We start from the raw sequence: 115,343 nt of genomic DNA, 5'->3' as shown, positions 1-115,343 counted from the left end.
CGCCGCCGGTAATCGTACCGCCTGCCGAAGTAACCGATCCGCCGCCCACGATCCAGGAGCTGGAGAAGGAAACAGCGGCGATCAGCACGGTCAATGAGGCTTGTGAAGGCTGTGATGCGCCAGTCGGGCCGCAATCGCCACCCCCTGGGGCACAGCTCGGCGGCACTGGCACAGTAACGGTGGCTGCGCCGCCACCCCCGGAGCCCGAAAAGCCGTACCTATCTGCCGAAAAAATGCCCGAATTCCCTGGAGGTATGGATGGGCTCAGAAGGTTCTTAGGACGCCACCTAAGAGTGCCAGAGGAAATGCTGGAGGTTGGCCATAAGGTGAAGGTGCCCGTACGCTTCGTGGTGAACAAAGATGGCCAGTTATCGGGCGTGGAATTTTTAGCAGAAGCCGATGAGGCCTTTAAAAAAGAGATACTGCGGGTAGTGGCAAAAATGCCACGTTGGATACCCGGCTCGCAAAACGGTAAAAATGTAGCTGTATACTGCATGATCCCGATCCTTTTCGAGGTGCAGGAATAGCTATTATGGATATATGTTTATTAACTGGTGAGGGCCATTAATTTTTGGGTAAAATATTACCCGCGACTATCAATTGCAGGTTATTTCTTATCTTGCCCGAACCCATTAACATTTCGGATGGCAACAGAATCAGAAGACAAAAGAGCAGAAGATAAAAGGCAAAAAGCCTACGCAAACAGAAGGGCAATAATGGACTTTGGCATGGGATTGATCTATACCGCCATGGGCCTTTTCTTCCTGTTTTCCGATAAAATGGGCATCGAACTGGATTTTCCAGCCAAACCTTTCAACTACATATTTGCAGGGTTTTGTTTGTTGTATGGTGGGTTCAGAATTTACAGGGGCTATAAGAAAAACTATTTCCGGTAATCCGGAGATCCAGGAATTAAATCCAATCACCTAATCTGTAAATACCATTTCCGGTAAGGTATTTGAAAGATTCTACTTTCCGGCCAATATCCGGTCTATCGAATGATAGTCTATCGGGTACTATGCTGACTGTAGCGGTCCTTTTGAACACGGGAATAGAAAATCAATCAGGGATGAAACGCAACAGGATGATCAACAGGTTCAATAAGCTCTTTGCAGGATTTGTAGTGCTGAGCACTTTAATAATGGCAGGTTGTGGTGATGGAAAAGGACCGATCTATACCGATACACTGAATAGCGGTACCATCCACATCAGTGTGGATGAGGCCTTTAAGCCGGTGATTGACTCGCAGATCAAGGTATTTGAATCACAAAAGCCCAATGCCAAGATCATCGTTCACTATAAGCCCGAAGCTGAATGTCTTCGCGATCTGAACGAGGATAGCACCCGGCTGGTGATCGTGACCCGCGGCCTGAAAGATGATGAGGTAAAGACGCTGGCAGCAAAATTGTCCTTTCCTCCTACGTTCGGTTTGCTGGCCTACGATGCGATCGCGGTGATCGTCAACAACCAGGTAAGGGATACGCTTTTTACCATGGAGGACATTCGTGGTATGGCAAAAGGCATCAGCGGATACAAGTACAAAGTGCTGCTCGACGGGACTACGGCCACCAGCACAGTGCGTTACGTAGCCGATTCGTTACTCAAAGGTCAGCCAATGGGGGCGAATGTGGTAGCAGCCAATAGCAGCGAAGGGGTTATAGATTATGTTTCGAAGAACACCGATGCGATCGGTTTGATCGGCGTAAGCTGGATTGGTGACAAAGATGATTCGACCCAGCTTCGTTTTTTGCAGAAAGTGAAGATCGCTGAGATTCGATGTAACGGGTGTTCAACGACTTATGTAAAACCGGTGCAATACAACATAGCTGCCCACAAGTATCCGATGGTGAGACCGCTGTATTATATTTTAAAAGAAAATTATGAAGGCCTTGGCAGCGGGTTTAAGAATTTTCTCGTCAATGTGGATAAGGGGCAGAAGATCTTTTACCGATCGTACCTGCTGCCGGCGAGAAGTATGTTTGAGGTAAGACCAATGCAAATCACTGAATAAACAACCAAATAGGGAATTCCGTACATTTAACAACTCTAAAATCAGCAATCGAGAAGATGAAAAGATCATTCATTTTATTAGTAGCAACGGTTGTCACGGGAGGCAACATCCTTTTTGCCCAGAGTGTGGATCAGGGCAGAAAGTTTTTCTATTACGAGCGTTGGAAAAGTGCGCAGGAGACATTTGAAAAAGTGCTGGCCGCCAACCCCAACAATATCGATGCTGTGTACTGGTTAGGGCAAACCCTGCTGGAGTTGAAAGACTCTGTAGGCGCCAAGAATCTGTATCAGAAATCGCTGACGCAGAATGGCAATGCACCTTTGTTACTGGCCGGAATGGGGCAGATCGAATTGATGGAAGGTAAAGCCAACGATGCACGCCAACATTTTGAAACGGCACTTACGCTTACCAAGGGTAAGGATATTGAAGTGTTCAATGCCGTAGGTCGCGCCAATGTAGAAGCAAGGTCGGGTGATGCCAATTACGCGATCGAAAAGCTAAACCTGGCAACGGCGGTGAAGAACTTTAAAGATCCCGAAACCTACCTGTTGACGGGTGATGCTCACCGCAAGCTCATCGATGGTGGTAACGCTGTACAATCTTATACCAAGGCACTGGGCCTCGATCCCAAACTGGCTGCTGCCAAGTACAAGATCGGCAAGGTGTACCTCACACAGGGCAACAAAGATTTCTTCCTGCCGGCTTTTGAAGAAGCGGTAGCATTGGATCCTGCGTATACGCCTGCTTATTACGAATTGTTCTACTACTGGTATTCCAGAGATGTGAACAAAGCAGCGCCCTACCTCGACAAGTACATTGCGAATGCCGATCAGGGTCCGGACATGGAATACCTGAAAACAGACTTTCTCTATTCATCCGGCAAAACCGCTGAGGCAAAAACCAAGGCAGAAAGCCTGATCGCTCAATATGGCGATAAGGTGAATCCCCGTATGTATCGTCTTGTTGCTTTTGCTGCCGATACACTGGGTGATGCACCTACTGCCAAGAAATCTATGGAAACCTTCCTGGTGAAAGCCAATGAGGAGTTTCCTGTACAAGCTACGGACTATGAAGAGCTGGCAAAGATCAACTCCAAGATCCCTGGCAACGAAGCAGAAGTGTTTGCGAACCTGATGAAAGCAGTGGACAAGGATACGGTTGTTGAGAACAAGACCAAGTACCTCAACAAAGCAGCTGCCATAGCGAAAGCTAAAGGCGACCGTAACCAGGAAGCCATTCTATTGGGTATCGCTTATCGGATGGATCCTAATCCTTCTCAACGCGACCTGTACAATTATGGTTTTGCACACTACCAGGCCAAGAACTACGATTCTACGATGGCTGTCTTTGGTATCTATAAGCAAAAATATCCCAATGAGATCTTCGGATATCTTTGGAGTGCGCGTGCGGCCAAGGATAAGGATACGACCATGGAGATTGGTATTGCAGCGGCAGAATATGGCCAGTTGCTCGAAAATGCAAAGCGTATCGATTCTGTGAAATACAAAGCCCAGGTGATGGAATCCCTGTTTTTCCTGGCTGGTTATCAGAATAATGTGAAGAAAGACAAGGATAGCGCGATCTATTACCTCTCTAAAGTACTGGAGATCGAGCCTGCCAACCCCACGGCTACTGAATATATGAAGTTGTTGAGCAAGCCCCGTCCTGCACAACCCGCTACCAAACCCAAGACCGGCGGCAACGCTGCAGGCTCGGGCAACAAGGCAAACGGCAAGTAACGAACGGTTAACATAAATCGTATTTACATAGTAAAACCCTGTTATTGTGATAACAGGGTTTTTTTTATTTTATTGAATTTGAAGTTTCAAAATTGGAAATTGCGGAGGCTGTATTACTTTTGCCCCTAAACAAAAACGGGTTTTTGATGATGTACCTGTTGCAAGTTTCGGCCGCTACCCAGAATCCGGACAGCTCCTTCTGGTATTTTGCCATCGGTCTGCAACTCCTTTTCGCGATCGTATTCGTTGGTGCCATGATGGGCGTTACCCACTGGCTGGGTCCTAAACGTAACACTGCCGACAAGCTGGAGAACTTTGCCTCCGGTATCAAAAGCCATGGCGATGCACGCCAACCAATGGCCATTAAGTACTTCCTCGTTGCTATTCTCTTCGTCCTGTTTGATGTGGAAGTGATCTTCTTCTATCCTTACGCCGTCAACTTCAGAGGGCTCGGCTGGGATGGATTCCTGGCTGTTCTCATGTTTATCGGATTTTTCCTTTGCGGGTTTATATATATAATTAAGAAAGGAGCGTTAACCTGGGAAGATTAAAAGCATATTAATCCTGTCAACCGGGATCAATAATGTTACTTTGATCTTTGTTTTATCCTGTGATAATGAATGCTGTCCATAGGGAACCTATGCTGCAGCCATTTGTTATAATAGGGTAGGAGCGAAACCTGGGTTATTCACTCAAATCAGAAATGTTATGCCACGTCCAGTTCAATATAATATCTACGGTAAAACCGACGTGAAGTTGGTGAAAGAAGGGCCCGAAGGTTATGGCGGCGAAGGATTCTTTGCTACCAGCCTCGAGCAGGTTGTTGGTTTGGCAAGAAAGAATTCCATCTGGCCGCTGCCGTTTGCGACCTCCTGCTGCGGTATCGAGTTCATGGCCACCATGGCCGCGCACTACGACCTGGCACGCTTCGGTGCTGAAAGGGTAGGGTTTTCTCCCCGCCAGTGCGACCTGCTGATGGTGATGGGTACCATTGCCAAAAAGATGGCGCCTGTTGTTAAACAGGTGTACCTGCAAATGGCAGAGCCCCGTTGGGTACTCGCCATGGGCGCCTGCGCTTCCAGCGGTGGCATCTTCGATACCTACAGTGTACTGCAGGGTATCGACCAGATCATCCCGGTGGATGTGTACATCCCCGGTTGCCCTCCGCGCCCCGAAGCTGTACTCGATGGTTTCATGCGCGTACAGGACCTGGTGGGTAAGGAAGAGCTGCGCAGAAGGAATAGCCCACGCTACAAGCAGTTGATGGAAAGTTATGGTATACAATAAGCTACAAGCTCAATATGGCACTGACCTACGAACATATTAAACAAAGACTGGTAGAAAAATTCGGCGAACAGGTTACAGGTTTCGAAGAACCGTATGGTATGCTCACCTTTGAAGCGCCAAAAGAGCTGAACCTGAAAGTATTGCAGTTCCTGTTCGACGATGCGGAGCTGCAATTCCGTTTTATGACCGATCTGCAGGCCGTTCACTATCCCGATAATTCCGGTCGTGAACTGGCGGTGGTTTACCACATGCACAACCTCAAAGACAACATACGCCTTCGTTTCAAGGTATATACCGACATTACCCGCCCCGATGTATTCAGCGCCACTGCCCTGTTTTCGGCAGCCAACTGGATGGAAAGAGAAACTTACGATTTCTTTGGGGTGAACTTTGTTGGCCATCCCAACCTGAAACGGGTACTCAATGTCGATGAAATGGACTACTTCCCCATGCGGAAAGAGTTTCCGCTGGAAGACCAGACCCGTATCGACAAAGACGATGAGATGTTTGGCAGAGGCGGATCGACCATTTAAAGTATTTACGGCTGCCTGTGCTAAAACGCAGTAGCAAAGCCGATTCACGTTTAAACTAACAAGACAGTAATGTCTGACGTAATACAACATTCAAATATCCGACTACCGGAAGGCTCTATTGAGAAGCAAACCACCACGTTGAACCTGGGGCCTACACACCCCGCTACGCACGGTGTTTTTCAAAATATCCTCGAACTGGATGGCGAGCGCATTATTTCGGCCGAGCAAACCGTGGGTTATATCCACCGCGCTTTCGAAAAACTGGCTGAACGCCGCCCCCTCTACCAGATCACTACACTCACCGACCGGTTGAACTATTGCTCTTCTCCGATCAACAATATGGGATGGCACCTGACCTGCGAGAAACTCCTGGGCGTTGCTACGCCCAAGCGTGTCGACTACATGCGGGTGATCGTGATGGAGCTGGCCCGTATTTCGGACCACCTGATCTGCAACTCCATCGTGGGGGTTGATAGTGGTGCCTATACCGGCTTCCTGTACGTGATGCAATACCGTGAGCTGATCTATGAGATCTATGAAGAGATCTGTGGATCGCGCCTCACTACCAATATGGGCCGCATCGGCGGTTTCGAAAGGAACTTCACGCCGACCGCCTGGGAGAAGCTCGAGAAATTCCTGCGTGAATATCCTGCTGTACTGAAGGAGTTCGAAAACCTCTTCACCCGCAACCGGATCTTCATGGAGCGCACCATCGGCGCCGGCCCCATCAGTGCCGACAGGGCATTGAACTATGGCTTTACCGGGCCCAACCTGCGTGCCGCCGGTGTCGATTACGACGTACGTATCCACACACCTTATAGCAGCTATGAGGACTTTGATTTTGAAATACCCGTAGGCTCTACCGGCGATTGTTACGATCGCTTCCTGGTACGTAACCAGGAGATGTGGCAGTCCCTGCGCATCATCGAACAGGCTTATCAGAAGATACAGCAATTCAAAGGAGCTGAAGCGGAGATCTATCATGCTGATGCTCCCGAATATTACCTGCCCGAGAAAAAGGATGTATACACGAAAATGGAAGCGCTCATCTGGCACTTCAAGATCGTGATGGGTGAAATCGATATTCCTAAAGGTGAAGTGTACTTCCCTGTAGAAGGTGGCAATGGTGAGCTGGGCTTTTACCTGATCAGCGATGGTGGCCGCACGCCATATCGCCTGCATTTCCGTCGCCCCTGCTTTATTTATTACCAGGCTTACGAGGAACTGACCAAAGGTTCGATGCTGAGCGATGCGATCATCGTGATGAGCAGCCTGAACCTGATTGCCGGAGAATTAGACGCTTAATTATTCAAATTTTCGAATCGTTATATGGCTTTTACAGAGGACAAACTAAAGAAAGTACAGGAGATCATTGCCCGTTATCCCGATGGCAAGCACAAGAGTGCTTTGATACCTGTATTGCACCTGGCGCAGGAAGAGCATGGCGGTTGGCTGAGCTCAGAAACGATGGACTATGTAGCCTCGTTGCTGAAGATCGAGCCCATCGAAGTGTATGAGGTGGCTACTTTCTATAGTATGTACAACCTGAAACCGGTAGGCCGCTACTTGTTTGAAGTATGCCAAACCGGCCCCTGTATGGTGAATGGCAGTGACCAGATCATTGACTATATCAAGGAAAAACTTGGTATCGGTGTGGGTGAAACCACCACCGATGGCCTGTTTACCCTTAAAACCGTGGAATGCCTTGGTGCCTGTGGCTACGCGCCGATGATGCAATTGGGCAAACATTATCGCGAGCACCTCACTAAGGAAAAAGTTGACCAGATCATCGAGGAGTGCCGCAGCAAGGCGACTTCATTAAACTGATCGGCAAATACAGACTAATTCAATTCAAGCAATGGGCAGAAAATTATTATTAGAAAAGGCACATGTACCGGGCATCCGCTCTTACGAAGTGTATCGCCGTGAAGGTGGTTACGCCAGCGTAGAGAAGGCGTTCAAGCATATGAGCCCCGATCTGGTGACAGAAGAGGTGAAGAAGAGTGGCCTGAGAGGTCGTGGTGGTGCAGGTTTCCCTACCGGTATGAAATGGAGCTTCCTGGCCAAGCCCGAAGGCGTACCCCGTTACCTCGTATGCAATGCCGATGAATCTGAACCAGGTACGTTCAAAGACCGCTACCTGATGGAATTCATCCCCCACCTGCTTATCGAAGGGTTGATCGTAGCATCATATGCCCTGGGATCCAACAGAACTTATATCTACATCCGCGGCGAATACGCCTGGATCGTCGACATACTGGAACAAGCTATTGCTGAAGCCAATGCCAACGGCTGGCTCGGCAAGAACATCATGGGTACTGGCTTCGACTGCCAGATCTATGTGCAGCGTGGCGCTGGCGCTTATATCTGCGGTGAAGAAACAGCGCTCATCGAGTCGCTGGAAGGCAAGCGCGGTAACCCCCGCATCAAGCCTCCTTTCCCTGCGGTGAAAGGTTTGTGGGATTGCCCTACGGTGGTGAACAACGTGGAAACGCTGGCTGCTGTAGTTCCCATCATCAACCTGGGTGGTGAAGAATATGCCAAGATCGGCATTGGCAAATCAACCGGCACCAAGCTCATCTCCGCCTGCGGCAACATCAACAAACCCGGCGTGTTCGAGATCGACATGACGATCTCTGTTGAAGAATTTATCTATAGCGAGGAATATTGTGGCGGTATCCCCAACGGGAAAAAGCTCAAAGCCTGCATTCCCGGTGGTTCATCCGTTCCCATCCTGCCCGCCAATTTGCTGTTCAAAACAGCTAAAGGCGATACACGCATCATGAACTACGAAAGCCTGTCGGACGGTGGTTTTGCTACCGGCACCATGATGGGTAGCGGTGGTTTCATCGTGCTCGACGAAGACCAGTGCGTAGTTCGTCACACGCTTACGTTGGCGCGTTTCTATCGTCATGAAAGCTGCGGTCAATGTTCACCCTGCCGGGAAGGAACCGGTTGGATGGAAAAGATCCTGAAGAACATCGAATACGGAAAAGGTAAGAAGAGCGATATCGATCTGCTGTGGGATATCCAACGCAAGATCGAGGGCAATACCATCTGTCCGCTGGGTGATGCAGCAGCATGGCCCGTGGCAGCTGCCATCCGTCACTTCCGTGACGAGTTCGAATGGCACGTGGACAACCCGGTAGAAAGCCAGAGCAGGAATTTCGGATTGGCCCATTATGCCGATCCACGTCCCGTACCGGTTACAGCGTAAGGAATACTGAACAGATCAATATAGCGGTTAAGCAATAATATTATGGCCGAAGAAAAGAAATTATTCAAGGTTACTATCGATAACATCACCATAGAGGTGGAGCCAGGAACGTCTATCCTGAATGCAGCGCGTATGATTGGCGGTGATGTTGCTCCCCCGGCAATGTGTTATTATAGTAAACTGAAAGGCAGCGGTGGTAAATGCCGTACCTGCCTGGTGGAAGTAGCCGCCGGCTCTACCGCCGACCCTCGTCCGATGCCTAAGCTGGTAGCCAGCTGCCGTACCAATGTCATGGACGGCATGGTGGTAAAGAACATCACCAGCGAACGTGTGATCGATGCGCGCAATGGTGTGGTGGAGTTCCTGCTCCTCAACCATCCGCTCGATTGTCCCATCTGCGACCAGGCCGGTGAGTGCCACCTGCAAGACCTCAGCTACGATCATGGCAAAGAAGGTACGCGTTATGAATTTAACCGCCGTACTTTCAAGAAGCACGATCTGGGGCCCTATATCCAGCTGCACATGACGCGTTGCATCCTTTGCTACCGTTGTGTATTCACTGCCGACCAGCTTACGAACAAACGTGTACACGGTGTACTCGATCGCGGCGACCATGCCGAGATCGCTACCTATATCGAAAAATCGCTCGACAACGACTTTATCGGCAACGTCATCGATGTTTGTCCGGTAGGTGCGCTTACTGATAAAACCTTCCGCTTCAAGAACCGGGTTTGGTTCCTGAAACCGGTTGATGCCCACCGTGATTGCCCCAAGTGTTCTGGTAAGGTGACCCTCTGGAACCGCGGTGATGAAGTGTTCCGCGTTACTGCCCGCAAAGATCAGTGGGGTGAAGTGGAAGACTGGATCTGTAACGAATGCCGTTTCGAAAAGAAATCAACGAACGACTGGGTGATCGAAGGCCCTACCAAGGTAAGCCGTCAGTCGGTGATCTCTCAAGGGCATTATGAAGGATTGAAGATGCCAAAGGAAACCCTCGTGGAGGTGCTTGATGGCCGCAAACCAAGGTTATTGATGGATATTCATGATGTGAGTGAGGTGAACAAGCCTACGGTCGATCTGTCAAAGATCGCCGGACCTGCTCATTCGGATGATTTTAAATAGTGGGAGCTGGGGGAATGGTCCCCGCATGCTTGAAATGTGTAGCGTGAAATTGTGATTGAATAGAATTTGTAAGCTTAGAAAAAGTAGACTCTTAAAATATGTATTCTACCTTATTAGCATTTGACTGGTTATTCGTGATCGAGAAACTGGTATTGATCGTAGGCATCGTTTCCATTTCGCTGGTAATAGCGATGTATGAAACCTGGGCCGAGCGTAAGGTAGCAGCTATTATGCAGGATCGTCGCGGTCCGATGCGGGCTGGCCCCATGGGCTTGCTGCAGCCCCTGGCCGATGGTCTGAAGCTGTTCATGAAAGAAGAGATCATTCCCAATACTTCCAACCGCATCCTCTTCATCCTGGGCCCCTGCCTGGCGATGCTGGCGGCGATGATGACCTCGGCTGTTATTCCGTGGGGAGGAAAGATCGATGTATTTGGAAGAGAAGTGAGTCTGCAGATTGCCGACATCAACATCGGTATCCTGTATGTATTTGCTGTAGTGAGTATGGGTGTATTCGGCATTATGATCGGCGGATGGGCTTCCAACAATAAGTTCTCGCTGATGGCTGCCCTGCGTGGCGCTTCCCAGGCGATCTCTTATGAATTGCCAATGGGCCTTTCCCTCATCGCTTTGCTGATGCTCACCGGTTCTCTGAAACTGAGCGTGATCGTGGGGCAACAACTGGATGGTGTTTGGAATGTCGTTTACCAGCCTTTGGGTTTCCTGATCTTCCTGATCTGTGCATTTGCCGAGTGTAACCGTACGCCTTTCGACTTACCCGAAGCCGAGAATGAGCTGAACTTTGGATATCACCAGGAGTATTCATCCATGAAACTTGGATTCTTCCTGTTTGCGGAATACATCAACATGTTCATTAGCAGCGCCATCATGGCTACCCTGTTCTTTGGCGGTTATGATATTCCGTTTGTGAACGATGCCCAGTTGACGGAGAAGGTTGGCCTTAACCTGATGGCCCTGTTCCAGGGTGGGGTGCTCTTTGCCAAGATTGCGGGTTTCATCTTCCTGTTCATGTGGGTGCGCTGGACGATCCCGCGTTTCCGCTACGACCAGCTGATGAACCTGGGCTGGAAGAAGCTGGTGCCTTTGGCTTTGATCAACATGATCGTAACAGCAGCAGTAGTACTGTGGCTGAAAAAATAAAGATGACGGAACTAGCGTCCACGCTGTAATTAGGATATTATTTGATTTCTTTGCAGTTGGTCCAAACACGTAATTAATTTGTATGCAAGCATTAACGAACAGAGCGAAACCGGTTGATCGTAAGCCCATGACCTTCGTGGAGCGGTTGTACCTCTGGAATATTTTCAAGGGTATGCTGATCACGTTCAAGCATATCTTTAAAAAGAAAGCTACTATCAATTACCCCGAACAGCAACGTCCTTTTAGCCCCGTGTTTCGTGGTTTGCACGTGTTGAACCGAGATGAGCAGGGCCGTGAGCGTTGTACTGCCTGTGGTCTCTGTGCCGTTGCCTGCCCCGCCGAAGCGATCACCATGGAAGCAGCCGAGCGTAAAGAAGGCGAAGAGAACCTGTACCGTGAAGAGAAATATGCTGCGAAGTATGAGATCAATATGCTGCGTTGTATTTTCTGTGGTTTGTGTGAAGAAGCCTGTCCGAAGGATGCGATCTATTTAAGTGAAACCTTTGCGCCGGCCAACTACCAGCGTAAGGGTTTAATATATGGAAAGCCAGACCTGCTGATACCCGATCCGGTGACCCAACCGGAAGAGTACAAGCAAGCGCTGGGTAACCGTGCAAACAAGCAACAACAGGCGAACTAAACCACTGCACCTTTCAAATGAGCATTTCCGAAATATTATTCTACTTTTTAAGTGTCATGGCACTTGGTAGTGCCTTGATGGTGATCATCAGTCGTAACCCCGTTCACAGCGTGCTGTGGCTGATCGTTACCTTTTTTGCTATTTCCGGACATTATATCATGATGAATGCCCAGTTCCTGGGTATCGTGAACCTGATCGTGTATGCAGGTGCCATCATGGTACTGTTCCTGTTCGTGATCATGTTGATGAACCTGAATGCCGAAACAGAACCCAAGAAGAACAAGTGGCTGAAGATGGCGGGCATCATTGCCGGCGGCTGTTTGCTGCTCGTGCTCGTAGCTGCGTTGAAAGATGCAGAAGTGAAGAGCTCGACCGTTCAACTGGTAGATGGCGAGATCGGCCTGATCAAACAACTAGGCCACGTGCTGTTCACAGAGTATGTAGTGCCTTTTGAGGTGAGCAGCGTATTGTTCCTGAGTGCTATGGTAGGCACCGTAGTAATTGGTAAAAAAGGCGATTAGTACACAATCAAGTTTTGATTTCTATTAGCATATGAATATAGAATATTACATCGTTCTGTCCATTGCGCTGTTCTGCATCGGTATCGCTGGTGTATTGACACGCCGTAATGCCATCATCATTTTTATGTGCATTGAGCTGATGCTGAATGCAGTGAACCTGCTGTTGGTAGCGTTTTCAAAAATGCACCACCTCAAGGGTGTGGCGGCCAATCCCAATGCGGGTATCGATGGACAGCTGTTTGTATTCTTTATCATGGTGGTGGCGGCTGCCGAAGTAAGTGTGGGCCTGGCCATTATCGTGATGATGTACCGGAATGTACATTCAGTAGACGTTAATTTCCTTAACCGGTTGAAACACTGAGATCAGAAATCAGTGGGAGGGAAGCAGCTTCGTTTGTATGATTGCTTTGCTTGCCACAGGCTTCAGACTACCAATTTGGCTTTATGAACAATGTTTTACAATTAGTGTGGTTAATTCCCTTGCTTCCATTGATCGGTTTCCTGATCAATGGCCTCTTACGTAAACAGCTTTCCAAGTCGCTTACCAGCATCCTAGGCAGCGGGGTGATCTTAGGATCATTTGTGGTGAGCCTGCTGATCTTCTTCCAGGTAAAGCAGGGCCATACGGCTGTCGTAAACCTGTTTGATTTTATCAGTGTCGGTAAGCTTTCGATACCCTTCTCTTTCCAGGTGGATCAGCTCTCTTCTATTTTCCTGCTGATCATTACCGGGGTGGGTTTTCTGATCCACGTGTATTCGGCTGCTTACATGCACGAGGAAGAGGGGCAGCATTATGCCCGCTATTTCGCTTACCTTAACCTGTTCGTGTTCTCGATGTTGCTGCTGGTACTCGGTTCCAACTACGTGATCATGTTCATCGGTTGGGAAGGCGTTGGTCTTTGCTCTTATTTACTCATTGGATATTGGTTTAAGAACATCGATTATACGAACGCAGCCAAGAAAGCCTTCGTGATGAACCGGATCGGTGACCTGGGCTTCCTGCTGGCGATCTTCTGGATCATTGGCAAGTTTGGTACTGTTTCTTATGGCAACCTGTTCGAGCAGGTGGCTGCCAACGCCAAGACACTCGAAGGAAGTGCCGCCATTGTTGGTATTACCTTATTGTTGTTCATTGGTGCTACCGGAAAGAGTGCCCAGATACCTTTATATACCTGGTTGCCCGATGCGATGGCTGGTCCCACCCCGGTATCGGCACTCATCCACGCCGCAACGATGGTAACCGCCGGTATTTACATGATTGCCCGTAGCAACATCCTGTACACGCTGGCGCCTTTCACCAATACGATTGTTGCGATCATTGGTTTGGCCACCGCGCTGTTCGCTGCTACCATTGCGATCAAACAAAACGATATCAAAAAAGTACTGGCTTATTCAACGGTGAGCCAGTTGGGTTATATGTTCCTGGGTTTGGGCGTTGGTGCGTATACCGGCGCTGTATTCCACGTAATGACACACGCGTTCTTCAAAGCCCTGTTGTTCCTTGGCGCCGGTTCCGTGATCCACGCCATGCACCATGAGCAGGATATCCGCCGCATGGGTGGTTTGAAGAAGTACCTGCCGATCACCCACCTTACCTTCCTCTTGGGTTGTATCGCGATCGCTGGTATTCCGCCGTTCTCCGGCTTTTTCTCTAAAGATGAAATTCTTGCGGCCGCTTACGCAGCCAATCCTGTATACTGGGTGATCGGTGTGATCACCGCCGGTATGACGGCCTTCTATATGTTCCGCCTGTACGCAACGACCTTCCTGGGTCAGTTCCGTGGGGCCGAACACCTGCATGGCCATCATCCGCATGAGAGCCCTGCAGCGATGACCATTCCCCTGATCGTGCTGGCTATACTTAGTGTGATCGGCGGTTGGGTCGGTATTCCCGAAGTATTGATGAAGGATGCCCACTCGCTGGAGCACTTCCTGGACCCCATCTTCGCAGCATCTTCCAAATTCGCTCATCCCCACCACCTCAGTCACAGTACTGAATACGGGCTGATGGGTGCTTCGGTGCTGCTGGCTGTGATCCTGATCTTCTTTGCGATTGGCCGTTACAGCAAACGCCCTGAACTGGGAGAACCTACCGGTTTTGGCAAAGTGCTGGCCAACAAATGGTATGTCGACGAACTGTACAATGCCATCATCGTGAAGCCGCTCAACTGGATCGGTAAGTTCCTGAACAATTTTGTAGAAAGGGACGTGATCGACTGGACGGTGAACGGGGTAGGAAAAGTGATCAGCTACAGCAGCCGCCAGGTGCGCCTGTTGCAGAGTGGCCAGGTAGGCAGCTATGTGTTGCTGATGGTACTCGGCATTCTGGCCTTCTTCGTGATCCAGTTCTTTGTAAAGAAATAAAGTGGTGAACGGGAGTGTGTGCAGGCAATGTGTAGTTTGTTTTCCCGCTAATGATAATCGAGGAGATCAGAAATTATAAATCAGAAATTTAGAAATCAGAAATGATACCTGTTTTACTAATCGTTGTCCCGTTGCTGAGTGGTTTGGCGGCCTTCTTCATCAAGCAGGAGAAAGCCGTGAAATCATGGGCATTGTTTTCTACGGTGATTACGCTCGTTGTTTCCCTTTTGGGCCTCACGGTGTTGAATAAAGCTGCCAACCTGCATGCCGATGCTGAATGGTTAACCGCCTTGGGCAGCCGATTCACGGTAGGAATGGACGGTATGGGACAGGTGCTTTGCCTGCTGACAGCCGTTGCGTTCCCGCTTATATTGGTGGCCACCTGGAACTCGAGCTATAAGAATGCGCATAATTTTTATGCCTTCATGCTGCTGTCTCAAACAGGTTTGATGGGGGTGTTCCTGGCTTATGATGCCCTCCTGTTCTACTTCTTCTGGGAGCTCGCGTTGATACCTGCTTATTTCCTGTGTTCGCAATGGGGCGGCGAAAAACGTATTGCAGTAACCTTCAAATTCTTCATTTATACATTTATCGGTTCATTGCTGATGCTGGTGGGTATCATTTACCTGTACCTGCATACGCCCGATCAATCTTTTGCGCTGGAATCGTTCTATAAGGCAACCCTCACTAACAAAGAGCAGGGATGGATATTCTGGTTATTCTTCATCGCCTTTGCGATCAAGATGCCGGTGTTTCCTTTCCATACCTGGCAGCCGGATACTTACGAGCAGTCGCCCACAGCCGTTACCATGGTACTGAGTGGTGTGATGGTGAAGATGGGCTTGTTTGGGGTGATCCGCTGGCTGGTGCCTGTATTGCCTTTGGCTACCTGGCTCAATGGTGATACTGTTGCCCTGCTGAGCGTGATCGGTATGATCTACGCTTCGCTGATCGCGATGCAGCAGGACGACTTGAAACGACTGATCGCTTATTCTTCTATAGCCCACATGGGCCTGATGTGTATGGCGATCTTCGTGACTTCGCCACAAGGTATGCAGGGGGTGATGATCCAGATGTTCAACCACGGTATCAACATCATCGGTATGTGGATCGTGGTGGAGCTGATCGAACGCCAGATGAAAACCCGCAAAATGTCGGAACTGGGTGGGTTGGCCCAACAGGCTCCCGGACTGGCTATTCTGCTCGTGATCGTGGCACTGGCCAATGTGGCCCTGCCGCTCACGAACGCATTCATTGGTGAGTTCCTGCTGTTTACCGGTGTATTTAACTCATCCGTTTCAAAAATGGGACCTGTATTCGCTGCCTGTGGTGGTATCACTATCATCCTGTCGGCTGTGTACACGTTGAACATGATACAAAAGGTGTTTTTTGGCAATACCAATACGCTTACCGGTACCATGAAAGACATCCGTTTCAATGAGCGCCTGGTATTGGGCGTACTGGTGATCGTGATTTTGGTGATTGGTGTTTACCCCAGGCCATTCCTGGAGCTTACACAAGGAACTGTAGACACGATCTTATCGAGAATGATAATTAAACATCCATCATAAGCGAAAGCATAGATTTTAGTTATGAATGCAATTGTAATATCGGCTATCTGGGGTGTAGTGATGATGTTCAGCGGTATCTTCAGCAAGAACAATGCTGTGATACGTGGTACGGCACTGACCGGGCTTGCTTTATTGATCGTGGTAAACGTTATGGAAATGGGTGGTACGTCGCTGTTCAAGGTGAACGTACATGGCATGCTCTACTTCGATAGCTTCAGCCTGCTCTTCAACACCATCGCTTTCGGCAGCACCTTCCTGTACACCCTGCTGTCGGGCCGCGATATGGACCGGGTAGGTCGCAGCACGCCTGATTATTTTGCCCTGATCTTCTTTATTCTCTGTGGTGTGGCGATCTCTTCCTCGTTCAACAGCTTACTGATGCTGTTCCTGGGTATCGAGATCATGTCCATTCCTTTGTATATCCTCACAGGTACCGATAAAAGGAACCTGAAGAGTAACGAAGCAGCCCTGAAATATTTTCTGATGGGGTCTTTCTCCACAGGTATAATGCTGATGGGTATCACTTTGCTTTACGGTGCTAAAGGCAGCTTCAACCTCGAAGCAATTGCCCTGGGCACCGGCGAGTTGACACCCATGGTAAGTGCCGGCCTGCTCCTGCTGCTGGTAGCAATGGGGTTCAAAGTATCGGCTGCGCCTTTTCATTTCTGGACGCCGGATGTGTACGATGGTGCGCCCACCGTGTTCACATCTTTCATGGCGACGGTTATCAAGTCGGCCGGCTTTATCGCCTTCCTGCGCTTGTTTGATGATGCCTTCGGTGAAATGCACGCGCAATGGCAACTGGTGGTTGCAGTAGTTACGGCTGCAACGCTCATCATCGGTAATATTACTGCGGTATTCCAACAAAGCGTAAAGCGCATGCTGGCCTACTCCAGTATCGCCCAGGCAGGCTTTATGCTGTTTGCACTGGTAGCTTTGAATGAACTTTCCCGCCAGGGCCTCATTTTCTATACTGCTGCTTACAGCGTTGCCACCATCGGCATTTTCGCGGTATTGATCAAGATGAAGGACTATACTTTCGAAGGTTTCAACGGTCTTGCAAAACGTCAGCCTGTACTGGCTGCTACAGCCGCCATCTTCCTGTTGTCGCTGGCCGGTATTCCGGGTACTGCTGGTTTCATGGCCAAGTTCTATATGCTGGCCGGAGCCGTAGCCAACGGTCATGTTCTCTGGCTGGTGATCGTAGGCATACTTTGTGCCGCCATCAGTATATACTATTATTTCCGCGTAATCCAGGCCATGTACTTCAAAGAGGGCGACGCCCAGGAAATGGAAGTGTCCGGTACATTCAAGGCCCTGCTGGTTCTCCTGGCCGCCATCGTGGTGGTGCTGGGTATCTTCCCGCAATGCCTTCTCGATAAGCTTTATTACTTCTTTTAATGCGATAAGATAACTGATTGAAAACTCCCTCCCTGAGGGAGTTTTTTGTTGGCAGACGGTTTGTCACGCGGTACGGTAATATTTCTTACTTTAGTGAGACATATTTTATATGACCATCCGGGACACCTTTTCCTTAGCTTTCAGGACTGTGCGTGGCAACAGGCTCCGTACGGGGATTACCGTCGCCATCATTGCGCTGGGCATTACGGCGCTGATCGGTATCAATACGGCCATTGCCGCTATGCAGCAGAAGTTCCTCGAGAGCTTTTCTTCCATGGGGGCTACCGGTTTCACCATCCGGTTCCGCGAACCCCGTAACTTTTTCGGGGGCGGCTCTCAGCTTAAAAAGGAGCAGAAGGGCAAGAAAAGGGAAAAGAAATCGAACCAGGGCAAGCCCATCACCAAATTGCAGGCGGAAACCTTCAAATCGGCCTACCAGTTCCCAGCCCAGGTTAGCATGAATATGTTTGGTACGCGAAATGCCATCATATCGAATGGCAGCAAGAAAACCAATCCCAATGTGTGGGTGTTGGGCGGCGACGAGAATTATACCGACCTCAACGGGTTTACGGTTTCTTATGGCCGCAACCTCAATTCGTTGGATGTGCAGTCGGGCCGCAACGTTTGTCTCATTGGACGGGATGTGGCCAAGAAATTCTTCGGCGAAAATATAGAAGCGCCGGTGGGGCAAACCATCAAGATCAACAATATTCCCTTCTTAATTGTAGGATCGCTGGCTGCCAAGGGCTCTACCATGGGCAGGAGCCTGGATAACTCGGTCATCACCACCTATAGCAATGTGCGCAGCTATTTCAACTCTAATGTCAATGCGAGCTTCAGCATTCAAATAAAAGTACCGGATATCAAACTGATGGACGGCGCTATCGGGGAAGCAACAGGTATATTCAGGCCAATCCGCCGGTTGAATGTTTCGGAAGAAGACAATTTTGTGATCGATAAAAGCGACAGCATCGTAGAGATGCTGATGCGTAACCTGAGCTTTATTACCATTGCGGCGGTGTTGATCGGGGTGATCACTTTGGCGGGCGCTGCCATTGGCCTCATGAATATCATGCTGGTGGCCGTTACCGAGCGAACCAAGGAAATAGGCCTGGTAAAGGCGATCGGCGGCAAACGAGGTAATATTCAGTCTCAGTTCCTCCTCGAGTCCGTGATCATCAGTATGATGGGAGCCGCCATTGGGATCGTGGTAGGGATAGCCCTGGGGAACGTCGCTGCTTTACTGCTGTCCACCAGTTTTGTGATTCCCTGGAACTGGGTAATTGCGGGTGTGGTGATCTGCTCGCTGGTGGGTTTGGGCGCAGGATTGTATCCCGCCATCAAAGCCTCCCGGTTAAATCCCATCGAAGCACTGCGGTACGAGTAAACATTGAAAAGTTTGAAGCGCTATAAACAAAAATGGCCGGCTGCAACAGCCGGCCATTTTTTATGATCAGGGTCGATGCCTTATTTAGGATCGAGGATCTTGCTGATGCGGTCATTAAGATCCTGCAGGTGATAGCGGCTCAGTCTGTCGCTATAAGCAGGAGCAGCGGCTGCTACTTCAGCTTTCAGTTGGCGAAGGATACCTTTAGCTACCGAGCTGATATCAGATTTCTTGGGGTCGATAGAAGGACCGAAAGAAATGATGAATCCACCCATAGCAGCGCCACCGGCTGGTGCGGGATTGATGATAGCACCCAGGCGCTCTACATAAGCTTTTTGCAGGTTACGACGATAGTTGTCGATGGGCTTGCGGGTAGCCAGTTCGCTCCAGATGCCTTTCTTCAGGTCGTCCATGAACTCTTCCAGGCGATAAGCCGAAGCATCGCGGTTGGCAGAGGAAATGAGGCGTTGCATACGGCTGGTATTCAGCATTGCGCCGAGCCAGCTGTCCTGCATACCGCTAACGCGGTCGCTGGTAGGTGCAGATACCTTATCAAGGATCTTCTTATCAAGTAGCCAGGAGGGTGTTTCGAAGTAGTTCTTTTGAATGAACGCCATCGCTTCTTTCTGAAGGGATTTGGGCACTACGGTATACACTTCACCAGCCTGTTCGGTGGTTTTGTAATCGGTATAAATACCGCCTACATAAGTGGCCACGTGACCGAAGTAACGGCTGAACTGACCGATCAGTTCATTGTACACTTCATCGAGGTTTTCGTAGTTCTCGCCTTTTTCATTGAGCCATCCTGCCAGTTTAGGCAACATCCATTTCAGGTTCTTGATGCCATATTCATTGGCTTTCATATTGTTATCGCCCAGTGATTCAGTCTGCGCACGGGGGTCGATACCATTCTGATGAATGAAGCGGAAACGAGGATCGGTGTATTTGGCCTTTACCCAATCATTGAGAACTGCCTTTTCGCCGTCTTCGTCCTTATCGAGGATCGGGCGGTAGCCCCACTCGATCGAGAAGAGATCGTAATCGCCGATGCGTGGGTACAAGCCGGCAGCGCCGATATTGTCTTCGGGCTGGGCTACGTAGTTGAAGCGGGCATAGTCCATGATAGAAGAAGTGTGTCCATTGGCTTCAACCCAGGCTTTGTCGCGCAGTTTTTCAACCGGTGTACCGGCAGAGGAACCCATGTTGTGGGGCAATCCGAGCGTGTGGCCTACCTCGTGTGAGGAAACGAAACGGATCAGCTGACCCATCAGTTCGTCGGAGAACTGGGCTTTGCGGGCATTGGGGTCGCTGGGCGATGCCTGGATCAGGTACCAGTTACGCAGCAGGCGCATCACATTATGATACCAGTTGATGTGAGACTCGAGGATCTCACCGCTGCGGGGATCATGTACGTGGGGACCGCTGGCATTGGGGATATCGGAAGGCTTGTAAACGATGGCCGAATAACGGGCATCTTCAAGGCTCCAGGTGCTGTCTTCTGCTTTGGTAGGTGCTACCTTGGCGAAGATGGCGTTCTTGAAGCCGGCTTTTTCGAAGGCTTTCTGCCAGTCATTTACACCCTGGATAAGGTAGGGAACCCATTTGGCCGGTGTGGCGGGGTCGATGTAATAGATGATCGGTTTGATGGGCTCTACCAATTCGCCGCGCTTGAATTTCTCGATATCGGCGGGTTTGGGCTCCAGTTTCCAGCGGGTGATGAGGCTGATATCCTTCACACCCTGGGGATCTGCATCAAAATCTGTGTATTCCGTGGTAAAATAAGCGACTCTGTCATCATAGTACCTGGCGCGCATAGGCACCTTGGGCAGCAATACGATCGAAGTGTTCAGTTCGAAGGTGGCATTACCGGTAGGACCCGAGGGCATCAGGCCGGGGATGGGCGAAGGCATGGACATTTTGCTATAGGTCTTCACGGTCCTGATCTCCGTATTGATGGGGTAGGTCTTGATATCAACGATATAAGACTTATCCGGCTGCAGGCCGCCGATGCGGAGGGCGGTCTTGAAGAAGGAGGCAAAGAAGAAGATATCGTTGTCGCTGCTGATATAGTCGGTGAGGTCGATCAGGGAGCCGGTGCTGTCTTTCGAAAACGCCTTTACATCAAACGCTGCGGTGATAGGCTGAATATTCGAGTTCTGCACTGTTTTGTACATCGGCTTGGTAGAATCCTTCGAATAGGTCGAAAAAGAAATATTGCGAAGGAACAGCTTATTGTTGGGGCCTTTTTCGAAGCGGATCACGTTTTCGTTGATCTCATCGCCGGCATAACCGAAGAAGCCGGCGCGTGTGTCGGCGGGGGCTTTCGAAATGCGGTTAACCACCAGTACGTCGCGACCGAGCAAGCTGTCGGCTACTTCAAAGTACCATTTGTCTTCTACCTTATGAATGCCAAAAAGGCCTTTGCGGGAAACAGCCTTATCAGTAATGACTTCTTTAAAGGGTTTTGGACCAGGTTTTGGGGGTGCGGGTGGGGTAATTCCGATACGGGGTTTAGTAGTGTCGGCGACGGGAGGGGTAGTTCCTGGTCTCCGGTTTTGTGCGGAAACGGAACCAGCCAAACAGCCGGCAGCCACCAGTAGAAAAATAGATCTTCTCAACTTGGGGGTTTTATCCATGATAAATGTTATTTAATGGCTGAAGATAAGCAAAAGGGGTTCAAAGGATAGGGAACGATTGTACCAATGGTTGAAAAATAGTGGATTGGTAGACTGATAAATAAGGCGCTGATGGTGGGCAGTTAAGGCTGATTGATAGGTTTGAATGGCACATTCGGTGGTTGAAGGAGCAAAGGCATATGTGAGGGATGGATGGCAGCAAAATGCTTTTTGCACGCAGATTAGCAGATCATTAAAAAGCGTTAAGGGTGAATGTTTTGTTTTTAAATTAATTCTACATTCGCCTCTGTTTTATTCAATCAAAACGCCTATTTTTAGCGCCTCCATCTGCTAAATTCCTTATCTTGTGAACCCTGTCAAAAATTTTTCTTGATCAAAATCGCCTGTGGAAAAGCATTTTTCCTTAGCATTGTGAGCTAATTTTTTAAACTACAGATAGACTAATTTTTTTCAAACACTAAAAAAACACAATCATGGCTGAAACAAAACCAACTGCGCCCGCCGCGAAGAGTAGTACATCTGTTCAACCGAAGAAAAGTAGCAATGCGATTTCATGGATCGCACCGGTAGTATGTATACTCGCAGGTTATCTGATCTGGAGGTTTGGTCTGGGCGCTGCAGGTAATTTCTCACAACCCGATGCAAGTGGTGGTTTCTGGCCACATCATAAGGGTCCAAAGAGTGGATTGAGCAAGATGTACGAGGGTGGTATCATTGTACCTTTATTGATCGCAACTTTCCTGACTGCGCTCACCTTTATCATCGAGCGTTTGCTGACCATCACCAAGGCTTCTGGTACTGGCAACATTGCTGAGTTCATCCGCAAAGTACAATATCACCTCGCTAATAAGAACGTAGATCAGGCTATCTCTGAGTGCGACAAGCAAAAAGGTAGCGTAGGTAACGTAATGAAAGCTGGTCTGCGCAAGTACAAAGAAATGATTTCCAACACTGAACTGGATACTGAACAAAAAGTACTCTCTATTCAGAAAGAAGTTGAAGAAGCTACTGCTCTTGAACTGCCTATGCTGGAAAAGAACCTGGTGTTCCTGTCTACTATCGCCTCAGTAGCTACCCTGTTGGGTCTGTTGGGTACGGTATTGGGTATGATCACTTCATTCTCTGCTCTCGGTGAAGAAGGTGGTGGTGCTGCTGCCGCTGAACTGTCTCGTGGTATCTCTGAGGCCCTTTACAACACGGCTCTGGGTATCGGTACATCAGCTTTCGCGATCATCTTCTACAACATCTTCACTACCAAGATCGACGGTATCACTTACGGTATCGATGAGTCTGGTTTTACTTTAACTCAAAGCTTCGCTTCACTGTACAAATAGTGGGGGGAAGTTCCGGTTTACCCGTCATGGCCAGGAATCGTGAAATGCCTGGTTAAGGCTAAAAAAGGCAAATCCGGCCAGGTTGCGACAGGTAAATATGGAATTTGGCAATGTTTGCATCTTATTGAGGAAAACAAAATTTTTAGATCATGCCAAAAGTTAAAGTACCGAGGAAAAGTACCTCCGTCGATATGACGGCGATGTGCGACGTGGCCTTCCTGTTGCTGTCGTTCTTCATCCTCACCACCAAGTTCAAGGCGCCTGAAGCGTTGGCAGTAACGACTCCTAAGTCGGTGTCTACCAAGGCTGTAGACCAAAAGAACGTGGTGTTGATCACGATGGATAAAGAAGGTAAGGTGTATTTTCAGGTAAATGATGAAAATCCCGACGAAAAAGAAGCGGTGATCGACGCAGTCGATCAGGCCAAGGCACTGGGCCTTACAGCCCAGGAAAAGGCAGCTTTCAAGCGTACCGGGGCCTTCATCGGTGTACCTTTTTCGAAGCTAAAATCGTATCTTGCTTTAAGCCCAGACCAGGCCAAGAACTACAAGGCTGAGGGTATCCCTGTTGACACACTCGATAACCAAATGATCGAGTGGGTAAGGGCCGCCAACAGTGCGTTCACCGGTAAGAAAATGAACCTCCTGGTGAAGGGTGACAATGACGCTAAATATCCATCTTTCAAGGGGATCATCGATGCCCTGAAAAAGAACGAGATATTTAAGTTCTCTATGATCACCGATCCGGAAGGCGTTCCTGCAGGTACCGACCTGTACAAGCGGAACCAGGCTACCGGCGGTAAAGCAACGGACGAGTAAACAAAGTTCCTAACTCCAAAAACATTTGCGATATGGCAGAAATGGATACCTCGTCGGGTGGGGGACATAAAAAAGGACCTGGTGTTAAGAAAGGGAAAAAGCTGTCCACGCGCGTTGACTTAACGCCCATGGTGGACCTCGGATTCCTGCTTATCACGTTCTTCATCTTCACCACGACGATGAGCCAGCCTACGGCTATGAAGCTTTTCCTGCCGAAAGACACGGAAAAGCCTGAAGATCAGAATAAGGTAAAGGCCTCTGGCGCTTTGACCCTTATTTTGGCTAAAAACAACACCGTCTTCTATTATGAAGGGGAGTTGTTACCCGATGGCAGCAACTTTAAATCAACCGGCTTTAAGGATGTACGGGATGTAATCATCAACAAGAAGCGTTCTACCAATCCGGAGGACTTCGTGGTGGTGATCAAGCCAACGCCTGATGCTACTTATAAGAATACGGTCGATATACTGGATGAAATGACCATCAACGAGGTTAAACGTTACGCCCTGGTGGATATTTTTGATGTTGAGCTTCAATTAGTTGCGAAGTCTCTGCAATAAAAATAAAAATAATCGCCAAAAGCGTGTGGAATCTTAGTTGTAAAGCATCTTATAACAAAGCACATTTATGGAAATCAATAAAATATTAAGCGCCGACGTCCTTGATATCATCTTCGAGGGAAGGAACAAGGATTACGGAGCTTATCAACTGCGCAAAACCTACAATAAGCGCCTGATGACGGCTCTTACTGTAACTGCGTCTATCATATTGCTTTCGTTTGGTGGCTATGTGCTGTCAAACTTCTTAAGCAAGGAAGACGACAAGAAAGAAATGGTTGTGCAAGACGTGCAGTTGGAGGAGATCAAACAGGAAGAACGGAAAGAAGAGCCGCCTCCTCCTCCGCCACCGAAGCCACCAGAACCTCCCAAAGTGGAAATGGCCAAATTCACCCCTCCCAAGATCGTAAAGGATGAGGAAGTGAAGGAGGACGAAAAACCACCTGAGGTTGAAAAACTGGAAGACACCAAAATCGGTACCGTTAACCAGGAAGGTGTGAAAGACGAAGGTATCGTAGCACCTCCTGTTGAAGACGCCGGTAAAGGTGTGGTAGAAGCTCCCAAGAAAGTAGAAGAAGATTGGGATAAGACATTTACCAAAGTAGAAATTGAATCAGAATATCCCGGTGGTTCTGCAGCATGGCAGCGTTACCTCAACAAAACGCTCCGCTATCCGCAAGACGCTATCGACAACGAAGTTCAGGGTACAGTAGTGATCCAGTTCATCGTGGATAAAGAAGGTAACGTAAGTGATGTAGAAGCGATCAGTGGTCCCGAAGAACTGCGTGCAGAAGCGGTTCGCGTTATCAAGAAGAGTGGTAAATGGACACCTGCCGTTCAGAATGGCCGTCAGGTTAAATCTTATAAGAAGCAGCCCATCGTATTCCGTCTGGAAACAGAAGGTTAATACAGCGCTTCAAACATGATTGTAAAATCCCCTCCGGTTGCGGAGGGGATTTTTTTATTTCACATAGCTGGTTCAGGCCAGGAACTTTTTTACTGTATCCTCACTGATCGCCTGCCTCCTCTGCTTGCCGGGGCATACGTTGCGAGCTAACCGCTAAGGAGGAACCGGGAACTGTTGCACAGGCTATCATACTTCCAACCTGACATTCTCCATAAGGTCCTGCATAAAAGGAGCAGAAGAATTTTCGCAGCAGGGTAGCAGTTATGCGACCAATAAATGGACGCATTTGGTTTGTTATTCTGGAGTCGTTCTAGTTTCCCTAATTATAGATGTCTTTCTCCTGAACAATTGGCCCGTTACGGGCATCTTAGATCGCTGTGATGCAATACCCGCCTGATTCCACACGGATTTCAAAAAAATATAGTTATATGGAATTTGAATCACCAGGGCATCCTATTAGTAAAATTAATTGCCATGGAGATTTCAAAGATCCTAACCGCCGATGTACTCGATATCATTTTCGAGGGGCGGAACAAATCGTATGGCGCTTACGAACTACGTAAGACGTACAAGCGCCGTTTATTGATGTCCATTAGCGGAATGCTTTCCGTATTGCTGCTTTTTATTGGTGGCTATGTATTCGCCAATATGGGCAAGAAAGAGCAGATCGTTAAGGAGATCATCATTCCAGTAAATGAGCTTAAATTAATCGAACAGGATAAGCCGCAAGAGCCGCCTCCTGTTAAGGAACCGCCGCCCATGAAACAGATCGAGACGAAGCAGTTTACCAACATCAAGATCGCACCCGACGAGGAGGTGAAACCTGAAGAAGCACCGCCTCCTGTGGATGATCTCGATGATGTCAAGATTGGCACAAAGAACGTGGATGGTTTTAAAGATGATGGTTTAGCAGGCCCTCCTGCTGATGAAAATGCAGGCAAAGGCATTACAGCAGTTGTGAAAAAAGAAGATCCCTACGACGATGGAATCTTTCGTAAGGTAGAGATCGAGTCCATGTACCCTGGAGGACCGCCAGCCTGGGCGCGATTCCTGAATAAGAACCTCGCTAACAACTATCCTCAGGATGCGATTGACAACGAGATACAGGGTAAAGTGGAGATCCAGTTTGTAGTGGATACCCTCGGTAATGTAAGTAACGTAGAGGCATTGGCGGGGCCGAAAGAACTTTGGGATGCCGCCATCCGGGTAATTAAGAAAAGTGGTCGTTGGGATCCAGCCATCCAAAATGGCCGAAAAGTTAGATCCTATAAGCGTCAGCCCATTATTTTTCAGTTGTCTACAGAATAATTGATCTTGATTGTTAGGTCCTCGATTGTCAGGATGCTGATTTGTAGCGTTAAACAGCCGGCCTCGCGCCGGCTGTTCTGTTTCCCGCCAGGTATGCTATTTTTGTGCAGATTTTAGGGCATTAGAGAGCATAAAAAGCATAGTATATGGCAAAGTTGTTGGGATGGGACGATACGATCGTGGCACTGGCTACACCGCCGGGAATTGGCGCTATAGGGGTTATTCGAATTAGTGGAAAACAAGCTTTTGAGATCATCAATAAACTATTTCCCTCCAAAGATCTTCTGGTTCAACCTTCCCATACCATCCATGTTGGGTACCTGAAGGAAGAAGGGGTTGTACTGGATGAGGTGGTGGTTTCCCTGTTCAAGGGCCCCAGGTCCTATACCGGCGAAGATGTCATCGAAATTTCCTGCCATGGATCGCCCTACGTGCAGCAACAGGTAATCCAGGCATGCGTGAACCACGGTGCGCGCCTGGCTAAGCCGGGGGAGTTTACGCAGCGTGCTTTCCTCCACGGGAAACTCGATCTTACACAGGCCGAAGCAGTGGCCGACCTGATCGCCAGCAATACCGAGGCATCCCGCAAAGCAGCCTTACACAATATTCGGGGAGGTTTTTCTGAGGTGTTGAAGCAATTGAGGGATCAGTTATTGTCCTTTTCTGCCCTGATCGAACTGGAACTGGATTTCTCGCAGGAGGATGTGGAGTTTGCCGATCGCTCGAGGTTTTATACTTTGATCAATGAGTCACAGACCGCCGTTGAGAAACTCCTCCATTCCTTTAAGTTGGGCAATGTGATCAAACACGGTGTGCAGGTAGCCATTGTTGGCAAACCGAATGCTGGTAAGTCTACCCTGTTGAATGCACTGCTCAATGAAAACCGGGCAATTGTTAGTGAAATTGCCGGCACCACCCGCGATACCATCGAGGAAGTGCTGAACATAGACGGTATTATATTCCGCCTGGTAGATACGGCCGGTATTCGTGAACATACCAGCGACATTATTGAAAGTATTGGTGTGGAGAGAAGTTTGGCCAAAATGGCCCAGGCCGACGTGGTGGTTTATCTCTTCGATGTGCAGCAAACCACGGTGCCCGAGTTGGAAGCAGTAAAGCACGATCTGGACAACCGTCAACTCAAGTACCTGCTGGTAGGCAACAAATCCGACCTGGCCAGTGATGAGATACGCAATCATTTCGATGCGCGCTCCAGCATCATCTTCATCGCAGCCAAGCAAAACCTGCATATTGAAGTGCTCAAGGAAAGGCTGGTAGATATGGTGCTGCAGGGACAACTACAAACGGAGGATACCGTCGTTACCAATGCGCGGCACTACCACGCATTGCAGGAAGTATTGAAATCATTGCAGGATATCCGTGCGGGGCTCGACAATCAAATACCCGGCGACCTGCTGGCGCTCGATATACGCCGATGCTTACACTATCTTGGCGAGATCACCGGCGAGATCACTACCGAAGATCAGCTTGATTATATTTTCAGCAAGTTCTGTATTGGAAAATAAAAACGACTCTAAAGCGAAGAAGGCACTTTCCCGTAAGGAAGTGCCTTCTTCTTTTGTTATGGATTGGGTGTAACTATTTAACGTCCGTTTGCCCGCAACACGACAATGTCTTTTTTAAGGTCGTCGTCATACGTCTTCTTGATGATGTAATGCCATCCCTTGTCAGATACGTCTACAAAGAAGATCTCTCCTTTTTGGTGGGCTGCTACGGCGTCCTGAAATTCCTTCGGGAACATCAGTTCACCGAAAAACCAGTCCGTATCACCCTTGGTGGTATTTCCATCCATGGTGTATTGGTCAGACAACTTGCTGAAATCGGCACCACTGTTTGCTTTTTGCACGATCGTTTTCCGCAGGCTATCCACTTGTGACGGCGATAAGGAGCCGCCATCCAGGAACACGTATTGGGCACGGTATTTTACAGCTTCAGTGGCCTCAATTACTTTATAGGTAACATATCCTACCGAAAATACATCCCCCTTTTTTTGGCGCAGTAAACGTTTCTCGATGAGGGAGGTATCTCTGCCTGCAGACAGTTTCAGGATCGTGGGCTTCAACTCGGGGTGTGCATCGACGTATTTCTGCGCCTGATCGAGGGTGGTAATCTTCTGAAAGTCTTCAAAAACTGTTTTTTGTGCCAGTACGGGAACGGAAAAGAGCATCAATAAAATCCAAAGGCCTTGTTTCATGATAATTGATTTATGTCCAGTTGTCCAGAATAACTATTGCCCTCACAAATTGTTCGGGGCGAAGGCATACATTCTGAAGATACTATTTTTTCGTAATATTCGATCCGGGGGTTGGGTACCATTATGTAACAAATTGTTAATTCAGGCAGGTCCGGATTTAACATTCCGGAAATACTACAAGTCTACTTTTGGCGCCAAAATTTGGGAAAATGCCAAAACGACTACTCATTCTATTTACATTTCTATTTGTCCTAATTTCTTCTTCCTTTATCAGCTACGCTCAAACCACCCAGGCCTCCTTCATTGGAAAAGTAACCGATGCGGAAAACAAACCGGTGGCCAACGCCAGCGTAACCGTCAGGAACGAATCAACTGGTTTTACCTCTACGTCGATAACCAATGCCAAAGGTGACTATGTATTTAAAGAACTTCCACTTGGCGGTCCTTACTTTGTACAGGTTAGTTCTGTGGGCTTTGGGGTGCAAAAAAAGCCGGTCTTCAACCTCAGCCAGGGTGATGTGGTGACTGTTAACTTTGACCTGAAGAACGCAGCCCAGGAGATCGCGGCTGTAACGGTTACTGCCGCTACTAACCGTTCCAAAGGCAAAGTGGAAAACCTGGGGGCTGCCACAGCCATTTCTGCCCGGTTAATGACCCGAATGCCGATCAATGGCCGTAACTTCTCCAGCCTCACCGACCTGTCGCCCCTTAGTCGCGGCGGCAACCTGTCGGGGCAGTTGGGCTCCGGTACCAATTATACCATCGACGGTATGAATGCCAAAAACCCTACCTCGGCGGGCGCTACCACGAGTCGCAGCGGTGCACCTTACAGCATTTCGATAGAGGCGGTGCGTGAGTTCAAGGTCGTTACCAACCAATATGATGTTACTTACGGTCGCGCCGGCGGCGGTACCGTGAGCGCGGTTACCAAATCGGGCACCAATACGCTTACCGGCTCTGTATTTGGTTATGGCCGGGCCGACTGGCTTGCCAGCCCCTATGATATCCGGGGAAATAAAAGAAGCAACAACTACTCGACCTATCAGTATGGCTTCACACTCGGTGGACCCATCATTAAAGATAAAGTGCACTTTTTCCTTGCCTGGGATCACCAGCAGGACCTGCGTTCGCTCGTGATTGCCGATGTACAAACCCCGGCAGACGAAACCCGTTTCAATATCACCAAATTGATGCTCGACTCTGTGGTTAAGATTGGGCGTGATAAATACGGCGTTTCGAAGACACAACCCCAATACGGTTCTTTTGATAAGAAGCGTAGTTCCGATGCCGCTTTCCTGCGCCTCGACTGGCAGATCAATCCCAAAAACCTGCTGACGATCCGCAATAACCTCACCAACGATGTGAACAAACTTGGTCTGGTCGACAACACCGCGATCAATTTGTATGAATCGGCTGGTAATGATTTTAATTTCGACAACAGCTTCCTGGCAACGCTGCGTTCGGCCATCAACTCCAAACTGACCAACGAGTTGAAAGTGCAACACCTGTACACGTCTCAAAGCAGTGAACCTGGCGATGCTTTGCCGGATGCCAATATTCCACGGGCAGTGGTAGAGCGTGTGCTGTCTAATATCAACGGTGCCAACCGCACCACCAATGTCCAGATCGGTGGCCACCGCTTTGCACAGGAGTGGTTCCGGAACAATGTATTTCAACTGGTGAACAACCTGTATTACAATACCAATGCAGTACGGTATACATTTGGTGTAGACTTCATGTACACGCGTGGCCGCTCTTTGTATGGCAGTGAAGTAAATGGTCGTTTCCATTACGACAGTATCCAGAACTTCCTGGCCAACAAACCCTATCGCTATTTCCGCGAAGTGCCTTTAATGACAGATCCCAGTGTTGTGTCGAATATCTACAATATCGGGGCCTATGGGCAGATGCAGACCAAACTGGCGAAAGGAATGGATGTTACGCTTGGTCTTCGGTTAGATTATGCGCATTACCCAACATCGCCCTTTAACAAACTGGTATATGATGAACTCGGCCTGCGTACAGACAATAAACTGGCTTCCTTCGTCGTGCAGCCCCGCTTCCAGTTGACCTGGGATGTAAATGAAAAACATACCGACTATATCCGTCTGGGCGCCGGTGTTTTTGCTTCTGACCTCAACAACTACATGGTCATCAATAACCTTACTTTTGATGGCAAACATTATGGAACGGTTGACGTTAGAAATCCCAATATGCCTGTAGCTGACTTTGTAGGCTATCGCAATAATCCCGCTTCTGCCCCTACGGTGGCTGCATTCCAGATCCCTACGATCAATACGAATGGACCTGATGTGAAAGTACCAGTGGTATACAAAGCGAATATCTCTTACTCCCGTTTCATCACCGAACGCCTGAAAGTGGGTGTTACCGGTTATATGACGTTGGGGCGCAACAACTATGATTACGTAGACCGGAATATGGTGAAAGACCCATTCTTCAGAATTGCCGGAGAGGGTAACCGTGGAGTATACATCCCACTCGACTCGATGCCTGCCAGCGGAAATGGTGATTGGTTGAATGGCCGTATCAGTAAAAAGCTGGGTCGTGTCCTGGAACTGAACAGCGACGGTAAGGTAAATCAGTTTGCTGTGGTGGTAGATGCCAACTGGAACTATTATAAAGACGGGGAAGTATCAGTGAGCTATACCTGGAATGATGCAAAAGACAATATTTCCTACAACGGTAATGTGGCCAACACGTCAACACTGTCGTTGCCGGTAAAAGATGATCCACGCGATCTCAGTACGGTAACTTACTCCGACAATCAGTTCCGTCATAAAGTAGTATTCTATGCTACCTCTCCCACGATCTGGGGTTTTAATGTGGGTGTACGTTATTCTGGTATTGGTGGCACCAGGTACAGCCTGCTCTCTGGTGTGAACAGCAATTCGGACTTCGTAACCACCAACGACCTGGCGTATATTTTTGATACCAAAGGCGGGGAAACTGCTGCCGATGTTAAGAAAGGTTTGCAGGCTATTCTCGATAATCCCGCCGCCAGCCAAAGCATCAAGGATTATATCAATAAATATTCAGGTACGTTTGCTGAGCGCAATGGTGGTATCAATGGCTTCTACGGCGTGTTTGACGTGCGGGTGAGCAAGAGGATATCCCTTTCCAAAACGAAGCCACTGGCAGTTGAATTCTCTGCAGATATCTTCAACTTTGCCAACTTCCTCAAAAAGGGGGAAGGCGCCTACAAAAACCTGGGCACACAAGCCCTCTATGGTGCTAAATTTGATAAAGCCAATAAGCGCTTCAACTATACGGTGAATACAGCTGGTGTGGTAACGCCTTCGGGCGATCCCTACCAGGTGCAGATCGGTTGCCGGATCAGTTTCTAATAAAATTGATTATTATTGAAGGGTGTATCAAGGTTGATACACCCTTTTTTTGTGTGATTAAAACAGCAATAGCCATGCAAGCAATCGGTAACACACCACTAATTAAACTGGAACGGCTGGCTGAACCCGGCAGTGCAGATATTTATGTAAAATATGAAGGGGCTAACCCAACGGGTAGTATGAAAGACCGGATGGCCCTGTCGATGATCGAAGGCGCCGAGCGCCGAGGAGAACTGAATCCCGGAGGAACGGTTGTCGAATTTACAGGAGGAAGCACCGGCAGTTCTCTCGCCATGGTGTGTGCTCAAAAAGGATATAAAGCACATTTTGTTTCTTCTGATGCGTTCTCTGAGGAAAAGTTGCAGACAATCCGCGCGTTTGGTGCTCATCTGGAAATAGTGCCCAGTGAAAACGGTAAGATCACAGCGCCCCTGTTCGACTGGATGCGGGCCCGCGTGCTGGAGCTGCGTAAACTGCCCAATACCTTTTGGACCGACCAGTTCAACAATATCGACAACCGGAGTGCTTATCACCAGATGGCAAAAGAGATCATTAATGACCTGGGCACGGATATCGATATGTTTATAACAGGAGTGGGCACCGGTGGTAGTTTTTCCGGTAACGCCGAAGCGTTCAAACAAGCTATCCCATCCATCAAATGTGTGGCGCTTGAGCCGATGAATGTACGGGCCCTGTCTGATGGAAACAGCAAGGGAGCGCACCGGCTGGAGGGTATTGGAACGGGTACCGTTACCGCCATCACGCGCACCGACCTTATTGACGACGTGATACCGGTTACAGATGAAGACGCTTTTGAGACCGCTCGTAAACTGGCAAAGCTGGAGGGTATCTTCGGTGGCATCACTTCCGGGGCCAATGTATGGGCCGCCATACAGCAGGCGAGAATACTTGGACCAGGCAAGAAGATCGTAACGATCATTGTAGATTCCGGACTTAAATACCTGAAAGGCGATTTGTACAAATAAATACTTATGAAGAGACTTTCTATTGTTTTTTTGATCCTTATTGCAACCTGCACACAGGCACAACAGCAGTATATTACGGAGAAGGATATTGCTTATTATGGCGATTCAGCGGGCCGCAAGGATGCATACATTGCCAGCCAGTGCAAGTTGGATATCTATTATCCTAAAGGCGTGAGCAATTTCGCCACGATCGTATGGTTTCACGGAGGAGGACTTACCGGCGGCAGTAAATCGATTCCCAAAGCCTTAATGGACAAGGGCTACGCGATCGTAACGGTCGAATACCGTTTTTCGCCCAAGGTAAAGGCCCCTGCCTATATCGAGGATGCTGCGGCGGCAACGGCCTGGGTGTTCAGGAACATTGAAAAATATGGAGGTAGCACCAGGCTGATCTTCCTATCGGGGCATTCGGCTGGTGGTTATCTCGACATGATGATCACGCTTGATAAGAAATACCTTGCCAAATACAATATCGACGCCAACAGTATAGCTGGTATAATTCCTTTCAGCGGGCAGGTGATCACGCATTTTACGGTAAGGCAGGAGCGTGGAATTAAAGATGTGCAACCTGTTATCGACCAGTACGCGCCACTCTTTCATGTGCGGGCCGATGCGCCGCCGATGCGCCGCCGATGCTGCTCATTACCGGCGATCGTGAAAAGGAAATGCTGGGGCGCTATGAAGAAAATGCCTACCTGAACCGGATGATGCAATTGGCGGGACACAAAGCCACCAGGCTGTATGAACTTGATGGATACGATCACGGCGGCATGGCAGAACCTGGTTTTCCGCTGTTGCTGGCAGAAGTAAAGCAACTCGTGAAAAAGATAAATGGCAACTAAGAAACTAACGCAGGGGGCGGCTCAGCATGATGTGCCCCCAAAGGTTACACACTTTTTTGGGGCGTCTCCTAAGAGGCGCCCTTTGTCTGTGCTATTATAGGTACCAATGTTCCGATTGGTTCAATCGTAGGTAGACTGTATCTCCTTTTGCGAGGCTGAGGTTAGTAGCCCTGGCAATCAGTTTATTTTTACCCAACGTCACTTCCACATCGCAAAAGCCGCCGTAGTAGAGCACTTCTTTCACCATGGCTTCAGCGCCTTCACCTGCTGACGTGGAAACAATAATATCTTCCGGACGAACGAGTAGCTTTTGGGAGGCATTGCCAGCTGCGGTTTCTTCCTGCAGGGCTTTGAGTGTTGTGTGCGTTGCAAGGGTGAAATTGCCGAACAGCCCAGCTATGTATTCAGAAGCAGGCTGCCGGTACACTTCCTTTGGGGTGCCCTGCTGTATCAGCGCGCCATCCCTTATTACAATAATACTATCAGCCCAGGAAAGGGAGTCCATGGGATCATGGGATACCATGATACAGGTAATCTTGAGTTTGGCGCCGATATCACGGATCACTGATTTCAAGAGCTTCTTATGTACCATGTCCGTATTGGAAAATGGTTCATCCAGCAACAATAGCTTCGGTGAGGTGATGAGTAGTTTGGCCAGCGCGATGCGCTGCTTTTCGCCACCCGATAATTGATTGGTCCTTCTTTTTAGCAGATGATCTATCTGGCATATTTCGTACAGGGTAGCCGCGGCTTCATCCGATAACAGGTTGGCATATTCCAGCACCTGCTCTACCCGCAGGTTATTGGGCAGTTCGAAGTGTTGGGAAAGGTATACAATGCCGGGATGGCCGGGGATCAGTTTATCGGCAGGTCCGATGATCTTTTTCCCCTCGAACATTACTACGCCCGCATTTTGCTCTGCCAGTCCGGCGATGATCTTTAATAAAGTGCTTTTGCCCGAACCGGTTTCGCCGGCAATGGCAATCTTTTGAAACTTCTGTTGCGTGAAACTGATTGCTTTCAGTTCAAATCCTCGTTCGTCTTTTTTGGAGATGCCGGATACTGATAATAAGTCCATGTCGGGAAAAGGGCTTTTGCCCCGGAGGCCAAAAGTAAGCATTAGCGCCGGCATTCAAGTTGAAAAGGGACCAGTAGCATGTATAGTTGAGTGCAGGTTTCAGTATCCTGTCATTAACGCCAGGTACGAACTGACTGTTACCTGCTGCCTTACAAGAAGCTGGCCTTAGCGAAGTACAACCTTCTTACCGGTCCTGGCGGATTCTTTTGCCGCTTCGAGGATCTTTACTACCGTGAGGTTATTGGGTAAGGCATAGAGACCTTCCGGTTTAACCTGAATTTTACCGTGCACTACATCGGCGAGGTACCTGAAGGGATCCTCATAAACGGGAACATCCTGGCTGGTGACCTGCCGCTGGGTAACAGTATTGCCTTGCCGCAATACCAGCGACTTGCTATCGGGCGCGAAAATATATCCTTTGTCTCCGTACACCTCCATGTCCTTTCTGTTGTAGGGCCAGTTCCAGGACGCCTGGATGATGCAATTCGCCTCCGGATAATCCACAATGATGGTGGCATCATCGTCTACTTTGGGGTAAAGCTGGGGTTTATATTGGCGGGTAACAGCGGTTACGGCAAACGGCTGTTGCCCATTCATGAGGTGCGTCATGAGGTTGGCACCGTAACAGCCAAAGTCGACCAGTGCGCCCGCTCCATTCAGGACGGGGTCGGTAAGCCAGGCCAGGAATTCCGGACTGCAACCAATCTCTTTAGGCCCCTGGTGCCCATCATGGATCACCGCTTTTCGTATGCGGCCGGTATAATTACTATCTAAGGCGAGCTGAAAGGTTTTTGCCACCGAGGGATACCAACTGGTCTCGTAATTGGTAAGCAGGTGAATATTGTATTTACGGGCCAGTGAATCCATTTTGCGTGCATGCGCAACACTTACGGCCAGCGGCTTTTCAACCATTACATGTATGCCACGTGGCGCGCAGGCTTCAACCACCTGCAAGTGATCGTAGATGGAACCAAAAGCGACGACAGCTTCCGGCTTTACCACATCGAGCATTTTGCCGAGATCCGTATAAAAGATACCGGCTGGCAGACCGTAACGCTTAGCGGCCTTGTTGGCGAGGGCCGTATCCTTCTCCCAAACTCCGGTAACCTGAATGTCGGCCTTGTTCTTATAACCAAGTATCCAGGTGGAGTGGCCATGTGATATTCCGGCTACAGCTACTTTCAATGGCTGTGCAACCGACCGGGCTGCACCAAACGCAAGCAAAAAAAGGATGAGTGTTCTCATCCTTAAATATAAGTGTTTCCGGAAAGAAAATATCGGCCTGGCTCCTGCAGAAAAAAAGCCCGGTTGTACCGGGCCTTTATTTATGGTAATTCGGCGTTCATCACCTCGAGTGCTTGTTGAGGGGAGGATAAATACAACTTATAGAAGTCGGCTGTACCGCCTACATGGATTTCATATTCATCATTTTTGAAAGCTGTGAACAGCGCATCGGCTACTGCCGAAGCCGGAATGCCCCTGCTACCGCCAATAGGTTCTGAGAACTCGGTGTCAACCAATGGAGGCATCAGTTCAAATACTTTGATATTGGTGTTTTTCAGTGCCAAACGCAGGGATTGGGAATAGGAATGGAGTGCTGCCTTGCTGGCGCCATAGGAAGAAAGCCTTTGAGAAGGTGCAAATGCCACGATAGAAGAAACATTCACGATCGCTGCTGCTGCTTGTTGTTTCAGGAGGGGGAGCAACAGTTCATTCAGCCGGATCACTGAAAGATAATTCGTGTGCAGTTCATCAGCTGCTTTGCTGTAAGCATCTACATTCGATTCGGACAGGCTATACAGGATCGCGCGGCCTGCGTTGTTGATCACTGCGTTCAGTTGAGGATGATCCTTTTTCAATTGCTCTACCAGCTTCACGACATCCGCTTCTTTCGATACATCCGAAACAATACCGGTAGCGTTCTTCAATTGAGCGAGCGCCTTTTCTAACCTTTCCGCATTGCGGCCGGTGATAATAACATGATTACCGGCTTCTGTAAGTTGTTTTGCAATGGCTAAACCAATACCAGCACTACCGCCGGTGATCAATACTGTGTTGTTACTGAGTTTCATCGTAAATGAATTTGTATAGTTTGTGTATTAAGATATATACCGTTCGGTATATGATAGTTCAAAAAAAAGGAGATTACTCCTGCGATATCGATTGTATCATCTCTTTGGCCGACTCGAGCACTGAATCCAGGTACGCTGGTTTATTGGTGGTTCTTCCCAGCAGTATCCCGCCTTCTACCAGGGCCATCAACGTCAAGGCGGTCTTTTCTGCGTTTACATCTTTCCTGAATTCTTTGGCTGCAATACCTGTTGTGATAATGCCTTCCAATTCTTTTCTGCAATCCGTGATGACCTTGTGTACTTTCCTGCGCAAAGCCTCGAAGGTGTCATCCGATTCCGTACCAGCATTTAAAATGGGGCAGCCGCCTGTGATGAAAGCCTTGTTGTTGGCGCTGTTGAAGGTGCCGATATAGGCCAGCAACTTTTCCTTGTTGGTCTTCGCCTTTTCCAGCGCTTGCTCCACGATCTTGTCGCGGCAGGCGATCGTATAATCGAAAACGGCCAGCGCCACTTCTTCTTTGTTCTCAAAATTGCCGTAAATACTCCCTTTGGTGAGTTTGGTAGCCTCGGTAAGATCGGTTAATGAAGTGCCTGCGTACCCTTTGGTATTAAATATGCCAGCGGTTGTTTCTATAATGAACTGGCGCGTCTCTTCAGATCGTGGCGTGAACTTCATGATGCAAATATACCGATCGGTATACGGCGAATCCAAATTTTAAGCGTACTATTTTATGAAAGATATGTTAAGGCTTTGCCGGGGAGGGGCCTTTAAGGACATAGGAGTTTGTGGATCAATATACTTACAGCCGGGAAAGATATCTGGTGGTTAAGCAGCTACTCCGTCTCTGGCTACGGTAACTGCTTTATTTATGGGTTAGAAGGGCAATCAATTGCAGCAGTTCGGCGCCCAGGCTGGATGTGATAGCACCGGGGCTACCGTTACCGATCAACTGATCATCTACCTGTACAACCGGCAATATGTTCTTGGTGGTGCTGGTAATAAAAGCTTCTTTGGCTTTGTATATATCCTCCAGTGATATGGCTTTTTCGGCTACTTTGTAGCGCGCACGTGCCAGTTGCAATACCTGCTTGCGGATTACGCCATGTAAGATATTATGGCTGGGGGTAACAAGCTCATCGTCCTTTGTTACGATGAAGAAGTTGGAGCGAGGGCACTCAGACACCCTATTGTCCTGGTGATATAGAACATCTTGTGCTTGCTGTGCCTTCACAAACGATTGAAGCCATACGGCCATCAGGTAATCGATACTCTTGGCGGCAGGTAGCTGGCGTTGATGGGGATAGGTAACCAGACGTATGCCGGTGTTGTGCAGGCCGGTATTGACCGGCAAGGTCTGCTGGGTGATGACGAGGTTCGGTGTGGCAATCGTATAGCCGTCTTCTGCATAACCGCCTGTAAGGGTAACGCGAATGCCGGAATCGGCCAATTGGTTTTTGGCCATCAGCCGGTCAAACAATTCTTTCAGCTCTTCCCTGGAATAAGGAACCGGTAATTGTAAGATGGAAGCCGATTGATAAAGACGATCAAGATGATCATCGAGAAAAAGTGGCTGGTGGTTGATCGCTTTAAAGAAATCAAATATGCCATAACCGCGCTGAATGGCAAGGTCATTTACACGTAAAGTAGCTTCGGTGGCTGGTAATAATTCTTTATTGACAATTGCGTACATCTTAACTGGAGTTAAAGGCGATTGAATTTTTTGAAAAGGGCTATGAGTTTATCAGCAGGCAAGGCTTCCACCGAATGACCGCGATAGCCCTTGGTGCTGGTAGCCATCAGTAAACTGTTGATGATGGCTTCTTCCGTAGCTTCTATGGCGCCCATAAACAGGGGCGACATGGCATCGTTGTGCAGGAAACTGAGGGTTTGCACGGGCGCCGTACTATTGTGAGGAACCCGGTTACCCGCTGCTGTGGAAAATGCAATGACATAGTCGCCGCTCCCGTTGGAGGCGATACCGCCTGTTTGAGCGAGGCCCATGAAAGCTCTCTTGGCCAGCCGTTGTAAATTACGTGCATCGATCGGGGCGTCTGTTGCCACTACGATCATGCAGGAACCATCTACGTTATTCAGCAATTGATCACTGAAACTGAATTTCCCCAGTTCCTTGCCTACCGGCACCCCATCTATCTCCAATACGCCGCCGAAATTGGTTTGCACCAGTACCCCCACGGTATAGCCTCCGAGACTGGCTGGCAGCTTTCTGGAGGACGTGCCGATCCCTCCCTTAAAACCGAAGCATACAGTGCCCGTTCCAGCACCAACGCAGCCTTCCTTTACGGCGCCTGTATCTGCCTTCCCGATGGCGTCCAGCACATCCTGTTTAGACACGTGCTGCCCGCGGATATCATTCAGCCATCCGTCGTTCGTTTCGCCCACCACGCCATTCACGGATTGCACATTTTCATTGCCCTTTTGACGCAGGGTATAGTCGATCAGTGCATTCATGCCAGTAGCTACACCCAAGGTATTGGTCAGTATGACGGGCGTTTCCAGGTTACCAAGTTCCTGTACCTGGGTAGTACCCGCAAGCTTGCCAAATCCGTTACCGGTATAGATCGCAGCCGGTACTTTTTGTTGGAAGATATTACCTTCGTAGGGCAGGATGGCGGTGACGCCTGTCCGTATAGAATCGCCTTTGACCAGCGTGGTGTGACCTACTCTGACGCCAGGCACATCCGTGATAGCATTCCATTTACCGGGCGTCATAACACCCGGGCGGATACCATAGTCGCGGGCTCTCTGCTGGGCGTCTGCAAAAAAGGCCCCCGAAAGCAAGACTATTGAGATGAGGAAACTACGCATAGGTTGACTGATGAGGTGAGTAAAATTAAGGAACAATACACCGCTACGTACATTGAATATTTGGCGTTCCTCATTGCTGGCGACGGAAAATACTTTCCCGACCAGTTGTGGTTGAGTTAAATGGTAACAGTAAACAATTGTCTATGTCATGGATCATCGATCAGCAGCACGTTAATAATATCTGCTCTACCTGCGGTACCCGCTATGCAAATGAAAGAAAACCTGGGGATATTTGTCCTATTTGCGAAGACGAGCGTCAATATGTGCTGGAAAGCGGACAGCACTGGACAAATTATGAAGCCATAGCGGCTCAGCACAATATACGGATCACCGAAAGGGCGCCCCGGCTTTATGATCTTCGGTTGGTGCCTGCTTTTTCCATCGGGCAAAGGGCTTTCCTGGTACAATCGGCCAGCGGTAATATTTTGTGGGATTGCCTTCCGCTGATAGACGAAACAACAGTGGCTTTTATCCGGGCAAAGGGTGGTTTAAAAGGTATTGCCATCTCGCATCCCCATTACTATAGCCTTATGGCCGTTTGGGCCCGTATCTTCGATTGTCCGGTGTACCTCCATGAGGCAGACCAGGAATGGATCATGGACAAGCGGGACCATATTCAATTGTGGGGCGGCCTGCAGCAGCCCCTTTGGGATGATTTAAAACTTGTGCATACACCGGGCCATTTCCCCGGCAGTGTAGTGTTGCATGCACCACACCACGGCTACGACGGAACGGTCCTTACCGGCGACAGTCTTTTTGTTAGCCGTGATCGAAAGCAGGTGAGTTTTATGTACAGTTTTCCGAACTATATCCCGTTGCCTGCTAAAGATGTACGGATCATCGATGAGCGGGTATCGCCGCTCGCCTTCGACAGCATGTATAGTGCATTCGATGGGTTGAATATTCAGGAGGGAGCTAAGGAGATTTATGAGCGTTCGGTCATTCGCTATCTGCAAGCTGTTGATCCGCAGTTTCGGCCGTAAGGAGCCTGGGATTACTCGCGGCAACAAACCGACTCAATTTGCCTGCTGCCTTGTTGCCTGCTACACTGCCCTTTAAGTTTACCGATCTCGTAACCGTTATTTCCTGCTTTCAGAAACACTTGTTCCGTTTGCCTTATACATTTGCTGCCGGATTAAGTACGAACTTCCTGTACCCTGGAAGCGAGCTTTAATGATTACAGAAAGCATTGAAAACGCACCAGGCATTCCTGGTGTGTTTTTGATTTGAATTAAGGGTGTTTCTGTTGGCCTGCAACCTGTTGATCAATCCTCACTGGAAGATCTTTCGCAAGGCGGGTGGTATTGGTCGTAGTAGTACTGTCAGTACGGGCGATCGCCTGTCCATTGCAATTCGTGAAATAAACATAATTTCCCTGATCATAGAACCGGTACACCTTGCATCCATCATGTTCGAACAGGTATTGAACGGTATACGTTCTGTTATTGTGGGAAGGCTTTGAATAGAGCGGTTCATGTATAGAACGGCAGGAAAAGAACGATAGCACACATAGAATAAGTATAAGTTGACGCATACGGATGGATTTTGCTTAAAGCTAATTGCCTCCGTCATAGCAAAGCGTTAAAGACCACAATTTTACATTTCCTTAAGTTTCAACTGGCTGAGTCCTTTTGCCTGGCGCCTTCACCACTACCTGCCGCACACTACAGCTCCTGTAGTCTCAATGCCCAACAATACCGGCAGATTATTTCAATCGCATTTCAACGGACTATTTTGGCATTGGTCGGGTGAAGCCCATCCGGTTGGCAATGGCAGCCTATCTTCCCACCAATCAATACCAGCTGATGATGAAAAAATGGAGTTTCCTGTTCTTCGCCTGTTGCACGTTACGGGCAGCCGCGCAATCCGATATCAGTCAATTGTCCGATGAATTCAGCGACCCGGCTACGCTAACCCAATGGAAGAAGTTTCATGAAGCGGAGGGTTTTCCAGACAAGATACAAGCGCTGCAAATTGCAGACGGGAAATTGCTCCTCGAACCCCGAGCCTCGGGCTGGTATGCGGATTATCAGGCGCCTTTTCTCTTTAAAACCCTCTCCGGAAACTTCGACGTAAGGACACGGATAAAGGTGAGCGGCCTCCAGGAAGAGCATCCTACCATCGATTGGTCGCTTGCTGGGTTGATGGTGCGACAGCCCAAACCTACCAACCGCGAAACCTGGCAACCGCGACAGGAGAATTGGTTATTTATTACTACTGGTGTTGCCGAACAAACCAACCTGCCTGTATTTGAAGTGAAGACCACCAGCAATAGCCTATCCAACCTTAAGCTGCGACCAGCCAAAACTGGTTGGGTGGAGCTGCGTATCATACGTCTTGAAGCGGCATTTATTCTGCTGGCGCGATACGATGGTCAACCCTGGCAAATTCTCGAGCGGTTTTACCGACCGGTAATGATGGGTCCACTGCAGGTAGGCATAAATGCTTATAGCTGCTGGAATGCGGTACCACCTTCCGTGAAAGGCGATCCCAGGGTATTCAATGAAACGGTGCTGGATATTCCTGCCGACCTGAAGCTGGAAGTTGACTACATACGCTACAAACGGCCAACCGTTGATCTGAACCAACTGCCCGGGTACAACCCTCAATTCGCCGGCTTGCTGTTCTATACGCCGGCCAATCTGCTTACGGATTATTCCATTTCCAATGAAGCCATATTGAAGCTGATAGGTGAGTAGTGGACAGTTGACAGGTGGCATGGTTTTTTAATCGGTCCTTCCTAAATCAACATACCATGAGAGATTGGCTACGAGGACTCATTGCCGGTTATGGAGCCTATAAGTGGGGAGGTGGCTGCCTGGGTACCATCATCGTTTTCGCGCTCATTTACTGGATATTAGGATGGGGCGGATGCTGATGAGCACCAGCAGTGGAAAACTATTTTACGATACCTTTGCGGCGATGGAATCAACTACCGAACAGGTTATCGGACAAACGCGTAAGTGGATCAAGGAAGTGGTCATTGCCTGCAATTTCTGCCCATTTGCCGCCCGTGAAGTAAAACGTGATAGCATTCATTACCAGGTTGAATGGAGCCCTACTGTAGAAACGGCACTTTCCGTGTTGCAGCAGGAATGTAAACGGCTCGACGATCGGCCCGACGTTGAAACCATTCTCATCATATTCCCGGATACCTTCCAGGATTTCTATCAGTATCTCGATCTTGTTGGGATGGCAGAGCATCTCCTTAAGAGGAAGGGTTATGTAGGAACCTACCAGGTGGCCAGTTTTCATCCACAGTATCGTTTTTCAGGCGCTCCGGCCGATGATGCCGCCAATTTTACCAACCGTTCAGTATATCCTATGCTGCATTTGCTGCGTGAAGCAAGCATTGAAGCAGCGCTCAGGAAATATCCCGATCCGGATAGTATACCCGCCAGTAATATAGAATTTGCCCGAAATAAGGGATTTACCTACATGAAGATGTTGAGGGATACTTGTTTGCAAGCCGATTGATGGCTAGTTGTTTTCTACCGGAACAATAATGCTCAACGCATGAGGCTCTATGGCTGCTTCAACGGCGTTTACTTTTCCAAGGTATTCCCCATCCACCTGGAAATGGGTTTTATGGCGTGATTGCACAGTTACTGATCTGGTCTTGAACAGCTCAGTTTTGGAAGGATCGTAAGGTTTGTGAGATACCATCATTTTGAAGAGCTCCCCAATAGCAATTTTGCGGAGTACCACGATCTCAAAAAAGCCGTCATTCAATTTGCCTTCAGGGTTTATCACCGCTCCTGTACCATAGCGGCTTGCATTGGCCAGAACTATCATGGAAGCCGCCCGTTTTACGAACTGGTTATCTGTTTCAATTTTTACCTGCATTTTGCGGTTGCGCCACAGCACATACCAGGCAGCTTTGATATATCCCCACATGCCCCGGCGGTTCATCGATTCGAAGGTTTTGATCACAAAAGCGTTGAAGCCGATATCGGACAAATGGATGCATAACTCCCCATTTATGCGGATAGCGTCGATCCGCGTCACCAGGCCCTCGGTCGCTACTTCCAGCGCGGCAGTTGTTTCAGTAGGAATTCCAAGCTCACGGGCCATTCCATTGGCCGATCCTGCAGGCACTATGCCCATGGGAATGCCTGTACCGGCCAATACATCGGCCACTAGTTTTACTGTCCCATCACCTCCTACAGCAACAATCCTGTTGGCACCACTGGCATCAATTTTTTGTTTGATCTCTGCAGGTTGGCAATGGTCGGGGAGTTCAAATACTTCCGCCGTATGTAACAGATCCCTGTAAAATTGCCCGATCACCGAGCGCCAGTTGACCGAATTGGTGCCGGATCGATGATTTACAATAAATAGTAGTTTTATGATACGGGGTGCCTCCATACCAGCAGTTATGCAAATATGTTACCACAACTATCAGGAGCCGGCAGTAAATGTTCTTGCATGGGGCAGATAAACGTTAAAGTATACGATGGATATGGCCACACGCACAACCTGGTGGTCTTTGGCCACGTGTTTGGCAGCCGGCCGGCTGTGCAACATCAATTCACCAACCGCTTGCTGGTCAACATCATCCATTTGCTCAAACTTTTTTTCGTGCAACCAGTGCCCCGGGCCAACCTGCGGCTTCACTGGCGCGGGCAGGTAATGGAAACCCGGTCTGAGGATGATGGCTTCTTTAAATTTGAGTGGCAGTCGGCGCAGGAGGTATCGGCTGGGTGGCATCCCGTAACCGTTGAATACATTGATGAAAATGGCCGGTCAGCAGCAAGTGGCGATGGAATGATCTATGTTCCCCACTCAACTCAGTACGTATTCATTTCCGATATCGATGATACCGTTATGGTGTCGTATTCGGCCACTAAATTCAGAAGATTAAAGGAATTATTGACACGCAACCCGCATACCCGCCAGCAGTTTGAAAAAGTGGCAGACTGGTACCGGCAACTGGCCTATGCGCATACCGCTGAAGCGACCCCCAATCCATTTTTCTATGTATCGAGCAGTGAATGGAACCTGTTCGATTATCTGCAGGAGTTTTTTGTATTCAATAAATTGCCAAAGGGAATATTTTTATTGAACCAGGTAAAGCGATGGTTTCAGTTATTTCAAACCGGCAAAACCAAACATGCTGGAAAGATCCTCCGTATTGTCCGCATAATTGAAGTATTTCCCAGGCAACAGTTTGTGCTGATCGGCGATAACTCCCAGCATGATCCGGATATTTATACGACCATCGCCGCCAAACACCCGGAAAAAATATTCGCGATCTATATTCGTAATATAAACGCAGATCAGGAAGCACATACCCGTAAAACACTGGCGCTGGCAAGCGATGTCGGTATACATACCTGTCTGTTTAAATATAGTGACGAGGCGGCTGCACATGGTCGCACCATTGGCCTCATTGATCAGTTTTGACCTACCCGTTCTTTGATCTCGTCGGAAGCGCTGCCTGCTTTACGTCCATTGCTTTTCAAGGGCTTCCCGAATCGCCAGGTAAATGCAACAGTGGCGACACGCGAATCGCGCGTAAGCTTGAAGTATTCCCTGGATTGCTGGAAATCCGTCCAGCCTGCCATTATTTGCGTGTAGAAGATGTCGCGGACACTCAGCTTAACGGTGGCCTTGTTCTTGAATAGTTGTTTGGAGATACCTGCTGCCAATTGCCCGGCCGGGTCCAGTACTTCCTGCAGGTCATTTTGTGCTTTTGTAATATAGTATCCCGATAACTCTGCACTCCAGCCTTTTATGAACTTGAATTGGTTATTGACGTTGAAGTACAGCTGTGTGATGGAAGACCTGATTGGGTTCACCACCACGCCTTCGATCTTTTTGTGGTTCAGGTTGGCCTGCATGGTAACAGACCACCAGGAAGCCGGTGACAGCTGTGAACTTACCGATAGGCCAATGTTCACCATCCTGCCCAGGTTGCCCTCGGTATAAATGATCAGGTTATTGGAGTCTGAATAAAAGATCTGGGAGAAATAGTCTTTGGTAACACTGTAGGAGAGTGTTGTCATCAACTGTTGCTTATACATGTGGCTGAACTCGAAGTTCCAGGTGAATTGCGGACGGAAATAGGGGTTGCCCGTTTGGTACGTGTATTTATTAATTACGAATACAAAGGGGTTTAATTTTTGGAAGGCAGGCCTGTCGATCCTTCTGCCGGCACTCAGGCTGAAGCTATGGGAACTGTCGGCCTGATAGCTGGCAAAACCGGTCGGAAACAAGCTGCTGTATTGACGGGAGAACGAAGAATCTTTTCTGGTAGGGTTGCCAAGCTGATCGGCGTCGTAGGCCGTATGTTCAAAGCGAAGCCCGCCCTGCAGGCTCCATTTGCCGGTTTCGAATTGCGAGTTACCATATAGTGCATGGATCGTTTCTGCATACAGAAAATGGTTGGTTTTGTCATAGTCCGGCTTCCAGGTATTGTTGTTGAAGGTCTCATACCGGGCCAGGTTATCCGTTTTCACATACGAGGATTTCCAACCCGTTTCCACTTTGGCATGTTTCCCGATTGACTGGGCATAATCGGCTTTACCGGAATAGATGTGTAAGGTAGAAGGCAGATCACCCCGCAGCCCATCTACATAATTATTATTGCCAGTCAGGGTATTTTGATAAAACTGATAGTTCTCAATATCATAGGCGAGATAGTCGAAGTCGGCGCTTAGTTCTTTACCTGCCGAAAATGTATGGCGCGCATTGAAATTCAATCCCAGGTTATTCCAATTGCTTTTGTTGTCGCTGGCGGTAACGATGAGCGAGTCGGCATGGTCGTTATTGTTGATCCACTCTCCATAGCTATTCCCGAACGTTTTTCTGCGCGAACCCAATCCGGCAACCGACGCACCCAGGGTAGTTTTTTTACCGAGGTAATAGTCGATACCTGTTTTGAAATTCTGAGCCACTACCGGGCTTACAATGGAGGTGGGCTGTTCAAAGCGATTGGTAACGGTGCTGTTGTCGGCTTTGTAATACCAGCGGTAAGCATAGATATCGGTAAAGCTCTTATTAATATTGGTGCTGTAATTCAGGTAAAGGTTGAAATTGCCATCGCGAAAGTTCAATAAAAGACTGTTGTTGCTCTTGTAGTAGGTGCCCTGGCCGTAGGCAAGGTTGAGCGTACCGTTGAATCCTTTTACTTTGTTCTTCTTCGTTTTGATGTTGATGATGCCGGTGCTGCCGGCTGCATCGTATTTGGCAGAAGGATTGGTCATGATCTCGATCTGCTCCAGTTGAGAGGCACTCAACCCATTGAGGTAACTGGCCAGGTCGGCAGCCGGTAAAAAGGTTTGTTTACCATCCATCAGGATCAGGACATTGGCTTTGCCTTTCAAGCTGATGGTGCCATTTCGATCTACTGTAACGCCCGGCGATTTTTCCAGCACTTCCAGCGCGGTGGCGCCCACATTGGTTACCGCGGCATCCACATTAACGACCGTTTTATCGGGCCTCAGTTCAATGAGTGGTTTGCGCGCTACGACGGTTACACCCGATAGCAAGGTGGCACTTCTCGTTAATTGTATGGGAGCAGTGGTGTGCGAAGCTGTCAAAGCAGGTAATAGAACCCATCGTTGTACAAAGCCGGTAGCAGAGAACGACAGCAGGTATTGGCCGGGCAGCATGTCTTCAAAAGCAAATTGACCGGTATTGTCGGTGCTCGTCAATTTAACGGTAGAAGAATCCGAAGCCTTCAGTAATAGGGCGGTAACAGCGGGAAGTTGCTGACCCAGACTATCAGTAACGGAACCGGAAATTCTTAGGCGGGCGGACTGGGCGCAGAGTAAAGCACAGGTCAAAATAGATAATACGGTCAGGAGGCATTTATTCCACATCACAAAGCTGTCTGTTTTGGTATTGGGTTGGCCTAAATGTCGGTCCTTTTTGCCGCAAACGGGCCCCTTCCGCATTAAATTGGGACAAACGGTAGGGAATAGCAGAAGAACCGGTATTTTTTTACACCGAAGGGCTTAAAAGCACGTCTCAGTTGCCATTTGCAATGGTTGATCTTACCGCTAAAAAGCTACGGGATTGGCTGCAACAGGTATGCCTTTCGATATTTTGTAAATTGCCTTCACTATGACAGCACCCACACCATTGCCCGAAGTTTGGCTGCGTGGCCCGCTGCGCGACGTGCCTGCTCTACTGCAGCCAGTTGCCCACGCGCTCCTGCAGGCTCAGGAAGAAATACATGCCATGTTGCTCGATTTCCCGGCATCGTTGCTGTGGCAGCAGCCGGAAGGTGTCGCTTCTCCGGGTTTTCACCTGCAGCATATGGCCGGTGTACTCGACAGGCTTTTCACGTATGCCGCCGGCAACCTGCTCACCGATCAGCAGCTGCAATACCTTGCTGGAGAAGGCAAGCCTGGCGAGGGCCATAGTCCTGATCAATTGCTCGAACGGCTTGATGCAGCTATTTCGCAAGCCATCGAACGCCTCCAACAAACGGATTCGTCCACCCTTACGGAAACAAGGGGAGTGGGGCGCAAGCAAGTGCCATCGACCGTATTGGGTCTGCTTTTCCATGCCGCCGAGCACACCATGCGGCATACCGGCCAGCTGCTGGTTACTGTGCAGGTGCTCAAAGGCCGCGAAGGTGTATAAATCACCCCCGATAAAACCTGCCTACCCCTTATCTTCGCCGCCTGAAAAAAACGGACAATGACTGGACTTGATGATGTAGCGCTTCAAAAAGTGATGGTGCATAAAGTGGGTAATCCCTCCAGGGGCGAAGAATTAAAGCTGTCGGAGAACCCGCTTACCCTGAATGATGAGATTGTACAGAAGCTGCTCACCAAATACTTTCTCGGCGCCTTCAATGAAAATGAGCTTTTTCATTTTACGCACCTCAGCGATATCGAATTGAATGAGGTCTATAATTATGTAAGGACCATCTTTGATGATACCACCACCTTCGTACCCCAGGCTGCTCTGCTGGCGCAGTTCCTGTACAGCAAATCGACCCATGCCAAGGTAAAGGAAGGGGAGCTGTATGTGGTGCTTTTTGACCGGGTGTTATTCGAAAAAGAACACGTTCGTGCCGTTGGAATCTTTAAATCCGAAACCAAGGAAACATTCCTTAAAGTATTTCAACACGGCAAAAGCTGGGAAGTGATCCACGAAGAAGGCATCAATATCAATAAGCTCGATAAGGGCTGCCTTATTTTCAACACCAATACCATAGATGGCTACAAAGTTTGCGTGGTCGACAGCACCAATAAGCAAAACGATACGCAGTATTGGGTCACCGACTTCCTCCAGGTAACTCCCTATGCAGATAGCTACCACCATACCGATAAGTATCTAAGCCTGTGCAAAAGTTTTGTGACGAATGAATATGCAGAAAAGTTCGATGTCAGTAAAAGTGATCAGATCGACATGCTGAACCGTTCGATGGATTACTTTAAGACCAAAGAACAATTCAACCTGCAGGAGTTTGCTGAAGAGGTGATCCACCACCCCGAGGTGGTAGACACCTTTATGGAGTACAAGAAGAATTTTGAAAGTGCAAAGAATTTTGAAATAGAAGACGAGTTCGATATCCACCTCTCAGCCGTTAAAAAGCAGCAAAAGGTTTTCAAAACCGTACTCAAGCTCGACCGCAACTTCCATATTTACATCCATGGCCGCCGCGATCTCATCGAGCGCGGAGTGGATGAAATGACGGGCAAGAAGTATTACAAGATATTCTACGATGAAGAGACATAGGTAAAGTCCACCAAAGCTGTCGTATATTATGATTGTTCAGTTGACATGAATGAATTATCTTCATTCCCGCACCTGTAAGCGCAGCTATATGAAGAAATTTACCCTTATCGTCTTGCTATTTACTGTTGGTATTTCCCAGGCTCAGCTGCCTGTAGACCTATCCGGACTGCAAAAGAGCAGTGGAACGGTCGTTACCACCCGCAATAATGTGTTGGATATTCAATGGCCGGCGGGCGGTACAGAAAAAGCAAAAATGCAGCTCAGCCTCGACCAGCAGCAACCCCTGTTCCAAAGTATTCAGCTTAGCAGTCAGGGCGCCTGGCGTGAAATAGCCGCCGGACTCGATCCTGCCTTTATACTGACCATCGGCAAGCGCGACCTCGTTTCCCAGAATGGATGGAATATTTTCTTTGACCGGGTACCCACCAAGCCATACGAATCATATCCTGTAGTATTTGAAAAACGCGATGCGCGGATCATCAGCCACGAAGGGAGAACGCAGATCATCATTGGCCAGGTAAAGGCTTCCACTTTTACCGGAAACATCGAGATCACCCTGTATAAAGGAAGTCCTTTGTTCAATGTGGCGGCAGTAATGTCTACACCGGTCGATTCAACGGCGATCCTGTATGATGGCGGACTCGTTTCCAAAAAGCAATTGTGGAATAAAGTAAACTGGTCGGATGTAGACAACAATTTGCGCACCATCGTGCCAGTAGCTACTGCACCAGCTAAAAACCAGGAAGTAAAATACAGAACCATCATTGGAACCGGAAAACAAGGCAACCTGGCATTGTTTCCTGCACCCCATCAATACTTCTATCCGCTCGATGAAGCCTTCAACCTGAAGTTTACCTGGCATGGCAGCGGTTATCGTAACATGATCGAAGGGTTTGGTATCGGTATCCGGCAGGATCTACAGGGCGATCGCCGCTTTGTACCCTGGTTCAATGCACCACCGGGTACGCAGCAGCGACTCAATTTCTTTTGTCTGCTCAGTACAAAAGATGCCGGCTATGCATTAACTGCTGTAAAACGATTCACCCATAATGATCAGTATCCTGAAATGGCTGGGTACAAAACCATGAGCAGCCACTTTCACATAGAGCATGTACAGGATGTGTTGGGTAACAAACCCATTCCCGAAACGCCCAATTTTGTAAAAGTATTCAAGCAAACGGGGGTAGACATTGTGCACCTCGGCGAGTTTCATGGACCTGGACACCCCAAGGGGCCCGCGGCCGATCGGTTGCACGAACTACATACCCTCTTCGAAGAGTGTGAGCGCCTGTCAGATACCAGTTTTCTCCTGTTGCCCGGCGAAGAGCCTAACAATTTCCTGGGTGGGCATTGGATGAACTTTTTTCCCAGACCGGTTTACTGGATCATGTCGCGCAAGCCCGAAGAGCCATTCGAGCAGCAGGATCCTACGTATGGTAAAGTGTACCGTATTGCCGACAAAGAAGAAATGCTGAAACTTTTGCAACAGGAGAACGGCTTGGCCTGGACCGCCCATGCGCGCACTAAGGGTTCTACCGGCTACCCCGATAAATACAAAGATGAAACCTTCTTCAAATCCGATCGCTTTTTCGGCGCAGCCTGGAAGGCCATGCCCGCCGATCTTTCGCAGCCCTTCCTCGGCAATCGCCGTATCCTCGACCTGATGGATGATATGGCCAACTGGGGGCATCGCAAACACGTGATCGCAGAAGCCGACCTTTTCAAGATTGAACCTCATTTTGAAGTGTATGCACACCTTAATGTAAACTACCTGCAGCTGGATAAGATACCTACCTTCAAGGATGGCTGGCAACCAGTGTTGGATGCCATGCAGCAGGGAAAATATTTCGTTACTACCGGCGAGATACTGTTACCTGCCTTTACGGTGAATGGCAAACGGGCGGGCGAAACGGCCACCTTGCGCCAGGGAAAAGACGAAGTATCCATCGAGGTTAACTGGACCTTCCCGCTTCGTTACCTGGATATCGTATCGGGCGACGGTAACAAAACCTATCGTGAACATATCGATCTCTCCAATACGGAAGCCTTTGGCAAGAAGAAGTTCAGCTTCCCTTTATCGCTTGCCAACCGGAAATGGGTACGCGTGGAAGTGTGGGATGAGGCAGCCAACGGAGCCTTTACACAGATGGTATGGCTTGAGTAAGGGTAAGTCCTGATATTTTGGTTATTTTATCGTTGTTTCAGAAAAATACCCGAAGTTTACCCGTAACCTTATTGGCATTTATGAAGTTTAGGATCGTTTGTATTGTACTGCTTGTAATCAATAGTGCTGCCCGGGGGCAAAAGAAAACAGACAGCCTGCTCACCGCCCTGAACAATGCCATAGAAACTTCAGCAGGTTACGACCAGGCCAAAGTACAGGGCATTCAGCAATTAAAGCAACTTACCGATCGGCTTCCAGCCGTCGATCTTACTGCCCGGTTCTCCATGTACCAGCAGCTGTATGAGGAATACAAAATATTCAATTACGATTCCGCTTATAATTATGCGCGCAAATTGCAGCAAACAGCAGCTGCCCTGCAAGACCCCGTGCGGAACGACCTGGCAAGGATGAAGATGGGATTTATCCTCCTTTCTTCCGGTATGTTTAAAGAAGCTTACGATTCGCTGCAAAACATCCGGCTTCCGCTGTTTCCCGATAGTTTGAAAGCCGAATACCATTGCCTGATGGCCCGGTATTACTATGACCTGGCCGACTATGACAATGATCAGTACCATACGCCCGGTTACAATGCCAGGGGAACCCAATACCTCGATTCGGCCCTTCAATACTTTCCGGCACAATCGTTCAACTATAATTACTATAGTGGGCTTAAGAACATCCGCAACGGCAGGCGGGAAGATGCCGCCATCTATTTCCAGAAGTTGATGAGCGATACGGCACTTACGCATCACGAACTGGCGCTCACCGCCTCTACGCTCAGTGATAATTATATACAGAGCGGACAAACCGATACCGCCATCCGGCTCCTCATCCAGGCGGCGATTGCAGATATCAAATCCTCCACCAAAGAAACCGCTGCTATTTTTAACCTGGCCTCTCTTTTATTCAAACAAGGCGACCTGCAAAGCGCCTCCACTTATATTGAAAAAGCATTGAACGATGCTTTCTCGTATGGCGCCCGCCAGCGAAAGATCCAGGTAAGCGCGATACTGCCGCTGATTGAGGCCGAAAAGGTGAACCGCGTGGAGAGTGAGAAACGTACGCTGATCACCTATGCAGCGATTGTCACCCTGCTCGTGATCGCGCTGGTTGTATTAATAATTATCATATTCCGTCAATTGCGGAAGCTCAAGGTGGCCCAGCAGATCATCACCGAAGCCAATATCAAACAGCAGGAGATCAATAACAAGCTCTTAGAGGCCAATAAGTTCAAGGATGAATATATAGGATACTTTTTTAATGGTAACTCCGAGTTCTATGCTAAAATGGAAAAGTTCAAAAAGAACCTCGAGGTTAAAGTGGCCGACCGCAAACTGGAAGAAATACGCCTGCTGGCCAACACCATTAATATAAAGAAAGAGAAGGAGGAGCTACTCGGCAACTTCGACCGCATCTTCCTCAAATTGTTTCCTCACTTTATAGAAGAATTTAATACGCTGTTTGCTCCGGAAAACCAGATCCAATTAAAAGAGAACGAACTGCTCAATACCGATCTCCGCATATTTGCACTCATCCGCATGGGGCTCCACGACAGTGAAAAGATCGCCCGCATCCTCGAATATTCTGTTAACACCATCAACACGTACAAAACCAAGATCAAGAACAAATCGATCGTTCCCAACGACGAATTTGAACACCGCATCATGGACATCAAAAGTATCTGACCCGGATCGGCTGTTACTTCCCGATAACCATAACGGACCTCACGGCGCACAGCGCGGAAACTACCAGAAATGGTCACCCCATGTCATCACTAAGGCCGGATATCAGGCCAAAAACACCCTCAAGTTTATTATATAGTAAATTGTGCAATATTAATGTATTTGTCTGATAGACAATCTGTAATGATAACCTAAAACCTTATTTCGACCAATATTTCTTATACTTTACCTATATAAGTTGGAACCGCTTTCACTCACCTGTTTCTTTGATATCCTGAATTGCCGGAACCATGTCTGGCTTTAGAAAATCTGACGATGTAAATCCATAATTCGCTTGTGTATGATCCACTGTTTCCACCACGGCAACCGGCCGACTGCCGGCTATTGGCCAGCCTCAGATTTGTTGGGCAGGTACATTATCATCCTGCTGTTTCCCAAACTTTTTTATCCCAAACTATTAACCAACTGCCATGCAAACAAAACGATTGCTTAAGCAACTCGCGTGCTGCTTGCTTTTCTTGTTGACCCTCCAGGTTGTCCGGGCACAGGATAAAACCATTACCGGCACCATTACCGACGAAAAGAATAATCCCCTCTCCGGCGCCTCGGTGTCGGTGAAAGGGGCCAAAACCGGCGTAAGCACCGATGTGTTGGGCGGCTTCCGGATCTCTGTTCCTGCCAAAGCCACCGCCCTCGTGGTATCATATGTGGGCTATCAGCCAACCGAAGTCAGCATAGAAAACAAGGCAATAGTGTCGCTGGCCTTGCAGCCCTCTGTAAAGTCAATCGATGCGGTTGTTGTGGTGGGTTACGGTACTCAGCGCCGTAAAGACGTTACCGGCTCCGTATCTTCTGTTTCCGGAACGCAGATCAAGAACCTTCCGGTTACCAATGTAACCGAAGCCCTGCAGGGTAGGGCAGCTGGTGTGGAGGTGATCAAGAACACGGGCCAGCCCGATGCGCAACCTACAATCATCATCCGCGGCCTTTCATCGTTGCACCAGCCAGGGCCACTCTACATCGTAGACGGTATCCGCGTACCCGGCGATAACATCAACGTACAGGATATTGCCACCATCGACATCCTGAAAGATGCGAGTGCTACAGCTATCTACGGTTCGGCAGCAGCAGGTGGGGTAATCGTCATTACCACCAAAAAGGGGAGCGGCGCCAAACCCACCATCAATTTCAATGCACGCTTCGGCGTCACCAAGCCCAAAGTGATCACCCTGCTCAACAAGGCCGATTACATCAAGCTGGAAAATATCCTCCATCCAAACTATTTTAAAAATGCCACACAAACCGATACACTCGCCGATACCGATTGGACGGATGTGCTGTACCGCGATGGCTCCGAGCAAAACTATAATCTCTCTGTATCGGGTTCCTCACCCGTTATGAATTACCTCTTCTCCGGCTTCTACAACAAGCAGGAAGGTATTTATATCAAGAATTTTTCCAATATCGGTGGCGCCCGCATCAATACCGATTATAAACTGGGTAAGTTCCTGAAGATCGGCGAGCAGCTGGCTGTATCCAGGAGGAAAACATCACCCCTGGGCCAGGTAGAGTCGCAATTGAAGATCGCTCCCTTCCGTTCGCTGCCCATCATTCCCCTATATGAAAAAGATGGCAGGATCGGCATTGTGCCTCCCGGCTATGGTATCAATTTCGGTGGCCCCAACCCTTTTGGTGTAGTTAACTCTGCCGAGATCCAGAACTTTAAGAATAATATCCAGGGTAATGTGTATGCAGAAGTAAAGCTGCCTTTCCACCTTACCTTCCGCACGAATATCGGTTACAACTACTATGATGAGTCGCAGGACTACTTCCAGGACAATCCCAACTTTGGTCCCGGCACGCCCACGACCAACTCGCTCACCAAAATGAGCATCCGCAGCAGCCAGTTGCTCACCAACTACCTGCTTACTTACGACCAGTCCTTTGGTAACCACAATATCAATGCAGTGGGAGGCTTTGAACAGATCGTTTCCAAATGGAACAACCTAAGCACCACGATGAGTGCAGTAGGGCTTCCCGGTTTCTCTTTTGTGCAAACATCCAATTCGGCGATCAGCACAGTTGGTAAGAACGACCCCAACGGATTGGTGAAATCCTTCTTCGGCCGGGTGAACTATAACTACGATGGCCGTTACTATATCTCCGGCTCTTTGCGTGAGGATGCCAACTTCACCGTGTTTGGGCCCAATATGCAACGCGGAACTTTTGGCGCCGTATCCGGTGGCTGGAACATCAGCGATGAAGCGTTTTTTAAACAAAGTGTACCCTTCATCGATGTGCTGAAGGTGCGCGGGAGCTACGGTACCTTGGGCAACAGCAATATTCCCCCTTATTATTACCTGGCTTCCTATGCACAGTTTCAGGGCACGAGTGGTATTGCCAACGGCGGACAAAACTTTGCCCCCGGCTCACCATTGGTGATCGCCAACTCGATCAATGCCATACCCAACCCCGATCTGCACTGGGAAACAGTGTATGAAACCAACGTGGGTGTTGATGGAGAGTTGCTCGATGGCAAACTGTACTTCACCGCAGAGTGGTACAATAAGAAAACAAAAGACATGTTGTATGCGCTGCCCCTGCCCAACAGCTCCGGTTATATTTCCCCGTATTTCGTGAACATCGGACAGGTGAGCAGCAAGGGTGTGGACCTGTTGCTGGGCTATAAAGACAAGAAAGGCGATTTTAGCTACGATGTAAGTGTAAGTGCAGGCTTCAACAGGAACAAGGTACTTGACCTCAACGGCATCACCAACGACGCCTTGTACGATGGCCGCAACTATTTCAATAACCTCGACCAGAGTGGTTACAACCTGATGGGTACGGCGCCCCTCACCATCACCAAAGCCAATATGCCTTTTGGCTCATTCTATGGCTACAAAGTGCTGGGTATCTTTAAAACGGATGCAGATGCTGCCAGTCAGAAAGTGAATGGCAATACCGCCCATGCCGGCGACCTACACTTCGAAGACCTCGATAAAGACGGTAAGATCACAGCCGCCGATCGCCAGGTACTCGGAAACCCCAACCCCAAACTGGTTTATGGCGCCAACATTCGTCTCGGCTGGAAAGGTGTCGATGTAGCCATGCTCTTCAATGGAGTGGCAGGTGTTGACCTTTTCAATGGCGTGAAAGCCTATGAGCAATTCCGTTTCTCGGATGGCAACACCACCACGAAGATCTTCAATGCTTCCTTCTTCGGCGCCAACGGGCTCACCGATCAGCCTCGGGTTACGGCTCCCGATGGAACGCTTGATCCCAATGGTAATTACACCTCGGTAAACAGCTATTTCGTGGAGAATGGCAGCTACCTCAAACTGAAGAACCTGCAGATAGGATATTCATTCACCAACGATATACTGCGTAAGGTAGGTATCCAAAGTGCCCGCGTATTCGGCATGGCCAATAACCTGTTTGTGATCACCAAATACAGTGGTAAAGATCCGGAGATCGCCAGTAGCTACTCCATCCAGTCGGCAGCAGGTTTTGTAGGTACCACCGTTGGGGTAACCACCAGGGGCGTAGACGCGGTACCACAATATCCGCAAAACAGGATCTTCTCACTCGGCTTTGATCTTACATTTTAATGATCCCAAAACTTAGCAACATGTACAACAAGATATTCACCATATTCATTGCGGCTGCCGTAATACTGGTTAGCTGTAAGAAAGACCCGGAACTGGTAGGCCCGAAGGATCAGTATTCCACCGGCAACTATCCCGCCAGCATAGCCGATCTGGAAAGTGTATTGGCGCCCTGTTATTCCAACCTGCGCGATCAACACCTGTTTGGCTTCAATTACCTCACCAAGATGATGGCCAATGCCACGCATGCGGGCAGTTCGGCCCACTCCGATCCCGATTGGCTGGGCTTCATCGACGTGAGCAATATGCAACCGGCCAATGGATTTGTAGCCGGTGTGTGGCAGGCGCTCTATGCAGGGGTAAAGAACTGTAACGTAGCATTGGCTGGCGCCGATTTCTTCGAGAAGAACTATGCCAAAGAGGCCGATAAAGCGAAGATCAATTATATCCGCGGCCAGGCCTACGTGCTCCGTGCGTACTATTATTTCCAGTTGGAGAACCTGTACGGAGAGGACCACGTGCCCAACCCCTCTGCTGCCGACACCTTGGGTGTACCGGTATTCGCCGGTTTACCTGCCGGCTTCGAAGCCACCCAACAGCCACGCGCACACAAGAACACGGTCTGGGCACTGATCGAAAGCGATCTGCAAACAGCCGCCACCCTGCTCAAAGGGAAGGTTTGGACGGGCAACGATGTTGGCCGTGCCTCCGAGTGGTCGGCCAAGGGATTGCTGGGTAAATCTTATGTATTCCGTAAAGACTGGGCCAAAGCCAAGACCGTACTGAAAGAGGTGATCGACAACAGCGGTAAATCGCTCATGCCTTATGCAAAGTATCGCGACGCGTTCATCGGCATCAGTGCCAATGAATTCAATGAGGAGTCGCTGTTCGAACTCAATATCGACCAGGATTCCAAAGGCGGCTATGGTGTGTACAGCGGAGCGGCCAATGCCACATCGATCAATGGATTGATCATCCCTCCTTATGCTCTGGGCCTCGATGGTACAGAGGGCGCCTCACTGCCGCTTGGGTATGGTGGTAACATAGGATTGCACGACAAGAACGTATTGCGCTTCGGCTATGCTGAAGGAACGTATACACTGGTCAACAACCCAGCATTCGACAACAGCAAAGACCCCAGCTACAAGAACCCTAAGCAGATCATGGATCCGGCATACAAGGCAAAAGCCCTTGCTGTGCGTACCGATAAAACTGCCGATCCACGCTTATATGTAAGTACCCTGCAACCCTGGCTCGATTCGGTTAAGCGCGATGGTGTGAACTGGTATCCTGTTGCACGCCCTTCCTATATCATGGGCGATGCCAGTTTGAACCAGCAATACGGATGGAGCTTCCGCAAGTATGCACCTATTTTCAACCATATGGATAACGTAGGCCCGGCCGATGCAGCCAATATCTATATCCTGCGCCTGGCCGATGTGTACCTGTTGTATGCGGAAGCCTGCGCCAATTCGAGCGAAGCGGGAACAGCGTTGGAATATATCAATAAAGTAAAAAGACGTGCCTATAGCCTGCCCGTCAATACCGCATCAGCTATCGATTACGCCAGCCTTACCGATGTAACGATGGCAAAGAAAGCCAACGATCCGGTATTGGGCAATAACCCGCTCTACTACGAGCGCTGGGCCGAGTTCTTCAATGAAGGGCAGTGGTGGTTCGATATGTGCCGCTGGCATATTGGGGCCTCGGAAGCTGCCTTTTATGTTACAGCCCGCGCCTTGAACGGCACGCCGTTTAAATGGATGGACAAAGCCTATGCATGGCCCATCCCCATTACAGAGTTGAACTCGAATCCTAAAATGGCCGGCAAGCAAAATCCTGGCTATTAAGAATAATCATCTGGAACGATCCGGAGTGTACCTGCGGCAGATGCCCACATCGGCCGGCAGGCACTTCGGATGAGTTCTGTAAGACCTTTCATTACGACAGCCATATGAGGAAGAAACAAAGTCTTTTCCGGGGATTTTTCATGGGATGGATGTTGCTCCTGACATCCATCCATCTTATAGCGCAGGACAGCCTGAGGAACCTGCCCGAACTAAGCCTGCCCATCAGCCACAAAAAACTGGTCATGGCGCACTGCATGACAAATATCATCCGTTACAAAGGACATAAATTCGAAGACAGCTGCGATCCCGATTACTATGCACCCAAAGGAAATCTTACTGCTCCGCTCGGAGGCCTTACGCAGGTTAAAGTAATAGCCGATTCCCTGCTCAGGAACAAAACACTCGACGAAGCGGTAGAGTTTGAGATGCGCGCTGCTTTGGCCAGCGGGATAGACGGCTTCCAGTTTTACTACGTACTGGGAGCGCCCGATTGGGACGAAATTATTAAAGCCTATTTCCGAGTAGCTGATCGGCAGCAATTAGATTTCAAATTCGCGCTCTGCCTCTCGCACCCCAGCGGCTCTACAGAGGCCGCCAAGATAGCCGAATTCTCCGGTCGAATTAATGGGATACTGAATACAGTTGGCCGTAACAATCCGCATTGGATGCGCACGCCCGATGGCCGGCTCGTTATGTACATGTGGTATGGCGAGCAACTGGCCGATATTCCCGCCGACCGTCAGGGACTGCCCGAGGCATATTACCAGGCAAGGGCCTTTAAGCGGCTGGCCGAAGCAACCGGCGAACGTCTGGCCTGCGTATTATCGATTAACGAGCGGATGAGTGCCGAAAGGATCGGTCAGTACCTCGATTATTTCCCGGCTGTGTGGATGTGGACCCTGTCTTATACAAAAGATTACCCCGGCCGGCAGGTGGCAGCTGCCTGTAAAAAGCGTAACCGCACCTTTATGGGATCGGCCTTTTCGGATTTCTATACCTCCAAACTACTGAAGCGTGGAACCTGGGATATGTTCCATTATGCAAAGGATGCGGTGGCAGCTGGTCTCGGTAAAGTAGAAAGGAAGTATATCGTTACCGGCCTGTCTTGGACCTTCCGCAAGATGCTGGAGTTTGCCATTGAGCAGGATGTATCGGTGATCAACGTCATTACCTGGAACGACTACCCCGAAGGCCATCACCTGGCGCCCGAAGAAAACCACAATGATGGATTTTCATTACTGCTGAAACACTATAAGAGTGTTTGGAAGAAAGAGCCTTCTCCTTTTGCCGGCAATGATGTAGCCATCGCCTTTTACAAGAAATACCGTCATGATGTAAAGCCTCAACCCTTTAATATACCGCTGGAGAGCTTCCAGGAAGATGCGTTGGCCCGGAAAGAAGAAGATTCTATAGAAGTGGTGACGATGTTGCAGAGCGGGGCGCAACTGAAGATCAACGGAACGATGCGTAAAGTGCCGGCCGGGTTTTCCATAACGCGGGTGCCTTTGCAAAAAGGGAGGGTACAGGTAACCATAGAAAGAAGTGGCAGGCTGGTGAAGCGCTTTGTGGCGCCGGAGCAGGTTACTGATAAACCCTTACGTACAGACAGGCTCACCTACTCCTGGAGTACAGAAACAGAACAATACCGACGATCTATAACAGGCGATCCATCCACGGCGGCCGCCGTGGAATAACGATGAAAACAGTTAAATACAGATACATGAAGTTTTTGAAGACGATCCTATGCGGTTTGTTCGTGGCAGCGCTGGTGCCGCGGGTAAATGCGCAGTCCGCCAACCCTGTAGAAGTAACGATGAACAAGGTAAAGCTTAGCTTTACCCTCGATGCAGCGGGTACGCCGCAATACAATGTGCAATACGACCAGCGTACAGTAGTAGCACCCTCGCGTTTGGGATTTGCATTGGCCGATGATAGTACATTTTATAAAGACTTTGAAGTGCTCAAAACTTCCAGCCGGTCTGTCAACGATAGTTGGCAACCTGTGTGGGGGGAAGTGAAGTCGATCCGGGATCAATTTGAAGAGTTAACGGTATCGCTGCGCCAGCGTAAGGCGCCGGGCCGTTTGCTCAATATCGTGTTCAGGGTATTTGAGGAAGGGGTGGGATTCCGTTATGAGTTTCCGCTGCAGCCCAACCTCAAGTATTTCGTCGTCACCGATGAGTTGACCCAGTTTCGACTTACCGGCGATCATAAGACGTTCTGGATCCCCGGCGATTATGATACCAATGAATACCTGTATACGACCTCGAAGTTGAGCGAGATAGACAATACAGATATGGTGAAAACGTCTACGGATATTGCCGTGCGGACGGCTCCCGATCCCTACGCGGTACAAACACCTTTGATGATGAAGAGTACCGAGGGGCTGTACATTAATATTCACGAAGCAGCGCTATCCAACTATCCGGCCATGCAATTGCATGTAGACCGGGCAGGTTATACGCTCACTTCGAGCCTGGTGCCCGACGCCTTTGGAAACAAGGCCTACCTGCATGCGCCGGCCCAAACGCCCTGGCGCACAGTCATTGTGAGCAATAAGGCGGCCGACCTTCTGGCATCAAAAATGATCCTGAACCTGAACGAACCCACAAGCTTAACCAATACTTCGTGGATCAAACCGATGAAGTTTGTAGGCGTTTGGTGGGAAATGCAGACTGGCAAAGCAACCTGGAATTACTCCAATTTTCCTGACAGTATGGATGCCCGCGGCAATTTGATCCCCAACGGAACCCATGGCGCCAATACGGCCAACGTAAAAAGATATATCGACTTTGCAGCACAACATGGTATCGGAGGTGTCTTAGTAGAAGGATGGAACAAGGGATGGGAAGATTGGTTTGGCAACTGGAAAGAAAACGTATTCTCCTTCACAACCCCATATCCCGATTTTGATGTACGGGAGATAACCCGTTATGCGGCTTCCAAAGGGGTAACCATGATCATGCACAATGAGACGTCGGGATCAGCGACGGATTATGAGCGGCAGCTCGATACAGCCTACCGTTTCATGAACCAGTTTGGCTATCCCTCGGTAAAGACCGGATATGTGGGAAAGATCATTCCCCGCGGTGAGCACCACGACGGTCAGTGGATGGTGAATCATTACGAACGGGTGGCCAGGAAGGCCGCCGGGCACCAGGTAACGATCGATGTGCATGAGCCTATGCGGCCTACCGGCCAACATCGTACCTGGCCCAACTGGATGGCGAGTGAGGCAGGCCGGGGTAATGAGTACAACGCTTTTAGTGTAGGCAGTCCGCCCGAACATGAAACCATCCTGCCATTTACGCGCCTGATGGGAGGCCCTATGGATTACACGCCGGGTATATTTAAGATGAAGGGCTATGCCTCCTATGCGCCCGACCGGCAGATGCACACGACCCTGGCCAAGCAACTGGCGTTGTACGTAACGATCTATAGTCCACTGCAAATGGCGGCCGATCTGCCGGAGAACTACAGCGCCAAACCCGATGCCTTTCAGTTTATCAAAGACGTGGCGGTAGATTGGGACGATACCAGGATCATCGAAGCCGAGCCCGGCGATTATGTCACGATTGCGCGTAAGGAGAAAGGAAAGGCCAACTGGTTTATAGGGGCTATTACCGACGAGAATAGCCGTACGGCCACCGTGCCGCTCTCTTTTCTGGAAAAAGGGCAGGTTTACGTGGCGGTGATCTATGGTGACGGACCGGGGGCAGATTGGAAAACAAATCCGGAATCTTATAAGATTGAGACGTTTTTAGTGGATGGAAATAGTAACTTGAAGCTGAAGCTGGCGCCGGGTGGGGGTGCAGCTGTACATGTGAGGCCGGCAGCGGCACAGGAATTGAAACAATTAAAGAAGTACAATCTCAAATAATTGAATCACCGCAGGGACGTGGAAAAACTATTGGAATAATAATGTGTAAGCTTTATCCCGCCCGGACGATTCCGTCGCATGTGGGCGCATTCTACGTCTCTGCGGTTATTGTTTAAAGACAGATCCTTATTGAACTTATTGATAATGGGCTGCCGGTTGGCTGCCCATTATATTTTGCTTAATCGATCAGGGAATTATCGAGTCTATTTATTGATGGTTGCTTCCTTCATGCAATCGATGACTTTCTCTGCCTTACAGTGGTTGAGGCCTGCACCCCAGCAGGCATTGAACTCGAGCACAAACCAACCCAGGGAACTGCTATAAGCGAGGTCGACTACCACTACCGCAGGCAACTGATGGTGATTATCTGTAAGGAAGTCTTCCAAAAATAATCTCGCTTCCTCAGTATCTGCCGTCCCTTCATACAAAGCAATGTCCATCACCACGCCGCTTTTAACGTAACTTCTTGCTTCAGCAGTAATATCAGTAATGATGTTGGAAACCATTACTTCTTCTGTGGTTTGCAATCCCTTAGTTGCGTCATTAAATGCATTGAGGTCACTAAAGCTACCTGCAACAAATAATTTCGGGATGACGGGTTTAATAAAAGCAGGCAATATTGCCCCATCGATCTTTCCTATTTGGGTTAGCGTGATGTCTCTTTTTGTCCATCGTTTATCAAGTCGTGTGATCAACGCATCATCCGGAGAAATAAGATCCAGGTTGTATATCTGTGCCAGGACCAACGCGAATGTCTGGTTTCCGTAAATAACCAGCTTACTGGCTGTAAGTTCTTCGTCTTTGATCCAGTATTTGCCCAACCGTTTTACACGGCCCCCATTAGCAGTCCATATCGATAACACTTCGTCAAATTCAATATCTGTTTTTTCGGGTATTATCAGAATCGTATCGCTCGCCATTTTAAACCGCTTTAACCTTTAGCTTTCTGTTTCAATAACTCTTCCACTTTTGCCTGCCCTGAGATGCGCGCAAGGTCCAGGGCCGATTGCCCTTCTTTGTTCCTCAAACTGATATCAGCGCCTTTGGAAAGGAGATAATTGACAATGTCAATATAACCGCTTCTCGCTGCTTCGCCGAGCGGGAAATCTTTATCATTATCCTGGTTGTTGACATTTGCACCATGTTCCACCAGGATCGTTACAATGTCCAAATGTCCTTTGCCCGCGGCATGCTCCAGTGGTGTTGCGCCATCATCGCCTCTGGTATCTGCTTCAGCGCCTTTGGAGACAAAGTATTTAACCAATTCCGTTCTTCCATTCCGGGCAGCAATGCGTAAGGGAGAATGGCCACGAAAGTTTTTTTCATTGGGATCTGCACCAGCATCCACCAGGAGTTTGGCAATATTCAAGAAACCTTCCTGCGAAGCGATGGATAAACAACTGAAGCTGCCATCTTTTCCCTTGAACAGTTGTTTGGCGTCTGCATTATTCTTCAACAGCAATTCTACCATTTTTTCATCATCATTCCATACGGCTTTCCACAAGGCAAATTGACCGTCTTTGTTGGCCTTGTTAACTTTTGCACCCTCCTTCAGGAGCTGCTCAGTTTTTACATAATCTTTCGCCTCTACCGCCTCCAAGAGGTTTTGAGCATTAGTCATAGACGAAAGGCCGATAGCCATAGCGAGGGTTACAAACAACTTGTACATGTAGGTTAATTTAAAGGATACACGAAAAGTAGGCGATATTATTAAAAGTGCATAATTCCATCGCATTTTAATTGATTGCCATTTCCAGGAACTGGTCATAGCCGAAAAAAATCAGATCGCATAGCTATTGGAGTTGATACATCGCATCTCCGCTTCGGGCCAGGAAAACTCTCTGGGCCCGGAGACTCAATTCCACGATTTCTGGCAAATTGTGTCCAGAATTGTTGTCAAGGTCATATGCAGATAAGACACTGACTAAACACGCCACAAAATCGGATGAAACACGCCAAGTATTCGGATATACCCGGGCTTGGTCCGGGTTTGGTCTGGGCTTGGTCCCTGTTTGGTGTGCGCTTGAGAAGAATAAAGCGCAATATTTCCCTATGCGAGGCAATGGGCCGGCTTGGCACTTCGCAGAGTAGTAGTAAAAGCCCACACTCACCAGGCGTAAGCGTTTAAGTTGTTGATTAAAAATTATTTAGCCTAAGTAAGAACCCAACCAGAAGGCCATGTTGCCGCCTCTTTTAGCAAAAATTAATTTGGTCAACCAATTTAGAATAACCATATTTGGTCAACCAATTATTGGTCGACCAATTTGAGTTAGTGCGAAAACAGCTCAAACAACCATGATTGTCAAAACGATTGTATTCAAGGTTGAGGCACTACCCACAGTGCACCTAATAACGATAAACCGCTTGCTATGCGAAGACTCAAAACCCTTTTCTTGTTTTGCCTGTTACTACAAGGCATAGCCTATGCCCAAACTACTGTAAAAGGCAAGGTCACTGATTCTAATACCGGCCTGCCCATCGCCTCCGCTTCCGTTAGTGTTGTCGGCGGTAAGGCGGGCAGCGGAGCCACTACCGACAGCGCCGGCAACTTCTCCATCCGCCTCAATAGTCGCAGTACAGGTAAGATCATGATCACCGCCATCGGCTTTAAAAACCAACTCATAGAACTGGATGGTAAGGATTTTCTCCATGTACCACTCACTGCCGCGGCTACTACGCTCGATGATGTCGTCGTGATCGGTTATGGAGCCCAGCGAAAATCGCACCTCACCGGCTCTATTGCCAAACTCAAAAACGATAACCTCGATGAGATCCCGACCTCCAGCCTGGACAAAGCCCTCATCGGAAAAATGGCCGGCGTAACTGTGCAAAATCTCAGTTCTGAGGTAGGTACCACACCACGCGTTCGCGTGCGTGGTCTCAGCTCCATCAGTGCCAATGCCGATCCGCTGGTGGTAGTGGACGGTCACCCGGTGCCGGATGGGCTGGCAATGGTGAATCCATACGATGTTGAATCGGTAGAAGTATTGAAGGATGCCGCCTCAGCTGCCATCTACGGATCGCGCGGAGCCAATGGCGTTATCATTATCACAACCAAGAGTGGTAAAACCAATAAACCGAAGTATACCATCAAATCGTACTATGGCGTCAAAAGCCCCTACAAGCTGCATCCCATCATGAGCACGACCGAGTACACTAAAAAGATGTACGATGAAGCAGCCATGCGGATTAAAGACCCTTCCGTCACCCCCGATAAACAAAACCTCATTACTCCGCAGGAAAAAGCGCGCTACCTCGTAGAAAGTGTACTGCGCAACGGTGACGGTACCGATTGGCAGGATGAAGGTCTGCAGGATGCCGCCATCTACAATGTTCAATTGGGACTATCCGGCGGAAAGGACGTTCGCTATTATATCTCCGGCAACTACCAGAGCGATAAGGGTATCATGACGCACAATGAATTTAGCCGAATGAACTTCAAGACCAAATTGGATGGTAACCTTGGTCAGAAAGTCAAGTTCAGCATTAACCTTAATCCTTCCTATACCCGCAGTGAATTGCCTGCAGTGAATTACACCGATTATTATCGTTTTTATTCGGGCTTGCCGGTCTATCATACTACCGCTACAGCAGCCTTCGTGAACCAGAATGCGCAATGGGCCACCGTTCGTCCGGGCGATTGGGCACAGGCAGGCCATTTTTCCAACCTGGTATACCAGGGTTATATGCCGGATGGCACTTATTATAATAGCGCGGTTGACCCCACGGCCACCGGTGGTAAGCTGATCCCCTTTTCCTCCAGTAACAATACGCCCAAATCAATCGCCGATCGTCAAACACGTTTTAGCGATAACTACCGCATCCTTGGTGGAGTTGACCTTAGCCTTGAGCTGATGAAAGGGCTTATCCTGAAATCATCGGCCAGTGCTTATTTTAATTATACAGAGGTAAACTCCTTCTCCAAACGCAACGCAAAGGCAGATGGCGATGTAAACCGCGGCATCAATAATTCCCGCAAATTCATCGACCTGCTTTGGGAAAACACCTTGAACTATAATACCAGTTTCGGCGATCACTCGCTCTCGGGCGTACTGGGGTATACCGCGCAGAAAACCACGATCAACGAGAGTCAGATCACCGGCGTAAACCTGCCCAGCGATGAGATCAAAACGCTTAACCAGGCTTCCTCGATCGAACTGGCCGGCACCTATACTACTAAAACACCGGTCGGATTGATCTCTTATCTCGGCCGGGTGAACTACGACTATCAGGGCAAATATCTCTTGTCTGCGAGCTTACGTACAGATGGCAGCGGCTATTTCCCAGCTGGTCAGAAATACGGCTGGTTTCCGGCTGTATCTGCGGGATGGCGTATCAGCAGCGAGTCATTTATGCAGGATATCGACTGGCTTAGCAATTTGAAGCTGCGTACCAGCTATGGCGCTACCGGCAATAATAAGATAGAGCCCTTCGCTTATCTCGAATTGCTGAACATGGCCAACTATCCACTGGGCGGTGGTACGGGTACGTTGAACAATGGACTTGCTGCCAACAACGATGTATTGCCCAATCTGCTCACCTGGGAAAGGACATTCCAATACAATGCTGGTGTAGACCTCGGGATCTTCAAAGATCGCTTTACCATGAGCGTCGAATATTATAATGGCACTACCGACCGGCTGCTGTTCAAGCAGAACGCCATGTCATTCTCCGGATCGAACCAGTTTTGGAACAATATCGGCAAAGTGCGCAACCAGGGCATAGAGGTGGAACTTTCCACCAACAACCTGCGTCGCAAAAACTTCGAATGGGTAACTATGTTCAACTTCGCCGCCAATCGCAACAAATTGCTCGATATGGGTGGAGAACCCTTCCAGTACAATTATGGTGAGCGGAATGAAATATATGCTGCCATTATAGGCGCTCCTTCCGTGCAATTCTTCGGTTATAAAACCGATGGGGTTTGGAAATCGGACCAGGAGATTGCCGATGCACAAGCGGCCGGTTATTCAAGCGCTCTCTCCAAATACTTCGTGGCAGGCGGGCTGAAGTTTGTAGATGTAACCGGCGATAAGCGCATCGATGAGAAAGACCGTACCGTACTCGGTAAACCCTTCCCCGATTTTACCTGGGGCATTACGAACAATGTAAAATACAAATCATTCGACCTCAGTGTCACCATACAAGGTGTACAGGGGCTCGATCTCATCAATGGTGATGCCAACTACAATGAATCGCGTTGGTATAATAAGAACTACAATACACCCAACCGCTGGGTAAGTGCTGCCAGTCCCGGCGACGGCAAAACACCCTACGGTACCAATGGGTCGGACTGGATGCTGACCGACTACGTGCTGGAAGACGGCTCCTATGCAGCACTGCGTAATGTTATACTGGGTTACTCCTTGCCGGCGAACCTGGCGAAGAAGTTTAAACTGAATGGACTGCGGGTGTATGCGTCCGGTGAAAACCTGCTGTATGTTATGTCAAACTCTTACCGGGGCATCAATCCGGAAGCACGCACCATTTCCAATCAATACGCTTCGCCGCTGATCGATGGATACCAACGCGGTGCCTTCCCCATTGGCAGAACGGTAACCCTGGGGCTCGACATCAATTTCTAACGAATTGCCATAAACTGACAACATGAAAACCTCTTTCCATATCATATGCATCCTGCTGCTGACCGGCCTGTTGCCTGCCTGTAACAAGATCATCGACCTGAAGCCCGAGTCGAATGTATCGGTAGAGAATTTTTACCGCACTTACGATGAGGTAAAGACAGCGCTTACCGGTTGTTACAACGGTATGCAAAAGCCATTGGAAACCGAATGGATGATGACCGAGCTGCGTTCGGATATAGCCAAACAGGGCGCCACCGGCAGCACGGCGGTAGCCAATATTGAATTGAATGACCTGAATACCTATTTACAGAACTCGGGCCATAGCAAGGTGTACGATTACTGGTATTATACTTATAAGAACATCCGCAGTGCCAACTATGTGCTGAGAAGCCTTGGTGTAACCTATAACAACGGGCAGATCACGCTTGGTGAAAGCTCCGCTCAAATGGAAGAAGAACGCCGGAAGCAACTGGCCGGTGAAGCCCTGTTTATCCGTGCCTATCATTATTTCAACCTGGTACGCTTGTTTGGAGGGGTGTTTCTGCTTACAGAGTCTAAAACACCGGCAGCGTTGAAGCTGATCAATCGCTCTACGCCGGATGATTGTTATAAGCTGATCACCGCCGATCTGGAGACTGCCAAAAACTTCCTCCCCAGAAAAACCTATTCGCAGCAGGCGCAGGAAGACCTGGGCCGGGCTACGGTATGGGCTGCCGAGGCCTTGCTGGCGAAAGTGTACCTGACCACCAACCGGAAGGCCGAAGCGCTGACCCTGCTCGATGATGTGATCAATTTCAGCGGACACGATCTGCTGAGCAGCTATGCTGATGTGTTCTCGATCAACAATGAAATGAGCAAAGAGATCATTTTCGCAGTGCGCTACAAGGCAGGTGGCCTGGGCCTGGGCAATTATATGGCCAACAGCTTTGCTGCACTGAACAGCGGCAGTGCTATCGTTAATGGAAATGGCTCCGGTCTTAATTATCCCACGGCCAATATGGAATCCAAATACGTTGTGCCTGCCACCGGCGCTGCTGATAAACGCCGGGATGTAACGATCGGCAAGTACAGCGGAAATCCCTATTTGAAGAAATATACTTCGCCGGTCATGATCAAGAACGATGCTGAGAACGATTTCCCCGTGCTCCGCTTTGCCGATATATTGTTGCTGAAAGCGGAAGCGATGGGATACAGTCAGCCTGCTGTTGATATCATCAACCGCATTCGCGGCAGGGCAGGGGCTGTGGTGTACCCGGGCACAGGTAGTTTCACGGCAGCTTTTTATCTCTATCCCGACAGCGGTCCCGAAGCCAACACAGACGGCAACTTCCTTGGCCGCTTACTCGACGAAAGAAGGATCGAACTGGCGTTCGAGAACCATCGCCTTTTTGATATTTACAGAACCGGTCAGTTTGAAAATGTCATGAACGCCTATTACACTTTTGAATATGATACGCACTATAAGAAATTCAAGCCCGCTATACCACTCGATGAGCTGAAGAACAACCTAAAGATCCGTACCCTATTGCCCATACCGCAGCGGGAGCTGGATAGCAACAACCAACTGGCTATTCCCCAAAACCAGGGCTATTGATCTCTATACCCAAACCAACGAATGCCTGCAATTATGAAAATACTTTTTAAACCATATTATTTCCTGCCGCTGCTGCTGGTCGTTTGGTCGATCGCGGCCTGCCGAAAGGATAGAGCAGTTGAAGCCATAGGCGATCTCAAGGCCATCGACTATACCTGGAACGTTGCGCTCAAAGGATTTCAACCTGAGGCAACCGTGTCCGGTAAACTGACGGCCAACATCGACCTGAAGACCGTGTATTACTATATACAGCGTGCGGGCAAACAGGATTCGCTGATCCAGCTTGACTTTCCCGGTGGGAAGCAGGAATATACATTCAGTATAAAACCAGAGCTGTGGCCGAATATTGACCTGCAGGGGGTTAAAGGCATCAAAGTGCTGGCTGTGCAGGACAATAACACCTCGCTGGAAAAGCTGGTGAAGATCACTTACTTTAATCCTGCCGCCCCTGTGTTGAGCGAACTGCCCGCCAATCTCACTCCTTCACTTACCGGTGCTACCGCTGTGACCGGCAAGGCCAGTTCCGAAACGGGTATCAGCAAGGTCTATTTCTATGACAATGCACACGGAAATTTCGAGGTGCTCGACAGCATTGCCGGCGGAGGCAATAAGGCCGTAACCATCAACTACAATTACAAATACAGCGAAGGCGCCGGTCAGCTGAAAGTGATGGCGGTAGATATTTACGGATTGAAGGCGGAGAAGTTGATACAGTTTGTCAATATACCTTTTAAGCCGGTGATCACCTTTGCGATGGCAGAGCTGCAGGTGGCCTTGCCGGATGGGAAGCCGGCTGTTTCGGGAACGTTGAAAACGTACTCGGCTTTGACAACGGTAGAAGCCTACATCGTTAAGGTCAGCGGCGAAACCTTGCATGGAACGGTAAACCCGGTATTGGTGAGCAATACCGCCAATGAATACAATTATACATTCAATTTTACTGATTTTCCCTTCGCTGACGAGGTAACAGCTTGCAAGCTGGTGGCGAAGGACGGATCGGGCAACAATAGCGGATCGGTACCCGTAAAAGTGTTACCCTATTATCGTTGGAACAATATCACTATGATGTCACAGGGGACGGCCAGCACCAACGCTACCAGCTGTTTCTTTGTGGGCAAACCCGGTACGCCTACCCTGAGTGCCTGCGAAGTGGTGAACGATGCAAGCACGCATGCCGACATAGACTTTGCCATCTTCACCAATAGTGCACTCAACCTCGCTTTCAACAACCCCGCCAATATTTCCGCCTCTACCCTTTCTACCTTTAAGTGCAACGGAACATCCTGGACGCCGGCTACCCCAACGACCAGTACCCTGAAGAAGACCGTGTTCCGGGTATTGGGATCGGGAGTGGCAGAAACAGCGGTATATAATAGGTATAATGACAACACAATTTCCGATCTTGGTGATGCATTCTTTACTGGCGTGTCGGCCCCCTCAGCCAATGCCCCCAATACTACTACCTTCGATAATACGAAGCTGATCTGGGCGAAGGTTACACCAGCCGGAGGCGGCACCACAAAGAATATCCTGATCAAAGTGCAAAGCATCAATATCGTTGCTTCGCCCAACCAGGGAACATCCACCATCACGATAGATATACTGAAAGAAAAATAGCGAACTATGGAAAAGACAACCATCATTGAAACCATCAAGGCCATCGAGGTAGACAGTCCGGTCGATAAGATCATCCGCCAGTTGAAACAGCTGATCAGTGAAGGGCACCTGAAACCGGGCGACCGGTTGCCGGCGGAAAGGGTGCTGGCCGAAAGGTTTGGCGTTGGCCGCACTTATGTACGCGATGCCATCCGCAAGCTGGAGTTCTATGGTATGTTGAAAACTTCTCCCCAAAGCGGCACCTACGTTTCAGGCTACAGTATTAGTATGATCGAAGGTGTATTGAACGATATCATCAATTTTAACAAGGATGATTTTGCAGCTCTTATCGAGGCGCGGTATTATATGGAGATCAATGCCGCCCGGTTGGCAGCTCAGCGGAGAACGGACGAAGACCTCGCTGTACTCGAGGCAGCTGTGGCCGAATACGACCTGAAAACAAAGAACAGAGAAAATGCTGTTCAGGAAGATATGTTCTTTCACCTCAAGATAGCCAATGCTGCCAAGAACTCAGTTTTTGAGTCGATGCTGCTGATGCTGCTGCCAGATATTATCCGGAACATCATAGAAAAGAAGGTGTGCGGCGATAATCGCGGTGTGCAGGCGATGACAGAGCACCATGAAATACTGGCCGCGATTGCTGACAGGGATGCCGACGCGGCCGGTGCGGCCATGGCGGCACACCTGAACGATATCCTGCAGATCAGCCGGGAGCGGAAGATCAATATTTAACGATAATCTTAGAAGGCCGGCGGCTGTACCAGATACCAGCCGCGATCATCATAAAATAGTTACGCCATCAAAAAGCTATTAACCATATTGATCTTTCTGTTGCTTGCATGGCCGGCTGCCTGGGCAACAACCATTCGTGTAGGCAGTATGCAGGAGTTGAAGGCCGCGCTGGGTAAAGCAGTACCCGGCGACAGCATTTTATTGAAGTCTGGCGAATGGAAAGATGTGCCGCTGATCATAGAATCCGGGGGTACAAGCGATCGCCCGTTATTCGTGGGCGCTGAAGAGGCGGGAAAAGTGAAATTTACAGGCAATTCCTTTGTGCGTTTTGGGGCAGACCATATTACCGTGAGTGGCATTCATTTTACGAATGGATTTACCAAAGAGCGCGCGGTGGTTGAGTTCAGGAACAAGGAACAGCAGCTGGCCAATCATTGCCGGCTTACACAATGCGCAATTGAAAACTACAGCCGGCCCGAAAGATTCAATACCGACCACTGGATCATATTCTGGGGACAGCACAATCGCGTGGATCATTGTGTGATCGGCGATAAGCTGAATAGTGGCACCACGCTGATCGTGGAACTGAATGACGAAAGGAGCCAGAACAACTATCATAACATCGACAGCAACTATTTTAAAGGTCACTCGCCGCTAGGCTCCAATGGCGGGGAGACCATCCGGGTGGGTGTGTCGCGATATTCTCTTACTGCTTCCCGCACCCTGATCCACCACAACTATTTTGAACGCTGCAATGGCGAGGTGGAGATCGTATCCATTAAAAGCGGCAACAACGAGATCGCCAATAACGTCTTTTTCGAATGCGAGGGCGGACTTGTGTTGCGTCACGGATCGCAAAACAAAGTGATCAATAATGTTTTCATCGGAAATAGCAAACCCTTTACCGGCGGCGTAAGGGTGATCAATCCGGGGCATATTGTTAAGAACAATCTGTTCTACAAACTAGCTGGAGAGCGCTTTCACTCGGGCTTCAGTGTATTGAATGGGGTACCTAACTCGTCTATCAGCCGCTATCATCAGGTGAAGGACGTATCGATCGATAGTAATACTTTCTACCATTGTAAAAGCATACTGTTTGGCGCAGGGAAGGATCCCGAACGAACGGCTGCTCCGGTGAATGTGCGATTCTCCAACAACCTGATCGTACCCGATGGCGCCAAATTGTACGAAGATGCGAATAAGGATGGAGGTATTCATTTTGCCAATAATGTATATGGAAATTCATTGGCCGGAAAGCCCGAAAGGGGATTCGCAGCGCAAAAGGTGCTCATAGTGCCCGACCTGCATAACCGCTTTAAACTTTCCTACATAAAGAGTCCGGTGCTGGGCGCAAGACTTAGCTACAATGAACTAATGGATGAGACAAAGACCGGACCTTCCTGGTGCAGCGTGACCGATGCTGTTGCTCGCCAAACGGTAACGCATAAAGTTGCCGTGGCCGACAGTCAAAGATTACCTGCTGCCGTTCAACGGGCACATCCCGGAGATGTTATCGAACTAACCGACGGTGTTCAATATGGCATAGAAGAATCTATTTATATCAACAAACCGATCACTATTCGTGCTGCTGCCGGCTTGCCCGAAAAGCCCGAACTGGTGAACGTAACTGGCAAAAGTCTGCCCGCTTTTATCATCATCGAAAAAGGTGGCAGTCTTATCGTAGAGAATATCCGTTTCAACAGTGCTGATAAAAGTTATGGCGATGTGCAATCTGCCATCTCCACCACTACGGCGCCCATGAATGGCATCTACTCGCTGTTTGTGCGCAATTGCGAATTCTTCAACTTCAACGAAAGTGGTTACAGCTGCATTCGGGGCACCAGGAGTACTTATGCCGATTCGGTCGTGATCGAAAACTCCGTGTTCCGCAACAATGCGGGCAGCAGTATCGACTACTCGGCCGAAAAAGAAGACAAAGGCATATATAATGTAGAGCACCTTATTATTAGAAATACCCTTTTCACAAATACGCTCAGCGGGGCCGTCAACGTGTACCGCGGTGGAAACGATGAAAGCACTACCGGCCCCGAGGTGATCATCGATCATTGCACCTTTAACGAAGTAGAGAATCGCATGCAGGGATGTGTGATCAAATTGTGGGGCGTGCAAAGAGCGGCGATCACCAATTCCGTATTCAACAACAGCGGCGCGGGTGGCCGGGTAATCTGGTTCGAAGAAATGAGCTGGGACAAACTCCTGGTAGACTATTGCAATTTCTACAAAAGCGGCCGTATCAGTTCGTTTTATGATAAGGTTAGCGGTAAACACAACTATAGTACCAACCCTGTTTTTATTAATCCGACCCATTTCAATTTCAGGCTTGCCAAAAGCACAAACCTGCTATCGGAAAAGGGAAAACCTTTGGGAGTGAATTAGTATGAAGATGATCGCTATTTTACTGGCGGGCTTATCGATGGCCACTTTGGCTGGAGCGCAACAGCACCCATCCATTATGCTCACAAAGTCTAATGTGGAGGCTGTAAAGAAAGGCATCACGCAGTATCCCTTGTTGCAAAAGTCGTTTAAGTCGCTGAAGAAAGATGCCGACAAAGCATTGATGACTCCCATTGAAGTGCCCCAGCCGAAGGATGGGGGCGGAGGCGCCAGCCATGAGAAGCACAAACGCAATTACCAGGACATGCTGGCCTGCGGCATGCTGTACCAGCTTACCAGGGAAGAACGGTATGCAAAATTTGTTCAGGACATGCTGTTGCAGTATGCCGCCGTATACAATAGCTGGCCACGCCATCCGAAGAAGAAACAAAATCCAGGTGGTAAAATGTTTTGGCAAAACCTCAACGACTGCGTGTGGCAGGTGTACACCATACAGGCTTATGATTGCGTGTACGATTACCTCGGCGCTGCCAACCGGAAGAAAATTGAAACCGATCTCTTCGAACCCATCGTTAAGGAACTCAGCGAAGTGAATGGGGAAATATTTAATAAGATTCACAATCATGGAACCTGGTCGGTAGCTGCCGTGGGAATGACCGGCTATGTTTGTGGCCGAAAAGATTGGGTAGATAAAGCATTGCGCGGTACGGCACTTGATGGGAAGGCAGGATTCCTGGCGCAGCTTGATCAACTCTTTTCACCCGACGGCTACTATACCGAAGGTCCCTATTACCAGCGCTATGCCATACTGCCTTTCCTGTTGTTTGCCCGTACGATTCAGCAGTACCACCCTGCGCAGAAGATCTATGAATACCGGGAGGGGCTTTTGAAGAAAGCGGTAAACACGGCCTTGCAATGTACTTATACCAATAAGGTGTTTTTCCCGCTCAACGACGCCATGAAAGACAAGACCTACGAATCGGAAGAGATCGTGTATGCCGTAGATATCGCTTTCAGCGATATGGGGGCAGGCAACGACCTGCTCGATGTTGCAGAGCAACAACAACGGGTGCTGGTCAGCGACGCGGGGCTTGCTGTGGCGAAGGCCATTGCCGACGGTAAGGCAGCTCCCTTTCAATACAAGCCGGTTTGGATACGCGACGGCGCCGATGGAAAGCAGGGCGGCATCGGCATACTGCGTAGCGGCAACAATGGCGGCCAGGCCTGTGCGGTATTCAAAGCTGCCTCACAGGGCATGGGGCATGGCCACTTCGATCGGCTTAACTTGTTGTTCTATGATAACAATTCGGAAGTGTTCAGTGATTATGGCGCGGTTCGTTTCCTGAATGTAGAAACAAAGAATGGAGGCAACTATACCAAAGAAAACGAAACCTGGGGCAAACAAACCCTGGCACACAACACATTGGTAGTAGACCGGCAAAGCCAGTACCTGGGCAACGAAAAAAAAGGAGAAGAGCATGCTCCGCAGTTATTGCACTTCAGCACAGGTGCGAATTACCAGGTGGTGAGCGCACAGGAAAATAATGCCTACTCCGGGATTCAATTGAGGCGCACCCTGATCCTCTTTATGCCCGAAGGAGCAGCGGCTCCTTTGCTGGTAGATGTTTTTAATGCTGCGAGCCAGGAAAAACATCAATATGATCTGCCTTTCTGGTATCAGGGGCATATCACCAATAGTCCTTTCGAGGTACAAGCCAATACAAGCAGTCTTTCGGCCCTCGGCGACGGCTTCGGCTACCAGCATGCGTGGTTGAATGCCACGGGAAAGGTAAAAGAAGGCAGTGGTGTAATTACCATACTGAATAACAAAAGATTTTACACCACTACTTTTATTGCGGATACGGCCATGCGCATACAATTCATCACCAGTGGCGCCGGTGATCCGGAGTTCAATATCAGGAATGAAAAGGCCTTTGTGCTTTCGCAGCCTGCAGCAGGTAACTACAGTTTCGTGAGTGTGACAGAACCACATGGCAAAAATAACCCGGTAGCTGAGGTTACAACAGGCGCCACTCCGCAGGTAAAAGGGTTGAAGCTACTTAGAGATGAAGCGGCTGCCACACAGTTGCAGATAGAACATAAAAAGAAGGTCTATACGATCACCCTGGATTATAACAATCAATCCTCCTTTATCACGATCAAATAAAAATATTATGGCACAGAGCAGCGAGTTTCAGTTCGAGCAGGAAGTAAAATGGGAAGACCTTGGTAATGGCATCCAGCGCCAGGTGTTTGGCTATGACGATAAGGTAATGCTGGTAAAGGCAAAATTCGAAAAAGGCGCTATCGGAACGCTGCACGAACATCACCATTCACAGGTTACCTATGTAGATAGTGGTGCTTTTGAAATGACCATCGGTGCAGAAACAAAGATCATCCGCAAAGGCGACGGCTATTATGTGCCACCCCATGTGCTGCACGGCTGCGTATGCCTGGAGCCAGGTATGCTCATCGATGCTTTCAGTCCGCTACGGGAAGACTTCCTGAAATAGGTCAGGGCCGGCCTGCCCCATCAGGCCCAATATTGATATTGATCCGTCATTAAATGCACTGATATGAAACATGTAATTATGGCGATAGGGATTGCTATTGCCTTTCCGGTAGCCGCACAGCAACCTGATTCTACTGTACCCAAGCCGGTTGAAACACCTGCGGGCTTTACCCGTCAGATAGATGTGGTATACACTGGTGGAAAAGACTGGCGGCAGAAACTCGACCTCTACCTGCCGCCCAATACGGGTAAGCCAACGCCTATCGTGATTAATATTCATGGTGGCGGCTGGAACCATGGCACCAAAGAATCGCAAACAGGATTCAATACGTTTTTCAAGATGGGATTTGCGGTAGCGAACATCGAATACCGGCTCACGCCGCAGGCTACTGCACCGGCCGCTGTGGAAGATGCCCGTTGCGCGCTGATCTACGTGATCAAGAATGCAAAGGCGCTCAATGTAGATGTAAACAAAATTGTCGTCATGGGCGGTAGTGCAGGTGGTCACCTCGCGCTGATGGCCGGATTGATGGCCAACGATCACCGGTTCGATGGAAATTGTACCGGCGTTGAGAACATTAAGGTAGCTGCCATTATCGACAAATACGGCATCACCGATGTGTGGGACTGGGGATATGGTAAAAATGTGACCAGTAAATCGGCCGGCCGCTGGTTGGGTAACAAAGCAAATGATGCTGCTTTTGCACGCTCTGTGTCGCCTGTCAATTACATCAGTAGGAACAATCCTCCGGTGTTTATTGTGCATGGCGATGCTGATCCTACTGTGCCCTACGAGCAGTCGGTGGAGCTACATAAAAAGTTGAAAGATGCCGGGGTAATAACCGAGTTCATGACCATCGAAGGCGGTAAGCACGGTGGATTCCCGAAGGAGAAGAATTCCGAATTGAATAACGCGATTGCCGAGTTCCTTAAGAAGCTCAATATTCCCAATCAATAAATTCAATAAAACAGCAGGTATTGAAAGCAACGACCAATATACAGAGCAGGGTTACCGCGGAAAAAAGTGTTTTCCAGGTAAAGGGATTGCGTTGGTATATCATCGCCCTGATCGGCCTCGCGACCATCATCAATTACATCGATCGCGGCGCAATTAATTTCATGTGGCCGTATATCTATAAAGACTTTGGGATTGCCGACGCGGATAGCAAGAATGCGCTGGCGCTGATCACAACATTCTTTATGATCGCCTATGCTATCGGGCAAACAGTAACAGGCAAAATGATGGACGCCATCGGTACGCGATTGGGCATGGTAGTCTCTATCATTGGGTGGAGTATTTCAATTGCGCTGCATGCACTGGCTAAGTCCATTCTTTCTTTCAATATTTTCCGCTTCCTGCTGGGGATCAGCGAGGCCGGCAACTGGCCCGGTGCCACCAAGAGCAATGCGGAATGGTTTCCGCCCAAAGAACGTGCGATAGCCCAGGGTATATTCGGTGCTGGTGCATCTCTCGGATCTGTGGTGGCTGCGCCCGTCATCGCGGCACTGTTCCTCGCAGTAGGTTGGAAAGTCACTTTTGTGGTGATCGCGCTGCTGGGTTTTCTGTGGATCATTCCCTGGTTGATCATCAACAAAAGCACGCCCGATAAACATCCCTGGATCACGAAAGAAGAGCAGCAATATATTACTCATGGGGAGGCAAATGATCAGGCGGCTGTTGCGCCTGCCGTCTATACCTGGAAGCAGTTGCTCCGGTTCAGGAATACCTGGGGTATCATCAGTTCCCGTTTTTTCATCGACCCGGTGTGGTGGCTATTCGTTACCTGGCTACCCACTTTTCTGAAAGAACAATATCAATTCGATATGAAGCAGATCGGCGCTTTTGCCTGGGTGCCTTACCTGTTTGCTGCCATTGGCGGATTGGCTGGCGGTTTCTATTCTTCTTTACAAATAAAGAAAGGGATAGCTGCTCCCAAAGCACGCAGGAAGGCGATTACGATCGGAAGCGTCATCATGTTGTTGTCGCTTACTGCCATTGCCTTTTACCTCGATCACCTGAAGGAGGAAGCCAATATCGCTATCGCGCTCATCAGCGCGACACTGTTTGGCTTTCAGTTCCTCATCAACAATATTCAAACCCTGCCGGGTGATTATTTCCACGGAAAGAACGTAGGCACCGTTGCGGGCATGGGCGGTACGGCCGCCGTGATGGGTACGTTGATCACTACCTGGATCGTACCCGTGATCACGAAAACCAGTTACACATCGTTTTTTATTATGGGTGCGCTGATGGTGCCATTGGCATGGATCTGCATCACTTTTATCAATAAGAAGTCCAATACAACACACTAAAATAAACAACAGCAATATGAAATTAGCAGGAAAAGTAGCCATCGTAACAGGCGGAGCAAGAGATATCGGAAAAGCCACCTCCCTCAAACTGGCAAAGGAAGGTGCCAGCGTGGTGGTGAACTATCTAAGCAGTGAGCAGCACGCTGCCGACACCGTGGCGGAAATAAAAGCAGCAGGTGGCAATGCGATCGCCGTGAAAGGCGATATGAGTAAAGAAGCCGATGTGATCAATCTTGTCAAAAAGACCAACGAAGCGTTTGGTCAGGATATTCATATACTGGTCAATGTAACCGGAGGTATGGTAGCCAGGAAACAGCTACCCGATATGGATGGCGATTTCTGGGATTTTGTAATGGCCCTGAATGTGAAGTCAGCCTTCCTGGCCACCAAACATGTTTCGCCGCTGATGCCTGCTGGCGGTGCGATCATTAATTTCTCGTCGCAGGCGGGCCGAGATGGTGGTGGCTTTGGTGCATCAGCCTACGCAACCGCCAAAGGCGCCGTTGCAACTTTCACAAAGTCGATTGCCAAAGAACTAGGGCCGAAAGGTATTCGGGTGAATGCGGTAGATCCTGGTATGATCGCCACTACATTCCACGACACGTTTACCAAACCAGAGATACGGACCAATGTAGCCAATGCCACGCCCCTGCGCCGGGAAGGCAAGGCTTGCGAAGTAGCTGACCTGGTGGCCTATCTTGCCAGCGATGAAAGCAGTTTCATAACGGGTGCAAATATCGACATTAACGGTGGTACCTATTTTTCATAGCATATAGAACAGGTTGCGGAGATGCAGCTCTACAGCCTGTTTCTTTTACCCCTTTCAACCAGCTATCGGCTTCTTTCTACTGTAAACCACAGGATTCCCATGAAATGCCTTTTACTTCTTTCAAGTTTGTTCTATTGTGTTGTTGTCTGTGCAACTGATTACCTTGCTTCTACACCCGGCGAAGCAGTAAGCTTTTTACAAAACGCCGTTGCCGGCGACCGTGTGCTGCTGAAAGACGGCATCTATCGGGATGCGGTAATTCAATTTGTCAATAACGGTGGCACACGCGAAAAGCCCGTCAGTTTCCTGGCACAAACACCGGGTAAAGTTAGTTTTGAAGGCAATTCGTCACTGGCTTTCGGTGGAAGGTATATCGTTGTTTCAGGATTTGCCTGGCGCAACGGGGGCAAAGGATTGGCAGGCCGGTCCGTGGTCAGCTTCAAAGCGGGAAAGGACAATGCTAACTATAGCTCCGTACAGGATTGCCTTATTGACGATTACAACAATGAAAACCTCAGCACTGATAATAAATGGGTTTCGTTATTTGGAGAGCACAACACACTCACCCGCTGCCTGCTGAAAAGCAAACGTAACCTGGGTGCCACGGTGACGGTATGGCTGCTGCAAGGGATACCGGCCAGGCATCTCATCAGCCATAATTATTTTCTGGATCGCCTCAATGGTCCCGACGTGGACAATGGGCTCGAAAGCATCCGCATCGGCGACAGCAAAACATCTTTTACTCCAGCCCATTGTATCGTTGCTTTTAACCGGTTCGAGAACTGTGACGGCGAAATAGAGATCATCTCCAACAAATCTTGCCACAACAGCTACCTGCACAACACATTTGTGAACAGCGATGGAGGATTGACACTAAGGCATGGAAATGATTGTCTGGCGGATGGAAACTTCTTCGATGGAACCGGGAAAAAGCTATCGTATGGCATTCGTTTCATTGGGGAGGGCCATGTGGCTGTAAACAATTGCTTCTATCATTTGCAAGGCGCACCACATCAAACATTCCGGGCGCCGGTAACGCTGGTCAATGGGCTCGAAAACACACCGATCAACGGTTATTACCAGGTCAAGAGAGCGACCGTTGCCGGCAACCTGTTTGTGAATTGCGATATGCCGGCTATCCGCATCGGCGCTTTCTCCAAAAGACCGGGCATGACGCTTGGCCCCGACTCAGTCGTCATCAGCAATAACCTCGTGTGGGACGATGAGGGGAAAAAGGGTGCTGTGCTGGAAGAGTTGACACCAGCCACCTATCTCACGGCCAATGATAACCTGGTTGCTGGATGGGCTTTGGAGACAAGCGTTAAAGGTTTTGATAAGATCGCCAGCGTTACTCCTGACAAGGTAGGGGCTGGGGCAGCCCTGGGAAGCCAAAGTAAGAAAGGCAACGGGGCCATGGAGGGCGTTGGTAAAGAAAGTGGCAAATCTGAAGGTAGTAGTTTCGAGATCATCACCACCGGAAAGTCGGTGTTACGCATACCCCGCATAGTAGCACAGGTGGCAGCATGGCCGGCGGGTGCAGGGGCCGATTGGATAGAGCCGGCGGTCGCCGAGGCTACGAAACGAAAGAAGTTTACCAGGGTATTGTCCGGTGAGGTAGGACCAGCCTGGCTCCGGAACCTATAATAAATTACGCCTGGCACTATGAAATGAAAACTGTCCGTGATTATGAAAGCTATGGGGCAATCACTATTGTCCCTTTTTTATTGGCAGGTATTGAACCGGTGTTTTTTCGGATAACTGAATGGGTTGGGAACCACCCAGCGCGCCTTGTAGATCTTAAGCCCTTGTCCATAAAAGACCCGCTTGCCCGTGGCGTCGATCACCTCATCTGTCCACCACGATTCCTTTGGTTTGCTAAGAATAACAGGGAACTCCCGGGGCCCGTTAGATACGCTTTTGATACTGGTTTGTACTACATCGGCCTGTTGCAGGGTTTTCGTGCTTACATCAAACCGGTAGACATTAGTGGTGTTGGTAAACCAGAACGCGTTTTCTCCGTATACCGGAAACAGGTCATGCGCTTCTTTCCCCGGTAAGGGGATGCTATCCTTGAGGATCAGATCGGGACGGGTGCAATTTCCATTGTAAATAAAACTCTTCATGGCTTTCCCGGCAGCCGACCACAACAAATCATTCTTTCGATCCCATACTACATTGTGACCAAAATCGATGGGCACCTGTTTGCTGTACACGCCATCGGGGAAGCGGAGTGTGTCTACGGTAAACAAAGTGAGGAAATGGCCGGTACTGGAGGCGCTCACGATATTACCGTCGGGTAGTAGTTCGGCGGAATGGGTATTGCCCCCGGCATAGGCATAAAACACCGTTTTTTGATCGGCTATGCGGATGAGGGCCACGCCGCCGCCCGATGCACACATCAGCACGTATCGGCCATTGTATACCACCTTGGCATCGCTTGGGTTGGAGAACCACTTTATGTGTGCAGAATCTTTAACATGGCCGGCTGCCTTCCATTCCCAGATGATGGTTTGTGTGCTCACCTCTGCAATGGCAATACGGGTTTGTGACTGTTCTGCCAGTACGATGCAACGTTTACAATTGGCCACTGCGGCCGACGATACTACGGAGCCCGAAGCTCCGTGATCCTTATTCGTGTCATTTTGCCCCCGGGCGGCACCGAACAGCAGCAGGTTGCAGAAAAAAGCGATCAGCATCTTCATAGGGTTGAAGGTAATAAACATCGACGGCAAACCCACTATAACGCGCAACGCATTCAGCTATTCTTACATACTACTCAACAATAATGGTTATTTAGGGCATATCAGATTCATTTACCAGAGCAGGTATTGGCGGGGCTGTGGGAAGTTTGTACATTTAGTTGCCCGGCCGATAATGGTCAAGTCAACAATAATGGAGTACATGTCCGGCAATATATTTCAACCACTGGAAATTGTTACTTACGACACCGAAGTGCTGCACGGTGCTTCGGAAGAGCAGGAATATTTCGGACTCGTATTCGTGGAGGAAGGTGGCGGATACCGGATGCTGGGCGACGAACAGATCCCTTTTCAGACCGGCGACCTGTTCATGCAAACGCCCGGTACGAGTAATGTCATTACGCTCGACAGGCATTCGAGGCTTCATTTTATCAAGTTCCGTGAATTGCTCATGGAGGCGGGTACCCACAATAATGTGCTGGCATTTTCGCACGAACAGTTCCGCAAGCTGGAATTCATCCTGTACAGTGAGCAGCAGCACAAGCAATCCCTGATCCACCTGAAAAGTGATAAGGTATCGGTATTTGCCCTGTTTAATGTGCTGATCGCGGAAGCCAGCCATCGACCTTCCTATGCGGACAGCAATATTGCCCTTTGCCTGCTGGCCCTGCTCAATATGGTGGCGAGGAATATTCTTGAATCGAATTATGTGCAGGCAGTACATCCGCAGGCGATCACCCACGATGTGTTGCATTACATCAATTACCATATTTATGAACCCGGCAAGATCACCATGGAGCACCTTGCCCAGGAGTTCAGGATACCCGTTGCCGACTTTCCCGTCTATTTTCAGCAGCAATATGGCAGGGCACTCGAAAAGTATATCCTCAGTTACAAGATCAGGCTGGCTGATATTCGCCTGATGTACACCCGCATGAGCATGGAAGAAATAGCAACTGAATTGCATTTTACCGATTCCGGTCAGTTAACTGCCGCCTACCAGGATGTAAAAGGGCAGCTTCCACGACGCTCCTGATGTAGTAGGAGGTTCTATAATCTTTATTATCTTTGCCGTATGCGCATTTTCCTATTCTTCATGGCCATACTGACACTGTCGCTGAGCTGTTTGCCCTGCGGCGATGTGAATATAACGGTCGTGAAGGAAGGTAAAACGAAGTACGAGCTGGCTAAATGTGCCGATGGCGACCAGCATGAAGATGACTGTCCGCCATTTTGCCACTGCTCCTGTTGCGCCAATTTCTCTATTCATCACCAGGTTTCTACAGTGCAGCACGCCTACCCCTCCCATAGCGTAATGCATGCAGCACGTTATATCGAATCGATCCGCCAGGTATCGATCCCTGTTTGGCAGCCTCCTCAGTTGGGGTAAGCTTCTACGTTAATCACCTACTTATTACATTTTGGATGTAGCATGGCATGCCTATGCTACCTGCTATACGCCTATCGCAGCTGGTCAAAGCGCTGTGTAGGTCGTTTTTATACAATCTTTCATAACATGTTGAATAGAATAATTCGTTTCTCCATAAAGAACAAACTGGTGATTGGTTTGCTCGTTCTATTGCTCGGCATCTGGGGCGTCTATTCCCTGGCGCACCTGCCGATCGATGCAGTTCCTGATATCACCAATAACCAGGTGCAGGTGATCACCGTTTCGCCGGCCAATGGCGCTGAAGACATTGAACGGTTTGTGACCTTCCCGGTAGAACAAACCATGGCCACCATTCCAGGTATCGAAGAAATCAGGTCATTCTCCCGCTTTGGCCTCAGTGTAGTTACTATTGTATTTGAAGAAAAGGTAGATGTGTACTGGGCCCGTCAACAGGTAAACGAACGTCTTACGCGGGTGAGCAACGACTTGCCAGCCGGTATGGGATCGCCCGAGCTGGCGCCCGTTACCACCGGCCTCGGCGAGATATTCCAGTATATCGTTCACACCAAAAAGGGATATGAAAACAAATACACGCCCATGGAGCTGCGTACCATCCAGGACTGGATCGTACGCCGGCAGATGCTGGGTGTGGAGGGCGTGGCCGACGTGGCCAGCTTTGGCGGCTATCTTAAGCAATATGAGATCGCACTCAATCCTGAGAAATTGAGGAGCATGAATCTCAGCATTGCCGATGTGTTTGAAGCCCTGGAAAAGAACAACCAGAATACCGGCGGGGCGTATATCGATAAAAAGCCCCATGCCTGGTTTGTTCGCAGTGTTGGGTTGGTCAAATCGCTGGAAGACATAGAGCGTATTGTTGTTGCCAACACCAGCAACCAGATACCTGTGCTGATACGGGACATTGGCACGGTGCAATATGGCTCGGCCATTCGCTATGGCGCCATGACCAGTAACCGCGAAGGCGAAGTAACCGGTGCAGTCGTGATGATGCTGAAGGGGGCCAACTCTTCGGCAGTCATTCGCCGGGTAAAAGAAAGGATGGCCCTGATCGAGAAAACATTGCCCGAAGGGGTTACCATCGAACCATTCCTCGACCGTACCAAGTTGGTGGATGCGGCCATCGGTACAGTGTCGCGCAACCTGCTCGAAGGGGCGCTTATTGTGATCCTTGTACTGGTGTTGCTTTTGGGCAACCTGCGGGGCGGCCTCATCGTGGCGTCCGTGATTCCCCTGGCTATGTTGTTTGCGGTGGCCATGATGAACCTGTTCGGCGTAAGCGGCAACCTCATGAGCCTCGGAGCCATCGATTTCGGTTTGATCGTTGACGGCGCCGTGATCATCGTAGAAGCTACCATGCACCAGCTGGGCATCAGTAAACTTAAAAAACTTAACCAGGAGCAGATGGACGAGCAGGTGTACACCTCGTCCAGAAAGATGATGAATGCAGCTGCCTTCGGTCAGATCATTATCCTGATCGTATACCTGCCCCTGCTTTCACTGGTAGGTATAGAAGGAAAAATGTTCAGGCCCATGGCGCAAACGGTTTCGTTTGCGATCCTTGGTGCGTTGCTCCTGTCAATTACCTATGTACCGATGATGAGTGCCCTTTGCCTGAACAAAACGATCAGTCATAAAAAGACGGTGGCCGATCGCATCATGGGTTTTCTGGAACGTATTTACAAACCGGTGTTACAAGCTGCCTGGCACAGGAAGGGTATTACGGTTGGCTTATCGCTTTTACTACTGCTGGGCAGCGTACTGCTTTTTAGCCGCCTGGGGGCGGAGTTCATCCCTTCTCTGGATGAAGGTGATTTTGCCGTGGAAACCAGGGTGCTTACCGGTAGCAGTCTTAGCAAGACGGTTGATGCAGCCAATCAGGCAGCTGATGTTTTACTCAAGCAATTTCCCGAAGTAAAGAAAGTTGTTGGTAAGATCGGCTCCAGTGAGATACCTACCGATCCTATGCCGGTAGAATTGTGCGACCTGATCGTTGTCCTGAAACCTAAAGAGGAATGGACATCGGCCCGCACACGTGATGAGCTGGCGGAGAAAATGCAGGCAGCTTTAGAGAAACACATACCGGGTGTCACTTTTGGATTTCAGCAGCCCATTCAAATGCGGTTCAATGAGCTGATGTCGGGTGCGCGGCAGGATGTGGTCGTTAAAATATTCGGAGAAGACCTTGAAGTGCTGTCAGGTTATGCGAAAAAGATCGGCCGGATTGCTACTGCCACCAACGGCGCCACCGATGTATACGTGGAGGAAGTGAGCGGTCTTCCGCAAATACTGGTGAATTTCAAGCGCGATAAGATCGCCCAATATGGATTGAACATCGCGGCCATCAACCAGGTGATCCGTGCAGGATTCGCCGGTGATGTTGCCGGTGAGGTGTTTGAAGGCGAAAAACGGTTCGACCTGGTTGTTCGCCTGGACAAGCAATCGCGCCAGGGCATCGATGACCTGCGGGGCTTGTATATCACTGCACCCAATGGCAACCAGGTACCCCTGGAACAACTGGCAGATGTTGAATTAAAGATTGGGCCCAACCAGGTGCAGCGGGAGGATGCCAAACGCCGCATCACCATTGGTTTCAATGTACGCGGGCGCGATGTAGCCAGCATTGTAAAAGAGATACAGGAAAGAGTGGGAAAGGAGGTAAAGTTTGAGGCAGGATATTACGTAACCTATGGCGGCACATTCGAGAACCTGGAACAGGCGAAAAAAAGACTGAGCATTGCCGTGCCAGTCGCGCTACTGCTCATACTGATCCTTTTGTATTTCACCTTCAGGTCGTTTAAGTATGGATTGCTCATATTTAGTGCGATCCCGCTATCGGCGATCGGCGGCGTACTGGCATTGTGGTTGCGTGGTATGCCATTCAGTATATCAGCCGGTGTAGGTTTTATTGCACTTTTCGGTGTTGCAGTATTAAATGGTATTGTGATGATCGCAGAATTTAACCGATTAAAAAAAGATGGTATGACCAACTTACAGGAACTGGTGATGCAGGGTACGCTCACCCGTCTTCGGCCGGTGATCATGACGGCGACCGTTGCATCGCTCGGCTTTCTGCCGATGGCATTGTCCAATGGCAGTGGGGCCGAGGTGCAAAGACCGCTGGCTACGGTGGTCATTGGCGGGTTGATATCGGCTACCTTTCTTACACTCGTGGTATTGCCCTGTTTGTATGGCTGGCTTGAAGGCAAAATACGTCGTCCATCGGGCGGCCTGTCAGCTGTTGTTTTGTTACTGCTGTTGTCGGTAACCGCCCTGCCGGTGAAGGCGCAGGAGGCCGGCCTCAGCTTGGAGCAAGCTATAGAACGAGCGATCAAAAACAACCCTGCCGTGCAGGTGTCGCGCCTGGGTGTTGAAAAGGAGCGTGCCCTGAAAGGGACGGCGGCCGATTGGGCGAAAACGAATGTCAGCCTTCAGTATGGGCAGGCCAACAGCATCAAGTGGGATAACCACCTGGGGATCTCCCAGCAATTGCCGAACCCATCCCTGGTAAGGCAGCAACGTGTATTGGCCGATGCACGCATCAAAGGAAGTGAACTGGAACTGGGTATTACACAGCATGAACTCGCTTATGCAGTCAAAGTAAACTGGTACCAGCTGGAGTACCTGAACGCCCTGAAGCAGCAATTGCAGCAACAGGATTCAGTATACAGCAGTTTTTTACGGGCCGCCGAGCTGCGTTACAAAACAGGCGAGACAAAGCTGCTGGAGCAAACCACTGCGGCCACAGCACTTGCGGAACATAGGAATAGCATGCGCGGGAATGAGGCGGATATATCCATTGTACTTGCTGAACTGCAGCGGTTGATCAACGACTCAGCGGCCGTGCAAGTGACCTTTAAGAGTATAAGCAAGTTGGAGCCAACTTTATCGGCACAAGATAGCCTGGATAACAATCCGCTGCTGAAAGCCGGCAAACAACAGGTGGCGATCAGCAGCCAGTCGGTGCAAGTTGAAAAGGCGAAGCGTCATCCTGATTTTTCCATTGGTTACTTCAACCAATCGATCATTGGGTACCAAAATGTGGATGGGACCGAGAAGTATTACGGGGGTAGTCAACGATTTCAGGGAGTGCAGGCAGGCGTCAGCATACCGCTATTCGGTAAATCCTGGGCCTCACGCATCAATGCTGCCAGGCTTGAATCGCAGCAGGCAGAAAACAATGTTCAACTGGTACAGCACAATCTCCAGGCTCAATACCGGCAGGCCCTGCAGGAATACGAAAAGAACAGGCGGAGCGTGGAATATTATGAAGCAACCGCGCTGCCCAATGCAAGGTTGATGATACAGCAAGGCTTGAGATCCTTTCGAAGTGGGGAGGTTGGTTATGTAGAATACCTGCAAGCCATCAAAACGGGCAACGAGTTGCAGGTCAACTACCTTAGTCAGCTACACCAATACAATCAATCTGTCATCCGCCTGCAATGGCTGTTGGGCAACAGGTAACTAATTACCCTCAATTAATGTACAATGAAATATCTACAAACGATAAAGCATCCTATTTACAGCGCCCTGTTATTGCTGGCCTTGCTTTCGATGGCCTCTTGCGGAAGCAATAATGATGCGCCGGCAACAACCATGAAAGAAGATTCGGCGCATGCCGATGATGAATTTGAAGTAGAGCTTACCCAGGAGCAGGTGCTTACGGCCGGCATAACTACCGGGCAGGTTGAACAGCGTACACTTAGCGGAACTATCAAGGTAAATGGTACGCTCGATGTGCCGCCGCAGCAATTGGTGAGTGTATCGGCGCCCATGGGCGGATTTCTCCGTTCGTCGGAAATGTTGCAGGGAAAGCATGTTACGAAAGGCGAGTTGATCGCCACCCTACAGGATCCGTCCTATATACAGTTGCAGCAGGATTATTTGGAAGCAGTAAGTCAGCAGGAATACCTGAAAGCAGAATACGAAAGGCAGCAAGAGTTGTCGGCCGAGAACATCAATGCCCGTAAAACGGTTGAGCAGGCCAAGGCCAATTACCAGACGATGCAGGCCAAGGCTGCCGGTTTGAAAGCGAAACTCAGGATGGTCAATATTGATCCTGCCCGTTTGAGTAATGGGGATATTCAGTCTTATATCAACATCTATGCTCCCATATCGGGCTATGTGACGGAGGTGAATGTAAACCTCGGCAAGTTTGTAAATCCAATAGATGTGATGTTTGAGATCGTGGATACTGAACACCTGCATGCTGAACTGACCGTTTTCGAGAAAGATGTGCCCTTGCTGAAACTGGGTCAGAAGGTAAGGTTCATTCTTGCCAATGAAACCAGAGAGCGTATGGCCACCGTATACCTGGTGGGTAGGGAGATCAGTACCGACCGCACGGTTCGGGTGCATTGCCACCTCGATATTGAAGATAAGAACCTGTTGCCTGGTATGTATCTGACCGCATTTGTAGAAACAAAAAATATGCAACTGCCGGCAGTACCCGAACAGGCGATCGTCAATTATGAGGGCACTGATTACCTGTTTGTTGAAATGAAGGAAGGGGGTATCGATAAGGAAGGCGCCCATCATTACAAAGCTGTTCCGGTCAAGACCGGTATACGCGAATTGGGTTATGCGGAAGTGGTATTGCCGAATGGGTTCGATACAACGACCAGCCGCATCGTTGTAAAAGGAGCTTACGATCTGCTGGCCAAATTGAAGAACAAAGAAAGTGAGGGCGGGCACGGGCATTGATCAGCACTTCTATCATCTATTAACTTATCCCGGTCGCCATTGGCAACCGGGACTTTTTTTACATGAATATTTGTTCTATGACTCATTACAATAAATGGCTATAATATATCAGCCGGCTTGGCGATCGATTTTGCAGGTTCATTCTATATTAAATGCTACTCGTACATAGCCCCACAATTTGACCTTTTTCCTCCCGTTTCTGGAAAAATAATATCCGCTCATGAACGCAACATTACTTGCTTATTCGTCCAATTCCAGTCACCTGTTACAAGCCAAGGAGAATGGCGCCATAACGGTGAGTACAGTTCATACAGATGATGGATCTCCAGATCAACTGATCTTCGAATTCAACTTCCATAAGGATCAGATCGTATTGCTCGATTTTCTTTCGTCATCGACTTTTATCAGCATGGGAGAGGATGGTAATGCTTGTATTACCGATTTTACCACGAGCAAGCAGGTTGCCGGTATCAAGGTGGGTGATGATTTCAAGGCCGCCCTATCACCCGACAAGCAGGTACTGTTTGTGTTGAAAAAGGGCGATAAAAAGGATCGTCATGTGAAAAAGTACAGTCTCCCCGGGCTGGAAGAGATTGCTACACTCACTGCTGATATAGGACGGTTCTATGTACCCTTTACAAAATTGTTTGGTGTGTCGGCCGATGTATGTTTGCTACAATACCTATACCATGAATTGGGAGATAATCCGGTACAGGAAGTTGTAGGCATCGCGGATTTTTCAAAGAATAGCCTTAATGTAAAGGAATTTGAAAAGACGATCGTCAGCGATTTCAACCGGGATAAGGTACCATTTGCCATTCATCCTGCATCGGGTATGGGCGTAAGGCTGGACTTTAATCAACCCATTGAAATAACAGACGAAATATATTGTACTGTTAAGGCAGAGTTATTTGATCTGTACACACTACAAACAAAGAAATATGTCTCAATCGGTCGTTTGAAACGTGAAGCCGATAATGTAGCACCGTTCAGGGAACACGTATTTGAGTCTGAAGAATACCAGGAAGCTGTGGAGGATTTCTACAAAGCGATCCTTGCTTTGAGATTTAGTCCGGATGGAAAAACGCTTTGGGCGTCTTATAGTATGGGTGCACTCAGTGCAGTTGATCTTGAGAGCGGCGAACGCACCCGGTATATGGTCAATGCTGGTGGCACCCAAAAGGGTGTTCCGAATCTCAATTCGATCTTTGGCCTTTCCATGTACAACAATACGATTTTGAACATCAGTGCTGATCAGCGGTATGTTGTATTCTCCTATCCCAACTGTTTTGTTCCCTTCGATCTGCCTTTCCAGGAGGGCGAATGGATACACAAAATAGTGCCACGGCAACTTGCCAGTGGGGAAGGGGTAACGGAAGAGGTGTCATTCGGCGGTTTTACCCGCGACGGCAAGTATATCGTAATTGCCCATGAGGCCGGGTATATCTATGTTATTGATGCGGCTACCGGAAAGCAGCGATATAAAATAGCAGAGCCCTATATTGCCGGCGTCAGCGATGTAGACCACGCCGATGGGATGCTGTCGGTTGCGGTAAGTGGTTCCAACGCTTACTATATCGGGCTGGAGGAAAATGAAGAAGTATCGATCAGCGAACTGTTCGTGCCCCCGCATACGATTGCAACACGGTTTATTGAGCCTAAAAAAGTGGTGTTTATCCACCACAATGGGGCGGTGGTGATGTTGTCGGAAGAGTTTGCGAGCATGGATGTGCATTTTATTGGCGAGCCATTCAAAGTAGATGCTAATCAAGCGGATAACGAGGGACTGGAGGGCGAGGAAGACATGGAAGAGGAAGTATATGAAGAGCACGACGGTGAAGCTGAAGATACCTCGGATGAGGAGGAAGAAGACGAATCGGATGATCAGGACGAAGACGATGAAGAAGAGGACGATGAAGATGGAGAAAGTGGACCGCGTGAATTCTATGATTATTTCGAACAACATACTCCCACCTATCATGGTGCATTCTTTAACCAGGGAGGCATGCTCAAAGCAGCTACCATCAATGAGGATGGAGATATCCATGTGTATGGCCTCAACGGGGAAGTGAAATTTGAATATGACCAGAGTTCGGGAGAGTCTTACAGTTATAATAGTGTGGCAGCCAGTCCGGGTTATCTCATCGTAGGCAATTATTCCGATTACAGAACGCAGGGCTACACGCTTTTCAAGATTGAAGACGGCGGGTTAAGTGAGGTAGAGAAGGTAAAAGACAAAGACTTGCGATTTTTCTGCCTCAAAGAACAGGAGAATACACTCTTCAGGTTCAATCAACAAACGGGCGCCTTTACACAAGCAACGCTTCCTGCGGGTAAATGCACGACCCTGTTCACGTATGACGGGCCTAAGATCTCATTCATCAAATACAATGAAGCTACCGGTAAACTACTGTTTGCAGAAGGTGGCGGTCGCATTCATTTGATCGACCTGCAAAAGAAGACGGTTCAATATTCATGGGAACTCAAGTCTTTGGAAGAAGATAAGGAGTTTAAGCAAACAGACTCCGAAACAAAGCGTTTCCGCTTTTCGTAAGCAACAGCTCATAATGGCATAGCGCACAATGCCAATGTATTAGCAATCTCGTTAAGGTGCTACTGTTTCTGTCCTCCGGGGCCGGCTCAAGCCGGCCCCTTTTTGTTGTAGACTAAAAATGTCACTCTTTTTACGGATATTACCTGGTATGGCTGAAGCCAGCCACCGGCGTGGCTTTGTACATTATTAATTGTTAAATTGCCACTTAATAAGCCCGATGCACATGAAGTCAATACAAAAGAGTAAGAGCATATTATTGCAGGCTGCTTTGCTGGCAGCTGCTTTACCGGTTGCCGCGCAGCATTCCGACTATCCCATTCAGCCTGTTGATTTTACCCATGTTCATTTAACCGATCATTTCTGGGCGCCCAAGATCCAGGTCAACGCTGACGTAACGATCCCTTATACGCTCGACCAGTGCAGGCGTACCGGACGGATCGATAATTTCCTCATGGCAGCCGGCAAAATGCCGCCCACCAAATACACCGAGTATCCTTTCGACGATACCGATATCTATAAAGTAATAGAAGGGGCTTCTTATGGCTTGCAGGTACAAAAGAATCCTAAGCTGGAGCTGTACCTGGACACGCTGATCCGGATCATTGCCGACGCACAGGAGGCAGACGGTTACCTCTATACTTTCCGCACCATGAAACCCGCGAAGCCACATGAATGGCTCGGCAGCAAGCGATATGAAAAAGAAGAAGACCTGAGTCATGAATTGTACAATGCCGGCCACCTGTACGAAGCGGCTGTTGCGCATTATGTGGCCACCGGTAAAAAGAACCTGCTCAACATTGCTACCAAAAATGCCGATCTCCTTGTAAAGGACTTCGGATATGGTAAAGAAGAAAAAGCCCCAGGTCATCAGGTAGTAGAGATCGGCCTCGCTAAATTGTACCGGGTTACGGGCAAAAAGGAGTATCTCGACCTGGCGAAGTTCTTCTTAGATATCCGCGGCCCCAAAGGTTCAGAGTACAGCCAGGCCAACAAGAAAGTGGTCGATCAAACGGAGGCTGTTGGCCATGCCGTTCGTGCCACTTACATGTATACCGGCATGGCTGATATAGCAGCGCTTACCGGTAATGAAGCCTATCTGCACGCTATCGATGCCATCTGGAACGATGTGGTAGAAAGAAAGCTCTACATTACAGGTGGCATTGGTGCTACCGGCAATGGCGAAGCATTTGGCGCTCCCTATCAGTTGCCCAATATGTCGGCCTATGCCGAGACCTGCGCAGCCATTGCCAACGTATATTGGAATAACCGGATGTTCCTGTTGCATGGCGACGCTAAGTACATCGATGTGCTCGAACGTATACTGTACAATGGTGTATTATCGGGTGTGTCGATCAGTGGCGATCGTTTCTTCTATCCCAACCCGCTGGCTTCGATGGGGCAGCACCAACGGAGTGCCTGGTTTGGCTGTGCCTGCTGTATTTCTAACATGACTCGTTTTCTGCCGTCGATGCCAGGGTACATGTATGCGCAGAACAAGAATAACCTGTATGTGAATCTTTTTGCCGGCGGAACAGCCAGCATCACCTTGCCTGCTGGAAAGGTTTCGCTCGTGCAACAAACCGAGTATCCCTGGCAAGGACAGGTAAAGCTGATCGTCAATCCGGAAAAGAACACCACGTTTGCTTTGCAGGTGAGGATACCCGGCTGGGCGCAGGCTGATATCGTGCCCGGCGAACTGTATCAGGCTGCCAATAAACAACAACAACCTTTGGTTATGACCCTTAATGGCAAACCGGTAAAGTATCAACTGGTGAAAGGCTATGCCGTCATCAGCCGTACCTGGAAGAAAGGTGATGCTGTGGCATTCACCTTGCCCATGGATGTACAGAAGATCTACGCCAAACCCGATGTGAAAGATGATAAAAGCCGCTTCGCGTTACAACGCGGGCCCATTGTGTATTGCCTTGAAGGACCGGACAACAAAGACAGTGCGGTACAGAATATAGTCGTAGATAAATCTGCGGCCATTGCAGCAGTCAACAAGCCCGGCCTGCTTAACGGGGTAACGGTGCTTGAAATGAAGGGCAGCTCTACCAAAAGGCAGTTGAATTCCGACCAACTGATCACATCCGACCAAACGGTGACAGCCATTCCGTATTATAGTTGGGCTAACCGCGGACCTTCCGATATGGTGGTTTGGATACCCTACGAGGCATCTGCCGCCAAACCAAAGCCAGCGCCTACCATTGCCTCAAAAAGTAAGGTTACTGCTTCGATCGCCAATGCAAGAATGTATAAAGCCCTCAACGATCAGTACGATCCGGAAAGCTCACAAGACCACAATGCTCCTTACCTGCACTGGTGGCCTAAAAAGAATACACTCGAATGGGTGCAATACGATTTTGATCAGGAATACACGGTATCTCAATCAAAGATCTATTGGTTCGACGATGGCCCCTGGGGTGGTTGCCGCATACCTGCGTCCTGGAAATTGTATTTTAAAAAGGGCGACGACTGGGTTCCTGTAACAGTAGTCGGCAATTATGAAACTGTCAAGGATAAATACAACCAGGTACAGTTTGAGCCGGTGAAGACCACGGCGCTCAAACTGGAAATTCAATTGCCTGCAGAACATGCTACCGGCATTCACGAGTGGATGGTTAAATAAGAACAACCAAATCCTGCACATGCACACCAAGCTTACTGCGCTGCTAGCTTGCGCCTTGCTCTCGAACACTGTGTTCGGACAGCGCCAGGCAACCATTACCATCGATGCTGCCAAACCCGGCAGTTCCATTGCATCCACCCTGCACGGTATTTTTTTCGAAGAGATCAGTCATGGGGGTGAAGGCGGATTGTATGGCGAATTGATCCAGAACCGGGGGTTTGAAGAAAGCAGGCTGCCTCCTGGTACGGAATTGAAGGATGGCTGGCTGATACCTGCCCGCAAACCGCATTTCATGATGCAGCCAAGGGTGAGCGATTGGCAGATGGAATGGCCGCTTACGAGTCAATGGCCGGCCTGGTCGCTCGAAACAGGGCCTGCAGCCAATGTTAAGATCCAACTAACGCAGGCTAATCCGCTTAACGAAGCTACACCCAATTCGCTGCAGGTGGATATCGGGGCGTTGGATGCAGGTGGTAAGAACAACCTGGTGAACGAAGGCTTCTGGGGGATCAAGGCGAACCTGGGAGAAAAATATATTCTTTCCTTCTATGCCCGCAGTGATAATAAATACGGGGGCAAAATGACGGTTTCTCTGCAATCGGCTACTGGAAGTGTCCTTGCTCAACATGCTTTCACGAATATTAAAGGCTCTACCTGGAAGAAATACAACTGTGTGTTGAGTCCGTCGGCTACTGATGGCAAAGCCAGGCTGGTGATCAGCTTTGGCAGCACCGGCACGGTATGGCTTGATTTTGTTTCCCTATTTCCGCAACAGACATTTAAGAACCGGCCCAACGGAATGCGTCGCGACCTGGCACGATACCTGGCCGATCTTAAGCCTGCATTCGTTCGTTGGCCCGGAGGTTGCTTTGTAGAAGGTATCAATATAGAAAGTGCTGCCAATTGGAAACGCACCCTGGGGCCCATCGAAAAACGACCGGGCACGTATAGTGTGTGGGGTTACTGGTCGAGTGATGGTTTCGGCTACCACGAATACCTTCAGTTTTGTGAAGACCTCGGCGCCGATGCGTTGTATGTCTTCAATGCAGGTGTATCCTGCGAGTACCGCAGCGGCACTTTTATTCCCGACGATTCGCTCCAGCCGGTGGTGGATGATGTCCTCGATGCGATCGAATATGCGATAGGTCCGGTAACCACCAAATATGGAAAGCTGCGGGCGGCCTACGGGCACCCCAAGCCCTTTCCACTGAAGTATGTGGAAATAGGCAACGAGCAACATGGTCCCCGGTACGCAAAGCGGTACAATGTGTTCTATGACGCCATCAAAAAGAAATATCCTCAGCTTACCCTCATGGCCAGCATGGGGATCGGCGATATCAACAAGCGTACGCTCGATAGTATGCAGCATGTGGATATGGCAGATGAACATGCGTACAAATCGGCCTACTGGGCTATGAACAACTACGATCACTTCGATAAATACAAGCGCGGCGATTGGGATGTATACGTAGGTGAATATGCCACCAATGCGGGTGTCGGTAGCGGCAATATGCTGGCTGCTTTGAACGATGCCGTATACATTATGGGCATGGAGCGCAATGGCGACCTGGTAAAAATGTCAAGTTATGCACCACTTTTTGAGAACGTAAATACCAGGCATTGGCCCGTTAACCTGATCAACTTCGATGCGGACCGCAGTTTTGGCCGCATTTCGTATTACGCGATCAAAATGTTCAACGATCACCGGGCTGGTCAAAATCTGCAAACCAAGGTGAATGTGGCTGACCCTGTTAAGCCTTCGCCTCAATTTACCGGTGGTATTGGCCTTGCCACCTGGGATACGCAAACGGAGTACCGCGATATCGAAGTCGTTAAGGGAGGGAAAACGATCTATAAAAGCGACTTTATCAACCGCCCGCAGGAATGGCAAACCATCAGGGGAACCTGGGTTGTGAAAGATAGTGCGCTGGCGCAAACGGTGCAGGGAGCACAACGGCTCAATTTGCTGGCCGATCATCAATTCGATACCTATACGCTTACATTGAAAGCGCGCAAGACGGGTGGTACGAATGCCTTTATCATTCCATTTGCTGTGAAAGATGGCGCAAGCCATATGCGTGTGCATATTGGATCCTACGTTAACCTCAACAGTGTAATAGAATTGGTGTCCGACAGTTTTTCCGTTGCCAATATGATGCCCCAGAAAAAGTTACCTGCGCCCATACAAACTGGTCGCTGGTATGATATTACCATTGAAGTGGGCGTAGACCAGGTACAGGTTTACCTAGATGGCCAACAACTGATTAGCTACCGTGACCCCAATAAGTTCTTTAGCATTGCCGGGCGAGACCTGCAAACGGGTGAGATCATTGTAAAGGTGGTCAATGGTTCAGATACGCCCTATACCACAACCATCGATCTGGCAGGGATGGCAGCGGTAGGCACCACCGGAAGTCTCATCACGCTACAAGCTGAATCGGCAGAAGCTGAGAATTCGCTCGCGCAACCTCAAAAATATATCCCGGTAAGCACTACACTCACCGGGATACAGCCAAGTTTTACAACCACTTTTAAGCCCTTTTCTATTTCCATATTGCGCATCAAAGATGCTTCCTGGAAGAAACAGGCTATGCAATAAGATCACTCATTCCGCAAGGCGATCACCGGGTTGGCTAAAGCTGCTCTCATCACCTGCTGCCCAATGACGGCCAGTGCAATGAACAACACGGCAACCAGCGGCACCAGGAACATCCACCAGGTTAGTGATATGTGATAAGCGTAGTTTAAAAGCCATTGGTACATGAGTGCGCCAGCAGTTGGCAGGGCAATGAGTGATGCCAGCAGGATGAGCTTTACGAAATCTTTGGTGAGCAGGGACACCAACTGCTGAACAGAGGCGCCCAATACCTTACGTATTCCGATTTCTTTATTCCGTTGAAGGGTCACCAACGACACCAGTCCATAGAGGCCCAGGCAGGAGATGATGATCGCGAGGATGGTAAAGAACGTAAACAATTTCATCGTCAGCTTGTCTTTAGCATATTGGTACTGGTAATTTTCGTCCGCAAAACTGTATTCGATCGGATCGGCCGGATAATACTTTTTCCAGATGTCGGCCACTATGGGCATGTCCTTTGGATGGATCTTCAGGATGACTGTCTGGATAAAATCATCTTTATACACCATGATCAATGGTTCTACCACATTGTGCATGGATTTGTAATAAAAGTTTCTTACAACTCCCACGATGGTCCCCTTTTTACCAAATCCTTCCAGCGCCTGGCCCAGGCCATTTGTCCAGCCCATCTTCGTAACAAATGCTTCATTGACCAGGAAGGCTGTTTTTTTGTCCAGCGCGAGGCTGTCTGATAAATTCCTGCCAGCCTTTACCGGTATTTGCAGCAATGGAAGAAACTTCTTATCTATAAAAAAGTAATTGCACATCAGCTCACGCCTGTTGCTGCCTGTACCGATGAAAGTAGTGGCAATAGACAATCCTTCCTTACGCATACCACTGCCAACTGAAATATTCTTTACGACAGACTGTTGTCGCAAGGCTTCTGCAAAAGCGGGCAGGTCGGCCTGTGATGCGGAATCCATGGGTATATCGATTTCAGCTATCTGATCTTTCACATAACCGGGATCGGTTTGGGTAATGAACTGCAGTTGGCTGTAGATCACGACGGTGCCGGTGATGAGGGCGGCGGTGATCACAAACTGCGCTGTTGTCAATACCTTCCTTAGTGTAATGCCCTGCAGGCCATGCCGCCATTTCCCTTTCAATGTGATAATGGGATTGAACCTTGATTGTATCAACGCAGGATACAGGCCGGCCAGTAAGACAGTTAGAAGGAATATGGAGGAAAGGAACAAGGCATTGCCGGCCCAATTCATGTGTAATTGAACCTCGAGCAGGTTGTTGATATAGGGCAAGGCCAACAACACTATTCCCAGTGCCAGTACCCAGGCGATGAATATCAGCAGGAAGGATTCCAGCAGGAACTGGCGGATCAGTTGTGCCGGTCTCGCGCCATTTACCTTTCGAACGCCTACTTCTTTGGCGCGGTCTGTAGCCTTGGCTGTTGATAGATTGATATAGTTCAGCAATGCAATGAGGAGAATAAAGGCCGCCAGCAGAGAGAACATATAATTGAACTGACGGTTGCCTTTGGGCGTATCGACCAGCTTTCCGGTACTGAAGTGTACATCTTTTAAAGCCTCCACCTGAAAGCTCACAGAGTATCCTTTATCGCCGCTGTTGTCTAGCTCGGCCTGACAATATTTATCGGCCACCGGTTTCATCTTTTTTTCAAAGCGACGCAGATCGGTTGGCTGCCTGAACAGGGCGAATGTATAGACCGTGAAATCTTCCATCCACTGTTTCTTCTTCGTGAAATCGATGGATATAAATCCGGTTACTGCGATATCAGAATTACCGGGAGGATCAGCAATAACCCCGGTTATATTTACCGGCACATTATTGCAAATGAATGTTTGGCCAAAAGCTGCGGAGGCACTCCTAAAGTATTTGCGGGCGGTTGTTTCGGTGAGTACTACGCTGTTGGGTAGGGAGAGTGCATTGCCAGGAGCGCCAGCCAAAAAGGAATAAGAGAAGACTGAAAAGATAGCAGGGTCTGCGTTGTAGAAGGCCGGTTCGCTGAATATCCTGTTCTGGTATTTGATGACAGAAGGTTCCTGCTCCATTCTAACGGCTTCCTCGATCTCCGGAAAGTCATGCTTCAGGGCATCTGCCAGCGGGTAGGGTGCCGGGCCAAACTCCATATCCGATCCCGGTGCGTGCAGGGTGGTAACGATGCGCGCAATGCGATTGACTTTCTCATGATGCTGGTCGTAATTCAACTCAAACTGAACATAGAGAAAGATCAGGATACAGGCAGCCAATCCGGAGGCTAAACCAATAATGTTGATGAGAGAAAAGCTTTTGTGCCTGAGCAAATTGCGCCAGGCGATGGTCAGGTAGTTTTGTAGCATAGCTATGATTAGATTGAAACAATAAAGGCTCCTGAACTGGAGAAAAGGGTAGGATTGGCCATGCAATGTGGGAGAATTCCTGCGGTACGCATAACGGTTCCGGGCACTTTAGATTTTTTTTAACAGGTGTCAGGGGGTCTGTAACGCAGGTGGGGATGCTGGTTTAAGCCGTTTCGTATCGCTTAAATGCTGCTTCGTATAACTTTTTTCCCTGCTCGTGCCTGCAGGTATAAGTTTGAAGTAGCAAGATCATTCCATCACCTAATCTACCTGTCATGACTCGTTTAATGGCTATTATCCTGGTCTTATTGACCTTTCAGGCTGCTGCACAGCAAGCCGGCACTACAGTTGCTGCCGACAGCTCCTCCGTTAATTTGGCCCTGCCGTTGGGCAAAACGAAAGTCGATCAACTTTACCTCCTGGGGAGAGTATGGGGATTCCTTAAATATCACCATCCTACCATCACGAAAGGGAAGTATGATTGGGATAAGCAGTTGGTCGGATTGATGCCTGCCTACCTGGGTACAAAGGGTAAGCAGCAGGCGTGTGATACTTTGCTGGCCTGGATCAACAGCCTGGGGGATGTGCCCGCCTGCGATAGCGGTTGTGACGACAGGGCATTGAAGGCAGCGTTAGCGCCGGATACTGCCTGGATCCGTAAAGCAGGTATGTCTAAAGGGCTCAGCAATAAGATCGCCGCTATTCGCGTAAACAGAACGCGGGGCAATCAGCATTATGTGCGCTTCATGTCCGAGGACGATATCCATGTTGCCTTGTTCGAGCACGAGAACAGTTATGCCTCGATGACGTATCCTCCGGTTGAATACAGGCTGCTGGCACTGTTCAGGTACTGGAATATGATCGAATACTGGTATCCTTATAAATATGAATTACCAGTGAAATGGGAGAAGGTGCTTGAAACATTTATTCCACGGGTAGTAGCTGCCGCCGATGCCGGAGAATACGTTGCGGTAATGCAGGCGTTGATCGCCTCCATTCACGATAGCCATGCAGTGGTGCAATCAAGGGTGATATCGGAAAACCTGGGTAATTATGTGATGCCTTGCTGGATAAAGTTTATTGAAGGGAAGGCCGTCGTTATTGATATACTGAATGATACACTGGCGCAGCGATCGAAGGTGCAACGGGGAGACATTATTGAATCGATCAATGGGGTGACGGTTGCCCGGCTTGTAAAGGATAAACGCCCTTTTATATCGGCCTCCAACGAAGCCAGTTATTTAAACCTGTTGCGCTACTCATTGGTTCGTAGCCGGCAGGAGACCAACGAGTGGGTGATCAGTCGTGGAGGGCAATCAGAGAAGCGAACGGTGCAATATGCTCTTTCGAAAACGGCCAGGAAAATAAAGCCAGGAACTTTTGCGCTGGAAAGAGATTCAACTATTTGTCTCGTAGGTGATGGCATTGGTTATATCAATTTGGGCAACTTTCAAAGAAAGGATAGTATTTCGCTGCGTAAATTGGTGAGTAGTGTAAAGGGGCTGGTCATCGACAACCGGCAGTATCCCAAGGGGCTTTCTGCGGGCGATATTATTGGCCATAGCATATTGAGAGAAGTACCTGCTTTTGTAAAGTTTTCGTCGGCCGATCCCGCCATGCCGGGTCGCTTCCAGTATTCCAGGCCCACCAATATGGGTGCCACCGGAACTAATGATCCCATTCCTCCCAAAATTGTGATATTGGTCAACGAAGAAACGCAGAGCTCCACAGAATTTCAGGCGATGATGTTCCGCCGCTCGCCCGGCGCTATACTCATGGGCACATCAACAGCAGGGGCCGATGGCAATGTTGCGCTCATTGTATTGCCCGGGAATATTTATACGTATATATCCGGATTAGGGGTCTATTACCCCGATGGAAAAGAAACACAGCGGGTAGGCCTTCAACCGGATGTTATGGTAAAGCCTACGATCAGGGGTCTTCAGGAAAACCGGGATGAACTGCTCGAAGCAGCGATCCGCTGGATTAAATCTAATTAAAGAGCCTTGCCTGTACAACCGTGGATGCTGCAACGTTAAATTTTGATATGGATCTTTTTCCGGTGCAGCCAGTATCCTGCGAGCCAGCAAAGCAGCATAAAAGAGACGGCGAACAGCATGCTTCCAAAAGGGCCTGGGAAGAGCTTTTGGTAGAGGACCTGGTTCACCCATTGATAAAAGCTCACTTTGGGATGTACGTCGATCAAAGTAAACGTAACAAACAATATTTCGGACAACAGGTATATGAACAAGGTGTTTTGGCCAAACACCAGAAAGAAGTTTTTGCCTTTGGTCCAATGTTTCATTTCTACTGCATAGATCAGCAAAGCCAGGATGGCGAGGTCGAGCCCTACGGTGAGTAGCACAAAAGAGCTGGTCCATAGTTTCTTGCCAATAGGAAAGAATAAGTCCCAGAACCAGGCAGTAAAAAGCAGCAGGGAAGCTGCCATCAGTAGCCGGGCGATGGTCTCGAATGTTTTCCCCTTTTGTTGAATGAAAATACCTGCGAGGTATCCGGCAATCACATTCACCACAGCGGGTAAAGTGCTGAGGATCCCTTCGGGGTCGAAAGCGACAGGACCACCGCCCTGGCGATACAGGTGATCGCTGCCCAACATGAGTACATCTAGTTTGGTACCTGCATTGTACAGCATGGATAACTCCTCACCGGCATCCCCAAACAGGTAGAGTGTACCCCAATACCCGAGCAGCAGCACGCCTGAGACTATCCACAGCCATTTTACCGAAAGGTAATGGACCAGCAGGGCGCCTATGCAATAGCAGAGCGCAATGCGTTGCAGAACGCCCAGGATACGGGTTTTACCCAGCGGGTTGATGGCCCATGCGCCCTCTGCCGTAGTATGCACAAACGGGAACCAGTACATCAGGTAACCCAGCAGAAAGATGAGTAGTGTTCTCTTAAAGACCTTTAGCAGAAAGCTTGCCTGGCTGGTATATTTTTGTTTGGAGAAGCTGAGTGCATTGCCTACGGCGAAGAGAAAAGAGGGGAATACGAGATCGGTGGGTGTAAAGCCAAACCAGGCGGCGTGTTCCAATGGTGCGTAGGGATTGGCTCCCCAACCGGCCGAGTTAACGATGATCATAAAGCATACGGTGATGCCCCGGAATATGTCGAGGGAAAGAAATCTGGTGGGTTGTTGACTCATGGCAGGTAGTTAAGTTATCTTAAACGTTTAAGCGGTTCCACTGTCGCTCAACTTCAAAATCTCGTTAAAAGATACAATTTTGCCCGCTTAACGCCTTATTTTTAGCCCATGCAAAACAACACCATCCATCGTTTTTCGTGGGGAGCACTGGCTATGTCGGTGATTGCACTGACGCCTGCCTGCCAATCGGGCGGTAATGCAGACAAGCCTGCGGCCGATTCCACTACAGTGAAGCTTATTACACTCAATCCCGGACATTTTCATGCTGCGCTGGTGCAGAAAACCGGCAATCCAAACATCGATTCGGTGGTGCACGTATATGCCCCCGGCGGTCCCGAACTCGACGCCCATCTCGCCCTGATCAATCAATACAATGCACGTCCGGAAAACCCGACTCATTGGAAAGAGGAAGTATATACTGGCGCCGATTACCTCGATAAAATGATCGCTGAGAAGAAGGGAAATGTAGTGGTGCTTGCCGGTAACAACCAGCAAAAGACAGCGCACATTAAAAAGGCCGTAGAGGCCGGCATTAATGTGTTAGGTGATAAACCCATGGCCATCGATGCAGCCAATTTCAGTTTGCTCGAACAGGCATTTGCCGATGCAGCTGCAAAAAAGGTGTTGCTGTATGATATCATGACCGAGCGGTCGGAGATCACCAATACCCTGCAAAGAGAACTGGCGCATATGCCGTCTGTATTCGGGCAACAACAGGCTGGTACCGAAAAGGATCCTGGCGTTGTGATCGAGAGCGTTCACTATTTCTACAAATTCGTTTCGGGCAAGGCCCTTACCCGGCCCTCCTGGTTCTTTGACCCTACACAACAAGGAGAAGCGATTGCCGACGTTGGCACCCATCTTATTGACCTGGTACAATGGGAATGCTTTCCAGATAGCATCATCGATTACAAGAAAGATATACAGGTAACCAGCGCCCGCATATGGCCCACAGCGGTAACACTGTCACAGTTTACGGCTGTAACCAAAAAGGACAGCTTCCCCGATTTTCTGCGCGCTTATGTAGAAAAGGACTCTGTTTTGCAAACGCATGCCAACGGCGAGGCCAATTATACGCTGAAGGGGATACACGTAAAAATGATTGCACGTTGGGATTACAAAGCTCCCGAAGGAAGCGGCGATACGCATTACTCGCTGCTCCGGGGTTCATTGGCTCAACTAGAAATAAGGCAAGGAGCCGAAGAGAAATACCAGCCAACGCTGTATATATTGCCCGCTAAAAATGATGCGGCGTATGAGCAGAGTTTGCAACAGGCTGTAGCGGGCTTGCAGGCGCGTTATGCGGGAGTTGCTATTGAGAAAACGGCAAAAGGCTATAAGCTGGCGATCCCGCAGTCATTTAAGACGGGTCATGAAGCTCACTTCGGCGAAGTAATGCAGCGTTTTCTCCAGTACCTGAAAGAAGGAAAGTTGCCAAACTGGGAAGTTCCCGGAATGCTTGCCAAATATTATACGGCTACCAGGGCACTCGAAGTGGCTACCAATAAAAAGTAAGCTGTTTGATGCATTAGCGAAATATGCCGCGACGACTATCATCGCCTTAGTGTTTCGCTAATGCATTCCTTTTATCCCGCACTGCTCTTCGCAAATACTTAGATTTTATCCCGCACGTCTATTCGCCAATACATCGTTTTCAAGGATCCTGTTTTCCTGCTCGTAGTATACTAAAATTCCTGCGCAAATGCGCCACGGTTTTGCTCGATCTCCTTCATTCGGCCGCTTGTTGAATTATTTATTATGTATTGATTGTTATCGTTCTACGCTTGAGGATCGATGTGCATATTTGTTCCCACCCCCCGCATTTACTACCCCCGTATTGTTCAGAACTTTCTACAGAAGCAGTACTCCTCACCGATAGGCATAATTTTCTTATGCCGAATGGTCAAATTAAATATGAAGGCCATGAAAAAATTGATTACTCTTTTGTTTATTGGTGCGGTTGTTTCTCAGTCATCGAAAGCCCAGATACAGGCTGGCAACGTGATGGTAGGTGCTGATATCGGAAAGTTTAACCTGAGTCTCGATGAAGGTGGGGCCTTTAATATGCTGATCAATCCCAAGGCTGCATGGTTCATCAAGGATGGTCTTGCTTTGGGTGGTTACCTTACTGTGGGTTTAAATACCTCCAAAGGAAATGGCACTGGTGTTACCTATGGAGTGGGCGCATTGGGCAGGTATTACATCAACGACAAACAATTGAATGACCTCATCGGCCATTCCAGGTTTTTCGTTGAGGGCAATGTAGGTATCGAAGGTGATAACCCTGCAACCGGCGATAATACGAATGGACTTGGTTTGGGTGTAGGACCTGGTTGGGCCTACTTTATAACGCCCAATATCGGCCTGGAGGCCTTGCTCAAATACCAGGGCATTGTTGGCTTTGGCAGCAAGGCAACTTCCAGTAACCTGGTCTTGAGCGTCGGTTTTCAGATATTTCTCCCCACTGCCCGGATAAAGAATGCCGGCAAGGACTTCAAACAATAGCGGCCTGACTTACCCGATAGGGAGCGCAGCACTGAGCCATCTCATTTAACGAATCATTACGATCCGTACCCGATTATGGTCTGTATCTTACACCAACCTGGTGTGGGATACAGACTTTTTCGTTGTAACTTACCCCGCCCTCCTACATGAAGATCCTTGCTTTCTTCTTTCGCTATCTGCTGATTTATCTCGTTCTCTGCGGGGGCACTTTTCTCATGCTGCGACTCATACTTCAGTATACCAGCTTTAGAACGGATGTAGGTTTTCTGCTATTCAAACAGGATTATCTCGACAACAAGGCCTGGAAGTTTTCGTTCTACGTGCACGTATTTACCTCCATCTTTGCCCTGCTCGCTGTATTTACCCAATTCTCAGCCGAAATACTAAAGGGAAAGCGTTGGCTGCATAAACTGATGGGCCGGTTGTATGCCTGGGACATTTTGCTGATCAACTTCCCGGCAGGGATGGTCATGGCCATTTATGCCAATGGACTTTGGCCTTCTAAAATAGCTTTTGTTATACTTGACTGCCTATGGTTTTGGTTTACCTATAAAGGAGTGATGGCGGCGCGGAAGAAGAACTTCGTAGCCCACCGGCACTATATGATACGCAGTTATGCGCTTACTTTTTCTGCCATCACCCTGCGAAGCTGGAAGCTTATCTTATCAAATACATTTACCATCGATCCGCTCACCTTGTACATGATCGACGCCTGGCTGGGTTTTGTACCCAACCTGCTGGTGGCTGAATGGATCATTCTCCGGGAAAAAAGGCGAAAGATAAGAAGGGTTATCGCCCCCACTCAACCCGCTCTAACAGCTGATACGTTACAATAGTCAAAGTGCCAAAACTGAGGAGGAAGACGCCCAGGGAGAGTTCGTCAGAATAATTGTTGTTGGACCTGTTTAGCCGGTCGCGTACGGACCGGGCGATCTTATAGCAGGCAAAAATGTAGATCGGAACAATAAAGATGAGTAAGAACATAAAGGTGGTTGCTGCAAAAAGGTTAACGTCCCCAGGATAGATTCATCAGAAAGAGAAATATGGCGCCTGTAATGACTGTAAAACTCACTACAAAAGAGAGAGCTGCATACAAGCCGTATCTCTTATTATCAGTGCGAATCAATCGCCGGCGAACAGCCATCGCAATAGAATAGGATATGCACCCTATAAACAACAGAACCATTCCGATAATGAGGTAAATCTCTATCATGGAAAAGAAATATGATCAATGATTGATAAGCGTAAGATTTACCGGCCCATATTTTCCAAACTCCAATACACCAGCACCAACAGCAATAGGCCAAACAATATAAAACCAATGGCAAATGAAAGTGCCCACCACCACTCATACCACTTATTGCCAGCCCGCCAGGCCCTGGTCCTTACCGCGTCTGCAATGTAGTAAGGAACTATAAAGGTGATCACAATGCCAATGACCAGAACAAGCATAAGCAATCAGTGTGTGCATAATATTATTCATTTTTTGCGACGATTGCAATTGGCTAACTGTTAAAGAACTCTTTAGATTTCGGTTTATCCGTTCCCGGCAACGTTTCAGTAAATAATCTCAGCTCCTACATATAGAAAAAAAGGCTTTAACGTTTCATTATTAAACCAGGACTTTCAGTCATGGTCATAACTTTGCACATTTGCATAAAGCTTTATAGAAAACAGTGAACCTGCTAATTGTACATTTATGAAGTTATTTACATTTACTTTTTCTGCGCTGTTGGCGCTTGCATCTTGTAGTACCCCAAAGATCTATTTTACGTCTTCGGTGCGTTCAACGATCGAAACCAACAACATTCCGCCCACCAAGCTTCAGTACTATGTTGACCGTGACGTTGAGTTGCGCCGCGAGGTGGATTCAAAATCGGCACAGGTAACGGCGGGAGTGGTCAAATTCGAGAATGGGAAATATGTCAATATCATTACCCTTCGGAAGAATACGCCGGGCGTATGTACACGGACATATGAAGACAAGATCGACGTTTCGTTTGAAGTTGGGGATGGTCGCTTCCTGACCTTCGGCCAGTTGAAACGGGACAACAGAGCGCCCTATACGTTGTATGCGGATAACTGGAGACGAGAACTTGGGGAGATCAGGTATGATGGAAAAATGTATTATATCCTGCCATCCGGCTCCGAAGCAAGGCTTATGATCAAAAAAAGTGCGCTAAATACCCTAAAGGTGGAAAAGCGCGAAATGAAAGGGCGCAAAATAGATTAGATATGCTAAAATAGTTTGATGTGGCCGCTGCAGGTGTAACTCACCAGCAGCGGCTTTTTATTGACCGGAAATGGGTACTTTCCGCACGCCGTTTTGCGTTATATTGCCGTACACCGACACCCTAATCCAAACCCTACATTCTATGAGTATCGTATTCGGCTGGAACCACTTTAAGATCAAGTCAATTGATCCTTATACTGCCGGGTTGTCACAAAATGTGCAGCCTGGCTACCTGATTGAAGTACGTCAACGATATTTTCACCTCTTCTGGATTCCCTTCTTTTCTCTCGGTAAAAAATGGGCACTTCGTAAGGATGGCCAACTATATGAAATGCCAGAACCCTATAAGTATGTGCTGCAGGAGCGTAAAGACCTTGCCGCTAAAACTCCCTGGTATACCTATGCCGGCCCTTTGATCCTTGCCTTTGTAGGGCTTTGTTATTACATCAGTGAAAAAGTAGATGACTACAAATATGAGCGAAGTGCCGCGCGCAACTATGCAGCAGCCTATGCCGATAATGTGTTGCTGTTCAGAAAACCAACGCTCGACGACTATTACATATTCGATCCGGTAAATGGTTACAGCGACAAGTATGCACGGGTTACCGGTTTGGATAAAAACACCCTACAGCTTTCTCTTATTACCAGCAATGCGTATGCAACCTATCCCTCAGAAATTGCAAAGTTGTTCGTCGATCCCGACAGTAAGATGGAGACCATCACGATTAGCCGCGGCGACTCCGCAAAGCTGATCTGTCCGGATTATGATGAACGACTCGATTTCGATGGCATTAGACTTCCCGGTGAACAGAGTAAATTTCGTCTCGACCGGATCATCCGGATGGATGGTCCCATTATCACTGATGGCGGGTTTGCCCGTTTTGATCAGAATAGCATGCAGGTAGAAATAAAGAATGAAGGCCTGGCAGGCGAGCTCATCAGTGTTGAGAAAATGGAAGGTGAATTGGCATGGAAGTCTAAGGATACCCTTCCGTTCGCGGTGAGACCAAATAAGGAGTTCATGCTGATCGGTGCGGGCGATTATAAGAAGCCATTTAAAGTAAAGCTGACCTTCATGACCAATGAGGGTAAACAAATCACTTACCTGATGACCGGGAGTAATGGCGAAAGGAATTTTCAACGTTTATAACATACCTGCCTGATAAAAAAGAGGGGGACCAGAAATGGTCCCCCTTAGCTCCAAATTAACACTAACCTAACTTATTGAATATCCCAAAACAACTTGGTACTTAACTTATCATTGGCCTGTACTTTCGAGTAGTTCACTGAATTATAAGTGATCTCAGAGCCAGGATAAACCCAACGGGAAGGCGGTTGTTTTTGCGCATTCGAGTTGTCGGTCTCAAAACTTAATGCCGGGGCGTCCAGTCTTCTTACTTCCGCCCAGTTTTCATTAGGTTGAATAACGCTGTAGTGGATCCACTTTTGCAACGCGATCAGTTTGATCCTGTCTGCATTGGTAGTAGCAGTGCTCCATTTTACAGCCGTACTACCGATATAATTGTTGATCTCTGTAGCATTGGTGGGTGTCAATGCACCGGCCGTATTATCGTTGCTCAGGCTCCTCAGCCAGTAATAATACTCGACCGATTGTTTGATGCCGGTTTCGTAGGCAGTTTGGGCAGCAGCCAGGTTGCTGGCTTTCACATAGTATTCCGCCAACATAAAACTAACCTCTGCCGCATTCATCATCATGCCGGGGAAGAACTCATTGCGGCTGATCGTAGAGCGGTTATAGATAGCCATTGTACCACCGGCGATCAGGGTGTTCTGTGTTCCCCTGTTCAGCATAGGATCCAGGCCATTGTAAACACCGGCAGCAGTAGCGCCTGGTTCGAACATGGCGCGCAAACGGGGATCGGCGTTTGTTTTCATGTGATCGATCATCACTTTGCCGGCAATGTTACCGTTCCAATCTTCTAGACCGGACCTGAAACCTTTGGAATTGATATCGGTGTTCAGGTTGAAAACATTGAACTTGATATTCTCGGTATTGGCACCAACGATGGGGTACTTAACCGGATCTCCAATGATCTGTGCGATCTCGGCATTGACCCTTGTTTGGAAACTGGCAACACCCGAAACCCTGGTCAGCATGCGCAGGCGGAGCGAGTTGCAATATCTTTTCCAAAGCGTGAGGTTGCCATTATTGAGCAGGTCCTGGTTGTTGAACTTGGTTACCAGCTCGGTCCTGATCGTGATGGTGTTGAGTTCATCAGCAAATGCCTTCAGGTCATCGAGCATCTTGGTGTAGATAGCTGCACCACCATCGTAACCAGCCAATGCACCGGCATAGTTACCGCGGTTGGCGCTGATCTTGCCAGCATCTGCCCAGGGAATATCGCCGTGCATGTCTACATTTTTCTGCGTCTGGTCGTACAGGTAGATCGTTGCCGTCAACATATAGATCCGCAGCTCTTTCTTTTCAATTTCCGTGAGTTTATTGTAAATGTTCTCAAGTTCACGGTACTGCCCGAGTGTATAATAGTAGTCGTTCCAGCGGTCGGTAATACTGGCTGCTCCTGGTACGTACTGGTTATCGCCGTTTTCCCAACCCACTGCCTGCGTGAAATGCTGCAGCGTAGTGCGAAGGATAACGAAGTAGTTCCAGTACGAGGGTAAATTATAGCGGTTGTAAGAATATACGAAACCGGCATACTGCTTATCGACTGTGGAAGCCTGTACTTTGGAAGGGTCTGAATAGCTATCGGCAAAATCCGACTTACTACAGGCGCTGAAGCCAAGTCCCATCGCCGCAGCTGTATAGATCAGAAATATCTTTTTCATGTAATGATTTTTAAAATGAATTACTGGAGTTAGAACTTAGAGACCTGCCCTTAACATCACACCGAATGTCCTGGTAGATGGGTTCGTGCCCGCATTGGTGAGCGACTGGAACCATCTTGAACCCGCAACGGTTTGCTCAGCATCCAGGTCCTTCAAAGTGCGGTAAACATAGAAGAGATTACGTCCGAAAACAGAAACCTGCATCTTCTTGAAACCGATCTTGTCAGCAATCCTGGTTGGCAGGCTATAAGCCAGCGACAATTCACGCATCTTGATATAAGAATTCTTCTTTACATACAATTCGTAACGGGAATAGCTGTATTGAGGACCACCCCAGTTATAGGTATTCCAGTAGTAGTAAGCCTGAGAAATAACGTTGTTGTTGGCATCGCCATTGGCAAGTACACCACTCATCATCATACCGTCGTTGAAAACCTTTTCTCCGTTAGGACCGGCAGCGGCTGTAGTCGCCACGCCTTTGCCCTGACCATTTACATAGTAGCTCATACCACCGTGTTCCTTATCCATGTAGTTAAGGCTTTCTTCCAGCAATCCACGGCTGATCATCCAGTTAACGCCGGTTGGCATTACATAACCACCAAAACGGAAATCAGCTAAGACGTCGAGTGAGAAATTTTTGTAAGTGAAAGTGTTGGAGAAGCCACCTACCACTTTAGGCATAGCGTTACCAACTTTCACCAGTTTGTCGTCCAGTTTGTACAATCCATTGGGCTCAATGATAGGATCACCTTTGGCTGTTTTGGCAACAGGGTGAACATAGAAGTCGCCCATTGGCTGACCAACCTTTGAGATCAACTGGGCCGCATTTCCGTCATAGTCGGCATGAATCAGTTGGTCGGAACCATCAGCAAGTTTTTCAACAGTGTTCTTGTTGAAAGCGAAGTTGATATTGGCCTCCCAGGTGAAGTTCCTGGTTTTAACAGGCAAACCAGTCAGACCGATTTCGAGACCCTTGTTGCGCAAGGTGCCAACATTAGTTAAGATGGAAGTGGCGCCAGTGCTGCCGGGAATGGTGATTGGCAGGATCTGGTCACGGATCTGTCCATTGTAATAAGACACATCGATGCCTAAGCGTTTGCCCAGGAATTTCATTTCCAGACCAAACTCTATTTCATGTTTTTCTTCCGGACGGATGGCGTCATTGCCGAAAGAGTTGGGGAGTGTGGTATACAGCACCGATTGGCCGCCTGATTGTTGTACGCCCAATGTATTTTGTGAATAGGCGATATTGGCTGCATAGATATCAGGGTAGTTACCTACGATACCCCATGATGCACGGAACTTACCGTAATTGATGAAAGAAGGAAGCTGGAACGCATCAGAGAAAACAAAGCCAGAGTTAACGGAATAGTAGTTGTTGGTATTGTTGTCCGGGTGCATGGTCGAAATACGTTCGCGGCGGAACGTTCCTTCCAGGTACAGCCAGTCCTTATAATTACCGTTGATGGTTCCGATGAACGCGTCACGTACCAGTCTGTTACGGTAATTGAATTGGTCTGAAGCGCCGGCTGTATTGACAGATGCCTTCATGTCGAACCAGTTCTCAACGCTCAAGCCACCATTGGTTTCGCGCTGAACGGCGATGTTCTTGGTTTCAGTAGCTGTATAACCACCCATTACGTTCAATTCGAGATCGGGCGTAATGTTTTGTGTATAGGTCAGCAAGGCGTCGCCATACACGATGGTGCTTTGGTAAGTACGATTGGCGAAGTAGCCAGAGTTACCAAATACCAGCGGGATCTCTGTAGAGTTCTTGCTTTCACCTCTTTCAGAAGTGAAATCGGTAGCCAAGCGTCCGCGCAGTTTCAGGTTGTTCAGGATCTGGTAGTTGGTGGTAATGCTACCGATAACACGGTTGCTCCACTCGTCTTCATTGTATTCCTTCACGCGCCATACGTAATCGGCAATATCACCCTTAAAGCCTGGCAGCGTGATGTTTTCTGAGGGCGTAAGGCTTTGGTTGGTACCAGTCACAAAACGATAGCCGCGGCTGGTTTTGTATTTTGCCAGGTACATATCAGCATTTTCGAACCTGCCCATCATACCGGTAAAGTTGTTGATCATCCGGTCGATAGAGTAGGGACGGTTCTTGGTATGCTGGTTAATATAGTTGACCATTACATCGGTGGTCAGTTTCTTGCTGATGCGGAACGAGCTGTTGAGGTTCGCTATATTCTTGCTGTTCGCAGCGCCGAGGCTCACACCCTGGTTGTCCTGACGGGTAAGGGAGAAACGGATGTTCGCATTTTCAGAACCCTGGGTCATGGAAACGCTTACGCTGGAGTTGTTGGCGCCTCTGTATAAACCTTTGTAATTATCCTTTTGTGCCTCATAGGGCCTAACGATGCCATCCCAGGCAACAGTAGGTTTGCCATCAAAGCGGGGTCCGAAGTTGATTGTAAAACCGCCTACACCCCTGGTTTCTTTAACACCGTCACCATCCAGATCCTGGTAAATGAAACCTTCATCATCCTGTCCGCCGTTGCTCACGTGCTTGGGGGCACCCGGGCCGCGTACATTCTGATACCTTGGCAGGTAAGCTACTTCGTCATGGCTGTAATTGGCAGCGATATCTACGCTGAAGCCTTTTTTGCCCTTACCGCTCTTGGTGGTGATCAATACTACACCATTCACTGCCTCAGAACCATAGAGGGCAGCGGCAGAAGCGCCTTTAAGAATAGTTACGTTTTCGATATCCTCCGGATTGATGTCCAGCAAACCATTACCGCGCAGGCGCTGGTCGCCCCAGTAGTTACCGTTGTTAGCCTCACCGTCACGGATGGGAATACCATCCAGTACGATCAGGGGCTGGTTTTTACCCGTAATGGAGTTGATACCGCGAATGCTGATATTCACAGCACTGGTAGCGCCACCAGGGGTGGTACCAATCCTTACACCAGGTGCCTTGCCGTACAAAGCAGAAGCAAAGTTGGGCGAACCTGCCTGCGTAAGCTGTTCCGCATTTACAGTCGCCACAGCATATCCTAATGATTTTTGTTGTTTGGATAAACCTAAAGACGTTACCACCACTTCCTGCATTTCGCCATTTTTTTCCTGCATGGTAATGGTGTAGCTGCTTGCACTGCCCGTCGCAATTTCTGCGAGCGTGAAACCCACGTAGCTCACCTGTAAGGTGGCGCTGGGGCTGATGCGGATCGTGAATTGTCCCCGTTCATTCGTCATGACGGTGTTGCTGGTTCCTTTTTCTTTAATGGCTGCGTTCGGTAGCGCACCCCCTTTGCTGTCCTGCACTACACCGGTCACGGTCTTTTTTTCCTGCGCATACATTACTGTACTCACCAGGAGCATGCAGAGCATAACAAACGATTTGCTGAGTTGCATTCTCATCGTAGTTGTTTTGGATGTTAAATAATGATTGTTACTTTGGATTATAATTAGGCTCTCTTGGGTAGGATGTATTCAATTAGGATGAGGTATAACGGTACTGTACTCAAGCTACTTTCTCCTGTTTGTCAATTAAATGATCGTGGGTGCTCCTATCGTAATGATCCATCACCAATGCAGCAGCACCGGTTAAGCCAGCTTCCAGGCATAGCTTGGATATAACTACTTCTGTGTTTTCGGCAATCTTGGGTATACAATGTTCATTGATCGCCTGTTGGATGGGGGGGAGCCAAACCTTGCCGGCGGCTGCGCCGCGGCCACTCAGGACTACCAGTTCCGGATTGAGCAAATGAATGAGGATGGCAATGCCCCTGCCTATATTATAGCCTGCTTCTGCAAAAAGGCCCAGCGCAAACTTGTCGCCGCGCACCGCAGCATCTATGATCGATTGAATGGTGGCGCCATTTTCTTCCAGGGGCAAGTGTTTGAGCAGGGAGATCTTGCCCTGTTGTAAGCCTTTCACCGCCTTTTCTGTGAGCGTCAGCAACGAAGCCTCTGTTTCCAGGCAGCCGCTTTTGCCGCAACTGCACATCTTATTGTTGGTGAATACCGGGATATGGCTAAACTCTCCCGCAAAACCATTGTTGCCGCGGAACAGTTCTCCTTTAAGGACCAGTCCCAGGCCTACACCCCAGCTGATATTGATCACCATGGCATTCTGGTGGCGGCGCGCAACTCCCAGCCTCAGCTCGGCCAGGGCTATCAAACTGGAGTCATTGTCGATGTGCACAGGCACACCCAGTTGAGTTTCCAGAAAACTTACAATATTGCCTTCCCGGGCGAAGAGGAAAGAATGGTTGATGCCCTTACGAACATCCACAAAGCCTGGCATACCAATGCCAACCCCGGCAATCCTGTTTCTCGGAATGCCCGATTGCCTGATAAATGTGTCGATCACTTCGCTCAATTCTTCCAGGCCTTGGGGGTTGTTGGTCAGTTTCAGGGATACCTGCTCTGGCCCCAGTGCATAGTGGTTGTGCATGTCCATCATGGCAATGCGGGTC

The 115,343-nt window shown here is 48.9% G+C and carries 86 protein-coding genes (2 of these 86 cut by a window edge); 66 read left to right on the top strand and 20 right to left on the bottom strand.

Annotated elements, in window-relative coordinates:
- The 19 genes from P2H89_RS31355 to P2H89_RS31265 form a co-directional block, all read left to right on the top strand.
- Positions 1-527: the 3' portion of an energy transducer TonB gene (locus P2H89_RS31355; RefSeq protein WP_275834704.1), read on the top strand. 319 nt of this gene lie to the left of the window's left edge; only the last 527 of its 846 coding nucleotides appear in the window; its start codon lies off the left edge, out of view; its stop codon occupies positions 525-527.
- Between the two features lie 117 nt (positions 528-644).
- Positions 645-896: a hypothetical protein gene (locus P2H89_RS31350; RefSeq protein ID WP_275834702.1), complete on the top strand. Its 252-nt coding sequence runs from the start codon at positions 645-647 to the stop codon at positions 894-896.
- Positions 897-1,069: 173 nt separating this feature from the next.
- Positions 1,070-2,011: a substrate-binding domain-containing protein gene (locus tag P2H89_RS31345; protein WP_275834700.1), complete on the top strand. Its 942-nt coding sequence runs from the start codon at positions 1,070-1,072 to the stop codon at positions 2,009-2,011.
- 56 nt (positions 2,012-2,067) lie between these two features.
- Complete coding sequence (locus P2H89_RS31340) at positions 2,068-3,750, top strand: tetratricopeptide repeat protein (RefSeq protein WP_275834698.1); 1,683 nt, start codon at positions 2,068-2,070, stop codon at positions 3,748-3,750.
- A gap of 146 nt (positions 3,751-3,896) precedes the next feature.
- Complete coding sequence (locus tag P2H89_RS31335; RefSeq protein ID WP_275834696.1) at positions 3,897-4,301, top strand: NADH-quinone oxidoreductase subunit A; 405 nt, start codon at positions 3,897-3,899, stop codon at positions 4,299-4,301.
- A gap of 157 nt (positions 4,302-4,458) precedes the next feature.
- Entirely contained in the window at positions 4,459-5,037 is a 579-nt protein-coding gene (locus tag P2H89_RS31330; RefSeq protein ID WP_275834694.1) for an NADH-quinone oxidoreductase subunit B, read from the top strand.
- A gap of 14 nt (positions 5,038-5,051) precedes the next feature.
- Entirely contained in the window at positions 5,052-5,570 is a 519-nt protein-coding gene (locus P2H89_RS31325) for an NADH-quinone oxidoreductase subunit C (protein WP_275834692.1), read from the top strand.
- A gap of 69 nt (positions 5,571-5,639) precedes the next feature.
- Positions 5,640-6,875 (top strand): NADH-quinone oxidoreductase subunit D, encoded by a 1,236-nt coding sequence (locus P2H89_RS31320; RefSeq protein ID WP_275834690.1) that lies wholly within the window; start codon positions 5,640-5,642, stop codon positions 6,873-6,875.
- 24 nt (positions 6,876-6,899) lie between these two features.
- Positions 6,900-7,397, top strand: coding sequence for an NADH-quinone oxidoreductase subunit NuoE (gene nuoE / locus P2H89_RS31315; protein ID WP_275834688.1), 498 nt, complete (start codon positions 6,900-6,902; stop codon positions 7,395-7,397).
- 31 nt (positions 7,398-7,428) lie between these two features.
- The gene (nuoF, locus tag P2H89_RS31310; protein WP_275834686.1) at positions 7,429-8,787 is read left to right on the top strand and encodes an NADH-quinone oxidoreductase subunit NuoF; all 1,359 of its coding nucleotides are present in this window, start codon (positions 7,429-7,431) and stop codon (positions 8,785-8,787) included.
- 42 nt (positions 8,788-8,829) lie between these two features.
- Complete coding sequence (locus P2H89_RS31305; RefSeq protein WP_275834684.1) at positions 8,830-9,909, top strand: 2Fe-2S iron-sulfur cluster-binding protein; 1,080 nt, start codon at positions 8,830-8,832, stop codon at positions 9,907-9,909.
- A gap of 98 nt (positions 9,910-10,007) precedes the next feature.
- Positions 10,008-11,069, top strand: coding sequence for an NADH-quinone oxidoreductase subunit NuoH (nuoH, locus tag P2H89_RS31300; protein WP_275834682.1), 1,062 nt, complete (start codon positions 10,008-10,010; stop codon positions 11,067-11,069).
- 82 nt (positions 11,070-11,151) lie between these two features.
- Positions 11,152-11,709, top strand: a complete 558-nt coding sequence (nuoI, locus tag P2H89_RS31295) for an NADH-quinone oxidoreductase subunit NuoI (protein ID WP_275834680.1) — start codon at positions 11,152-11,154, stop codon at positions 11,707-11,709.
- A gap of 17 nt (positions 11,710-11,726) precedes the next feature.
- The gene (locus P2H89_RS31290; RefSeq protein ID WP_275834678.1) at positions 11,727-12,230 is read left to right on the top strand and encodes an NADH-quinone oxidoreductase subunit J; all 504 of its coding nucleotides are present in this window, start codon (positions 11,727-11,729) and stop codon (positions 12,228-12,230) included.
- A gap of 31 nt (positions 12,231-12,261) precedes the next feature.
- On the top strand, positions 12,262-12,591 hold the full coding sequence (nuoK, locus tag P2H89_RS31285) for an NADH-quinone oxidoreductase subunit NuoK (protein ID WP_119051903.1): 330 nt from the start codon (positions 12,262-12,264) through the stop codon (positions 12,589-12,591).
- Positions 12,592-12,674: 83 nt separating this feature from the next.
- Entirely contained in the window at positions 12,675-14,594 is a 1,920-nt protein-coding gene (nuoL, locus tag P2H89_RS31280; protein ID WP_275834675.1) for an NADH-quinone oxidoreductase subunit L, read from the top strand.
- Between the two features lie 101 nt (positions 14,595-14,695).
- Positions 14,696-16,165, top strand: a complete 1,470-nt coding sequence (locus tag P2H89_RS31275; RefSeq protein ID WP_275834674.1) for an NADH-quinone oxidoreductase subunit M — start codon at positions 14,696-14,698, stop codon at positions 16,163-16,165.
- Positions 16,166-16,186: 21 nt separating this feature from the next.
- Positions 16,187-17,566, top strand: a complete 1,380-nt coding sequence (locus P2H89_RS31270; RefSeq protein ID WP_275834672.1) for an NADH-quinone oxidoreductase subunit N — start codon at positions 16,187-16,189, stop codon at positions 17,564-17,566.
- A 109-nt stretch (positions 17,567-17,675) separates the two neighbouring features.
- Complete coding sequence (locus P2H89_RS31265) at positions 17,676-18,953, top strand: ABC transporter permease (RefSeq protein WP_275834671.1); 1,278 nt, start codon at positions 17,676-17,678, stop codon at positions 18,951-18,953.
- A gap of 80 nt (positions 18,954-19,033) precedes the next feature.
- On the opposite strand, the gene P2H89_RS31260 is transcribed toward P2H89_RS31265, so the two are convergent.
- Complete coding sequence (locus P2H89_RS31260; protein ID WP_275834669.1) at positions 19,034-21,589, bottom strand: zinc-dependent metalloprotease; 2,556 nt, start codon at positions 21,587-21,589, stop codon at positions 19,034-19,036.
- A 473-nt stretch (positions 21,590-22,062) separates the two neighbouring features.
- Between P2H89_RS31260 and P2H89_RS31255 the strand changes: the two genes are divergently transcribed.
- The 6 genes from P2H89_RS31255 to mnmE all read left to right on the top strand — a co-directional run bounded on the left by P2H89_RS31255 (position 22,063) and on the right by mnmE (position 28,039).
- The gene (locus P2H89_RS31255) at positions 22,063-22,923 is read left to right on the top strand and encodes a MotA/TolQ/ExbB proton channel family protein (RefSeq protein WP_275834667.1); all 861 of its coding nucleotides are present in this window, start codon (positions 22,063-22,065) and stop codon (positions 22,921-22,923) included.
- Between the two features lie 149 nt (positions 22,924-23,072).
- A complete protein-coding gene (locus tag P2H89_RS31250; protein ID WP_275834665.1) occupies positions 23,073-23,741 on the top strand; it encodes a biopolymer transporter ExbD in 669 nt (222 codons plus the stop codon).
- Positions 23,742-23,773: 32 nt separating this feature from the next.
- A complete protein-coding gene (locus P2H89_RS31245) occupies positions 23,774-24,301 on the top strand; it encodes a biopolymer transporter ExbD (RefSeq protein WP_275834663.1) in 528 nt (175 codons plus the stop codon).
- 67 nt (positions 24,302-24,368) lie between these two features.
- Positions 24,369-25,205: an energy transducer TonB gene (locus P2H89_RS31240; RefSeq protein WP_275834661.1), complete on the top strand. Its 837-nt coding sequence runs from the start codon at positions 24,369-24,371 to the stop codon at positions 25,203-25,205.
- A 474-nt stretch (positions 25,206-25,679) separates the two neighbouring features.
- Positions 25,680-26,513, top strand: a complete 834-nt coding sequence (locus tag P2H89_RS31235) for an energy transducer TonB (RefSeq protein WP_275834659.1) — start codon at positions 25,680-25,682, stop codon at positions 26,511-26,513.
- Between the two features lie 146 nt (positions 26,514-26,659).
- Complete coding sequence (gene mnmE, locus P2H89_RS31230; RefSeq protein ID WP_275834657.1) at positions 26,660-28,039, top strand: tRNA uridine-5-carboxymethylaminomethyl(34) synthesis GTPase MnmE; 1,380 nt, start codon at positions 26,660-26,662, stop codon at positions 28,037-28,039.
- A gap of 77 nt (positions 28,040-28,116) precedes the next feature.
- Here the strand turns inward: mnmE and P2H89_RS31225 are convergent, their stop codons facing one another.
- On the bottom strand, positions 28,117-28,728 hold the full coding sequence (locus P2H89_RS31225; RefSeq protein ID WP_275834655.1) for a peptidylprolyl isomerase: 612 nt from the start codon (positions 28,726-28,728) through the stop codon (positions 28,117-28,119).
- A 209-nt stretch (positions 28,729-28,937) separates the two neighbouring features.
- On the opposite strand from P2H89_RS31225, the gene P2H89_RS31220 reads away from it, so the two are divergent.
- The 4 genes from P2H89_RS31220 to P2H89_RS31205 all read left to right on the top strand — a co-directional run bounded on the left by P2H89_RS31220 (position 28,938) and on the right by P2H89_RS31205 (position 33,921).
- Positions 28,938-32,093, top strand: coding sequence for a carboxypeptidase regulatory-like domain-containing protein (locus tag P2H89_RS31220; RefSeq protein WP_275834652.1), 3,156 nt, complete (start codon positions 28,938-28,940; stop codon positions 32,091-32,093).
- Positions 32,094-32,167: 74 nt separating this feature from the next.
- Entirely contained in the window at positions 32,168-33,079 is a 912-nt protein-coding gene (locus P2H89_RS31215; RefSeq protein ID WP_275834650.1) for a cysteine synthase family protein, read from the top strand.
- 6 nt (positions 33,080-33,085) lie between these two features.
- Entirely contained in the window at positions 33,086-33,778 is a 693-nt protein-coding gene (locus tag P2H89_RS31210) for an alpha/beta hydrolase (RefSeq protein ID WP_275834648.1), read from the top strand.
- A gap of 5 nt (positions 33,779-33,783) precedes the next feature.
- On the top strand, positions 33,784-33,921 hold the full coding sequence (locus tag P2H89_RS31205) for a hypothetical protein (RefSeq protein ID WP_275834646.1): 138 nt from the start codon (positions 33,784-33,786) through the stop codon (positions 33,919-33,921).
- 94 nt (positions 33,922-34,015) lie between these two features.
- Here P2H89_RS31205 and P2H89_RS31200 read toward each other — a convergent pair whose 3' ends face one another.
- The 6 genes from P2H89_RS31200 to P2H89_RS31175 all read right to left on the bottom strand — a co-directional run bounded on the left by P2H89_RS31200 (position 34,016) and on the right by P2H89_RS31175 (position 39,898).
- Positions 34,016-34,999 (bottom strand): ABC transporter ATP-binding protein, encoded by a 984-nt coding sequence (locus tag P2H89_RS31200; protein WP_275834644.1) that lies wholly within the window; start codon positions 34,997-34,999, stop codon positions 34,016-34,018.
- 165 nt (positions 35,000-35,164) lie between these two features.
- Positions 35,165-36,244: a Gfo/Idh/MocA family oxidoreductase gene (locus tag P2H89_RS31195; protein ID WP_275834642.1), complete on the bottom strand. Its 1,080-nt coding sequence runs from the start codon at positions 36,242-36,244 to the stop codon at positions 35,165-35,167.
- 80 nt (positions 36,245-36,324) lie between these two features.
- Complete coding sequence (locus tag P2H89_RS31190) at positions 36,325-37,071, bottom strand: SDR family NAD(P)-dependent oxidoreductase (RefSeq protein WP_275834640.1); 747 nt, start codon at positions 37,069-37,071, stop codon at positions 36,325-36,327.
- Positions 37,072-37,144: 73 nt separating this feature from the next.
- Entirely contained in the window at positions 37,145-37,747 is a 603-nt protein-coding gene (locus tag P2H89_RS31185) for a TetR/AcrR family transcriptional regulator (protein ID WP_275834638.1), read from the bottom strand.
- Between the two features lie 187 nt (positions 37,748-37,934).
- Positions 37,935-38,762 carry an aminotransferase class IV gene (locus tag P2H89_RS31180; protein WP_275834636.1) on the bottom strand — a complete coding sequence of 276 codons (828 nt, stop codon included), beginning with the start codon at positions 38,760-38,762 and terminating at the stop codon, positions 37,935-37,937.
- An 11-nt stretch (positions 38,763-38,773) separates the two neighbouring features.
- A complete protein-coding gene (locus P2H89_RS31175; protein WP_275834634.1) occupies positions 38,774-39,898 on the bottom strand; it encodes a P1 family peptidase in 1,125 nt (374 codons plus the stop codon).
- Between the two features lie 143 nt (positions 39,899-40,041).
- On the opposite strand from P2H89_RS31175, the gene P2H89_RS31170 reads away from it, so the two are divergent.
- A complete protein-coding gene (locus P2H89_RS31170; RefSeq protein ID WP_275834632.1) occupies positions 40,042-40,881 on the top strand; it encodes an MBL fold metallo-hydrolase in 840 nt (279 codons plus the stop codon).
- Between the two features lie 248 nt (positions 40,882-41,129).
- Here the strand turns inward: P2H89_RS31170 and P2H89_RS31165 are convergent, their stop codons facing one another.
- Positions 41,130-41,432, bottom strand: a complete 303-nt coding sequence (locus P2H89_RS31165; RefSeq protein ID WP_275834630.1) for a DUF4884 domain-containing protein — start codon at positions 41,430-41,432, stop codon at positions 41,130-41,132.
- 235 nt (positions 41,433-41,667) lie between these two features.
- Here P2H89_RS31165 and P2H89_RS31160 point away from each other — a divergent pair, with 235 nt between their 5' ends.
- From P2H89_RS31160 to P2H89_RS31150, 3 genes are read left to right on the top strand one after another with little or no spacing between them, the layout of a single operon-like run.
- Complete coding sequence (locus P2H89_RS31160; RefSeq protein ID WP_275834628.1) at positions 41,668-42,597, top strand: hypothetical protein; 930 nt, start codon at positions 41,668-41,670, stop codon at positions 42,595-42,597.
- A gap of 56 nt (positions 42,598-42,653) precedes the next feature.
- Positions 42,654-42,776 carry a hypothetical protein gene (locus P2H89_RS31155; protein WP_275834626.1) on the top strand — a complete coding sequence of 41 codons (123 nt, stop codon included), beginning with the start codon at positions 42,654-42,656 and terminating at the stop codon, positions 42,774-42,776.
- A 44-nt stretch (positions 42,777-42,820) separates the two neighbouring features.
- Entirely contained in the window at positions 42,821-43,375 is a 555-nt protein-coding gene (locus P2H89_RS31150) for a DUF1415 domain-containing protein (RefSeq protein WP_275834625.1), read from the top strand.
- A 3-nt stretch (positions 43,376-43,378) separates the two neighbouring features.
- Here the strand turns inward: P2H89_RS31150 and P2H89_RS31145 are convergent, their stop codons facing one another.
- Positions 43,379-44,266, bottom strand: coding sequence for a diacylglycerol kinase family protein (locus tag P2H89_RS31145; protein ID WP_275834623.1), 888 nt, complete (start codon positions 44,264-44,266; stop codon positions 43,379-43,381).
- Positions 44,267-44,326: 60 nt separating this feature from the next.
- Here P2H89_RS31145 and P2H89_RS31140 point away from each other — a divergent pair, with 60 nt between their 5' ends.
- A complete protein-coding gene (locus P2H89_RS31140; protein ID WP_275834621.1) occupies positions 44,327-45,304 on the top strand; it encodes a phosphatase domain-containing protein in 978 nt (325 codons plus the stop codon).
- On the opposite strand, the gene P2H89_RS31135 is transcribed toward P2H89_RS31140, so the two are convergent.
- The gene (locus tag P2H89_RS31135) at positions 45,295-47,724 is read right to left on the bottom strand and encodes an outer membrane beta-barrel protein (RefSeq protein ID WP_275835052.1); all 2,430 of its coding nucleotides are present in this window, start codon (positions 47,722-47,724) and stop codon (positions 45,295-45,297) included. The genes P2H89_RS31140 and P2H89_RS31135 overlap by 10 nt on opposite strands.
- Before the next feature lie 244 nt (positions 47,725-47,968).
- Here P2H89_RS31135 and P2H89_RS31130 point away from each other — a divergent pair, with 244 nt between their 5' ends.
- From P2H89_RS31130 to P2H89_RS31095, 8 genes are all read left to right on the top strand, one after another.
- On the top strand, positions 47,969-48,493 hold the full coding sequence (locus P2H89_RS31130; protein WP_275834619.1) for a DinB family protein: 525 nt from the start codon (positions 47,969-47,971) through the stop codon (positions 48,491-48,493).
- A gap of 57 nt (positions 48,494-48,550) precedes the next feature.
- The gene (locus tag P2H89_RS31125; RefSeq protein WP_275834617.1) at positions 48,551-49,597 is read left to right on the top strand and encodes a nucleoid-associated protein; all 1,047 of its coding nucleotides are present in this window, start codon (positions 48,551-48,553) and stop codon (positions 49,595-49,597) included.
- 88 nt (positions 49,598-49,685) lie between these two features.
- Positions 49,686-51,761 carry a hypothetical protein gene (locus tag P2H89_RS31120; protein ID WP_275834615.1) on the top strand — a complete coding sequence of 692 codons (2,076 nt, stop codon included), beginning with the start codon at positions 49,686-49,688 and terminating at the stop codon, positions 51,759-51,761.
- 80 nt (positions 51,762-51,841) lie between these two features.
- Complete coding sequence (locus tag P2H89_RS31115; RefSeq protein WP_275834613.1) at positions 51,842-53,446, top strand: DUF6377 domain-containing protein; 1,605 nt, start codon at positions 51,842-51,844, stop codon at positions 53,444-53,446.
- Positions 53,447-53,913: 467 nt separating this feature from the next.
- The gene (locus P2H89_RS31110; RefSeq protein ID WP_275834611.1) at positions 53,914-57,051 is read left to right on the top strand and encodes a TonB-dependent receptor; all 3,138 of its coding nucleotides are present in this window, start codon (positions 53,914-53,916) and stop codon (positions 57,049-57,051) included.
- Between the two features lie 20 nt (positions 57,052-57,071).
- Positions 57,072-58,898 carry a RagB/SusD family nutrient uptake outer membrane protein gene (locus tag P2H89_RS31105; RefSeq protein WP_275834609.1) on the top strand — a complete coding sequence of 609 codons (1,827 nt, stop codon included), beginning with the start codon at positions 57,072-57,074 and terminating at the stop codon, positions 58,896-58,898.
- A gap of 104 nt (positions 58,899-59,002) precedes the next feature.
- The gene (locus P2H89_RS31100) at positions 59,003-60,592 is read left to right on the top strand and encodes an endo-1,3-alpha-glucanase family glycosylhydrolase (RefSeq protein ID WP_275834607.1); all 1,590 of its coding nucleotides are present in this window, start codon (positions 59,003-59,005) and stop codon (positions 60,590-60,592) included.
- Positions 60,593-60,618: 26 nt separating this feature from the next.
- On the top strand, positions 60,619-62,778 hold the full coding sequence (locus tag P2H89_RS31095) for a glycoside hydrolase family 97 protein (protein WP_275834605.1): 2,160 nt from the start codon (positions 60,619-60,621) through the stop codon (positions 62,776-62,778).
- 203 nt (positions 62,779-62,981) lie between these two features.
- On the opposite strand, the gene P2H89_RS31090 is transcribed toward P2H89_RS31095, so the two are convergent.
- Together P2H89_RS31090 and P2H89_RS31085 are read right to left on the bottom strand one after the other, a co-directional pair.
- A complete protein-coding gene (locus P2H89_RS31090) occupies positions 62,982-63,698 on the bottom strand; it encodes an ATP-grasp domain-containing protein (protein ID WP_275834603.1) in 717 nt (238 codons plus the stop codon).
- An 11-nt stretch (positions 63,699-63,709) separates the two neighbouring features.
- Positions 63,710-64,447 (bottom strand): ankyrin repeat domain-containing protein, encoded by a 738-nt coding sequence (locus P2H89_RS31085; protein WP_275834601.1) that lies wholly within the window; start codon positions 64,445-64,447, stop codon positions 63,710-63,712.
- A gap of 700 nt (positions 64,448-65,147) precedes the next feature.
- On the opposite strand from P2H89_RS31085, the gene P2H89_RS31080 reads away from it, so the two are divergent.
- The 11 genes from P2H89_RS31080 (at position 65,148) to P2H89_RS31030 (ending at position 81,899) form a co-directional block, all read left to right on the top strand.
- Complete coding sequence (locus tag P2H89_RS31080) at positions 65,148-68,363, top strand: TonB-dependent receptor (RefSeq protein ID WP_275834599.1); 3,216 nt, start codon at positions 65,148-65,150, stop codon at positions 68,361-68,363.
- 22 nt (positions 68,364-68,385) lie between these two features.
- Positions 68,386-69,957: a RagB/SusD family nutrient uptake outer membrane protein gene (locus P2H89_RS31075; RefSeq protein ID WP_275834597.1), complete on the top strand. Its 1,572-nt coding sequence runs from the start codon at positions 68,386-68,388 to the stop codon at positions 69,955-69,957.
- Positions 69,958-69,990: 33 nt separating this feature from the next.
- On the top strand, positions 69,991-71,574 hold the full coding sequence (locus tag P2H89_RS31070; protein WP_275834595.1) for a hypothetical protein: 1,584 nt from the start codon (positions 69,991-69,993) through the stop codon (positions 71,572-71,574).
- 6 nt (positions 71,575-71,580) lie between these two features.
- A complete protein-coding gene (locus tag P2H89_RS31065) occupies positions 71,581-72,306 on the top strand; it encodes a FadR/GntR family transcriptional regulator (protein WP_275834593.1) in 726 nt (241 codons plus the stop codon).
- Between the two features lie 147 nt (positions 72,307-72,453).
- On the top strand, positions 72,454-74,703 hold the full coding sequence (locus P2H89_RS31060) for a chondroitinase-B domain-containing protein (protein ID WP_275834591.1): 2,250 nt from the start codon (positions 72,454-72,456) through the stop codon (positions 74,701-74,703).
- A 7-nt stretch (positions 74,704-74,710) separates the two neighbouring features.
- The gene (locus P2H89_RS31055) at positions 74,711-76,828 is read left to right on the top strand and encodes an alginate lyase family protein (RefSeq protein ID WP_275834588.1); all 2,118 of its coding nucleotides are present in this window, start codon (positions 74,711-74,713) and stop codon (positions 76,826-76,828) included.
- A 7-nt stretch (positions 76,829-76,835) separates the two neighbouring features.
- Positions 76,836-77,174, top strand: a complete 339-nt coding sequence (locus tag P2H89_RS31050) for a cupin domain-containing protein (RefSeq protein WP_275834586.1) — start codon at positions 76,836-76,838, stop codon at positions 77,172-77,174.
- Between the two features lie 63 nt (positions 77,175-77,237).
- Entirely contained in the window at positions 77,238-78,131 is an 894-nt protein-coding gene (locus P2H89_RS31045) for an alpha/beta hydrolase (protein WP_275834584.1), read from the top strand.
- Between the two features lie 20 nt (positions 78,132-78,151).
- A complete protein-coding gene (locus P2H89_RS31040; RefSeq protein ID WP_275834582.1) occupies positions 78,152-79,486 on the top strand; it encodes an MFS transporter in 1,335 nt (444 codons plus the stop codon).
- A 16-nt stretch (positions 79,487-79,502) separates the two neighbouring features.
- The gene (locus P2H89_RS31035) at positions 79,503-80,255 is read left to right on the top strand and encodes a glucose 1-dehydrogenase (protein WP_275834580.1); all 753 of its coding nucleotides are present in this window, start codon (positions 79,503-79,505) and stop codon (positions 80,253-80,255) included.
- Between the two features lie 99 nt (positions 80,256-80,354).
- Positions 80,355-81,899: a polysaccharide lyase 6 family protein gene (locus P2H89_RS31030; RefSeq protein ID WP_275834578.1), complete on the top strand. Its 1,545-nt coding sequence runs from the start codon at positions 80,355-80,357 to the stop codon at positions 81,897-81,899.
- 77 nt (positions 81,900-81,976) lie between these two features.
- Here the strand turns inward: P2H89_RS31030 and P2H89_RS31025 are convergent, their stop codons facing one another.
- Positions 81,977-82,957, bottom strand: coding sequence for a DUF6528 family protein (locus P2H89_RS31025; protein ID WP_275834576.1), 981 nt, complete (start codon positions 82,955-82,957; stop codon positions 81,977-81,979).
- A gap of 199 nt (positions 82,958-83,156) precedes the next feature.
- Between P2H89_RS31025 and P2H89_RS31020 the strand changes: the two genes are divergently transcribed.
- The 7 genes from P2H89_RS31020 to P2H89_RS30990 all read left to right on the top strand — a co-directional run bounded on the left by P2H89_RS31020 (position 83,157) and on the right by P2H89_RS30990 (position 97,847).
- Complete coding sequence (locus tag P2H89_RS31020) at positions 83,157-83,990, top strand: hypothetical protein (protein ID WP_275834575.1); 834 nt, start codon at positions 83,157-83,159, stop codon at positions 83,988-83,990.
- 39 nt (positions 83,991-84,029) lie between these two features.
- A complete protein-coding gene (locus tag P2H89_RS31015) occupies positions 84,030-84,344 on the top strand; it encodes a DUF6660 family protein (RefSeq protein ID WP_275834573.1) in 315 nt (104 codons plus the stop codon).
- 126 nt (positions 84,345-84,470) lie between these two features.
- On the top strand, positions 84,471-88,826 hold the full coding sequence (locus P2H89_RS31010; protein ID WP_275834571.1) for a CusA/CzcA family heavy metal efflux RND transporter: 4,356 nt from the start codon (positions 84,471-84,473) through the stop codon (positions 88,824-88,826).
- A 24-nt stretch (positions 88,827-88,850) separates the two neighbouring features.
- Entirely contained in the window at positions 88,851-90,065 is a 1,215-nt protein-coding gene (locus tag P2H89_RS31005; protein ID WP_275834569.1) for an efflux RND transporter periplasmic adaptor subunit, read from the top strand.
- Positions 90,066-90,285: 220 nt separating this feature from the next.
- Positions 90,286-92,619 (top strand): hypothetical protein, encoded by a 2,334-nt coding sequence (locus P2H89_RS31000; protein ID WP_275834567.1) that lies wholly within the window; start codon positions 90,286-90,288, stop codon positions 92,617-92,619.
- A 223-nt stretch (positions 92,620-92,842) separates the two neighbouring features.
- A complete protein-coding gene (locus tag P2H89_RS30995; RefSeq protein WP_275834565.1) occupies positions 92,843-95,248 on the top strand; it encodes a glycoside hydrolase family 127 protein in 2,406 nt (801 codons plus the stop codon).
- 19 nt (positions 95,249-95,267) lie between these two features.
- Positions 95,268-97,847: an alpha-L-arabinofuranosidase C-terminal domain-containing protein gene (locus P2H89_RS30990; protein WP_275834563.1), complete on the top strand. Its 2,580-nt coding sequence runs from the start codon at positions 95,268-95,270 to the stop codon at positions 97,845-97,847.
- 2 nt (positions 97,848-97,849) lie between these two features.
- Here P2H89_RS30990 and P2H89_RS30985 read toward each other — a convergent pair whose 3' ends face one another.
- The gene (locus P2H89_RS30985; protein WP_275834561.1) at positions 97,850-100,201 is read right to left on the bottom strand and encodes an ABC transporter permease; all 2,352 of its coding nucleotides are present in this window, start codon (positions 100,199-100,201) and stop codon (positions 97,850-97,852) included.
- A 275-nt stretch (positions 100,202-100,476) separates the two neighbouring features.
- On the opposite strand from P2H89_RS30985, the gene P2H89_RS30980 reads away from it, so the two are divergent.
- Complete coding sequence (locus P2H89_RS30980) at positions 100,477-102,201, top strand: S41 family peptidase (RefSeq protein ID WP_275834559.1); 1,725 nt, start codon at positions 100,477-100,479, stop codon at positions 102,199-102,201.
- A gap of 35 nt (positions 102,202-102,236) precedes the next feature.
- On the opposite strand, the gene P2H89_RS30975 is transcribed toward P2H89_RS30980, so the two are convergent.
- Positions 102,237-103,367, bottom strand: coding sequence for a heparan-alpha-glucosaminide N-acetyltransferase domain-containing protein (locus P2H89_RS30975; protein WP_275834557.1), 1,131 nt, complete (start codon positions 103,365-103,367; stop codon positions 102,237-102,239).
- Positions 103,368-103,475: 108 nt separating this feature from the next.
- Here P2H89_RS30975 and P2H89_RS30970 point away from each other — a divergent pair, with 108 nt between their 5' ends.
- The 3 genes from P2H89_RS30970 (at position 103,476) to P2H89_RS30960 (ending at position 106,708) form a co-directional block, all read left to right on the top strand.
- Positions 103,476-104,882 carry a putative oxidoreductase C-terminal domain-containing protein gene (locus P2H89_RS30970; RefSeq protein WP_275834555.1) on the top strand — a complete coding sequence of 469 codons (1,407 nt, stop codon included), beginning with the start codon at positions 103,476-103,478 and terminating at the stop codon, positions 104,880-104,882.
- Between the two features lie 408 nt (positions 104,883-105,290).
- Positions 105,291-105,872 carry a hypothetical protein gene (locus P2H89_RS30965; protein ID WP_275834553.1) on the top strand — a complete coding sequence of 194 codons (582 nt, stop codon included), beginning with the start codon at positions 105,291-105,293 and terminating at the stop codon, positions 105,870-105,872.
- A gap of 146 nt (positions 105,873-106,018) precedes the next feature.
- Complete coding sequence (locus P2H89_RS30960; protein ID WP_275834551.1) at positions 106,019-106,708, top strand: DUF2306 domain-containing protein; 690 nt, start codon at positions 106,019-106,021, stop codon at positions 106,706-106,708.
- A gap of 415 nt (positions 106,709-107,123) precedes the next feature.
- Here P2H89_RS30960 and P2H89_RS30955 read toward each other — a convergent pair whose 3' ends face one another.
- Positions 107,124-107,324: a hypothetical protein gene (locus P2H89_RS30955; RefSeq protein WP_275834548.1), complete on the bottom strand. Its 201-nt coding sequence runs from the start codon at positions 107,322-107,324 to the stop codon at positions 107,124-107,126.
- A 247-nt stretch (positions 107,325-107,571) separates the two neighbouring features.
- Between P2H89_RS30955 and P2H89_RS30950 the strand changes: the two genes are divergently transcribed.
- Together P2H89_RS30950 and P2H89_RS30945 are read left to right on the top strand one after the other, a co-directional pair.
- Entirely contained in the window at positions 107,572-108,105 is a 534-nt protein-coding gene (locus tag P2H89_RS30950; RefSeq protein WP_275834546.1) for a hypothetical protein, read from the top strand.
- A gap of 142 nt (positions 108,106-108,247) precedes the next feature.
- Positions 108,248-109,255 carry a hypothetical protein gene (locus P2H89_RS30945; protein WP_275834544.1) on the top strand — a complete coding sequence of 336 codons (1,008 nt, stop codon included), beginning with the start codon at positions 108,248-108,250 and terminating at the stop codon, positions 109,253-109,255.
- Between the two features lie 71 nt (positions 109,256-109,326).
- On the opposite strand, the gene P2H89_RS30940 is transcribed toward P2H89_RS30945, so the two are convergent.
- The 3 genes from P2H89_RS30940 to P2H89_RS30930 form a co-directional block, all read right to left on the bottom strand.
- A complete protein-coding gene (locus P2H89_RS30940) occupies positions 109,327-110,913 on the bottom strand; it encodes a SusD/RagB family nutrient-binding outer membrane lipoprotein (RefSeq protein WP_275834542.1) in 1,587 nt (528 codons plus the stop codon).
- A 36-nt stretch (positions 110,914-110,949) separates the two neighbouring features.
- A complete protein-coding gene (locus P2H89_RS30935) occupies positions 110,950-114,282 on the bottom strand; it encodes a SusC/RagA family TonB-linked outer membrane protein (protein WP_275834540.1) in 3,333 nt (1,110 codons plus the stop codon).
- A gap of 103 nt (positions 114,283-114,385) precedes the next feature.
- Positions 114,386-115,343, bottom strand: the 3' portion of a protein-coding gene (locus P2H89_RS30930) for an ROK family protein (protein ID WP_275834538.1). 257 nt of this gene lie beyond the right edge of the window; only the last 958 of its 1,215 coding nucleotides appear in the window; its start codon lies beyond the right edge, outside the window — the gene reads right to left on this strand; it ends in the stop codon at positions 114,386-114,388.

Origin of the sequence: Paraflavitalea sp. CAU 1676, assembly GCF_029223285.1 — a bacterium.
Classification (GTDB): Bacteria; Bacteroidota; Bacteroidia; order Chitinophagales; family Chitinophagaceae; genus Paraflavitalea.
The sequence above is the reverse complement of the archived record's forward strand: the minus strand, read 5'-3'. Positions and strand labels throughout refer to the sequence as shown.

Excerpts from the sequence above, each read along its gene's own strand:
- P2H89_RS31350 (WP_275834702.1), top strand. The coding sequence starts at position 645 with ATGGCAACAGAATCAGAAGACAAAAGAGCAGAAGATAAAAGGCAAAAA.
- P2H89_RS31345 (WP_275834700.1), top strand. The coding sequence starts at position 1,070 with ATGAAACGCAACAGGATGATCAACAGGTTCAATAAGCTCTTTGCAGGA.
- P2H89_RS31340 (WP_275834698.1), top strand. The coding sequence starts at position 2,068 with ATGAAAAGATCATTCATTTTATTAGTAGCAACGGTTGTCACGGGAGGC.
- P2H89_RS31335 (WP_275834696.1), top strand. The coding sequence starts at position 3,897 with ATGATGTACCTGTTGCAAGTTTCGGCCGCTACCCAGAATCCGGACAGC.
- P2H89_RS31330 (WP_275834694.1), top strand. The coding sequence starts at position 4,459 with ATGCCACGTCCAGTTCAATATAATATCTACGGTAAAACCGACGTGAAG.
- P2H89_RS31325 (WP_275834692.1), top strand. The coding sequence starts at position 5,052 with ATGGCACTGACCTACGAACATATTAAACAAAGACTGGTAGAAAAATTC.
- P2H89_RS31320 (WP_275834690.1), top strand. The coding sequence starts at position 5,640 with ATGTCTGACGTAATACAACATTCAAATATCCGACTACCGGAAGGCTCT.
- nuoE (WP_275834688.1), top strand. The coding sequence starts at position 6,900 with ATGGCTTTTACAGAGGACAAACTAAAGAAAGTACAGGAGATCATTGCC.
- nuoF (WP_275834686.1), top strand. The coding sequence starts at position 7,429 with ATGGGCAGAAAATTATTATTAGAAAAGGCACATGTACCGGGCATCCGC.
- P2H89_RS31305 (WP_275834684.1), top strand. The coding sequence starts at position 8,830 with ATGGCCGAAGAAAAGAAATTATTCAAGGTTACTATCGATAACATCACC.
- nuoH (WP_275834682.1), top strand. The coding sequence starts at position 10,008 with ATGTATTCTACCTTATTAGCATTTGACTGGTTATTCGTGATCGAGAAA.
- nuoI (WP_275834680.1), top strand. The coding sequence starts at position 11,152 with ATGCAAGCATTAACGAACAGAGCGAAACCGGTTGATCGTAAGCCCATG.
- P2H89_RS31290 (WP_275834678.1), top strand. The coding sequence starts at position 11,727 with ATGAGCATTTCCGAAATATTATTCTACTTTTTAAGTGTCATGGCACTT.
- nuoK (WP_119051903.1), top strand. The coding sequence starts at position 12,262 with ATGAATATAGAATATTACATCGTTCTGTCCATTGCGCTGTTCTGCATC.
- nuoL (WP_275834675.1), top strand. The coding sequence starts at position 12,675 with ATGAACAATGTTTTACAATTAGTGTGGTTAATTCCCTTGCTTCCATTG.
- P2H89_RS31275 (WP_275834674.1), top strand. The coding sequence starts at position 14,696 with ATGATACCTGTTTTACTAATCGTTGTCCCGTTGCTGAGTGGTTTGGCG.
- P2H89_RS31270 (WP_275834672.1), top strand. The coding sequence starts at position 16,187 with ATGAATGCAATTGTAATATCGGCTATCTGGGGTGTAGTGATGATGTTC.
- P2H89_RS31265 (WP_275834671.1), top strand. The coding sequence starts at position 17,676 with ATGACCATCCGGGACACCTTTTCCTTAGCTTTCAGGACTGTGCGTGGC.
- P2H89_RS31260 (WP_275834669.1), bottom strand. The coding sequence starts at position 21,589 with ATGGATAAAACCCCCAAGTTGAGAAGATCTATTTTTCTACTGGTGGCT.
- P2H89_RS31255 (WP_275834667.1), top strand. The coding sequence starts at position 22,063 with ATGGCTGAAACAAAACCAACTGCGCCCGCCGCGAAGAGTAGTACATCT.
- P2H89_RS31250 (WP_275834665.1), top strand. The coding sequence starts at position 23,073 with ATGCCAAAAGTTAAAGTACCGAGGAAAAGTACCTCCGTCGATATGACG.
- P2H89_RS31245 (WP_275834663.1), top strand. The coding sequence starts at position 23,774 with ATGGCAGAAATGGATACCTCGTCGGGTGGGGGACATAAAAAAGGACCT.
- P2H89_RS31240 (WP_275834661.1), top strand. The coding sequence starts at position 24,369 with ATGGAAATCAATAAAATATTAAGCGCCGACGTCCTTGATATCATCTTC.
- P2H89_RS31235 (WP_275834659.1), top strand. The coding sequence starts at position 25,680 with ATGGAGATTTCAAAGATCCTAACCGCCGATGTACTCGATATCATTTTC.
- mnmE (WP_275834657.1), top strand. The coding sequence starts at position 26,660 with ATGGCAAAGTTGTTGGGATGGGACGATACGATCGTGGCACTGGCTACA.
- P2H89_RS31225 (WP_275834655.1), bottom strand. The coding sequence starts at position 28,728 with ATGAAACAAGGCCTTTGGATTTTATTGATGCTCTTTTCCGTTCCCGTA.
- P2H89_RS31220 (WP_275834652.1), top strand. The coding sequence starts at position 28,938 with ATGCCAAAACGACTACTCATTCTATTTACATTTCTATTTGTCCTAATT.
- P2H89_RS31215 (WP_275834650.1), top strand. The coding sequence starts at position 32,168 with ATGCAAGCAATCGGTAACACACCACTAATTAAACTGGAACGGCTGGCT.
- P2H89_RS31210 (WP_275834648.1), top strand. The coding sequence starts at position 33,086 with ATGAAGAGACTTTCTATTGTTTTTTTGATCCTTATTGCAACCTGCACA.
- P2H89_RS31205 (WP_275834646.1), top strand. The coding sequence starts at position 33,784 with ATGATGCAATTGGCGGGACACAAAGCCACCAGGCTGTATGAACTTGAT.
- P2H89_RS31200 (WP_275834644.1), bottom strand. The coding sequence starts at position 34,999 with ATGGACTTATTATCAGTATCCGGCATCTCCAAAAAAGACGAACGAGGA.
- P2H89_RS31195 (WP_275834642.1), bottom strand. The coding sequence starts at position 36,244 with ATGAGAACACTCATCCTTTTTTTGCTTGCGTTTGGTGCAGCCCGGTCG.
- P2H89_RS31190 (WP_275834640.1), bottom strand. The coding sequence starts at position 37,071 with ATGAAACTCAGTAACAACACAGTATTGATCACCGGCGGTAGTGCTGGT.
- P2H89_RS31185 (WP_275834638.1), bottom strand. The coding sequence starts at position 37,747 with ATGAAGTTCACGCCACGATCTGAAGAGACGCGCCAGTTCATTATAGAA.
- P2H89_RS31180 (WP_275834636.1), bottom strand. The coding sequence starts at position 38,762 with ATGTACGCAATTGTCAATAAAGAATTATTACCAGCCACCGAAGCTACT.
- P2H89_RS31175 (WP_275834634.1), bottom strand. The coding sequence starts at position 39,898 with ATGCGTAGTTTCCTCATCTCAATAGTCTTGCTTTCGGGGGCCTTTTTT.
- P2H89_RS31170 (WP_275834632.1), top strand. The coding sequence starts at position 40,042 with ATGTCATGGATCATCGATCAGCAGCACGTTAATAATATCTGCTCTACC.
- P2H89_RS31165 (WP_275834630.1), bottom strand. The coding sequence starts at position 41,432 with ATGCGTCAACTTATACTTATTCTATGTGTGCTATCGTTCTTTTCCTGC.
- P2H89_RS31160 (WP_275834628.1), top strand. The coding sequence starts at position 41,668 with ATGGCAGCCTATCTTCCCACCAATCAATACCAGCTGATGATGAAAAAA.
- P2H89_RS31155 (WP_275834626.1), top strand. The coding sequence starts at position 42,654 with ATGAGAGATTGGCTACGAGGACTCATTGCCGGTTATGGAGCCTATAAG.
- P2H89_RS31150 (WP_275834625.1), top strand. The coding sequence starts at position 42,821 with ATGGAATCAACTACCGAACAGGTTATCGGACAAACGCGTAAGTGGATC.
- P2H89_RS31145 (WP_275834623.1), bottom strand. The coding sequence starts at position 44,266 with ATGGAGGCACCCCGTATCATAAAACTACTATTTATTGTAAATCATCGA.
- P2H89_RS31140 (WP_275834621.1), top strand. The coding sequence starts at position 44,327 with ATGGGGCAGATAAACGTTAAAGTATACGATGGATATGGCCACACGCAC.
- P2H89_RS31135 (WP_275835052.1), bottom strand. The coding sequence starts at position 47,724 with ATGTGGAATAAATGCCTCCTGACCGTATTATCTATTTTGACCTGTGCT.
- P2H89_RS31130 (WP_275834619.1), top strand. The coding sequence starts at position 47,969 with ATGACAGCACCCACACCATTGCCCGAAGTTTGGCTGCGTGGCCCGCTG.
- P2H89_RS31125 (WP_275834617.1), top strand. The coding sequence starts at position 48,551 with ATGACTGGACTTGATGATGTAGCGCTTCAAAAAGTGATGGTGCATAAA.
- P2H89_RS31120 (WP_275834615.1), top strand. The coding sequence starts at position 49,686 with ATGAAGAAATTTACCCTTATCGTCTTGCTATTTACTGTTGGTATTTCC.
- P2H89_RS31115 (WP_275834613.1), top strand. The coding sequence starts at position 51,842 with ATGAAGTTTAGGATCGTTTGTATTGTACTGCTTGTAATCAATAGTGCT.
- P2H89_RS31110 (WP_275834611.1), top strand. The coding sequence starts at position 53,914 with ATGCAAACAAAACGATTGCTTAAGCAACTCGCGTGCTGCTTGCTTTTC.
- P2H89_RS31105 (WP_275834609.1), top strand. The coding sequence starts at position 57,072 with ATGTACAACAAGATATTCACCATATTCATTGCGGCTGCCGTAATACTG.
- P2H89_RS31100 (WP_275834607.1), top strand. The coding sequence starts at position 59,003 with ATGAGGAAGAAACAAAGTCTTTTCCGGGGATTTTTCATGGGATGGATG.
- P2H89_RS31095 (WP_275834605.1), top strand. The coding sequence starts at position 60,619 with ATGAAGTTTTTGAAGACGATCCTATGCGGTTTGTTCGTGGCAGCGCTG.
- P2H89_RS31090 (WP_275834603.1), bottom strand. The coding sequence starts at position 63,698 with ATGGCGAGCGATACGATTCTGATAATACCCGAAAAAACAGATATTGAA.
- P2H89_RS31085 (WP_275834601.1), bottom strand. The coding sequence starts at position 64,447 with ATGTACAAGTTGTTTGTAACCCTCGCTATGGCTATCGGCCTTTCGTCT.
- P2H89_RS31080 (WP_275834599.1), top strand. The coding sequence starts at position 65,148 with ATGCGAAGACTCAAAACCCTTTTCTTGTTTTGCCTGTTACTACAAGGC.
- P2H89_RS31075 (WP_275834597.1), top strand. The coding sequence starts at position 68,386 with ATGAAAACCTCTTTCCATATCATATGCATCCTGCTGCTGACCGGCCTG.
- P2H89_RS31070 (WP_275834595.1), top strand. The coding sequence starts at position 69,991 with ATGAAAATACTTTTTAAACCATATTATTTCCTGCCGCTGCTGCTGGTC.
- P2H89_RS31065 (WP_275834593.1), top strand. The coding sequence starts at position 71,581 with ATGGAAAAGACAACCATCATTGAAACCATCAAGGCCATCGAGGTAGAC.
- P2H89_RS31060 (WP_275834591.1), top strand. The coding sequence starts at position 72,454 with ATGCAGGAGTTGAAGGCCGCGCTGGGTAAAGCAGTACCCGGCGACAGC.
- P2H89_RS31055 (WP_275834588.1), top strand. The coding sequence starts at position 74,711 with ATGATCGCTATTTTACTGGCGGGCTTATCGATGGCCACTTTGGCTGGA.
- P2H89_RS31050 (WP_275834586.1), top strand. The coding sequence starts at position 76,836 with ATGGCACAGAGCAGCGAGTTTCAGTTCGAGCAGGAAGTAAAATGGGAA.
- P2H89_RS31045 (WP_275834584.1), top strand. The coding sequence starts at position 77,238 with ATGAAACATGTAATTATGGCGATAGGGATTGCTATTGCCTTTCCGGTA.
- P2H89_RS31035 (WP_275834580.1), top strand. The coding sequence starts at position 79,503 with ATGAAATTAGCAGGAAAAGTAGCCATCGTAACAGGCGGAGCAAGAGAT.
- P2H89_RS31030 (WP_275834578.1), top strand. The coding sequence starts at position 80,355 with ATGAAATGCCTTTTACTTCTTTCAAGTTTGTTCTATTGTGTTGTTGTC.
- P2H89_RS31025 (WP_275834576.1), bottom strand. The coding sequence starts at position 82,957 with ATGAAGATGCTGATCGCTTTTTTCTGCAACCTGCTGCTGTTCGGTGCC.
- P2H89_RS31020 (WP_275834575.1), top strand. The coding sequence starts at position 83,157 with ATGTCCGGCAATATATTTCAACCACTGGAAATTGTTACTTACGACACC.
- P2H89_RS31015 (WP_275834573.1), top strand. The coding sequence starts at position 84,030 with ATGCGCATTTTCCTATTCTTCATGGCCATACTGACACTGTCGCTGAGC.
- P2H89_RS31010 (WP_275834571.1), top strand. The coding sequence starts at position 84,471 with ATGTTGAATAGAATAATTCGTTTCTCCATAAAGAACAAACTGGTGATT.
- P2H89_RS31005 (WP_275834569.1), top strand. The coding sequence starts at position 88,851 with ATGAAATATCTACAAACGATAAAGCATCCTATTTACAGCGCCCTGTTA.
- P2H89_RS31000 (WP_275834567.1), top strand. The coding sequence starts at position 90,286 with ATGAACGCAACATTACTTGCTTATTCGTCCAATTCCAGTCACCTGTTA.
- P2H89_RS30995 (WP_275834565.1), top strand. The coding sequence starts at position 92,843 with ATGAAGTCAATACAAAAGAGTAAGAGCATATTATTGCAGGCTGCTTTG.
- P2H89_RS30990 (WP_275834563.1), top strand. The coding sequence starts at position 95,268 with ATGCACACCAAGCTTACTGCGCTGCTAGCTTGCGCCTTGCTCTCGAAC.
- P2H89_RS30985 (WP_275834561.1), bottom strand. The coding sequence starts at position 100,201 with ATGCTACAAAACTACCTGACCATCGCCTGGCGCAATTTGCTCAGGCAC.
- P2H89_RS30980 (WP_275834559.1), top strand. The coding sequence starts at position 100,477 with ATGACTCGTTTAATGGCTATTATCCTGGTCTTATTGACCTTTCAGGCT.
- P2H89_RS30975 (WP_275834557.1), bottom strand. The coding sequence starts at position 103,367 with ATGAGTCAACAACCCACCAGATTTCTTTCCCTCGACATATTCCGGGGC.
- P2H89_RS30970 (WP_275834555.1), top strand. The coding sequence starts at position 103,476 with ATGCAAAACAACACCATCCATCGTTTTTCGTGGGGAGCACTGGCTATG.
- P2H89_RS30965 (WP_275834553.1), top strand. The coding sequence starts at position 105,291 with ATGAAAAAATTGATTACTCTTTTGTTTATTGGTGCGGTTGTTTCTCAG.
- P2H89_RS30960 (WP_275834551.1), top strand. The coding sequence starts at position 106,019 with ATGAAGATCCTTGCTTTCTTCTTTCGCTATCTGCTGATTTATCTCGTT.
- P2H89_RS30955 (WP_275834548.1), bottom strand. The coding sequence starts at position 107,324 with ATGCTTGTTCTGGTCATTGGCATTGTGATCACCTTTATAGTTCCTTAC.
- P2H89_RS30950 (WP_275834546.1), top strand. The coding sequence starts at position 107,572 with ATGAAGTTATTTACATTTACTTTTTCTGCGCTGTTGGCGCTTGCATCT.
- P2H89_RS30945 (WP_275834544.1), top strand. The coding sequence starts at position 108,248 with ATGAGTATCGTATTCGGCTGGAACCACTTTAAGATCAAGTCAATTGAT.
- P2H89_RS30940 (WP_275834542.1), bottom strand. The coding sequence starts at position 110,913 with ATGAAAAAGATATTTCTGATCTATACAGCTGCGGCGATGGGACTTGGC.
- P2H89_RS30935 (WP_275834540.1), bottom strand. The coding sequence starts at position 114,282 with ATGAGAATGCAACTCAGCAAATCGTTTGTTATGCTCTGCATGCTCCTG.